We start from the raw sequence: 115,343 nt of genomic DNA on the forward strand, positions 1-115,343 counted from the left end.
GGCTTGTTTTAGGATGTTGACGATTTGGTTGTCGCTAAAGCGTGTCTTTTTCATAGGATTCTCCTGCTGATGTATTCTAGCAGTTACTCTCTATTTATGAGTGTTCTTATTTATTGGGGGGATTACCGATTGACTATACTTTTCATTAAAATACGATTTTGAATTCAACATAAACTCATCTCTACTGGAAAAAGTTGGTAATTTAGATGACTGCTTGACATTATTACTTGCCTATTTGTATGACAAAAAGAAATATGGAGTCCGTAGTAAAGCAGTTAAACAGCATAAAGTCGTAGCTGAACATCTTTACAGTAATAACGAAGATGATTATTGGCTATACTACTACGAGGTTCTACCAGCTAATGATTTGAAAGATTACTGGAGTAAAATGAAAAAGGACAAAGTTAGTTTCTTAAAGCAAGTTTTCAATAGCTAGAATAGTTATTCGTTAGAATCCAATATCGGTGGGTTTCACTCTTACCAACCCACCCCATAATTCAAACTCTATACTTTTACACCTCTGTCAACATCGCCAAAAACTCAACTTCTCCCACTACTTTTACGCCCAACTTTTCCGCTTTGGTCAGTTTTGAGCCAGCCTTATCCCCTGCCAGTAGCGCAGTGGTTTTTGCCGAGATGCTGCCTGATACTTTTGCACCCAGCGCTTGCAGTTTGGCTTTGGCTTCATCACGCGCCATGCTATCAAGCGCACCTGTGATGACCCACGTTTGTCCATCGAGTGGCAGCCCTTCGGATGCGACTTGCTCTACCTTATCCCAATGCACGCCTGCTTCGCGTAATGCAGTGATGACTTCGATATTGTGCGGGGCACGGAAGAACTTATAGGTCAGCTCAGCAGTAATTTCTCCAACGTCTGGAGTTTTTATCAAGGTCTCAATACTGGCTGCCATCAAGCTATCTAAATCACCAAACTGTTGGGCAAAGTTCTGTGCTGTGCCCTCGCCCACACCGCGAATACCCAGTGCATAGATAAAGCGAGCCAATGTCGTGTGCTTGCTCGCTTCGATAGCATTGATGATGTTTTGTACCGATTTTTCACCCAGTTTCTCAAAGGTGACCATCTCATCCGCATGATTGTGCAATTGATAAATATCAGCGACGGTTTTGACCAGACCGTGCTCAAAGAAACTAATCAGCCAACTTGCGCCAAGCCCATCGATATCCATTGCACGGCGTGAGACAAAGTGGATCAGCGCCTCAGTCTGCTGCGCTGGGCAAAACAGTCCGCCCGTACAGCGTGCCAATGCTTCGTCTTCTGGTAGGATGACAGGCGAGTCGCAGACAGGACAAGCCGAAGGTAAGGTCACTGGCGTGCTATCGGCTGCGCGCTGATCATGCCAGACGCGTGTGACTTTTGGGATAACATCGCCTGCGCGATGCACGCTGACCGTATCACCTGCGCGCACGTCCAAACGCTGAATCTCACCAAAGTTATGCAAGGTGACATTGCTGACGGTGACGCCGCCAACTTTGACAGGTTCGAGCTTGCCAACTGGGGTGATCTGCCCTGTCCGTCCGACTTGCCACTCGATATCGTTTAGACGCGTCATTACCGTTTCCGCAGGGAATTTATAGGCCGTCGCCCAGCGTGGCTCACGGGATAGAAAGCCAAGCTGCTGCTGTAGCGCAAGACTATTGACCTTAATCACCATACCATCGATCTCAAATGGCAGATCGCCACGCCCTTCTATCACCGACTCATAATACGTCTGCGCGGCGCGTGGGTTGGCGACCACTTCTACGGCGCTGACGGTAAAGCCAAGCTCGGTGAGCCACGCCAGCGCCCCTGATTGGGTATCGATATTCTCAGGCAGCCCTTGATTGACCGAATAGCCATAGAATGCGAGTGGACGACTAGCAGCCACGGCTGGGTCTAGCTGACGTAAGCTACCAGCGGCGGCATTGCGTGGATTGGCAAAGGTTTTACCTTCACTCTCTTCCGCCAATCGATTGAGACGCTCAAACCCTGCCTTTGGCATTAACACTTCACCGCGCACTTCTAGCAACTCGATATCAGCCGCATCGGCAATCCACAGTGGCAAATTGCGAATGGTTTTGGCATTTTGCGTAATGTCCTCCCCTGTCTGCCCGTCACCGCGCGTGACCGCTTGGACAAATTTGCCATGCTCATATTTTAATGAAACGGCCAATCCGTCAAGCTTTAGCTCCATCTCGTACTCAGGGTTTTGCTGCGAGTCGCTCAGACGATCATTGACACGGCGCATAAAGTCTTGTAGATCATCATATTCAAATACGTTGCCCAGTGACAGCATCGGAATGTCATGCGTGACTTGAGTAAAGGCTGAGAGCGGCATATCACCGACTTGATTGATGGGGCTATCAGGTTGTATCAGGTCTGGATAGGCTTCTTCGATTTCTAGCAATGAGCGACGCAGTTGATCGTATTCACTGTCTTCTAATATCGGATTATCAAGTACATAGTAAGCGTAGTTATGCGTTTTTATCGCTTCGATCAGCGACCGCATTTTTGAGACAATCTCTGCACTATTATTGGTACTGCCATCGGTTGAACTGGCTATATTGGATGTCGCAGGTACTCGATTTTCTACTTGAGTAGATAGATTTTTAGAATTAGTTGATGAGGTGGCGTCAGTCATAGTCGGCGTCTTTTTTGTCATTCAAGATGTCGATATGATAACAAGTTTGCAGGATGCTCGGTATAGTCAATCCGATATAAATCAGACAGCATATCAGGTTTGCGTAGTCTACGACCTGCCATACTGTTACGCGCCCTTTTGATTGCTAAATAATCTCAAATCAGCTGCTGTGCTTTGTAGACATCAACGGCCTTTAAAACAGCACATAAAAAAGACAAATAACGTTAATCGCTATTTGCCTTCTTTATGATTGCTTATGCTAGTCAGTTTTTAACTGTCGTAGCTTTTAAGCCTTTCAACTGCTAACCCTCATAATCACGCACTTGGTTACGCAGCTGCTGCTTGTATTCAGGGGTGATTGGTTCGTTCTCTTCATCCAGCATAATCGCATCTAAATCGCTTGCCATCATATAAGCAATGCTCATCATGCTATCGAAGCTACGCACGGCTTGTGGATGCGGCAATGATAAGAATACCACCACACCATTATAAGTGTTGGTGGCAACACTATGCGGATCAAATGGCGCGATGCCGCTATCGGTGATACCCATCATACTGAACCACAGCATACCAGTGCCGTCTTTTTGCTCGTAGCGATGGAACATATTCATCGCCCCATAACGCAGACCGTATTTGTCAATCAACGCTAATAGATCGCGACCACGGATAGTTGAGGCTGGACGATCACGATACTGGTGCGGCAAGATGGTGATATTGATGTTGTCTTTGGCATTGATCAACGGACCATTTTGCGCATCATCGTCAGATGCGGATAGATGCTGATCAAGTACTGGGCTATTATTCTCAAAGCTTGGCTCTTCTGCGGTGTCGATTGAGGGCATCAAACTATCTGTTGCTGACATCAGGCTTGAGAATGCATCAGGCTCTTGCTCGACTTGCATTTGGTCAGCAGCAGCTAAGAACTCAGTATCATCGCTACGTTGCTGCTCCTCTTGCCAGCGTGCGTAGTCTGCATCATCTATAACGTCATGCTCGGTATCTACCACATGGTTGCGCTCAGCCGTCAGCTGCGCATCGACATTGGTATGAGGCTGAGTCAGTGGCTCTTCTTCGACGACAGCATTGAGATAGCTGCGGTCAGGGCCGATACTCGTCTCGCCCGCGACCGTATCGTCAAAGTCTGGCTGATCGACGATGTTGCGCTCGTGACGCGGTATGATAGGAATACCGTTTTTGTCATAATTGACCGCTGCCGCTTCAGCATTACCGCGGCGCTTAAAACTGCGAATGACCATAAACAGCCCTGCAAGCACGATAAACGCGGCAATGGCAATCAATATAAACTGAATAACGGTCATGATAAATACATCCTAGTATATATAACAAAAGGGAATACACAAACGAGCATAAATGGCAATATTCTAGCATGGCTAATCTATGTCGTCACCACATTGTGTACTTTATAACCAGTATGCTTGGCTAAGGTCAAGCTTATTTGCGTTTATGCTAATGGATTGATTATATTTGCATTGCTCTGATTCTTATAACCTATTTGCTGTCGGGCTTTTGTATTAGCTCTCTACGTAACGCGCGGCTTCATCGAGCGACACACTGACCAATGTAGAAATGCCTGCACTGGGCATGGTGATACCTTTTAGCTCATCAGCAATTTGCATCGTCAGTTTGTTATGACTGATAAAGATAAACTGTAAGTCATCTGCCAGCTCATGGATAAGACTGGTAAAGCGTGCAACATTGGCATCATCAAGCGGCGCATCGACTTCGTCTAGCACACAGAACGGTGCGGGATGCTGCTTAAATATCGCAAAAATCAGGCTTAGCGCAGTGAGCGTTTTTTCACCACCAGACAATACGGCCAAGCGGCTATTGCGCTTACCTTTAGGCTGCGCCATCAAAGTAAGACCCGCTCGCCATTGCTCTGTCTTTGGCGTACCCGCAGGCATATCGTCCGTGTTTAGCGTCAGACTGGCTTGTCCACCGCCAAAGACTTTGGCAAACAGATTAGACAACTCATTATTAACCGCATCAAGCGTCTGCATAAATAGTGTCTTGGTCGTCTCATCGATAGAGGCAATCGCATCAGTCAACGTCTGCATACTAGCCGCAATATCTGTCGTCTGCTGAGCAAGTGGCTCTAGGCGATCATTGACCTCAGCAAGCTCTGCCACTGCTGCTAAATTGACTGGCCCAATCTTGCTCAATTGCTGCGCAAGCTTAGTGCGCTCGGACTCTAGCTCAGCGATTTTGTCTGGACGGACGCGGCGATCATGCGCGATGAAGTCTGCTAGTAAGTTTGAGACGCTCATGCTTTGCTGCTGTGTATGCGCGACTTGTAATTGGTATTTATCACTCACTCGCGCGTAAGCATCTAGGGCACTTTGTGTATGCGCAATGGCATCGTCTAACCGTGCTGCGCTTAGCGCCAGTTCAGTTGCATGCTGGGCAAGCACACTCTGCTGCGCTTGCAAGGTGTTCTGTAAGGTATCAAATGCCGTCTGCTGTTGAGTATACGTTTGCTTTAGGGCACTTAACACGCTATCGCGCTCGCTCAATAATACTTGCTGTGCATCGCGAGCTGTCTGGGCGCCCTGCAATGCGGCTTGTAGCTCTGGTAGTTTGGCCTGCTGCTGCTCATAACGCGTCTGTAATGTTTGCTCGTTCTCTAACGATTTGTCATATTGCTCAGTCGCACGAGCCAGACTGTTGATATTATTTTCTAGGCGTATCTCATGCTGCTGAATACGTAGCTGCAAGCCTTGCCATGCGTCATCATCGGCTTGACGGGTACGATTTAGCGCACTGCGCTCCGCTTGTAATTGCTGAGTGCGGGTGCGTGCTTCTGCGATTTGCGGCGTGAGCGTAGCGATCTCACTGTCGATATGCTGCTGCTCATGCGTAAGCGTCTGCTGTTCTTGTATCAGTTCTTGCTCTTCTTGCTCAAGCGTTGCTTTATCAGCGTTCAGGCGTTGGCTATCCGCTTGCAAACGCTCAGCACTCGCTCGCTCGGTTGTCAGCTGCTGCTGGTAGTGATGCTTATCACGGGTTAACTGCTCAGCTTGCGCACGCGTCTCTTCTAGACTGACCATCAATGCATCATAGTCGCGCTGGTTTTTAGCAATGGTTTGCTGTTGATCTTGGATACTAGTTTCGAGCTCATCGAGCAAGTCTTCTAATACTTGTAAACGCTTACGCTGCTCTAAACGCTGCGTGAGGAACTGGCTACTGCCCTCGTTCTGTCCGTCTTGCGCACCAGCGAGTTTGCTTAAATTAATTGTTCCATGACGACTGATCATCCAACCATCTGCGGTAAGCAGTATCGCTGACGGCGGCAATGATTTTAAGACATTAGCAAGCACGTCACTATCATGCTCACTAGCAGACTCAAACTGCGCTGTGTATAGATAACACTGCTGCCATAGCGCAAGCGTAGGCTTAACAATCAACTGCGATAATGGCAATACTTTGTCAATCAAGCTGTCTGGTAAGGCTCTGCCAAAGGCATGGCCTTTGACTTCGTTCTGCTCAGTAGGCAGCCACAGGCTATGGCTATGACCTGTTTCAACTGTTGCTTTGTCTTTGGTATTGGCAGGCTTATTCTGTGAGATTTGTGCGGTTTGATACGTTAGTAAATCATTGACGTTCGGCGCAAGCACTTGCCACAAGCTATCGGCTTTTTGAGCCTCACCGCTCATATGATCAACGTGTGACGGATTGATTTGGTTAGCTTGTTGGTTAGAGATTGGCACATGACTGTCTAGCCATAATCCCAAGATGCTATCGAGTAGCTGTGCGTGCGCCTGCCCTTTTGTACTCAGCTCAATTTGCTCACGCAGCGTGGCGATGGCTAATTGCTGAGTTTGTGCGCTATCACCGTCCTTATTGTCTGTTACCGCGTTTTGTACGAGGGCTGATTCCTGCTGAGCTTGCTGTGTAGGTTTTGGGTGCAATATCTGATGCAAGGTGTCGTATTCGCCTGCCAGCAGCGCATGGCGTTTTTCATCATCGCTCAGCTTGCGTTGCTGCGTGCTTAGGTTTTGCTGCAAATGATGTGCTTGCGGCTGCATGTCGGACAGCCGTTCGTCCACGCCGTCCTTTTGACGTTCAATTTGCTGTAGCTGTTTGCTCAGTTCAGTAACTTGCTGCGCTAGCATCTGACTCAGATCTTGCCTATCATCTGTCTGGTTTGTACCAGTGTTAGTACTGTCAAATAATGATAGTGACTGCTGTAGCTGCTGCCAGAGGTTCTGCCAGTTTTGCGCGCGTCGTTGCCATTTGTCATGATTTTGTTGATGGTGTTTTTGTGCTTGAGTATTAATCGCTTGCTGCTGCTCAAGTGTGCGTGCTTTGTCCTGCAAGCGTGACAGCTGGTTTTGCGCATCATGCCATGCACGCTGCAACGGCTGCTCATTACGCTTATCATTGTCGCGCTTACTGGTTAGCTCAGCGAGCTGTGGACGTAGTTCGTCTAGGGCTTTGTGCTGCCCAGTTTGCTCAGACTGCAAGTGCTGGGTGTCAGTAAGGGCTTGCTCACGCTGCTGCGCTAAGTGAGACAGTTGCTGCTCGATAGCTGTCAGTTGTGAGGTGGCATCACCTAACTGGTGCTCGGCGTTTTGGTAGCTGAGCTGCTGCTCGTAATGCGCGCTTTGGGCATCGTCTTTGAGCCACTGCTCTTGATTAATATGGGTAGTGAGCTTGTCTTGCTGAGCTTTTAGCATGTCATAGTCGGCTTGCAGCGTTGATACTTCTGCGGTACTTCGCTGGTGCGCTATTTTTTGCTGCTGCTGATTGTGCTTGGCTTGATAGAGCTGCTGGATGGCAAGCTGCTGCTCTATATCAGCGAGTGTTAGCGCAATTTCTTCGTAACGCTGTGCGCTCGCTGCCTGTTTAGACAGTGTCTTTTGTTGGCGCAGTAGTTCGCTTTGCATATCATGCAGACGTGCTAGATTATCTCTTGTTTTCTCAAGCTTCTTTTGTGTTTCTTCACGGCGTGCCTGATAGCGTGAAACCCCAGCCGCCTCTTCGATAAACTCACGCAGCTGCACGGGGCTAGATTCAACAATACGCCCAATCATGCCTTGCTCAATCACCGCATAACTGCGCGCACCCAGCCCAGTCCCTAAAAACACATCGACCACATCGCGGCGACGGCAACGTGTGCCATTGATGAAGTAATCCGAGCGACCGTCTTTATTTACCTGACGGCGAACAGACAGCTCTTGGTACAAGTTAAACTCATGGCGAATGCCCGTCTGCTCATCCTGAGTATGCTCAAAAGTCAGCTCAACACTGGCGACGCTCTTGGCGGTTTTGTCCTGCGTACCCGCAAAGATGACATCACTCATCGCCCCGCCGCGCAGCTGCTTGGCTGAGGTTTCGCCCAGCACCCAGCGAATGGCATCAATCACATTGGATTTGCCGCAGCCGTTTGGTCCGACAATGGCAGTGATACCATGACGAAAGGTAAAGGTCGTTGGATTGGCAAAGGATTTGAAGCCTGCCAGCTTTAGGGATTTTAAACGCATGAATAGTCAGTTGATATGGCGAAAACAGGCGGCTATTCTACCTGAAATTGTCGTGAGTTTTTAGGGTTAAACCGCTAAGTGCATAAACGATTTTGATTGCAGGCTTTGGCGAAACCCTTGTAGTAGTTTTTGCTCTACTTGGCAGACATTGTTTTCTGCTAGATAACAATCATTGAACGCAATCAGTGCTGGCCACGTGAGACTGGCTACTTGCAGATGATCGACGATATCTAACAGCTCTTGTCTTAATAAGTGCTGATACTTTTTAGGTCTTTTATGACACAGTGCCAGTTCTCGGTCGACAAGGCGCTGCTTGTTATACTCTAGCGCATCACCGCCAACAAATAACAGCAAAAATTTTGTGCCCTTATCGATAAAGCCGTTCTCGAGTAAATGCTCGTACATCACGCAGTACTTTAGGATTTGATCTGGGTTTTTTCGACCATTAAATTTTAGTTCATTGGCGATCAGCACATTTGACTGATGGTTGTAGGCCAAATTGTCCATATACATGGCTTTTAGCGCTGTACTGGCCTCAAACAAGCCGCTATTGCCATGCATCGACCATGTCTCATTTGATTTGAAAGTGATAAATTGCTGATAAAATAAGTCTAAGTAGGTATCACTACATAAGCTCAAAAATATATCGAACTCTTTATTAAGATACTCTTCAGAAAAAAACATGACGCGGCGAGTGGCTTCTCTCGGATGACAGATACCGACCCTTTGTGTTGAATAGGTCTCTAACTGCTCAGACTCATGCATTTTTGTATTGAGCTTTTTGATGATAGCGTGTTCAATTTCTTCTACGTCTTTACCTGCCAACTCTGGATCGGTCGCCCATTCGATGATTTGGCGTACATATTGCTTTTTGGTGATACCAAGAATTTGCTTTGGCTCCCACGCCAAAAACTCTACCATGTTCGTAAGACCAGTCGTCCATGATATCTGGTCTTTTAAATGATGTATTGAGCCAAAAACATGGCGATATTTTTCTGCTGCTTTCATACTAAGAATGTCTCATGTTTTACATTTTTTGTAATAAAAATTTGAAATGGCTACAATATGCCCAGCCCACTCAATAACAACTGCCCTCCTGCAAATATCAGTAGTACGCCAAACGCGCGCTTGAGCATCAAAGCAGGCAATACGTGGGCAAGCTTGGCGCCCACCTTTGCCATCGCAAAACTGACCACTGAAATGCACAAAAACCCTGTGACATGCACAAACCCGATGGTGCCTTCAGGAAGGTTGACCACGTCTTGACCGAACCAAGCAAAGCCAGCAGCGCCAGCTAATGCAATAGGCAGACCGCACGCCGCCGAGGTGCCGACTGACTGCTTCATCGGTAGCCCCGCCCAGTTCAGAAACGGTACCGTCAAGCTGCCACCGCCAATCCCAAAGATGGATGACGCCATACCAATACCCGTACCGGCACCGAACTGCACCCCAGCAGGGGGCAACGGTTTGCCCAATTGCTCTTTATTAGAAAAGAACAGCATCTTTAGGGCAACCAATAGCGCACCAAAACCAATGATAGCTTGTAGAGCCTGTCCATCGATCATATCTGCGATACCAGCGCCAACCAGACTACCGATGACTAGACCAAGCGCCATCTTGCGCCATACTTCCCAGCGCACACCGCCGCGTTTGTTATGAGCCGTCAGTGAGCTAATCGAGGTCACCACAATAGTCGCAAGAGACGTACCAATGGCCAAGTGGGTGATCACTTCTGGCGAAAAGTCATAAGCGGTAAATATCCAGACCAGTGCAGGCACGATAATCATGCCACCGCCCACGCCAAACAAACCTGCGCTGACACCAGCAAACGCCCCTGCAATCACAAACCAAACATATAACATCATAGAAAAAACCTTTTATAATACTGACTGGCGCTATAGTACTCGCTGGCGCTTGAGCATGTTTAATTACATTTGCCAAACCTCAATGTGAGCTTTATGCTGTCTAATCGGTACTGTCTGACGATAACAATCGCCCAGTATACCAAAGTTTCCTTCAACCACATCGACTAAACTTATGCCACCACTCACGAGTTTTTCCGCCTATTTATCTGAGCTCAACCACCGCCACGTTGCCAGTAGCGCCTCGACCAATAGCGAGCTGATAGAGGCGCTACAGGATGGTACGCTAGATGCTGCTACCGTACACGTTTTGACCGCGGAGACCCAAAGCGCTGGACGTGGACAGCATGGGCGCTCATGGCAGTCACCACGTGGCAATGTCTATCTGTCCCTATATCACCCTGTGCATATGCCCATCAGTGGGTTGTTATCTTTGATTATTGGCCTCGAGCTGGCAAAGATGCCTGTCATCCAAATATTGAATGAGCAACTGCAAGCGCAAGGATTAACGCAGGTAGGTGTAAAATGGGCAAATGATTTGGGCTTTTATCCCCCTCAAGAGGCGCATCGTATATCATACGATAATGCTGCCGCACAGCAACAGCAACAGCAACAGCAACAGCAACAGCAACAGCAACAGCAACAGCACACACTACCTTTTCAAAAACTCGCTGGCATCTTAATAGAACCCGTAACCAAATCTGGCAAATTGGTCGGTGTGGTGCTGGGCATTGGTTTGAATGTAAAAGCTGCGCCAACGCTTACCGCGCAAACCTCTGAAGGCATGAGCTATCAGGCGATAAGCTTGCAAGATATTCATGCAATGCTGCAGCCAGCAACAAAAACCACCAGCCTGCCAGACTTACAGACGCTATATCAGCAGATGAGCAAAGCCCTGATGGCGGCGATGACACGCTTTGAGCATTTGGATATAGAAAAGCCAACAGGTCATACCTATTATTTAGACGGATTCTTACAGCAGTTTGCAGCAATGGACGCATTGGCAGGACTACGTCTGCGCGTCACCCAAGACTATAATAATAAAAAACAAGTCGTCACAGGAGTGGCGTGCGGTGTCGATACGCATGGGTGTTTGCAATTGCAGCAAGATAACGGTAAGATTTCTACGCTTTTTACTGGACGCATAGACGTTATTTATTAGGCTTAGATGACTATATTGATGAACCCCATCATTAACGAGCACTTTGTAAAGGGACTTTTATGCTCTGGCTTGATCTTGGAAATACCCGTCTAAAATACTGGCTTACCGATGATATCGGGCAAATAGTCGCACATGATGCCAAGCAGCACCTGCAAGCACCTGCTGAGTTGCTCATGGGTCTAACCGATCGCTTCGAGCGGTATGCACCTGATTTTATTGGTATCTCATCCGTATTGGGCGACGATCTCAATGCCAAGGTCTCAGAGACGCTCAGCCGTCTGAATATTCCGTTTGAGTTTGTTCATGTCGATGCTGCACATGCATTGATGAAAAGTGATTATAACGATCAGCAGCTCGGCTGTGATCGCTGGCTACAGATGCTTGGGGCGGTTGACAAGAAAAAACGCCAATGCGTGATCGGTTGCGGTACCGCGGTGACTATTGATTTGATTGATCATGCTGAGCATTTGGGCGGTTACATCTTCCCTAGTATTTACTTGCAGCGTGAATCACTGTTTTCTGGTACCAAACAAATCACCATCTCTAACGGTACTTTTGATAGTGTTAGCCAAGGCGTGACTACCCAAGATGCGGTTCATCGCGGGATACTATTGTCCATTGTTGGTGCCATTAATGAGATTAGCCGTCGTCATCCCAACTTTGAGGTGATTATGACGGGCGGAGATGCAGCGACTATTGCCCAGCATGTCAATCGCCCCGTACGCTTGCGTGATGATCTATTATTAAATGGATTAGCGCGTTATTTTGATTACCATAACCAACCATAGACACTCACAGATAACGCAATGTTATGCCCATAAAAAAGCAGCACGTCTAAAACGTGCTGCTTTTTTTGGTATTGTCTTTTGAAGATTAATTTTTATAAAACTTTAATCTTACTCAGTTAACTACTACGCTAATATCGCTTTATTTGGTTTCGTTAAATAGCTCACGACCAACCAGCATACGGCGAATCTCACTGGTACCTGCGCCAATCTCATAAAGCTTGGCATCGCGCCAGTAGCGACCTAATGGATACTCATTGGTATAGCCATTACCGCCAAATATCTGAATACCCTCGCCTGCCATCCAGGTGGCTTTTTCGGCACACCATAGAATCACACTGGCGCAATCTTTACGCACTTCTCGGCTATGACCGGCACCGCGCGCGTCCAGCATATCCAAATTCTTGCCGACGGTATATAAGAAGCTACGACCAGCTTGTAGTATCGTATACATGTCTGCGACTTTGCCCTGAATCAGCTGGAACTCACCAATCGCTTGACCAAACTGTTTACGATCATGGATATAAGGCACGACATTGTCCATTACTGCTTGCATGATACCGATAGGACCGGCGGCCAATACAGCACGCTCATAATCGAGCCCACTCATCAACACCTTCACGCCCTCGTTGAGACCGCCTAAGATATTCTCGCTTGGTACGGTTACGTTATTAAAGGTCATCTCGCCCGTATGACTACCACGCATGCCAAGCTTGTCGAGCTTTTGCGCGGTGCCAAAACCTTCCATACCTTTTTCAACGATGAATGCCGTCATACCTTTGGCACCCATTTCAGGGTTGGTCTTGGCATAGACCACCATCACATCCGCATCAGGACCATTGGTGATCCACATTTTACTGCCATTTAATACATAGTTGCCGTCTTTTTCTTCGGCTTTGAGCTTCATGCTAACGACGTCTGAGCCAGCACCAGTCTCACTCATTGCTAAGGCACCGATGAACTCACCGCTGATCAATTTAGGTAGATATTTTTGCTTTTGCGCCTCAGAGCCATTACGTTTGATTTGGTTGATGCATAGATTAGAGTGGGCGCCATAGCTCAGCGCTACCGATGCCGACGCGCGGCTAATCTCTTCCATTGCAACCATGTGAGCGACATAACCCATGTTGGAGCCGCCGTACTCTTCAGGAACGGTAATACCATGTAGACCGAGGTCGCCCATCTTTTGCCATAGATCCATTGGGAATTCATCGCTGCTATCAATCTCGGCAGCTCGTGGGGCGATTTCGTTTGCTGCAAATTGCTGCACAACATCACGTAGAGCATCGATATCTTCGCCAAGCTGAAAATTTAATCCAGGTAAACTCATAACCATTCCTTGTATTTTAATATTTAATTTTTGCGATAATTTTTAAGACTGACGTTTATTGATTAGAGCCCGAGCCACGTTTGAGCCATTTGGACGCTTCAAATATGCACTGATCCCTTCACCTGCCACGACCAACTTATCCAAATCAATACCGGTGCTGATACCCATGCCATGCAGCATGTATACCACATCTTCAGTCGCAACATTACCCGTTGCGCCTTTGGCATACGGGCAACCGCCGAGACCAGCGACTGAGGTATCAAACTCACTAACCCCCATTTGTAGGGCAGCCAAAGTATTGCTGAGTGCTTGACCATAAGTGTCATGGAAGTGCCCAGATAGCATCGTGATATCAGCGTATTCAAGCGCTGCTTGTAGGGCGCGCTGTACTTTGAGCGGTGTGCCAACACCGATGGTATCAGCGATGCCAATCTGCTCAGAGCCAATCTCAACCAATCGTTTGGTCACATAAGCGACTTGGCTGGGGTCAATCTCACCTTCATAAGGACAGCCAACCGTACAAGAGATTACGCCGCGTACTTTGATACCCTGCGCTTTTGCTGCCGCAGCCACTGGTGCAAACCGCTCAATACTCTCATCGATACTACAGTTGATATTTTTTTGGCTAAAAGTTTCACTCGCTGAACCAAAGATGACGATTTCATCAGGACGATGTGCTATGGCATTTTCAAAGCCGCGCATATTGGGTACTAATACTGAGTAGCAAATGTCTGTCTGACGCGTAGGCTCAAGTGCGTCAAGCAGCGCACTATTATCGCCCATCTGTGGCACCCACTTCGGTGAAACAAAACTGGTTGCTTCTAGCTTTTTGACGCCCGCTGCAATCAGATCATTAATGAGTGCTTGCTTAATAGCGGTCGGCACCGTCATCGATTCGTTTTGCAGCCCATCACGTGGACTGACATCGACGACAGTGACATGCTCTGGATACGAGTGGCTCATACTTATTATCCTTTTCTATTCGCTTTCACTATCGATACGTAATAACTCATCACCATCAGCAACCAAGTCACCTGCTGCAAATAACAGCTCTGCTACCACACCATCCGTCGGTGCCGTAATCGTATGTTCAATTTTCATCGCTTCGATGACGGCAAGTGGCTCACCTTTTTTAACAGTATCGCCAACAGCTACTTTGAATGCAACCACTTGCCCTGGCATTGGTGATTTCAAGCTACCAACCGCTGCGGACTCTTCGCCTACATGTGCCATGATATCAATAAGCGTAATTTCATCACGTCCGCTATCTGTGAATACATAAACTGTCTCGTTATTGACCCAGCTTTGGGCACTGATACGGGCACCCTCTAACCATAAGGTATGATTGTGCGCGTCACTGCTATCATAGCTGACTTGCCCTTCATAAACCGTTTCGGTCTGAGCAGCTACATTGATATTATCTTGCGTATTCGCGATTTCTTTCTCGATAACAAGCGTAAAGCTACTGAGATTATCGTCGCTCTTCTTGCTGTCAGAGCAACTCGCATTGTGCCAATTGCTGATGCGAGCACTATAGGCTTGCTCATCATAGACCAAGCTAAATGAACGAGTATAGTCGCTATAAGCACGGAAACCCGTTGGCTTGTTGAATGGATCTAAGCCATGCGTAGTCGCTACGCTCGCAAGCTGCTGCGCAATAGACGTTACCACAAGCGTTGATAATCCAAGCGGATGCTGATCAAAAAGCTTATCTTGTTCACGCTCTATCAAGGCTGTATCAAGATTGGCTTTGCTAAATGAGTCAGTATTTAAAATATAACGCAAAAATGCCACGTTATTTGGCAAACCAACGATACGCGTCTGTGCCAATGCACGATCTAGTCTAGCTAACGCTTGCTCGCGCGTAGGCGCATGGACGATAAGTTTGGCAATCATAGAGTCGTAAAAAGGACTGATCACATCACCTTCTCGTACGCCATCGTCGATACGCACATCGGTAATGTTGAAGGTACTATGCTCAGGCTTTTGATAAGTGAATAACGTCCCTGTCGCTGGCAGGAAATTATTGTCAGGGTTTTCAGCGCAGATACGTGCTTCGATTGCATGACCGTTGATAGCCAGATCATTTTGCGTTTTTGGCAATGGCTGACCCGCAGCAACCAACAGCTGCCACTCAACCAAGTCGACACCAGTAATGGCTTCACTAACAGGATGCTCGACTTGCAAGCGCGTGTTCATCTCCATGAAATAAAAATTCATAGAACCTTCACGCTGCTCAACAATGAATTCAACTGTACCTGCACCCACGTAATCAACCGCACGTGCTGCTTCGATTGCCGCTGTGCCCATTGCTTCACGCATGGCAGTATCGACACCTGGTGCTGGGGCTTCTTCTAATACTTTTTGATGACGGCGCTGTACGGAGCAGTCACGCTCAAACAGGTGCACATAATTGCCATGTGTATCACCGAATACTTGGATTTCGATATGACGTGGTTTTAGGGCGTATTTTTCAACCAACACTTGATCATTGCCAAAACTGGTAATCGCTTCACGGCGGCATGAATCGAGCAGGTCAATAAAATCGTTGCTTTGCTCAACGATACGCATGCCTTTACCGCCGCCACCTGCACTCGCTTTAATCAAGACAGGATAGCCAATACTATCAGCCTGTTGCTGCAAAAACTGGGCATCTTGATTGTCACCATGATAGCCCGGTATCAGTGGTACGCCAGCCGACTCCATTAAGCGTTTGGATTCGGACTTACCGCCCATGGCGCGAATAGCATTCGCCGATGGACCGATAAATACTAGACCAGCATCTTGGCAAGCCTGTGCAAAGTCTGCATTCTCACTTAGAAATCCATATCCTGGGTGGATGGCCTCAGCACCTGTTTGCTTAGCGATAGCAATAATAGCATCGCCTTTGAGATAACTGTCTTTTGGTGCCGAACCACCCAAATAAATTGCTTCATCACAGACAGCCACATGCTTAGCACTGCGGTCCGCATCAGAATAGACAGCAACGGTACTGACGCCAAGACGCTTAGCAGTCGCAGCCACTCGGCAAGCAATTTCACCACGGTTGGCGATTAGAATTTTAGAAAACATAACTATCCCTGTGTCTTGTCGTTGTTATTTGACGTCTTGTCTATTTGCTCATTTATCTATTATTTATCGTTAATCTGCTGTCAGCCAATCAGGTTTACGCTTTTGTAGAAAGGCTTGCACGCCCTCTTTGCCTTGTGTTGATGAACGGATATCAGCGATACCTTTTACGGTATCGGCAATCAGCTCATCAGTGATAGGTGCACCAGCAACATCATGTAATAGTTGTTTGCAGGTTTTGACTGCATCTGGACTGTTTTTGACCACTTTGTTACAGAACGCAGCCACTTCATCGCTCAGCCACTCTTCGCTGACACGCTCATGAATAAAGCCAAGCTGACGTGCCTTTTTAGCATCGAATACTTCAGCACTTAAGAAGTAACGCTGTGAGGCTCTAGCACCTAGCGCTCGAATGACATAAGGGCTGATAGTGGCAGGTGCCAATCCCAAACGCACTTCACTGAGGCAGAAATTAGCAATCTTAACGGCAATGGCTACGTCGCAAACAGCGACCAGACCCATGCCACCTGCGTAGACATCGCCTTGAATAGCTGCGACTGTCGGCTTAGGACATTCATAAATAGTCTTTAGCATTTGCGCCAATTTATCAGCATCCGCTAGATTCTCTTCATAACTATAATCCGCCATGGCACGCATCCAATTAAGATCAGCGCCTGCACAGAATGCCTTACCCGCAGCTGCTAATACAATGACACGCACCTCATCATCAGCGCCAAGGGTGGTGAAAGCATCGGTCAGCTCGGCAATCATCTCATCGTTAAAGGCATTACGTATCTCGGGACGATTCAACGTCACGGTGGCGACGTGTTGTTTTATATCGACTAATAGACTTTTATAATTATTAATATCGTTTTGCATGGTTCTCTCTTCTTCTGATCACGATCCGCTATCTTTACTAACGAATACCCTTATTGAGTGTCATTAAATGGTTAGCACTGACCCTTGATCTTACATTCTAAAGACGCCAAACGTCGTCTCTTCAATCGGTGCGTTATAAGCGGCGCTCAGTCCCAATGCCAATACATGACGGGTATCCGCAGGGTCAATCACGCCATCATCCCATAAGCGCGCGGTGGCATAATAGGGATGACCTTGTTCTTCATACATTTCACGAATCGGCGCTTTAAATGCGGCTTCGTCCTCATCACTCCACGCTTCACCTTTGCGATCAAAGTTATCACGCTTGACCGTTGCCAGTACTGACGCTGCTTGCTCGCCGCCCATGACAGAGATACGGGCATTTGGCCACATCCACAAGAAACGCGGACTATAAGCGCGACCACACATGCCGTAGTTACCAGCACCAAATGAGCCACCGACGATGACAGTGAATTTTGGCACTTTGGCATTAGCCACAGCCATCACCATCTTGGCACCATGACGGGCGATACCTTCGTTCTCGTATTTACGACCAACCATAAAGCCTGTGATGTTTTGCAGGAACACCAACGGTATTTTGCGTTTACAGCATAGCTCGATAAAGTGCGTGCCTTTCTGCGCGGACTCACTAAATAAGATGCCATTATTCGCAATGATACCTACGGGCATCCCTTCGATATGAGCAAAGCCGCACACTAACGTCGTGCCAAAGCGCACTTTGAACTCATCAAAGGCACTGTCGTCAACGATACGGGCGATAATTTCTCTGATATCAAATGGCTTGCGCTTGTCCGTTGGAATGACACCATAGAGTTCTTTGGCATCATAACGCGGCGGACGCGGTGTGATTTGGTTGGGAATATTTTTCGCTGGGCGATTGAGATGGCTAACAATATTACGGGCGATTGATAACGCATGGGTATCGTTTTGCGCTAGATGATCGACCACACCTGAGAGCCGCGTATGCACATCACCGCCGCCCAAATCTTCTGCGGTGACCTCTTCACCAGTCGCTGCTTTGACTAGTGGCGGACCGCCCAAAAAGATAGTGCCTTGTTCTTTTACAATGATAGACTCATCGCTCATGGCAGGCACATACGCACCGCCAGCCGTACAGCTGCCCATAACCACAGCAATCTGCGGAATGCCTGCCGCACTGAGATTGGCTTGGTTAAAGAAGATACGGCCGAAGTGCTCTTTATCAGGGAACACATCATCTTGATTGGGTAAGTTAGCACCACCTGAATCGACTAGATAGACGCATGGCAAATGGTTTTCTTGCGCAATCTCTTGGGCACGTAGATGCTTTTTGACGGTCATTGGGTAGTACGTGCCGCCTTTTACCGTGGCATCATTACAGACAATCATGCACTCGACCCCATTGATACGGCCGATACCAGCAATCACACCCGCCGCTGGAATTTCTTCACCATACATATCATGCGCAGCCATTGGCGCCACTTCTAAAAATGCTGTACCCACATCCAGCAGACGCTCGACCCGCTCGCGTGGTAACAGTTTGCCACGTGCAAGATGCTTAGCACGTGCGCGCTCCGAGCCACCTTGGGCAACGTTACGCAAGTGTATATACAGGTCATCGACGATCTCTTGCATCGCAGCACTGTTTTGCTGAAAATCGCTTGAGTTCGGACTCAGTTTACTGGTTATAGTAGCGCTCATGATATCCCTTTTTCTTTTATACATAGATACGTAATTACGAGTAGCTTGTTATGCAAGTCATTTTTTAGGTGCGCAGTCATTTGTTTAAATATTACTGGCCGCTGTTTGTAATGGCTACTCACATGGTTCATCTTTCATGTTCTAGGGCTGATAAACAAGTTTAGAGCTGATACATAAGCCTATGACAAACCCAACTCTTCTTTCATTTGCTCAATGATTTTATACTTTTGGATCTTGCCTGTGATGGTCATCGGATACTCAGTCACAAAGCGATAGTATGCCGGCACTTTATAATGAGCGATATGCTCACTACAAAACTCTCGTACTTCCTCTTCGGTCAAGCAGCCCGGTTCTTTCGGAACAATCCATGCTGCGAGTACTTCGCCATATTTTTCATCTGGTATACCGACGATCTGCACATCGCGAATCTTTGGATGACGATAGAGGTAGTTTTCGATTTCTACTGGATAGATATTTTCGCCACCACGGATTACCATATCTTTACTACGACCGACGATTTTGACATAGCCGTCTTCATCCATTGTCGCCAGATCACCTGTATGCATCCAACCATCTTGGATGGCTTCACGTGTCTTGAAGCGACTGCCCCAATAGCCTTTCATCACTGAATAGCCACGGGTGAGCAGCTCACCTGTCTCGCCTAACGCTACGATCTCACCCGTTGCGGTATCGACGACTTTTACTTCTAGCGCAGGCTGTACTAGCCCCACGGTCGAGACTTGCTTATCAAGTGGCGTGTGCTCATTGGTCTGACAAGACACAGGACTGGTCTCTGTCATACCATAGGCAATGGTCACTTCACTCATATGCATATTATCGATGACGCGGCGCATGACCTCAATCGGACAGCTGGACCCTGCCATGATACCTGTGCGCAGCGTCGATAGATCAAAGTTTTTGAACTCAGGATGGTCGAGCTCTGCGATAAACATCGTGGGCACGCCATGCAGACCTGTACACTTCTCTTCTTCTACAGCTTGCAATACAGTCAGTGGCTCAAAGCCATCATTTGGATAAACGATACAACCACCATGCGTAAGAATCGCTAGGTTGCCAAGTACCATACCAAAGCAATGATATAGCGGTACGGGTATACACAGTCTGTCTTCTTCAGTGAGGTTCATCGCCTCACCAATGAAATAACCATTGTTTAAGATATTGCGATGGCTTAAGGTGGCGCCTTTTGGCGTCCCTGTCGTGCCACTGGTGAACTGTACATTGATAGCATCGGTGTTTTTGAGCTGAGCTTGGCGCTCTGCGACACGTGGATCATTGGCATCACCCTCACTCATCCAGCTTGAGAATTTCTGCATAAAGCCAAAAGTCTCTTCAGACTCTGGCTCATCAATCCAAATGATACGCTCAATCGTTGGAATCTCAACCAAATCAAGCTGAGTGTAGTCTTTGTGATAAATCTCAGGACACAGCTCACGGATTAGGCCAGCATAATCACTGGTTTTGAAATGGCGCATAAGCACAAGCGCTGAGCAGCCCAGTTTATTTAGGGCATATTGCAGCTCAAAGGTGCGGTAAGCAGGATTAATGTTGACAAGGATAACGCCGACTTTTGCTGTGGCTAACTGCATGAGCAGCCATTCAGCATTGTTATGTGACCAGATACCGATACGATCACCAATCTCAAGCCCCATCTCAATCATACTACTGGCCAGCTGATTGACTTGCTGCTGTAGCTCACGATATGTCCAGCGGATGTTTTGATGACGAACAACCAATGCTTCGCGATTAGGATATTTAGAGACAATAGCATCAAAAAAGTCGCCGATTGTCGCTTCAATCAGCGGCACATCAGGACCTTTATCATAGCTTTGAGTGAGCGGTGCATTTGCTGAGCGTGCGCCCATATTGACACTAGGAATGTTGTTTAAAATGGCATCGAAGTCAACGCGAGTCGAATCGAAATCGGGAGTTTGAGTCATAACGAGTCCTTTCGTTTTACTTTTCATGTGCTGATTGATCGCTTGTATACAAACCTTCTTCCGTGATGAGGCCGTGCATAGCGTTCAGCTACTATAACGCCATAGGCAAAAGCCTGTCAACAATATCAATACAATATGTATCATTTAATCAGTCATAAAAAATACTTGCTCAGAGAGATATAACGAAACATAGCATAGAATCATGGCAAATTTTTGACACAAAAAAGCCAGCCCTATTAACCGCTATAGGGCTGGCACAGTCATAAACGCTGTTTTTAAACGTGCTTACTCAAAGCCAGTTTATTATGATGCTTTAGGAGTAGCAGGTGCTTTTATCGTTACCGTTGCACTAACAGCATCATTGTCATCCAGTAAATCCATAACAAGCTCATCATCACTTTCGGTTTTGACTTGCCAATTGCCAGTCGCTTGTGGCACACCCGTCACCATCACAGATATCGCTTTGTTTTTTAGGCGAATCATAGGTGGCTTATGATCGTAGCCATCATGCTCATGACCTAAGATATCATCAGCGATTGTCGCAGCCTGTGCCCTCAGCGGTGCGACATAGCGACACGCAACTCCATTGATAGACATGCAGTCACCAATGGCATAGATATTCGCCGCGTTGGTAAGCAGTGTCGCCGCATCGACCACAATACCCGTACGACGATCGAACTCGACGCCAGCCGCAGTCGGCAGTTGAGCGTCAACGGTCAGACCTGTACTGGCAATCACATGATCGACAATTAGCGGCTCAAGCGACTGAGTATCAGTGTTATCTGCATCTGATGATAATGGTGCACAGTCTACTCGCAGCTTATCGTTATCACTGTTATCGCCAACACGAGTAACAGCAGACACTTGATAGCCGCCTAAGAACTGGATGCCTTGTGACTCAACCGCCTTAGTAATACGTGCCGTCGCTTTGGCTGGTAGCATCTGTGACAGCGGTGCGTCATTTAGATCAATGAGCGTTATTTTATGACCTGCTTTGAGCAAGTCTTCTGCGATTTCTGTTCCCACCATACCAGCACCAACGATTGCAACGTGTTGGCTACCGGTTGCCAGTTGCTCTTGTAGCTGACCGAAACGCTCAATATGATTGACATGCCAGACCAAATCTTGCGGCAAGCTCTTAGGAAAAATAGGATGTGCGCCCATTGCTAGCACCATTTTTTCATAACTGATGGTCGTCGGTGCGTCGTCTGAATGTTTAGTCGCGCGCAGTTGTACGGTTTGGCTCACCGGATCAATATCCGTTACCTCTGTATTGGCCAGCAAGGTTACTTCTGCTGTTTGCGCTGCATCTACGCCCGTCGCCCTTACTAAATCTGACGCGCGTTTGTTTTGGCTGATTGCCATGGTCAGCATCGGCTTGTGATAACGATCACCACTGTCCGCTGTGATCAAAGTGATTGGAATGGCTTTGTCTTTGGCACGAATAGCATCAATCACATGCCAGCCTGCCAGTCCTGCACCAATGATGACGACACCTGTTTTCGTTGATGCTGGCGACGTTGTAGATAGGTTTTCTGCGCTCATAATAGCTCCAATATAGATAAGGAATTGTTTTAATTATCGATAATAATGCCGGCTATTGTATCAGTAAACAGACATACACTCATCTATCTAGCCACGTGTATTAGTCAATATCGAATTCCATACGATGGGCAGTTGCACGCATGGTGTCACTATCTATTAATTTCTTTACACAGTATAGACTGGCATGGATGCCTGCACTGATCCCTGCTGATGTGACAATACTACAGGTATCATCGCTTGCATCCACAAAGCGCTGCTCAGAGATAACATTAATGTCGGGATATGACGCCAGATTATCCAGATCCATCCAATGAGTAGTTGCTGACCTACCAGCGAGCAAACCTGCCTTTGCTAGTAACAAGGCACCTGTACACACTGAGAGTGTCAGTACTGCCACGTTTGTTTGGGCAATAATCCAATCAATCACTGCCTTATTATGTATTTCTGTTTGTTCAGCACCATAACCACCAGGAACTACCAACACATCAATAGCTGGATGAGTGGCAAAACTATAATCAGGAATAACCTGTAAACCGTTTCTGGCAGAGATCGGTGCTTGATGCTCAGCAATAGTAATAACCTCAAAGTGCTTATCGCTTGCACCGTTCTCCGCCAACGAGAACACCTCAAAAGGCCCAGCAAAGTCCAGTACTTCTACTTCATTAAACAGTAATATACCAACGGTTCGCTTGACCATTATAGTGCCCCTCAATTAAGTTGATATCGTTAAACAATATTCAATCCGTTAATATCGTAATCATTATCTTCATCGATTTTTCTAAGTCGGTTTTTTTAAAGAATGAGTTTAGCCATAGCATCTGCCTTTGCCGTATTACACTGTTGCAGTCCGGCGAGTACACCTGCTCTATTTTCAGCTGTTTTGTTTTGACTCAGCTTAAACTGTGCTTGAATGTCTGTAATACTGATGCGAATACCCACAATTGCTCGACAAAGTGCCTGAATATAATTTTTTGGCGCATCATCAAGTGACCACGGAATAGGCTGATTGGCTTCAAAATCTTGAGTGAGTTCCGATAATATTTCCGTCAATACCATAGGGTCGGTCAACAGACTAACTGAGCCTCTGATATGCACACTACGATAGTTCCAAGTCGGCACTTCTTTGTGGGTTATTGCTTTACTTGGGTACCAATTGGGACTGATATAATGACCCGCATCCTGAAATATAATCAGCCATGGTGCATCGAGATTATCATAGTCGTTCAAAGCGTTTACTTTGGCGATGTGACCGTATAGGCAACCGTACTCACTACCATCATCCTGCCAATACATGGGGATATGACAAGCCTCTAATCCATTCTGTGTTTGTACAACAACAGTCGCTAGAGGCTGCTCTTTGATAAATGCTTTTGTCGTATCAAAACGCTCTTCTTTAAATGCTTTAGGAGTAAACATAGCAAGCTCCAAGTCGTTTTTTGAATAACCGTAGAAGAGAGAGTAAACACAAAGCGCCCTATCAAAGAGAGCATTTCGCTGTCCTTAATAGGGCGCTTTGTGTAACCATTAATAGTAAAAAGTATATTTATGGACGTGTCTTTTTACTAGAAGCGGTACTGTTAGTAGCATGACGATTGATAGCATTACGATTGATAGCATTACGATTGCAAACAGTGCCATCAATAGTCGCAAATCAAAATACGATCAATGATTCAAAATCTTTGATAAAAATTGCTGTGCACGTTCACTTTTTGCACCTTCAAAGAACTCATCCTTACTACAGTTTTCTACCACATGTCCTTCATCCATAAAGATAATACGGTTGGCGACCTGACTGGCAAAACCCATTTCATGGGTCACGCACATCATAGTCATACCATCACGAGTCAACTCAACCATCACGTCGAGTACTTCTTGAATCATCTCAGGATCAAGTGCGGATGTCGGCTCATCAAAGAGCATCGCCACAGGATCCATAGCCAGTGCACGAGCAATCGCCACACGCTGCTGCTGACCACCAGAGAGCTCAGCTGGATATTTTGCTGCCTGTACCGTCAGACCAACGCGGTCTAGGTATGCCATAGCTTTTTGCTTGGCCTCGCTTTCTTTGCGTCCCAATACCTTGATCTGTGCGACGGTCAGATTATCAATAATCGTCAAATGCGGAAACAGCTCAAAATGTTGAAACACCATACCAACACGGCTACGTAACTTGGGTAAATTGGTCTTTGAGTCACCGACAGAGACGCCATTGACCATAATCTCCCCTTTTTGAAAAGGCTCAAGTCCATTGACCGTCTTAATCAAGGTTGATTTACCGCTACCTGATGGGCCACAAACCACGACCACATCACCTTTATGTACATGTGCGGTACACTCCTTCAGTACCTGAAAGTCTCCATACCATTTACTGACATTGGACATTTGAATGACCATCTCATCACTAGCATGACCATTGTTAGTGACCAGTCCGCCAAAGGCATTTAAGTATGTATCCGCTGTGCTCATCACTGGCTCCTAACCACATTGTTTTTGATAACTGTTATTTAAGACGTCATCATCTAAAAAATCACATCAAGTACCACATCAGAAGCGCAGGCGCTTTTGAATTCGCTGCACCCCAATAGAGGCACTCAAGCTAATCACAAAATAGACAGCACCAGCACCTAAGATATAAGGTGTGAGTAATCCCATAAGCTCACCGCGAACGTATGCGGCACGGAAAAAATCTGTCAAACCAATCGCAAATACCAGTGTCGTATCTTGGAACAGAATAATACACTGCTGCAAAATCAATGGCAGCATCTTACGAAAGGCTTGCGGCAAAATAACCAGACTCATGGTTTGTCTGTATGTCATGCCTAGTGCTTTGGCAGCATTGACCTGTCCGCTGCCAATCGATTGAATACCAGCACGTACCACTTCTGAGAAGTAAGCGGCCTCAAACATCATAAAGGCAACCACACAAGAGGCAAACGCAGCATCAAGTTGCAAGTACTTGCCTGTTACCCCCAGATAAATCATCGGTACCGCAAAATAAAACCACAGTAGTACCAGTAACAGCGGTACAGAGCGGAAGTAATTGACGTATAGCTTCGCTGGAATCTCAAGCGCTTTGATGCCTGATAAGCGCATCAATGCCAATACGGTGCCTAGACTGATACCGCCCAAAATAGCCAAAAACAGCACTTTTAAGGTGGTGATCATGCCACCCATCAAACCAGGATAGGCGGTTGCCAATTCGGTCATATTCATTTCTGACCTCCTGCGATGAGTCCGGGTACGCGCAATTTACGCTCAATCAGTCCCATAATAGCAATCAAGGACAGATTGAAAACCAAGTAGATAATCGTCGCATAGGTATAAATCTCAATGCTGTTTTGGGTGTACTCGCTGATGGTTTTGGTTTGGCTAATCAGCTCCATCACCCCAACAAGCGAGGCGACAGATGCGTTTTTAAAGCAGTTGGTCAGCTCAGAGCTGAGTGGCGGTAAAATAATACGAAAGGCTTGCGGCAGTAGTACTTCTTTGTAGACTTGCGGAATACTAAACCCTAGTGCATAGGCCGCATTGATCTGCCCATCAGGCAGTGACTCAATACCTGTACGTACCTGCTCGACGATACGAGCAGCGGTAAATAGACCCAGACCGATACTGGCTGATAGCATGGCTGAGGTATTCGGAGACAACTCCTTGTACCACCATTCTTGTATCGTAGGCGTAAGCCAGCCAGGTGCAATATAGAACCAAAAGAACAACTGGACTAATAGTGGAATATTACGAAAAAACGTCACATATGCTGTACCAATGGTACGAGCAGTCTTATTGGGTAGCGTACGCATGATACCAAAGATGGTACCGACGACCATAGCGATGGTCCAGGCAATACTACCAATCAATAGCAGCCAGCCTAGACCAGTAATCATCCAATGGATATAAAGCTCGTTACCGATACCAGTCTGCTCAAAGAGCACACCCCAGTTCCAGCTATAATTCATGGTTGTCTCTCCGAGCAGCGATTGATAAGCCTAGACGTCACAGATAGTATCACAAGCTATCTGAGCGTATAGGCAAGCTATATTGAGGGACAATGAGCGTTATTGAGCCGTTGCAACTTTTGGCTGAGCGCTGTCATGTGGATTGGCAATCAACGCTTTTAGGTTGTCTGACATCTCAAAGTTTAGATTGACGTTCTTTGGCGGGATTGGGTTCAAGAACCATTTGTCATAAATGCTATTGATTTCGCCTGAGCTAAAGACATTGGTCAATGCTTCATCAACCACTGCTTTGAATTCAGGATCGTCTTTACGCATCATACAACCGTAAATCTCAAACGACTGTGGCTCACCAACGATAACCCACTCATCAGGATTTTTTGCTTTGGCTTGTTCACCAGCGAGCAGTACATCGTCCATCATAAAGGCATCAGCGCGGCCGTTTTCTAGCATTAAGAAAGCTTCGCCATGATCTTTTGCTGAGATGATGTTGGTATCCATCTGGTTGTCATCATTGTACTGACGGATATAGCGCTCTGACGTCGTACCTGCCGTGGTCACCAAAGTCTGACCTTTCAGGTCTTCAAAGTCTTGAATGCCAGAGTCTTTTTTGGTCAGTAAGCGTGTACCAATTTCAAAGAAACCGTTAGAGAATGCCACTTGTTTTTGACGCTCTTCGTTATTGGTGGTTGAGCCACACTCAAAATCTACCGTACCGTTTTGTACCAGTGGGATACGGGTTTGTGAGGTCACCAGGTTATAACGAATGTTGAGGTCTGGCATGTTTAGCTTTTGCTTGACGGCTTCGACTACCTTCATTTCTAGGTCATGTGCATAACCAATAGGCTGGTTAGGGTCATCAGCAATATAAGAAAACGGGATAGATGAGTCACGGTGACCGACAACGATGGTACCCGAGTCTTTGATTTTTTGTAGCGTACCATTCATGGTTTCTGTCGCGGTTGCATCATCTACTGGCGCTTCAGTGCTAGTATCGCTGCTGTTGCTACAACCCGCTAAGCCAAGTGCCATAAAGGCCGCCAAAGTCAACGGTTTAGAAAATGAGTAGGTCATGAAATACATCCTTTTATCACAAGATTAATGAGTGCTTGGACGACATAGGTCTAATTGGACAACCTAACTGCGCCGCATCCGTACGGTTGTTGCTGTTGTTTATCACAATGCAATTTAATGTTACTGTACAACAAAATTGCACTCGATGGTGAATTTTTTTCGAGAGAATCTATATCTACATAGATATCTATACTTTGGTTAAATGCCAGTGATTTACTGCTGCTATAAGGTTATAAACTCGAACCAATAAAGGCTATATAGGCTGTGATCAATAAAAGCTTATATAAAAATAGCCTTATTATTTAGACCGCTTATTGGGTTTTGCTATACAAGCTGGTCATCGCAGTATGATAAATACAATTGATAAATCAGCAGCAATCCCCATAAAGCAAACAACTTCCTTATACTACAAATGACTTATGACACAAGATATCCAAGTCCCAAATACGGACAGCCAAACTACTGACACTCATGGTAGTAACGACATTCGCCAACGCTTCTTTATTGAAGACTCTCCAGTGCGCGGCGACGTCGTGCGCCTATCACGCAGCTATGCGAGCACCATTGCTCAAAAGCCCTATCCTGAAGCCATCAAACGCTTATTGGGTGAGATGCTGACCGCAGCGAGTTTGCTCATCAGTACGGTCAAAATTAACGGTCGCTTATCTATTCAATTGCAGTCATCAGACAGTGACAGCCTACTGAACTGGGCAATGGCAGAATGCGATCAAGACGGTATCATCCGTGCGCTTGCCAGCTGGAAAGGCGAGACAGACGAGCAAGTACAAGCGTGGGACAACATGACTCATGCCAAAGAAGCCTTTGCTGAGTTGGGCGCGATGGGGCAAGGCGTATTGTTTATTAATATCCAACCTGATGGCGGTGAGCCGTACCAAGGTATCGTTGAGCGTAGCCATGACAATCTAGCGGACTGCTTGGCACATTATCAAAAGCAATCGGCACAGATTCCGACATTGATTAACTTGGCATCTGATGGCCTACAAGCGGGTGGTATATTAGTCCAAATGCTACCGCGTACTGCCGAAGAAACGTCTGAAGTTGAGCAAAACCAAGATGCCGGTATCGATGATGACTTGTGGACGCGTTTGAGTGTGTTGACGCGTACGGTTAAGGCAGAAGAACTGACTACATTGGATGCTAACGAAATACTCTATCGCTTGTATCATGAAGAAAACATCGTCGCGCCTGAGCCTGCTCCCTTAGCCTTTGGGTGCACCTGCTCACGCGAAAAATGCGAGATGGCAATCGAGCAAATCGGTGAGGCAGAAGCGTTAGACATTATCGATGAGCAAGGCGGCACGTTTGAGATGGATTGCGGATTCTGCGGTGAAATCTATACCTTTAATAAAGATGATATAGCAGCAATATTTGCTGAGTAAGTTTTCTTACCTACTATAAATCAGTATTTATAAAAAAAACCCTCAAGCGTCATGCTTGAGGGTTTTTTATTTTTAGAACTTTGAAAGTATATGACTACTTTTACGTTGAATTGCTTTTTTACACCGCTACAGCCAAGCTTCTAGGATAAGAATGTATGCGAGGACGTCCGGCATAGTCACTTCGACCGTTGTCGAACAGCCATTCAACGACTTGCTCACGCACCCGTCTACTATGAATTAAGTTCATATGGTTCACACCATAAAATATCGCTTTGTGACCATCTGGCACAAACAAAGCATGCTCAGCATCATCCTCTCCCAGCGCTGATGCCACTGATACCAGACTATCACCTAGCAGATCGGTCACCTTAGAGTCATAATGCGTCTCAAGCAAAGCACTAGCGACAAAGTAGGTTTTAATCCCACTTGGCAGACGCGCAGGATGGCGGAAATCTTGTGGCAATACACTGCGTCCCTCTAATGCCTGCCAGTCAGCATCACGAATACTGCCGTGACGTAAATCAATGATACCAGCACTACGCATGTCACCGAGTTTGGCAAGTGAGCCTGCAAATGGCAGCTTGGCAATGATGTCTTGTACATAATTACCGATACGCTCAAGCACTGCTCCATGATGCGGGGAGCCTAGGGTGATGAGATTACCCACGCGCTTTACCCAGTCTAGGCGCTCTTGCTCGCCATAAAACAGCGCACTACGGGAGACCAATCCACCCATACTGTGACCAACCAAGTCTATCTGACTGATATCTGGATTACCATCGACCAAGTCCTGTAGTAGCTGAGAGAACTTATGACCGCTACGTGAGATACGTCGCCCTGTATTATAGTCTAAGTACAGCACGGTGGTATCAGGCTGACTGACATGGACCGCATCGCCTAGGTTGTTATTTTCTTGTGCGTGCCAGCTCAAATGGCTCATACATAACCCATGGCAAAAAATAACGATACGTCCGGATAGCACCTCTTCTTGGGGACTGCCATCTTTGTTATATAACATCATAGGGACAGCGAGTGCGTTTTGATTGTTGACCAGATGATCGCCCATGACACCGTTGATGACATTCACCAGCTTTTTTAATGAGTCAGGCAATGGTTGAGCCGTTTTTTGGACGATGAAGTTTTTGTATATTCGTAGGATAGAGGCCAGATTATTACCGACCATGAGCATGATACGGCGTATCGTGCCATAAATGCGTCCAGTAAAACCGCGCTGCCACTTATTTAGATGCTTATCATTGAATCGACCCATCGGACGCAAGATAACCTCACGGTGGATAGCCTCAACTATTTCAGTGATCTCGACCACACCCATTGTTGCAAGCTGCGCCAACCCTTCAAAAAAATCTGCCAAAGAGACAGGCTTTTTGACGGCTTCGTTGCCGTCGTCTGTGTCTGCTAGTAACTTGACCAGCTCATCCATATCGATTTCTTCGAGCTGATCTATCTGCTCATACCAATCACTATGCAGCGGTACGCTAGCATCTGAGAAAAAATGCGCATCAAGCTCATGGTGATTGCGAGTATAATTGCTATCATTTTGAGCGCTACTGTCACTAACACTAGGGTTATAAAACAAATTTGGGCTGCTCATAATATTGACACATTTAGCGATAAGGATAGTTTTCCATACTATCCTTTAACTGTCGCAAATAGAAGCGAATGATTTGATTTCAGCGTCCATTAGTGACCAAAAGAGAGATATAGATGATAAACGGTGGCTTTGTCATCATAAAAGCGTTATCCAGCATATACACCCAAACAAAAATCCCAAGCCATGACTTGGGATTTTTTATATAGTTCTAGTACTTTTGTCTATGCGGTAAACAGTCGTTTATCTGACTGTTCTATCTAGTTGTTTTGCATCACTGTTTTCGCTTATTGCGCCGAGCTATCTGTCTCATCGAATGATTCTGCCAGTATGACATCACCATCATCACGTGTGATCATTACAGTCGCGGAACGAGGAATATTGCCACCAGCCACCGCACCCCACGTATTGCCTGGATGCTGAATATTAATAAACAAGGTTTTGAAATCTGGTGCCATAGTAATACCTGTGACTTCACAGCCCTCAGGACCGACAAAAAAACGTTTGATATTGTCATTACTGGCAGATGTGCCCACTCGGGTTGACTGCCCTGCTGATGTGGTGGTCATCGATCCATCACTGACCTCACCCGGTAGTGCGGCCAGCAGCATGCAGCTACTGGTATCAGTATAAGCGCCATCATCTGTCTGAATCCATAAGACGCCGCGTGGATCAAAATACAAGCCATCAGGTGAAGAAAAATCGTTGTTGTCATTCAGCCCAGATAAGTTCTCCGCTGACAGATCATTTGGCGCACCAAACAGATAGATATCCCACTCAAAGCTCGTTGCAGCATGATCGTCGCCCGCTTCTGCCCAGCGTATGATATGACCATTATCATTGCCATCATTATTATAACTGCGAGGATTTGATGCTGAGACAGGCTGATCATCGCGCTCACCGCGATATTTATTATTGGTCAATGTCACATAGACATCGCCTGTCATCGGACTTACCGATACCCATTCAGGTCGATCCATCTTAGTGGCATTCAGCGCGTCAGCAGCCGCGCGGGCGAATACAAGCACCTCATCTTGCCCGTTAAACGGTAATACGCTGTTAGATGCATCCAGCCCATTTTGACCATGAACCAGTGCTTTCCATTCGCCGCTACCATCTTCATTGAAGATCGCGACGTATAGCGTGCCGTCATTAAGATACTTATCACCTGCTGCTAATCCACCACCGATATCTGAGTTTGACCAGACTGCTGTGGATACAAACTTATAGATGTACTCGCCGCGCGCATCATCACCCATATAGAACACCACTGGTTTACCTTGCTCTACAGGGGCATAGGCACAGTTTTCGTGAGCGAAACGGCCTAGGGCAGTACGTTTCTGCGGTACAGAGTTTTGGTCAAATGGGTCAATCTCGGTAATATAACCAAACGTATTAAAACCATAGCGATAGTCCTCAGCGGCGCTGGCACCGACGGCCGTCATATCCCAGCGTGAGAACTCGTCTGTTATTTTGGCATCTTTTGCATCTGGGGTATGCCATAGATACTCCCAGCCTGGGAAGTTCTCTGTCGCACCATAGCGCTCACGCCCGTAGTTATCACCAGTACTCAATTGACTGGCATCTTGTCCACGGGCGAACACTCCCAAAAAGTTCTCTTCTGTGGTCAGATAAGTACCCCAAGGTGACAGTCCTGCACCGCAGTTGTTGTTGATACCGCGAGTCTGAAAGCCTGTTGGATCAAACTTGGTTTTGACCAGATCAGAGCCTGCTACAGGACCTGCCAATTGCGCAGTCGTACTACTGGTAATACGGCGGTTGTATTTTGAGTTTGCTACCATCTCATAGCCGTTGCCATCCGCACGGCGAGTGAGCTCAACCACCGAGACACCATGACAGTTAACCTCGCGGCGCACGTCGCTTGCAAGACGTCGGTTTTTGAAGATAGGTGCCGCATCATTATCCTGAGTGACATAGTAACCAAAAGGACTGAGCTCACTGCTGTTGACGTATTCGTGATTCATGACTAATAGGCTGTTTTCTGAAGCTTTGGCATCGTAAGCATTACCATTTTTGCCAAAGAACCACATCCCATCGTGGTTATCGCCCATACGCCACTCAAATGATTCGGCAGACTGTTCGCGGTTGTCTTTCCAATCCTCAATACCCGACATGAGCGGTGTGCCAAGCGGCAAGATCATCTCAGCGGTGTAGCCTGCTGCTACCGTCATAGTATCCGCAGTTGAGTGCGCGACTGCCTCAAACTTCAATGTATCTGGACGATTCAAATCCCCTTGTGCAGGGATAGCGGCGTTATTGTCACCGCCTACAATACTACCGTCGTCATCGTCACTACAGCCAACCAATGGTAGTGCGCCAAAAAACGCAGCAGCCGTCAATCCTGTACCCCCTTTTAATATACTACGGCGGTTCAATCGACGATTAATAATCGTCTGAAAATCAGTATTGTTAGTAGGGTTTGAGTCTTCAACCACTTCGTGGGCAAGCGTTCGCTCATTGTTCATCAATGTCATTGTCAGTCACCTTGCTATTAGGCTAGATTGGCGGAGGATGGGTCGCGGCGTTGCAATTACAACCACAAAAATACGAATTCCGCTTAAGTCTACTGATCCTTTATGACAGCACGCTGAACGATAGATGACAAAATAATGACAATTGTCGGCTCGATGACAACTAAGCACAATTGATCCAATAAGAACCATCAAGCAGATAAGATAGTGTAATAATCAGATTCAATATAAAGAGCACAAACGCAAAAAACCCCAAGCGATTGCTTAGGGTTTTTGATATGTATTACTACAAGCAGTCATTGCTAGCCGTTGTTAAAAGATATTATTGTAAATAATGGCTTCAGCTATCTTAGCAAGCCTATCGTACTTGCGATGTCCACTCATGAGCGCCCAACGTGAGGGTAAGCTTATCCCCTGCTTGCAAGACGCCTACGCCACTTGGTGTGCCAGTCATGATCACATCACCTGCTTGCAAATTAAAGGCATGACTGATATTGACCAGTAACTCATAGACGGGAAACAGCATCAAAGCACTATCACCATCTTGAGTTAACTTATCATTGATAATCAGCTGATACTGTACATTTTGAAGATTGCCAAACGCTTGTGGGTCAAGCCAATCAGCAAGCACGCATGCCCCATCAAAACATTTGGCACGCTCCCACGGATGACCTTTTTCTTTTAACTTGCTTTGCAAATCACGCAAGGTCAAATCCAACCCTAACGTCACCCCGCCGATTGCTTGCTGCGCCTGCTCAATCGTTGCCATGGACAAATCAGCGGATAGCTGAATGCATAGTTCAGCCTCATAATGCGTCTCGCCAAACTGCTCTGGATTGGGTCGGATCACATCGCTACGCATAGAAACCACCGAAGACGCTGGCTTCATAAATAGTATTGGCGATGACGGCACTTCATTGCCTAACTCTGCAGCATGCGCCGCATAATTACGACCCACACAGACCACTTTACCAATAGTAGCGCGTAGACTGTCGTTATGGTTATTAACGCTTTGCTCTTGATTGACACCCGCTGCGATAGCATTGGCTAACGATACATGTGGCGATTGGCTCATACTAGACTCTCCCTGTAAATAATGAATACTTATCAGCACTCCATATTATCTTATCTACTGTCACCCTAATGATTTTGATGATCGGCTGCTAACTGCTAACTATGGAATCGTATTGGTCACTACATCTGGTGGCACATAACTGGTATGACGATTCATGCGTTTTTCAAACAATCTAAAGCTAAATAAGATCACCCATGACAACAGCAAATAAACGATACCCGCCGCAAAGAATAGCTCCATCAAGGTATAGGTACGCGCACTAATCGTACGAGCGACACCCGTGATATCCATCAAAGCGATGGTAGAAGCCAGCGCACTACCTTTTAGCATAAAGATAACTTCGTTACTGTAGGCCGGTATCACGATACCAAACGCACGCGGCAGTGTAACCCGTGTAAGCTTCTGCCATTTTGACATACCAAGCGCATCAGCAGCTTCAAGCTCTCCAACTGGTATCGTCTGAATCGCACCGCGTATAATTTCTGCAAGATAGGCACTGGTATTGAGGGTAAAGGCAATGATGGCACACCAGTAAGCTTGGCTAAGTACTGGCTCCCATAAAAACGACTCACGCACCGCCTCGAACTGACCCAAACCATAATAAATCAGGAATATTTGTACCAGTAGCGGCGTACCACGAAAGAAAAAGATATATAAAAACGGGAGTATCTGTACAAGCCAGTTTTTCGACAGTCGTAGCAGTGCTAAAACCAAGCCGAAGAGCAATCCAATAATGCCTGAGATCACAACCAGCTGTACGGTCAATACCGCGCCGCCTAGTAAATCAGGGATATGATCAAAAATGACCTGCCAATTCCAATCCATAGTATCTCTCCTCTATCCTATGGTCGATTGACTGTGAGTGGATTGACGGCTTATCTTTTTGGCATAGCGTGCCGCAGGATTGGCGCGCCATTCAAGCCACATCATAAAGCCAGTAATCAACATGGTCAGACCCAAATAAATAATCGCGGCGGCCATATAAAAGGTAAATGGCTGCTGTGTTGACTGCGCTGCTCGTGAAGACTGATACATAATGTCCTTGAGACCCACGACCGATACCAATGCCGTATCTTTGAGCAATACCAAAAACAAATTTCCCAGACCAGGCAGTGCAATCTGCCATACCTGCGGCAACGTAATGCGATAAAACGTCTGAAAAGGACGCATACCAATCGCTTGCGCCGCTTCGCGCTGACCTACCGGAATCTCTTGGATGGACATGCGAAAAATCTCAGTCGCATAGGCACCAAAAGCAATAGACAGTGCCATGACACCACCCCAAAAAGCACTGATCTCGACATAGTCGTTATAGCCGAACTTTTTGAGGATGCTCATCAACAATATAGAGCCGCCATAATAAATAAAGAGCACCAATAACAGCTCAGGAATACCGCGCATCGTCGCAGTATAGACAGTCGCAAGCTTACGCAGTAACCAGATATTGGACATCTTTGCAGTTGCGCCAAGCAAGCCTAAGCCCAGACCAATAATTAAACTGGTCACGGCAAGCTGTATGGTGACGGTAGCGCCGCTTAATAAAAGCGCGCCAAATCCTTGTAAGTCAAACACGATTATCCACTCAGTCTCTTTATATTAGCAATTAGGGCATGTCTTCAGTTCAATCGATAGACATCTAAATGGTTTAAAAACGGCTAAATCTTGCCAAATGGCGTCAAATAGCTGACTAATATCTCGATATTATTTGCGCTATTTTCCTTGTTTGACTGCAATTTATCTCATTTTTATTACCATTTTTAAAATGAAGACACGCCCTAGCAAAATATGAGTTAAAAGAATCAGCATCAATAGCTGAACGCGGCGAAACACCGTATTTTATACCAAATCAATAGGGATGGTCGGCGTCAAAAAACGACGTCAGAAGAATACGATTAGCGCTACGATAATTGACACGGTAGAAATGAGCGCTGATTTTATCATATTCACTCGCCGTGATGTTAATACTGACGCGTAAAAGCTGTGCCTAAACCGTACCTAAACAGACACTTGGACTGATAACCAGAAAAAAGACTGACTAAATTTGAGTAAAATGGATAGGGAATAACGATGACTACGCTATGAGTATAGAGTACGTTTAGGAATTGATAAAAAAGGACATCGCCATGACAGCAATATCCTTTTGCGAATCAAAACAGTAATTTTTGATCAGTAATTTTGAATCAGTATTTTTTATTGCTATTAGACATCAGCTAACGTCTGCTACCGCTGGCTGTTCAGTGGCTTCTGTACTGACCGTGCTCGTCTCAGCTGCTGATACCGCAAAGTACTTCTCATTGATTGCATCGTATGTGCCATTAGCCTTGATATTGGCTAGAGATTGATTGATCTTTGCCTGTAGCGGGTCGCCTGGACGTACCGCTATGGCAAAGTTATCATTGATATCAATCTCATCACCTTTTAGCGCATACTTGCTACCAGCAGGTGAGCTGAGCCACTCTATCGCTGGCAGCTTATCAGAGATCATGGCATCAACACGGTTCGACCCAAGATCCAAAAATGCATTGCTCAGCGTATCATAAAGCTTCATCTCAGCTTGTGGGTAAGTATCTTCAAACCACTGTGATGAGATAGTCGAGCGCTGTGCGGCAATCGAATGAGAGTCAATATCGCTAGGATTGCTGGGGTCGAAGTTACTGTCTTTTTTGGCCAAAAAAACCAAGGCATTACTGAAGTACGGATCGGTAAAGCTTACCTGCTCTGCGCGCTCTGGTGTGACCGACATCGCCGCCACAATCGCATCATACTTGCCTGCTTTTAGACCAGGGATAATACCGTCCCAGTCTTGCGCCACAATCTCACAAGTCACCTGCATATCCGCGCAGAGCGCCTCTGCTATCTCAACATCAAAACCGCCAAGTGTCCCATCCGCATTGGTATAGTTGAAAGGCGCATACGCCCCTTCAGTCCCGATACGTAATACGTCCTCTTTCGTGACTACCGCTGTATCGGTAGCCTCTGGATTAGTATCGCTTGCATTGTCTTGACCGTTGCTACAACCAGAGACTGCAAAAGCAGTTGCTAGTGCAAACAACGGTACAGATAGACGACTGGTCGTTATGGTACTCATAACAGATTTGCCAATCGTGGCACAGGCTGGGGCACAATGGTCGCTCATGATCATCCTTGGGTTTTCTTAGTTAAACAACATCCTTTTGAGGAACAAGAATTCGCTCGCTAGACGTCCTTTTAGTTAGTTGCCGCCTCGTCGGCGACCACTACCTCTTCGACACCATCCGTGACGACTACTTATTGTGCAGCAGCGGTCGAGCTGGTACCAAAATAGCTGCCAGTGATTTGGTCATAAGTGCCATTATCTCTTAGCTCAGCCAATGCCGCATTGAATTTTGCAGCCAATGGATCGCCTTTACGGAAGGCAATACCCATCGCATCGTCGTCACTGCTGATCTCTTGACCTTTGATTTCGTAATCTTTGCCGGCTTCGGTTTTTAGCCAATCAGTACCAGTGACTTTGTCAGACATCATACCGCGTACTCGGCCTGACGTTAGGTCTAGGTACGCATTGTCTTGCGTGTCATAAAGTTTGATGTCAGCATCTGCATGCTCGTCTTGTAGATACTGTGAGGAGACCGTCGAGCGCTGTGACGCAATTGGCTGACCTGCTAGCGCATCGACACTGAGGTCATCGCCTTTTTTGCCAATTAGGATGATGCCGCTATAGAAGTACGGGTCACTAAAATCAACCACTTCTTGACGCTCAGGGGTGATCGACATACCAGCGATGGCTGCATCAAATTTTTGTGCGTTCAATCCTGGAATCAAACCATCCCAATCTTGTGAGATCACTTCACACTCAGCTTTCATCTGTGCACACAATGCGTCAACCAGTTCAATCTCATAACCGATTAGCTTGCCATCAGCGTCTGTGTAACTAAAAGGCTTATAGCTTGATTCTGTGGCGATCTTGATATCTAGAGGTGCTTCGGTAGCGGTATCAGCTTCAGCGCTTTCTTCTGGTGCTGCGCTATTGTTACAACCTGCCAACATTAGCATTGCTGCGCTAAGCGGCGCTAGCCACAATGCTTTTTTGCTCATTGAAATTGTCATATCTCTTATTCCTTAATATATTTACCAGCCGTATCATCACTTATTACTGACTACTTTATACTCAACTGTTTCTGCAATACTGAACCGTTTTTTACTTATCAGCATCGCTTGTTTTGAGTACAAACATTCAGGAAAACATTATTGACCAAAGTTCTTTTGCTCAAGGCGTGCAAGCTCACCGTTACTACGGATTTCGCTCAATGCTTTATCAAATTCTGCTTTGAGGCCATCCCCTTTACGCACAGCAATCGCAATGTTGTCATCGTTATCAATTTCATCACCAACAATACCAAAGCCTTCTGTATTGTCTGCTAACCATGATTTGGCAGAGACTTTTTCGGCCAATACCGCATCGCTACGACCAGACTTTAGATCTAGGTAAGCATTATCATAGTTGTCATACAATTGAACCGTGTTGCCTTCTTTGCCTTCGTAGTTATCCTGTAGATAAGCCCCTGGCGTGGTAGAGCGCTGTCCACCTAGTGTGACATTGTTGATCGCCATCGGATCAAAATTACCATCATTGTTGGTTAGCCATACCATCGTGTTGGCAAAATACGGCTCAGTGAAGTCAACTTTTTCTTGGCGTTCAGCAGTGATAGACATCCCTGCGACAACCGCATCATATTTCTGTGCCAATAGACCTGGGATAATACCGTCCCAATCCTGAGCGACGATTTCACATTCAGCTTGCATCTGATCACATAGCGCGTTTGCAACATCGACATCAAAGCCTGACAAGCTACCATCGGCATTGGTATAGTTGAATGGAGGGTAAGCGCCTTCGGTTGCAATACGAATGGTTTGCCCAGTCGTTTCTGCAGCAGGTGCATCGGCGCTGGCATCAGTTGTTTCGTTGGCAGGTTGGCTACAAGCACTCAGCATCAATGCTGCGGTGACGGTCATTGATGACCACAGTAGGCGAGAATTCGACATCATACATTCCTTAAATTCTGATGGGTTTGACATAGGGTTGTGACAGGATTTTCTGGCTTCAGGTTCTGATATTTGGTTCTCTGACGTCCCTGCCAGACAAGCAATATAGATAGCAGAATGACAGGCAGCCAGCAGCTGTGACTACCTATAAACCTTTTGATAATACCTGAGCAAAATATCAAAAACAAACGTTTTGCATACTCACAGTTATTATCGGGTAATAAAGAGTCAACAATGGTTACGATATAGTGATTTTTGCGTTTGGCAAGATTTGGTAGCGATAGAAGTAAATAATGGTAGGGTTTGACTGTGGCAGAGTTTGATAATGGTAAAATCTGATGGCAGTAGGATTCTACTACCATCTGATTTGTGCAGAATTAGTTCGGGCGATGTGAAGCCATAAAGTCTTTGACACGCTCAGAGGTAGGGTTGTCAAAGACTTGCTCAGGCGTACCGATCTCTTCGACCACACCTTGGTGCAAGAAGACTACTTTACTGGATACTTCACGGGCAAAACGCATTTCGTGGGTGACGATCAGCATCGTACGACCCTCTTCTGCTAGCTCTCGCATGACAGCAAGTACTTCGTTGACCAGCTCAGGGTCCAATGCCGAGGTTGGCTCATCAAACAACAGTACTTGTGGTTTCATAGCAAGTGCGCGCGCAATAGCCACACGTTGACGCTGACCACCCGATAAGTTGGCTGGATAAGCGTCCTTTTTGTCGAGCAGCCCTACTTTGTCGAGTAGCTGCTCAGCATCGCTAATCGCCTGTGCTTTCTTAATCTTGAGCACCTGCGTCGGTCCCTCGATGATGTTTTGCAAAATAGTCTTATGCGGCCACAAGTTAAAGTTTTGGAAGACAAATCCCACGCGAGCACGCAGACTCTCTAACTGCTTGACGTCTGATGCTTGCAGCTCGCCTGACTTGGCAGGTTTGAGCATCAGCTCTTCATTGCCGATTAGGATGCGACCTTGATTTGGGTTTTCAAGCAAGTTAATGCAACGCAGCAATGTTGATTTACCTGAGCCTGATGAGCCCAAAATAGAGATGACATCACCATCATAGGCGGTAAGAGATACCCCTTTTAGCACTTCTAATGAGCCATAGCTTTTATGGATGTCTTGTAAGTCTAGGGCGATAGGCCGAGTCGGGGTTTTTACGGTATCAAGCATGGTTCAGCAGACTTCCAATAAATATGAGTGAAAACACGAATAAAAATAAATATGAGCTTTATATAATAGTATAGGCATCTATAGCACTATCGTAATAGTCCTATGCCTGAGCAGGCCAAGAGAAAAAATGCCATATTGTCTCTCATTCCACAGCAAAAAGGCAAATCTTGTGTTTAACCAGTCAGTTAGTCGTTACTACTGATTATGGCTACTTTATAAACCGTTGACCTAAAAAAGCCCAGACGGCATTTGTCGCTCTGGGCTTTATTTTATCACTTTCGCGTACTAGACGTGCTTTTATCTTATGCGTCCATATTGAGCCTTTGATCAGCAGCTAATGGCAGTGCGTCGCCCGTCATATGCATCATAAAATGGGTACGCTATAACTCTTAGTACGTCGATACATGCCCTTAGTAAGTCGATACATGCTCTGAATCTTCCGTACCATCGAGCACCTCTGCGTCATCTGCGGTTGCAACAGCCACATCATCTGTCGTTTCAACGACCATGCCGTCATCAGCAGTAGCAACGGCGACGTCGTCAGAGCTGTTTGCTGTGGCGTTTTCTTCAACGCTCGTTTGCGCATCAACAGTCGTATCAGCTTGTGTTTCCATCGGTGTCTCATCTTTACTACACGCACTGAGCGCAAGCGCGCCTCCAACCAATCCGGCCATCAACCAATTTTTATACGTTGCATTTTTAGTAGCCATGTTCATTCTCCATTATTCATCATTTTATGATCCAGCACTATCTATTGTTAGCGCTGCTTTGTTAATGCTTACTATACTGATGATGCGTCATGGCTACCTTAGTATTTACAGCACAGTTCTGTTAAAGACACGTAAAGTTAGAGTGCAGTATTGATAACCATTATCTAGCGGAGAATACGTGATATTGCTCATGGCACTGTACTAAATAACTCACAGCGCTGTCTAAATAAAGGATGATCAGCACGTTGTAAAGCGGGCGCTGTTCACAAAATCATCTTTACTATCGCCTCAATCTGCTCTATTTTAAATAGCATAATGACCTACCGCTATGTAAGTAGGCATTCAAAACTTCTTTTTTTGCCAAATTTTCGCCTTTTTAGGCGCTTTTATTTATTTAGAACCGCTTTTATCTATATAAAACCTGTATGACATAAGGAAAATAATTTATGAGTCAAGCAAATACGACAGACATCACAACTTACATGCACTCTGTTGGTAAGCAAGCACGTGCCGCTTCTCGCGCCCTTGCTGCTGCCAATACTGGCGATAAAAACGCCGCGCTCATGGCGATTCATGATGAGCTCATCAACGCCAAGCAAGATATCTTGTCTGCCAACAAAATCGATATGGACAACGGTCAAAAGAACGACCTTGATAGTGCTCTGCTCGATCGCTTAGAGCTAAATGAAGCGCGCTTTGATGGTATGCTTCAAGGTCTTAAAGACGTGGCTGGTCTGCCTGATCCAATCGGCGAAGTCACTGACATGACCTATCAGCCATCAGGCATTCATCTTGGCAAAATGCGCGTACCACTGGGTGTGGTCGGTATGATTTATGAATCACGTCCTAACGTAACATTAGAGGCGGCCTCGCTGGCGCTAAAGTCAGGTAACGCGATTATTTTGCGCGGTGGTTCTGAAGCGTTTGAATCGAACCAAGCGATTGCGAAATGCATCATCAAAGGTCTCAGTCATACTGATCTCTCTGAGCACAGTGTTCAGGTATTGCAAACCACCGATCGCGCTGCTGTTGGTGAGTTGATTACGATGACTGACTATGTCGATGTCATTGTGCCACGTGGCGGCAAAGGTCTGATTGCACGTATCAGTAACGACGCTAGAGTTCCTGTGATCAAGCATCTAGACGGTAACTGCCATACCTTTATTGATAGCGATGCTGATACAGACACGGCTATCAACGTCAGTGTCAATGCCAAAACCCATCGCTACGGTACTTGTAACACGATGGAGACGTTACTGGTCGATGCAGCAGTTGCAGGCGAGCTACTGCCTAAGATTGCTGAAGCCATCGTGGCTGCCGATGATGCCATGCAACTGCGTCTTGATGACAAATCGCAAGCCATCCTAAACGAAAATGCTAAGCTTAACGGTCATTTATCTGCTGCCACCTCTGAGGATTGGGATACTGAGTATCTAGCCCCTATCCTCGCGGTAAAAGTTGTTGCAGGCATTGACGAGGCGATTGAGCATATCAATACGCACGGCAGTCACCATACTGATGTTATCATCACAGATAACTATACTAAATCACAACGCTTTATCCGCGAAGTGGACTCAGCAAGCGTAATGATCAATGCGTCTAGCCGTTTTGCAGATGGTTTCGAATATGGTCTGGGTGCTGAGATTGGTATCTCAACGGACAAAATCCATGCACGTGGCCCTGTCGGTCTCGAAGGTCTCACTTCACAAAAATGGATCGTCTACGGTCATGGCGAGACTCGTGCGTAATCATACGAGCATTCACTACGCCCATGAGTAACCAAAAACGTCAGCAATTTTGCTGGCGTTTTTTATTTGAGTCATAGGTATGCAAATTATAGACATTTAAATCATAAGTTTTTAGATTGTAGGCATTCAAGTGTTAGACATTTAAATTATAGGGAGCGGTGCAACCATGCAAAGTGGCAAGATTAAACACTGGAATCAGGATAAAGGCTATGGCTTTATCGATGTAGATGACCAAAGTGAAGATGTGTTTTTTCATATTAGTAACGCACGATTGGTAGAGCCTATAACGGTTGGTCAAAGCGTGTATTTCAATAGTACCCGTAATGAAAAAAAACAGTTGCGAGCCACCGAAGTGACCTCTTCTTCGTTGAGCATTGACCCAGATACTGGGCCAAGTGCGCCCAGTAAAACACCTAGTGATAGCAAGCGACGCAATCATTCAAATCACATTAACCAAAACTCCGTTAATCAAAATCGTAGACAACATAACACTCAATACGGGGGTCAAAGCAACAGTCGAAACAGCCGTCAAAACACAAGAAGCCTGGGCTCCACCCTATTTAGCCTCATTGCTATTATCGCCATCGCTGTTTATTTCTTTGGTGACATCAGCTCAACGTTGTTTGCTGATAGTGTTGAGTCAACCACCTTGTCGCAAACTACCTCAGATAGTACAAGTCAAATCAGTACCAATAGCTCTGCTGCTAGCATAACGGGTGATGCACAAGTCGATGATACGATTGCGCTCATTCAGCAAGGTGGACCATACCCTTACCCAAATAAGGATGGCACGACATTTTATAATCGTGAAGGCAGGCTACCGACACAGTCACAAGGCTACTACCGCGAATACACCGTACCCACACCTGGCGTCTCACATCGCGGCGCACGTCGTATCGTCACAGGGGGTTATCCACCTACTGTGTATTACTTGACCATTGATCATTACGATAGTTTTCAAAGACTGCAGGTGCCTTAGTGCTAAACAAACAAATACTGAGCAAACAGATATGCAGCATAGATAAGGAACAACGGACATGAAACAAGTAGATATAAAAAAAGAAAATATCGATCAAGAAAGTATAAGCAAAGCCATCCACTATATTAACCAAAGCCATGTTGATCAAGACCGTATTAATCAAAGCCACATTAACCAAAACGGTACAGCACTACATGCGGATATTCCTGCGCAGGCTGTTACCATACCGGCGGGTGACATACTGGATAAAACCACGCTATTGACGAGTCTTGCCTGCGCCTGTGAGTTCCCTGATTACTTTTCGCATAACTGGGACAGTACATGGGACTGCCTGACAGATAGCGATGTGATGCATCTGATGCTTGATTTGACGGGAGCAAAAAGTATAAACACCGAAGACTTCAATATGTTTAAGTGCATCATTGAAGATGCCTATCGAGACTTTGGAAAACCACAATTGTGGATCATTGTGCCATCTGCAGATGAGGTCTAGTGTTGTTAATAAAGTAATCACCGTTAATCATTCATCACCATAAAAACCTGAATCATAGAAACCTGAATTCGAGATAAAGCCATATTTATCCCGAATTCAGGTTAATTTATTTTATACAAAGGATTAACCTATGGAGATTACCTTAAACGGTTATTACACCCTGATACTCGCGACCTTAGTGCTACTGCTGGGGCGTTTTTTGGTAAAGAGAGTCAAGTTTTTAGAAGACTTCAATATTCCTGAGTCTGTTGCAGGCGGTCTAGTCGCAGCGATTGTTGTCTATGTTCTCAATATGGTTTGGGGATATAGCTTCAACTTTCATCAAGGATTACAAACTGCCACCATGTTGATGTTTTTTGCCTCTATCGGTCTGAGCGCTGATTTTAGTCGTCTAAAAGCGGGCGGTACACCGCTATTAATCTTCACCATCGTAGTGTCCGTATTTATCGTGCTACAAGATGTCGTTGGTGTGGCTATGGCAAGTGCATTAGGGCTTGATCCACTACTCGGTCTGGTCACAGGTTCTATCGCTCTGACGGGTGGTCACGGTACTGCTGGGGCTTGGGGCATTACCTTAGAAGAGGACTACGGCGTGGTTGGCGCGACCACATTGGGTATCGCCGTTGCGACTTATGGTTTGGTCGCAGGCGGTATCGTCGGTGGTCCCGTGGCGCGTCGTCTGATCAATCGACTTGGCTTAAAGCCTACGCCTGCTAATCCGAACCCAAGCGATATAGAAAAAGTTGCTGGTGCACAGTCGTTATATAGCACCAAACACGATGAGGAGTCGGCAGGTAGTAATAAAGATATCTTTGAGAGACCTGATAGCATGCGCTTTATCACAGCGTCCTCTACTATCGAAACCTTAGCGCTATTTGCAGGCGCTTTGGCTTTTGCCGATGTGATGGCCATAGTTGCTGAAGGCACTTGGTTTGAGTTGCCGACATTCGTGTGGGCACTGGCAGGCGGCGTGATCATACGTAATGTACTAACCATGGTCTTCAACTTTGATATGTTTGACCGCTCGATTGATGTGCTTGGTAATGCGTCATTGAGTCTGTTTTTGGCGATGGCATTGCTGTCCTTGAAACTATGGCAATTGACCGATTTGGCAGGTCCTGTATTGATTATATTGGTCGTACAGACCATCATTATGATTATCTATGTCTACCTAATTACCTTTAAAGTCATGGGCAAAGACTATGATGCGGCGGTACTATCAGCAGGACATTGCGGTTTTGGTATGGGGGCGACCCCGACGGCGATTGCCAATATGCAAGCAGTTACGGATCGCTATCTGCCCTCGCCTAAAGCATTTTTAATCGTGCCAATGGTAGGTGCGTTCTTTGTCGATATCGTCAATGCGACGATATTGCAGATATTTACCAAGTTGCCGTTTATGTAGGCTAATGCTGTCGTAGATTGAAGATTGATAGCTTTCTATAAAATCAAGAATGCCAGACATCAAAAAGCCCGCCAAGACTCATCTTGGCGGGCTTTTTTAATTATCAAGTTATCATAGCGTATTTAATCAAACCCACTATTTATACTTTTTGATTTCACCACTCTTCACACGAGCGACGAAAGAATTCACTTCTTTCTTCACAATTGGCATCAAGAAGTATAGACCGATGATGTTAAAGATCGCCATAGCGAACAGAGCCGCATCTGAGAAATCGATAACAAAGCTAAACTGTACGATAGTACCGATAACAACGAACACTAAGAAGATAAGTTTGTATATCATCTCGCCGCCTTTACCTTCACCGAAGAGGTAAGTCCAAGCTTTTAGACCATAGTATGACCATGAAATCATCGTTGAAAATGCGAACAATAATACCGCAACCGCTAGGAAGTACTGGAAGATAGGCGCCGTTTCCATAAAGGCTGCACGGGTTAAATCCACACCAGTGATCGCTTGCGTTTGCAAGTTTGCGGCAGTGTTCACTCCAGAGATGGTGATAACAAGTGCCGTCATGGTACAGATAACAACTGTATCAATGAAAGGCTCCAACAGCGCGACTAAACCTTCAGTAGCAGGTTCTTTGGTTTTCACCGCCGAGTGAGCAATAGCAGCTGAACCAACACCTGCTTCGTTAGAGAAGGTCGCACGTTTTAAACCTTGAATCAACGCACCAATAAAGCCACCAGCCACGCCAGCACCAGTGAAGGCACCCGTGAAAATCTCACCAAATGCAGCGCCGATGAGATTAAAGTTAGCAACCAGTACGATTACCGCCATAGTGATATACAACAACGCCATGAATGGTACGACTTTTTCGGTAACGGTTGCGATGCGCGGCATACCGCCAATGATAACCATACCAACTAAAAACGCTAAGCCAATACCAAAGAATAGACTGTATTCCGTTGGCACGTTAAAAGTAGAGCTGACTACTGCAAAGGCTTGGTTACCTTGGAACATGTTACCAGCACCAAAGGTCGCCAATATACACATAAGTGCAAAACCAACCGCTAGAAACTTACCTAATCCGCCCATACCGCGTTCAGACATACCGCGACTTAGGTAGTACATAGGACCACCTGATACGACGCCAGATGGTAATACCGTCCGGTATTTGACACCTAGCGTACACTCTACAAACTTAGTCGCCATACCGAATAGGCCGACCATAATCATCCAAAAGGTAGCACCAGGCCCACCAATAGCAAGCGCGGCACCAACACCTGCGATATTACCAAGACCAACGGTACCTGATAAGGCAGTCGCTAAGGCTTGAAAATGGCTGACCTCGCCTTCTTCTTTGGTAGCGGGATTAGGATCAGTATATTTGCCTCTGACAATATCTAGAGACAAACCTATTTGGCGAAATTGAATAAAGCCAAAATAAAAGGTAAAGACTAAGGCGGCAATCAATAACCAACCTACAATGAGTGGGAAGCTAACGTCCCCAAGCGGTACTGAGAAGAAAATAAGATCAACGAACCAGCCAAATATACTGGCCATGAAACTGTCGAGACCTGCCCCAAATGCTGCTAGACCTGATTGCTCTGCTGCCTAGGCAAGAGTAGTGCTAAGTAATAGCATCGTTGCGACTAAAGATTGTTTTTTCATATAAATCCCTTTAGTAAAAATAATATTTATATCGTTACTTAATCAATTACATCGACACTAATACAAAGTGTAATTATTTATTATACTTTGTATTAGGGGCTGTATAGAATTGAGAAAACATTGAAAAAAATAAGCAACGCCTTACTCTAATGTTTACCACAACAAAGAAATAAGGCATCACTTATGACTCGCACCAAGCTCAACGATGAACATTGGCACAAGCTATTTATTATATTGCGACAAATTAACGTATATAACAAGCCCAATCTAAGACGTACCGTTGAAGGCATGTTGTACCGCATACGAGTAGGCTGTCCATGGCGAGACTTACCTTCTTATTTTGGTCATTGGTCTCGCATATATCATCAATACCGTTACTGGCGTAAAACCGGTAAATGGCAAAAGCTCATGAAGATAGTCACAGCAAACTATGATAGTGAATGGTTATTTATAGACGGTAGCGTGGTCAAAGCTCATCAGCATAGTTCAGGTGCAGCCAGTCATCTTGATGAGGCCATTGGTAAAAGTGTTGCAGGTAATAGCAGCAAACTGCACTTAGTGGTCGATGCTTGTGGTAACCCTATACATATTGAGCTGACAGGTGGGCAAGTGCATGACGCTAAGATGGCAAAGACGTTGATAGATAGCACGATTAATAACCAGACTAAAGCGGTGATTGCAGACAGGGGCTACGATAGTAGTGATATTAGAGAGTGTATCTTCAAGCACTGTGCTGAGTCAGTCATACCCGTTAAGTCGAACTCTAAAAGCTGTAACGACACACTAGATTGGTATTTGTATCGTTGCCGTCATTTGGTAGAAAACGCTTTTGCTAGATTGAAACATTTTAGGGGCATTGCCACGCGATATGATAAGCTCAAAGATAGCTATGCAGCGGCGGTAATGCTCGCTTGTGTCTTTATCTGGTTGCCACTCATTTGAGTTCTATACACACCCTAGTGAGGTGCTCTTCTTTTTTCAATCACTTTCGAAGTTGAGAGTGGGGTATGATATAGGTAATAAACAACATACCGTGTGCCATACCGATGTATTTCACACCTTCTGGAATGTCCATCATATATTTTAGTGGCATGGCGATGAAGAGCAATAATAAGAAAGAGGTGCCTTCTAGATAGCCTATAGTCAGCTGAATGTAAAAATGTTATGGATTTAAACGCGCTACTGGTATAAATTTTCTTTGCGTGCTGCTTACACAGAGGCTGCACAAAATTCATCCCAGTAGCACTGTATCATTTTTAAAGTGGGTTAACTAGACAGCTAAAAGGATAAAAAATGACCAAACCTAATCCAAGAGTATTAGAAGTAAAAGGCGTATTCGTTGAGCCTGCATCGGCGGCTTCAATCGGCGGTGCAATCCGTGATATTAAAGCAGGTAAAATCGCTGAAGGTTCGGTGATCGTTTGCACAGTGACGGGTAATGGTCTAAAAGATCCTGACACTGCGATCAAACAATGTGCCGATGCCGTGATGCTCACCATCAATGCCACATTGGATGATGTCAGAACATCAATCCTATCAAATATGGAAAAATAATTTTTCATGCTTTGCTCAGAAGAAAATACTTAAAAAGCCAACCAACTGCGGTTGGTTTTTTTTATTGCATCGTGCAGAATATAAACTGTATAAGAATAATTCCTATTTACAAACAATTTGATACAGTTTGATTTGTTTTGGTGCAAAATCAATAAATCGCCCAATATTTGTGCAATACAATAATGCTTCAAAGTTGGTTTTGTAAGTTATTGCAGTTTTATTGCAAAGAAATAAGATAAAACAGTAACTTAATAAAGTTGGCACGCCCTTTGCAATTTCAATAACAAGTTCAGAGTCAAATCATTTCGATTTGAACATTTGTAATAAACAGCTTGGGGGAATACCAACATGAACTTTAAACTTTCTACATTAGTGGCTGCATCTTTACTCACTTGTGCAAGTGGCTTGACTATGGCAGCTGAAAGCGATGTATCATTCTCTGGTACTGCAGCAATGACTTCAGATTACCGCTATCGTGGTATGACACAAACTGAAAGCGACCCTGCCGTTCAAGTTGGTTATGGATTAACCCATAGCTCTGGCTTATACGCAGGTGTCTGGGGCTCGAATGTCGGCTTTGGTAGCTCATTAGAGCTCGATCCATATGTAGGTTATAGCACTGAACTTGGCTCTTTGGCGTCTAAACCAGTTTTAGATGTCGGTTTATGGTACTACGGCTATCCAAGTGCTTCTGATTTGAATTGGCTTGAGCTGTATGCACGTCTAGGTTTTGCAGACACCATCACTGTTGGTGACAGTTTGCTTGCAAGCGTGAATTTCACTAATGATTTTTTTGGCTTAGATACTGATGCATGGTATTTAAACCTGACTTATAGCATGCCATTGAGCGCATCTTTCGGTGGTGTAGCAAGCTTAGGTTATACCACTGCTGACGATTATGATTTCAGTGATAACGCTAGTGGCGATGATAACTACATCGACTGGAAAGTTGGTGTGACTTACAGCTTTGCTTCTGTTGAAGACCTGTCAGCTGAGCTTGCTGCTGTCGGCACAAATATTGACGCCGACACCAACCCGTACAAACGTGGTGTAGAGACTGGTGCTGTATTTACAATTACTAAAGCATTCTAAGTTGTAAATAGCATAGGCTAGAAAATTAGCCTTGCGATAAAAAAATCCTGTCTTACTTCAAGGCAGGATTTTTTTATGGAGAATTGGTTCTAAATACGTCTTGGCATGTTAAATGCTTAATATTTATATCGAATAAAGATTGTTTGAATAGATTAAAAAGAAGGGGCTGTCCTAGATGAGTAAAATTATTTAGGATAGCACTATGAGAAAGAGTAAACTAAGTTGGTATAAACAAAGCAGACTCATCGAGTTATTTGTTGCCGGTTCTACCGCGAGAACAGCAGCAAGCCTAATTGGTGTTAATAAAACCACAGCCAGTTATTACTTTCATAGGCTAAGACTGCTTATTTACGAGAATAGGGGCTGTATAGAATTGAGAAAACATTGAAAAAAATAAGCAACGCCTTACTCTAATGTTTACCACAACAAAGAAATAAGGCATCACTTATGACTCGCACCAAGCTCAACGATGAACATTGGCACAAGCTATTTATTATATTGCGACAAATTAACGTATATAACAAGCCCAATCTAAGACGTACCGTTGAAGGCATGTTGTACCGCATACGAGTAGGCTGTCCATGGCGAGACTTACCTTCTTATTTTGGTCATTGGTCTCGCATATATCATCAATACCGTTACTGGCGTAAAACCGGTAAATGGCAAAAGCTCATGAAGATAGTCACAGCAAACTATGATAGTGAATGGTTATTTATAGACGGTAGCGTGGTCAAAGCTCATCAGCATAGTTCAGGTGTAGCCAGTCATCTTGATGAGGCCATTGGTAAAAGTGTTGCAGGTAATAGCAGCAAACTGCACTTAGTGGTCGATGCTTGTGGTAACCCTATACATATTGAGCTGACAGGTGGGCAAGTGCATGACGCTAAGATGGCAAAGACGTTGATAGATAGCACGATTAATAACCAGACTAAAGCGGTGATTGCAGACAGGGGCTACGATAGTAGTGATATTAGAGAGTGTATCTTCAAGCACTGTGCTGAGTCAGTCATACCCGTTAAGTCGAACTCTAAAAGCTGTAACGACACACTAGATTGGTATTTGTATCGTTGCCGTCATTTGGTAGAAAACGCTTTTGCTAGATTGAAACATTTTAGGGGCATTGCCACGCGATATGATAAGCTCAAAGATAGCTATGCAGCGGCGGTAATGCTTGCTTGTGTCTTTATCTGGTTGCCACTCATTTGAATTCTATACACACCCTAGTATTATTACTAAACGTTCAATGCTGACTATATACTAATACTCTTGTATAAACAAAAAAAATTTATATGTTTTTCTCGACTAAACATCAACTTAGCGCTCTCATATTGACAATCAAATTCAGGCGAATCCACTATATTTGTCAAATAATGTTGATAGTGGTTTGAAGTATACATAACAGACTTAAAGTTGCTTAAAATTACTAGATGATAATACCAGCACAAGGTTGCGCTAGATGCTCAGATATTTATAGAGGACAACAAAAAAACCGCCTAGCAAATGCTAAGCGGTTTTTATTTTGGCAGCTTTTAAGGAAAGCTGACTCAATCAGTATAGATTTAAGTTTACTGGTTTTTCTCGTACACTGGTAGCTCTTTGCAGATCGCTTCTACTTTACCACGTACTTCAGTTGCAACTGCTTCATCACCGCGACTGTCTAACACGTCACAGATCCAGCCTGCTAAGTCGGCGGCTTGCGCTTCGTTAAAGCCACGAGTCGTGATTGCTGGCGTACCAATACGGATACCAGAGGTCACGAATGGTGACTTTGGATCGTTTGGTACTGCGTTTTTGTTGACAGTGATGTGTGCATCACCAAGCCACTTGTCCGCTTCTTTACCGGTCATTTCTTGCTTAACGAGGCTGATCAGCATCAGATGGTTTTCAGTACCACCAGAGATGATGTCATAACCGCGCTCTTGGATGACTTTCGCCATTGCTTGTGCATTCTTGACTACTTGCTGTTGATAAGTTTTGAAGTTGTCTTCTAGCGCTTCTTTAAAGCAGACTGCTTTTGCCGCGATGACGTGCATCAACGGGCCGCCTTGGTTGCCTGGGAATACCGCAGAATTAAGCTTTTTAGCCAATTTTTCATCACGTGACAAGATCATACCTGAACGCGGACCACGTAGGGTCTTGTGCGTGGTAGTGGTGGCTACATCAGCAAAAGGTATTGGGTTTGGATAAACACCGCCTGCAACCAGACCAGCAACGTGTGCCATATCTACCAACAGGTACGCGCCTACTTCGTCAGCGATGTCACGGAAACGCTGCCAATCGACTACTTGTGAATACGCTGAAAAGCCAGCAATGATCATTTTTGGCTTGTGTTCACGTGCTAGAGCGTCTACTTGGTCATAATCGATCAAACCAGTACCGTCTACCAACCCATACTGTACAGCATTGTAGTTCAGGCCTGAGAAATTAATGTGCGCGCCATGTGTCAAGTGACCACCAGCGTCTAAGCTCATGCCCAGTACGGTGTCATTTGCTTCTAGCAATGCTAAAAATACCGCAGAGTTTGCTTGGCTACCAGAATGTGGCTGGACGTTGACATACTCAGCACCGAACAACTCTTTTGCACGGTCAATTGCCAATTGTTCAACGACATCCACATGCTCACAACCACCGTAGTAACGCTTACCAGGATAGCCTTCCGCGTATTTATTGGTCAGGTCAGTACCCTGCGCTTCCATCACTGCTTGTGAGCAGTAGTTCTCAGACGCAATCAATTCGATATGGTTTTCTTGACGAACGCTTTCTGCAGCCATGGCTTCAGCAAGTACTGGATCAAAATCTTTGATAGAAATATCTTTAAACATAGTGATGTCCTAAGTAGTGACTGTCATTGAAAAAATGTCATTGAAAAGAAGCTGATAGCCTGCCCACAATAAAACAACTAATGCGTCAACGTCGCTTGAGGTATGTTAAACACCTCTGCACTCTGTTTTTCTACAATCTGTTGTCTTTTTACGTTCTGTCTTATGGTATGTCCACTATTGTGAATGGCGTCTATTAGCAAAGAATAAAATAAGAACAAACACAGGCGATTAACCTGCTATTAACTTGACTGATTCGTCAATAAAATCGATATACATTTGCATCGATATCACTGCGAAAGATTAAGTGTAACATGAAAATTTGTGCGATGAGCGCAAAAAAACCTCACCTTAAGATGAGCGAATTAAATGGTCATATAACGCAGCTAAATAGCCAACAAAATAAAGGATTTACCCATTGAAAGTTTTCGCTTGACTGCCTTTTTATACTGATAAAGGCATAAAATATTTTTATAGATCGTTAGATAAAAACGCAGGTAAGAACGTTTCGCTAATCATGAGTGTGCGGCCATACCAGTCATAACGCGTTTGCCGTTGCCAACCGTCACTCGTATGGCTAATAAAACGCTCGTTCGGCAAGGTACGGCAGCGCTTGAACAGCACATAGCCGATAGGGGTATTTTTTAGTTGCTGAAGACGACGTGCCTGACCCTGCAAACTATATAGAGGAAAGATACTTTGGGCTTGTACCCATGGCGCATCATCACAGCCATAGAGATGTACTTCACGCACCCATGCCAGCAGCGGTCGCCCTAACATACCACCTGTGATACCCAGTTGCTTTTTTTGCATTAAAGACAGCTGTCGATAGCCCTCAAAGCTACGTTTTACCCGCAGCGGCTGCCCTGACCTCTCTTCTAGCATAGCAGTGAGAGAGCCTTTGGCACCCAGCCAAGGCAATAGCTCAGTAGGTGGTAGACAATGTGTAGAATGAGAAAGGTTACAGGTCATAGTTGATAGCTGGTACGCTTTGATAGGTATTTGATAGTTAAAAGGTGCTTGCGCGTAGAAGAAGCATTCACCATGGCCTATTGCCGTTATAAGTGACTGCTATGAGTTGCTACTATTAAAATCAGGCATATTATCCGCGTTAAAAGGTAGCGCCTCAAACGCCTGCTTGCGATACTGTGCCATATGCATCCGGTCTCTCATACAAAAGTCACCAATCGCAGGTACAAACCGCGGATCATAAATACGGTGGATAGAGTGCGTCGTTGTTGGAATAAATCCTCGAACCAATTTATGCTCCCCTTGTGTCCCAGGATCAAAAGCAACTAGCCCCTGCTCAATGGCAAACTCAAGACCTTGATAATAGCACAGCTCAAAATGCAAACTGTCATACTCACCAAGCGCACCCCAGTATCGACCATATAAGGTCGCATTATCACTAACATCAACATTGTCGCTATCAGGATTCTCATTATCACTATCAGGGTCATCATATAAGAACAGACTACTCGCGATAATCTCACCACCAGCATCAAACGCTTGTGCGAGCATAATATGTTCAGACATACTCGCTGCCAATGCCATAAAAAAGTCTAGCGTGAGATAAGGCTGCTGTCCACGCACCGCATAGGTCATGACATAGCAATGATAAAAGGCTTTCCAGTCTGCCTCACTGATTGCATCGCCGCACTTTCGCTCACAGGTGATACCTTGCTCTGCAACTTTGCGGCGCTCGGCACGAATGGTTTTGCGTTTTTTGGCTTTTAGCGTCATCAAAAACGAATCAAAATCAGCAAATGGTTGACTTTTATTGAGCAAGTCTTTGTTTTGCCATAAGAACTGGCAGCCTTGGCGCTCGAGTATAGGCATATCGATAGGCACAGAATCAGCACCACTCTCTTGCGCGACTATCGCACGCTCTACATCAAATTCAGTGGGCATAGAGGTGGTAGCAATAGATGCCAGCGTAGGAGTGACAAATAGCCCATGCCAGCTTGAGGCACCTACTTGCTGGGCAATATCATCGATACCTGCAATGGCTGTTTTGAGGATATCTTCATTTAGGGTTTGCCCTTTTGCTATCCAAAGACGCTGACCCGTAATCGGAGTATAAGGCACGCTGGTGACCAAACGCGGATAATAATCTACGCCATAGCGCGCGTAAGCTTCCGCCCATGAATGATCAAATACAAACTCACCGCGATGATGACCCTTTATAAATACAGGCATCACGGCCACAGGTTGCCATGCATTGTTTGCAGTGCTGCTTACTGTGCCACTGGTACTGTCTTCACTATCAGCATGAGCGTCGACACGATGTACCAAAATAAATATTGGTAACCAGCCTGCTTGCTCACCAATCGCGCCAGTGTCAGTCAATGCTTGCCAAAACTCAAATGACATAAAAGGGGTATCTGGCGTTTGCCATTCTGTCTGGCTCTGCCAACTGGTATCATTGATCAGCGCATACTCTAAACTCATATTCATCGTCGCTATATATAGATAATCTATGTGTTGATGACCTAGCCTAGCAAATTTTTGCGGTTTTGCTGTCACAATTTGCAAAAATTATTGCGGCATAATAAAAAACCACCGATTGAGAAGTAGATGGTTTTTTATTACGCGGTTGCTGTAGCATTTAGGTCGATATAAAAGCCCATAAAAAGACAGTAGTTGTATGGAAAAGATGATATCGAAGCCGATGACTGGTAGAATAAGGTTGTTATTAGCTTAGTACAATTCAAACCATAGGATATGGATTAAAACAGTATACTTGGTTCATCGTATATGATTGACAACCTATCGGATTTATAGTGGATTGATTATAATATACCGTCAGTGAATGACTCTTAAGCAATATCGCATCACAGTTGACGTATTGCCTAAGAGTGCTGTTTGAATAAATATTATTAAAAGAAAATGCTTTACCCGTCTTGAATATTGCTAACTTGAATATTGCTAAGCAGCTACATACAACGTACTTGATCGAACGATATCATTCATTATTGCATAGTATCATTGAACCATCTTCAACACTGTATTTGAGCTTTATTATTAACGACAACTAAAGGAAGATCTAAATAAAATGTCAAAAATTATTTATACAAAAACTGACGAAGCCCCAGCGCTGGCGACTCTATCTTTTTTACCTATTATTAAAGCGTTTACGCAAACTGCAGGTGTCTCTGTTGAGAGCACTGATATCTCTGTTGCTGCGCGTATATTGGCCGAGTTCCCTGAGTACTTGACTGAAGAGCAACGTGTTCCTGATAACTTAGCTGAGCTTGGTCGCCTGACTCAAGACCCAAATACCAATATTATAAAACTACCTAACATCAGTGCTTCTGTACAGCAGCTCAGAGCCGCTATCAAAGAATTACAAAGCAAAGGTTTTGCACTACCTGACTTCCCAGAAGATCCACAAACTGATGAAGAAAAAGAATTGCGTAAGCGCTATGGCAAGAGCCTAGGTAGCTCTGTCAACCCAGTACTTCGTGAAGGCAACTCAGATCGCCGCGCGCCAAAAGCAGTTAAAAACTATGCCCGAAAACATCCGCACTCTATGGGCGAATGGAAACAGTGGTCAAGCACGCATGTATCACACATGCATGGTGGCGATTTCTATGATGGCGAGCAATCTATCACGCTAGACAAAGCCCGTACCGTACGTATGGAGCTACTACTTGATGATGGCACTACAAAAGTATTGAAACCTAAACTTGCGTTACTTGATAAAGAAATCATCGATTTGATGGTTATGAGCAAATCTGCATTGCTAGAGTTTTATGAGCGTGAGATGGAAGATTGCCGCGAAGCGGGTATTCTATTCTCACTGCACGTAAAAGCCACCATGATGAAGGTGTCACACCCTATCGTATTTGGTCACGCGGTACGTATTTATTATAAAGAAGCTTTTGAAAAGCATGGCGAGTTCTTTGATGAGCTAGGCATCAATGTAAACAACGGTATGGCAGATCTATACGACAAAATCGCTACCCTACCATCATCAAAACGCGAAGAGATCGAGCGCGACCTGCATGCCTGTCAAGAGCATCGCCCGCGTCTGGCAATGGTGGACTCTTCAAAAGGTATCACCAACTTCCATTCGCCAAGTGATGTTATCGTTGATGCCTCTATGCCAGCGATGATTCGTTCAGGTGGTAAGATGTGGGGTGCAGACGGCAAAATGTATGACTGCAAAGCCGTGATGCCAGAGTCTACCTTTGCTCGTATCTACCAAGAGATGATTAATTTCTGTAAATGGCATGGCAACTTTGATCCAAAAACAATGGGCACCGTGCCTAACGTTGGCTTGATGGCTCAAAAAGCTGAAGAATATGGTTCACATGATAAAACATTCGAATCTAGCGATGCTGGTACTGCCCGCATTGTAGATGTTGAAACCGATGAAGTATTGCTAGAAAAGCGCGTTGAGAAAGGCGATATCTGGCGTATGTGTCAGACCAAAGACGAACCTATCCAAGATTGGGTAAAACTTGCAGTACGCCGTGCGCGTGATTCAGATACACCAGTTATCTTCTGGTTAGATCCATACCGTCCACATGAGAACGAGCTGATCAAAAAGGTCAGAACGTATCTAAAAGATCATGACACTAATGGCTTACATATCGAAATTATGTCTCAGGTTCGCGCCATGCGTTATACCCTAGAGCGTGTCGCTCGTGGTCTTGATACCATCTCTGCTACCGGTAACATCTTACGTGATTACCTCACTGACTTATTCCCAATCCTAGAGCTAGGTACCAGTGCCAAGATGCTATCGGTTGTGCCATTAATGAAAGGCGGCGGTTTGTTTGAGACAGGCGCTGGCGGTTCTGCACCAAAGCATGTTCAGCAGCTCACAGAAGAAAACCATTTACGTTGGGATTCTTTGGGCGAGTTCTTGGCATTGACAGAGTCTCTGGATCATCTGGCGACAAATGATAAAAATGCCAAAGCCAAAGTATTGGCAGATACGTTAGATACCGCAACTGAGAAGTTGCTATTGAACGACAAGTCGCCATCACGCAAGACAGGCGAGCTGGACAACCGTGGTAGTCACTTCTATCTTGCCATGTACTGGGCAGAAGAGCTGGCGGCGCAAGATCAAGACGCGGAACTAAAAGCGAAGTTTGCAGAGCTGTCGCAAAATCTTCAAGATAACGAAGCGGCTATCGTCAAAGAGTTCAATGATGCTCAAGGCAAATCTGTAGATATCAAAGGCTACTACTATGCTGACGAAAAACTGGCGACACAAGTAATGCGTCCAAGCAAATTGTTTAACGACGCATTGGCATCGCTATAGTTTGTTTAAATAGCTGTGCCGAGATAATTGAGCATAATTGTCTTTAGTCTTTAAAGTCAAAGTTAGTTATGCCGGTTATGGTTATGCTATTTACAGTCACTGTAAATCAAACACCTCAATGGTCTTAGGACATTGAGGTGTTTTTTATGCGCGCTCTAAAAATATGGAACGCTCGCTTTTATACAGTACCCTATGTAAAAGGTTGACCTTATCGTTCACCTTTCATACTCAAAACCATAATTATTAGCTTTATTCTACCTTTTCAGTTTTCAAGTACACAAAAAAAAGCCACCTACGTCAGCAAATGGCTTTTAATGATGTTTAATAGAACGCGGTGCTGTGAGCACTTATATGATTTAAAACTTCTATGGCGCAGCACGTGTATCGCTAAGCATCCATATGCTTAATGACTGCTTTACCAAATTCAGAGGTACTGAGTAAGATAGCGTCGGGCATGAGACGTTCAAAATCATACGTCACTGTTTTGTTTGCAATCGCACCTTTGATACCGTCGATGATAAGATCAGCCGCCTCACACCAGCCCATGTCACGTAGCATCATCTCAGCAGATAGTATCAATGACCCTGGGTTTACTTTGTTTTGACCAGCATATTTGGGCGCGGTACCATGTGTCGCTTCGTATACTGCGATAGCACCGCCTTTGTTCGCTCCTGGCGCAATACCGATACCACCGACTTCAGCGGCTAGCGCATCAGAGATATAGTCGCCGTTTAGGTTGAGCGTTGCGACTACAGAATAGTCTGCAGGACGCATCAAAATCTGTTGCAGGAACGCATCAGCAATCACATCTTTGATAATGATGTCGTTGCCCGTCTTTGGGTTTTTTATCGTCATCCATGGGCCGCCATCTAATAACTCAGCACCAAAGCGCTCTGCTGCCAGCTCATAGCCCCAATCCTTGAATGCCCCTTCAGTAAACTTCATAATATTGCCTTTGTGTACCAAAGTCACATTTGGCAAATCATTATCAATAGCATACTGGATTGCTTTACGTACTAAGCGCTGGGAGCCTTCTTTTGAGACAGGTTTGATACCGATACCGCAGTTATCATCAAAACGAATCTTGGTGACGCCCATCTCTTCTTTTAGGAACTTAATAACTTTTTTAGCATCCTCGCTACCTGCTTTCCACTCGATGCCAGCATAGATGTCTTCTGAGTTTTCGCGAAAGATAACCATATCTGTCAGCTCAGGATGCTGAACTGGGCTTGGCACGCCTTTAAACCAACGTACTGGACGTTGACAGACATATAGGTCGAGCTCCTGACGTACTGCCACATTGAGTGAGCGAAAGCCACCACCCACTGGCGTGGTCAATGGGCCCTTGATACTAACGACATAGTCTTTTAAAATCTCTAACGTCTCACTTGGTAAATAATCACCGTCGTATATCTTGGCCGCTTTTTCGCCGAGATACGCTTCCATCCATACAATAGATTTTTTGCCATGATAGGCTTTATCGATCGCTGCATCGACCACCTTTCTCATGACGGGTGTGATGTCTACCCCAATACCATCGCCTTCAATAAACGGAATAATCGGATGATTGGGGACGTTTAACGACAAATCAGCATTTACGGTCACTTTTTCGCCGTCTCTTGGTACGATAACCTTATCATATGACATAGATGATACTCCTTGGTTGTCTGTTATAGATCGAAAATGATTTGAACACGCTATTATGCCAACGGTTTTTTATCGTTATAACGCTTAAAAACTTATGATTTGAACAAATATTAACTGAGCAAAGCTGCGATAAATGTAGCACTTGTATCATTGTTTTGAACCGTACTAAAAATAGTTTTAAGCGACAGAAGCTAAGACAAAAACAACATCATAATCAAATTGAATGCTTAGCTTGTCCAAAATACAAAAAACCACTATTAGGATATGGATTTAGAATAGCAATAAACCTATACGACCACTGTCCTACTTTTGTAGCAGATGATGCAACATCCATTCTGTCGCTAACAAGACAGCTATGCTTATTGTTTAATGCCGATTATTCAATACTGGCGTGACCTTATAAGACATAGGCTACAATAGACCACCACTCACCAAATACTAGGAAATATCGTTTTATGTCTAGTCTCGTTTTATTCAACAAGCCTTATGGCGTGCAAAGTCAGTTCAGAGATGACAGCAATAACGATCACACTACCCTATCTGAGTACTTTACCGATAAGTCTTTACGTGTGGCAGGTAGGCTTGATGCCACATCAGAGGGTCTACTTATTTTGACCGATGATGGGCGTGTCAATAAAGCCATCACTCATCCACCCAAGGCCAATGCTGGACGCAAGCAAGGTAAGACTTACTTAGTACAAGTCGAGGGGATACCTACTACCGAGCAACTGAGCAAACTGCGTAAAGGCGTGATTCTAAAAGATGGTAAGACCCTGCCCGCCACTGTCAAACACGTCCATGAAGATGAGTTGCCAATGACGCTCTGGCAGCGTAACCCACCGATACGTGAGCGTAAAAGTGTGTCGGACTCATGGCTGATGATGACGATTTACGAAGGTAAAAACCGTCAAGTTAGACGCATGACTGCTCATGTTGGTCTACCTTGTCTGCGCTTGATCCGTTGGTCGGTTGCAGGGTTTGAACTTGACGATCTAGCGGTTGGTGAGTTTGTGCGCATCCCCTTAGATAGCGCACATTATCAGCAATTAGGCATTGCCTATTAGTAGGCACTACTCAGCTGTCTGTTGCTGAGTTGCTCGTTGCTCAGTTACCGATATATAATTTCATATAATATAAAGATATTACGACCTATTAAACATAGCGTCTCGAATGGGTAAGGTTTATCTGCTAAAATTCAGCACGTCATTGGTTATGTATAGCCATTAGTTGTATAAAGTGGGTCTTATCCATTTATCGTCTTATTTTATAATAGGGACATGTCATGATTGCTTCTCATCGTTTTGCTTTGTTGGCTACCAGCATTTTCGCAGCGCTTTTTCTGAGCGCGTGTCAGCCAGCAGCAGAGGACAATCAACCGGCACCCGTAGAAGAAAGCACGCCACCAGTGACTGATACTACTCATGCTGAGCATGACGGCATGAGCGAGGATACATCGCAAGACGATGTAAACGTCACGGACGGCTCCGAGATGACTGATATTCTCAAGGACTATAAGAAAACCATGACCAATATGCATGCTGAGATGCTGATTGGTATGGGTTACAACGACCCTGATACTGCGTTTGCCAAAGGTATGCTTGGGCATCATCGCGGCGCAATAGATATGGCAAAAATCCAGCTAAAATACGGTACTGATGAGGCTATGCGCCAGCTTGCTCAAGATATCATCACCGCACAGCAAGCTGAGATTGATATTCTAAATAAATGGCTTGCCAGCCATCCTGATGCACCCAAACCTAAGCCTAATACGACAGCCATGCAGCAGGCATATGCCAAGAGCATGGAAGACATGCATGGTGATATGACATTAGGTATTGCCGATCCCATGCCTGATATGGCCTTTGCTCGTGGCATGTTACCGCATCATATCGGTGCAGTAGATATGGCAAAAGTCCAGCTCGAGTACGGTACCGATGAGGAAATGCGCCAATTGGCACAGACTATTATCGATACACAGCAGGCAGAGATTGATGTCATGCAAAACTGGATTGCAGCGCTTCAAGTTTTGAACAGCACTCAGACCAGCATTGACATCATGGATCCTGACAACCAGCCTACTGAAAATGAAAGTTCGGACAATAAAAATACCGATAATGACCGTGTTGATAAAGGTACTGAGGCACAGTAGCAAGAATATCAGAAAGCTGGAATCTAATAACGATAATCCCCCAACAAGCATCATTGCTTATTGGGGGATTATCGTCAGTGCAGCATTAGTCGGTGCGGTATAGGTTATGAATGGCGTTGCGTATCGCGAGCTATACTAGCGCACCTAATGTTGACATACCACTTAACATATCTAATCTGACTGATGATTCATAACATTTAGCCACATCTCCCAGCCTGCTTCTGCTTGCGCCTCATCGCCACTGCTTTGTAACGCCTTGCCTTCTTTTGCTAAGCGTAGACCGATCTTGTGAGGGAATGACTTTTCGCTAGCATCATTGCTATCTATACTGTCTTTTTGCTGCGCTTTAGTTGGTTGTACTTGAAAACACATCAGCTCATCACGGCGAAACAAGTAACACTCGATAGGACGCTTGGCGTTACTAAGCGAAGCTAACTGCTTGCTGTCTGCTTTTATACCATCAATCGCAATAATAATATCATGTGCTGAGATGCCAGCTCTGGCAGCCACGCTACCACGCATCACTCGATTGACCTTGAGTCCGGCTGGTGTTTCGCTACAGCGCATACCCCAAGGCACATGTTTATCAGCCACTTCCTTTTTATTGACCTGTATTTTTATACCGTTTTCGATTAGCAATGTCTCAATAGGTAGCTCCTCTACTCCATTGACATAACGACGCTCAAAATCCTCCCACTCTGCTAGCGGCATGAACTGCCCAATCACCGTACCCATATCGGCGCTACTGATACCAATACGCTTATTGTCGTTTTGCTTGGCTTGAGTATAGAACGCTTTGACCACATCAAAGAGGCGATAGCGACCATCGGTGTTTTTGAGCAGTATCAGATCCAAACACAATGCCACTAGCGCACCTTTATTGTAGTAGCTGATGCCTGCATTGCCCGTATTTTCGTCAGTACGATACAGCTTGATCCACGCATCGAAACTTGACTCTGCCACGCTTTGGTTGCTGCGACCAGGTGTTTGATAGTAACGATTGATTTGTTCTGCCAATAATCTCAGATAGCTTGGCTTGTCGATCACACCAGACGCCTGCAGCATAAAATCATCGATATAAGAGGTAAATCCTTCAAATACCCAAAGCAGAGGCGTAAATGCTTCACGGCGTAGATCAACATCGATCATGACATCGGGACGCACTGTTTTGACCCACCATGAGTGAAAATACTCGTGACTGCATAAGCCCAAGAACCGTTGATAATCAGTACTTGGTAGTTTTGGCTCATCCATATTTGGTAAGTCACGGCGCGGCGTGATCAGGCTAGTGGAGTTAATATGCTCAAGCCCGCCGTAATCTTGACCACTGGCAAAGGTCATAAAGGTATAATCATTGAATGGCGCATCGCCCAGCCAGTCTAGATAAGTCTGGCAAATCTGAGTGACATCTTGCTGTAGCCTGCCCATGTTGGCGCTATGCTTACCTGAGAGATAAAAACTGTGCTGCAGCGTCTCATGCTGATTATCCTTGATAATAAAATCAAATTTTTGCTGCTCTGCAATCTCAAAAGGATAGTCGATCAGCTCGTGGTAGCTGTCTGCCTGTAACTGATAACTGTGCTGTCCATCTGTGTCCTGACCTTCAACACGCAGATGAGTAGCTGCTAAACCACACGCCAAGAGTACATTATTCTCTTTTTTATCTGACAAAAATACCGCGGGAACAATCAAACTGACTTGTACGGGTTCTAGCTCTTGTCCATCAACCGCGAGTGCGAGCGAGGTAAAGTTGCCATACAGACGCTGCTGGTCAACATACGCCGTACGCACTGATAAATCATAACAGTAGACTTCGTACGCGACATTTACCGTTTGTCCTGCCTGTACAGCTGGGAGTTGCCACGTATGTTTATCTATTTTTTGTGCGCGATAAGTCTTGGAGGACTCGTCACCCTCTTTTATTTGGCTGTCTATGATTTGATAGTGTACCGCAGTAATATTGCGGGCAAACTCGCGCATCAAATAACTGCCTGGTATCCATGCTGGTAGCCAAAGTTGAGGCGCGGCTGAGGTTGTCGTAAAGGTCAGTGACACATCAACCAAATGCTCAGAAAAACGCGCAAAATCGAACCGATAACTGATCAAGGGCAGTCGCTTGGCATCATTATGGCTGATGGACACATCGCTCGTTGGTTGATTGTTGGCAGTATTGGTAAATGAAGTCATCGTCTCTCTCTTCCTTATTTTTATCATTATGGTAGAAGCCAATCCGAAAAAACGCAACTCCCAAACCTTAAATAGCCCATAGCTACCCATCAACTATAGAAAATAACAGTTATTATTGTAAATTGGGGCATTAATTGGCTTTTTTTATGTTTTTTGCCTTGAAACTCATGTGACCCATCTCAATTAAAGATGCTAACTGCTAAAGTTACTTTAATAAACTGATGATAATTGACTAATATCGTGGCTATTTGGCTTGCTGATTGGCTTTTTTAGGTTTATTGCAACCGCATTTAATTTTTTACATAGATATATTTAGGATATTTTATGACTACTATCGCAAAAGACACTGCCGTCAAATTCAACTACACATTAAAAGACGACGAAGGCAATATCCTTGACCAATCACCAGAAGGTCAGCCACTTGCTTATCTACATGGTCACAGCAACATTATCCCAGGCCTAGAAGCACAATTAGAAGGCAAATCTGCTGGCGAAAAAGTCAACGCAGTTGTTGAGCCTGCTGATGGCTACGGTGAGTATCAAGAGCAAGCAGTACAGCACGTACCACGTGAGAACTTCCAAGGCGTTGATGACATTCAGCCTGGTATGCAGTTCCAATCAGAAGCTGGTGGTCAAGTTATGCTAGTTACTGTAACTGACGTGAACGAGCAAGAAGTTACTGTTGATGCAAACCATCCATTGGCTGGTAAGCGTCTGACATTTGACGTTGAGATCCAAGAAGTACGTGCAGCAACTGAAGACGAACTAAACCACGGCCATGTACATGGCGCAGGTGGCGTTGAGCACTAATCTCTCCTAGAGTACAGTAAACAGCTATTGAGTGATGAGTTATTATTAGACTTGTCGCTCAATCAAAAAGGTCAGTGACTATGTCTACTGACCTTTTTTTATGCGTGTGTCATCATCGGAGACTTATCAAATATATGCTTTGTCGAATAAATAATCTACCAAGTAAATAGAGTGATTTGAAAAGTTGAATACTTAACAGACTTTGCTTAAGCTCCATTTTGCTATTTGTAGATAATAACCAATAAATATTTATAAATTTTAGACACAACAAAGCCGCATAACGACAAGCGTCATGCGGCTTTTATTACCAACCATCCATGTTAGCGTTACGCGATACCTAATCCCGGGGTATCTCATAACTGACAGGCATCCAGCCTTATCATCCCTAATCAGCAAACCACTTATCCCTGATGCGACCTTAAGATACCAATCCCTAGTATCAATGAACCATTCCGTTCAATCGTGCCGTACAGTTATAATCGCAGATTGCTCTATCATTAGTAAGTAGTCTGAACGTCAATCCATGTAAGCATATGCTTACATGGAAGCCGTGGCTACTTATAATTGGTCATAGCTTTTCTTGCGGGCTCAGCATTGCTGTAGGTTCAGCACTAAGCATGAGGTAAGCGGCTTCATTAATAAATGCTTCATCTTCTGGTAACTCTGGACGCTCACCAGCTTTCATGCGACTACGCTCTTCGAACTTTGCATCCATCGCAGCTTGGTACGTATTCCAGTTAGAGTATGGACGTTCACCAGTGGCGATCAAGCGCTTGTTTTCTGCTTCTAATGAGCGCTTTTCTATGAGCTGCATTTTAGCGCGGCGGCTGTTGATGTCTAGACGAACAGGTTTCTTTTCATCATCCATGTTACGAATGTCATTGAGCGTCGATAGATAAGTAAACTGCGGGTCTTTCTGTTGGCGAACCTTAGACTGCTGATTGAGCGTTGCGAGTGTATCACTGGTAAACTTACCCTCAGGCTTATAAGGAGATGTTCTAATAGTATCCCAAGGTAGTGCTTTTTTCTGCGCGCGCTCGCCAAAGGTGGCGTCGTCATAGATGTTGACCAATTCAACATCAGGTACCACGCCTTTGTTCTGAGTACTACCGCCAGTGATACGATAGAACTTACGCTGAGTTAAGGTGGCAGAACCCAGCGCCAAGCTATCGAGCTGAATCTGTGCAGAGCCCTTACCTGTCGTGGTACTACCCACGACCAATCCACGGCCATAATCCTGAATGGCAGCAGCAAAGATCTCACTGGCTGATGCCGATGCCAAATTGGTGATGACGGTCATTTTGCCATCATACAGCTGCTCGCCACCATCATTGTCACGGTATACTTGAATGTTACCGCGGTTATCACGAATTTGTACCAGTGGTCCACTCTTGATAAACATACCGAGCATTTTAGCAACTTCATCCAAAGAGCCACCAGGATTGTTGCGTAGATCGACAACCAAGCCATCGATGTTTTCTTTGTTCAACTCTTTCAGTGCTTTTTCGGTATCGATACTGACACTGCGATAATCCTCACCGTTACGGCGCGCACGATAGTTTAAGTAAAAACTTGGTATTTCAAGCACACCGATACGTTTGGGTGTCTCATCGATATTAGGACGCTGCACCTCTACCACACGCTGAGTCACGCCGGACTCTTCTTGCTGAATAATGTCACGTACGACAGTAACCGTACGGGCGCTAGCATCTGGTGTATTTGGTTGACGTAGTTTGAGAGTGACCGAGGTGCCGCGCTTACCACGAATCAAGCTGACAATCTCACGCGTTGACCACCCGACCACGTCAGTCATGTTCTCGCCATCTTTTGCGATGCCAACGATCAAATCATTGGGCTTGATTTGTCCAGATTTGGCAGCAGGACCTCCATCTACCAAGGTCACAATACGAGTGTAGTCTGGGTTTTTACGATCAGGGCGGATAGAGACACCGATTCCCTCTAACTGCAAGCTAGATTGGATTTGCAGCTCAGTCGCTTGGATCGGTGCATAGTAGTTGCTGTGTGGATCATATGTCAGCATTGCCGTGTTCAAGATGGTTTCCATGATCTCATCGTCTTTGAGGCGTTTGAACTGCTCCTGCTGACGTGACAAACGGTTTTGCAAGATCTCACTTGGTGTACGCTCATCGTTGCGCACTAAGTCTTGACCACGTGTGATATCTGGATTGTTTAAGAACACAGCTTCTTTGGCTTTTTCGTCTTCTTGCCCCAGCGTAATACTCATTAACTGAAATTTCAGCTGACGCGCCCAGTAGTCTCGTTGTTCTTTTTTGGTTTTGAAGTGACCCAGTTTTTCGCGGTCAAGTATGATGGTGTCATTCCCCGTCAGATCGATGTCTGTTTTTAGCATTTTCGTTGCCATCGCAAAGTATTCATTTGAGCGTTTGCGATAACGATCATAGACTTCTACCCCTGCGGATAGATCGCCCTGTTTGAGACGCGCACCAAAATCAGCCGCGTGCTTTTTTTTCAGCTCATCGACATCAGACTGCAAAAACAACGTATGGTTTGGATCAAGGCTATCAATATACATTGATAAAATCTCGCTACCCGTTTTGCTATCTAAAGGTTGATTGAGATAATGACTGCGATCCAGCAAGGCGGCGACTTGGCGAGTAGTGACTTTTTGTTCAGGTGTCTGAACAAAACTTCCTGTATTGGTTTCTGCGACTGCTGTACCGTAACTTTGTGTCAGGATAATACCGGCGATGCCCACTGACGCTGCACTGAGTAACCACTGTGCTGGTTGTTTTTTCATCATATGTACCTAGTTATTTGAAGTTAGTGATTTGTTTGGATTTGGGGATATTGTTTGTTTTGTTAAAATCTAAAAACCCTGAATCTGTGATTACTTATCAATACTGATTGTTTTCGTTATTCGTCAGCTTGAGCTTACTCTCTTCTGCGCTTTTATTGTTGTACAATATTTTGTGTTGTGCATTTCTCTACACAGTTTTTAGAACGCTACTGTTTTTAAAGCTCTTTATGTTTTATAGCCTTTAAAGCTTGTAGACATTGTCATCACATACTGATATATAACCTAAATTAAATAATATTATCATGAGCAATAATACTGAACTGTCTCAAACTGTATAAGCAATCTTACACGCTACGCCTACACATACCAAACTTTCTATCACTTTTCTCACTTAGAGCAAATGCAGACTATCAACCTCTATTCGATGATGATTAATAGACTGATTTGACGTCTATAATTCGTACATTAGGTTCATTCGATAATAGCTGTCATAATAAAGTGTATTGATGATGGCTTATGAGTGAGTAGACATTTAGAGTCCATCAGACCCATAATATAACCATATAAAAAAGAATAAGGATCATGCAATGTACGGCGTTTTAATGATTGATATCGATAGTATCGCACTAACCGCTGAAGATGTCAGTTTACTCAAACAAGCACAAGTCGGCGGGGTCATACTGTTTGGACGTAATGTAGCCGATGCCGCCCAAGTACGTACACTGTGCGACGATATACGTTATCACAATCCCGATATATTGATTGGTGTTGACCAAGAAGGTGGGCGCGTTGCACGGCTACGTGAAGGCTTTACCCCCTTACCAGCAATGGGTAGACTAGGTGAGTTGTTTAATAAAGATCCGAGTCGTGCACTTAGCTGTGCGTATGACTGCGGCTACCTAATGGCAGCTGAAGTATTGGCAGTAGGGATTGATTTGAGTTTTGCGCCTGTACTAGACAGAGATGGTATCAGCCAAGTCATTGGTGACCGTAGCTTTCATCACGAGCCACAAGCGATTACTGCACTTGCGACACAGTTCATGCGCGGTATGAAAGCAGCAGGCATGGCCACCACTGGCAAACACTTCCCAGGTCACGGCGCTATTGCCCCTGACTCTCATGTGTCAGAAGCCATCGATACACGTAGCTTGGATGAGATCATCAATAGTGATATGCAACCGTTTGCCCAAACGCTACCACTGCTCGATGCCCTTATGCCAGCACATGTGATTTTCTCGCAAGTAGATGATAAGCCCGCAGGATTTTCAAAAATTTGGCTAAAAGATATTATTCGCGATCAATTAGCGTTCGATGGTGTACTCTTCTCTGATGATTTGTCGATGGCTGGGGCACAGGCAGCTGGCGATGTCAGCGCGCGTGTCAAGGCCGCTATTGAGGCTGGCTGCGATATTGCATTGGTATGTAATGACCGCGTGGCCGTTCATGAGGCTGCTGCTGCGGCACAGGAGTTGTCCTATCCCAATCAAAAACGCATCAAAACCATGTGCGGCAATATACCAGAGTGGCAAGGTGATCTTGAGTCTACTTGCCAGCATTTTGATTACTGGCAACAAGCAAAAAATAACGTCACTCAAACATTTTTTAACGCCTCTGCTGACACGCAAGTTACTGGAGAGTTAAAAGAACCGATAGACCCTACTCATTACAAATAGGTATTCGATAATAGATAATCAGTAATAGGTAACCACTAACGCGCTGATAAAATAAAACCGCCTTTATATAAAAGGCGGTTTTTTATTTTTAACTATCGTGTGATCAGAGGTTTGCAGATTAATTTGTTGGATCTACTGCCGTGTCTTGCGTAGCGTCATCACCATCTGGTAGCAAATCGTCATTATTACTGTCTAGCGGATTCAAATCTGGGTCTAACGAATCACTGTTAATCGTCATACCATCGTTTGGATCGACCATCTCGTCATTAACCATAAATTCAATGCGACGATTACGGAAACGACCCTGCTCGGTTGAGTTATCTGCGATAGGATCTGACTCACCCATACCTTTGGTTGTCAACTTGCTTGCCTCGACACCTTGAGCCACTAGGTACTCTTTCACTGATTCAGCACGCTCACGAGACAGCTCCATATTATAAGAATCAGAAGCTTGACTGTCTGTATGACCAATAATCATCAGGTTCAAGTCAGGTACGTCGTCGATGATTTTTGCAGCGCGGTCTAAAATGGCTTTGTTGACATCAGGAATGACCGCTTCATCCACTTGGAAATTGATAACCTGAATGCTCAAAGCACGAGCAACGTCACGTGGATCTGCGTTTTCACCTAGGTTGTTCATTGCGACATCTGCTGCAGCGACACTATCGTCAATCTCACCTTGTAGATCTAATGGGCCTTCAGCCTCTACCATCATTGCAGGTGCAGCTGCTTGTAGGTCAGATACTAATTGGGCTAATGCCGCATCATCAGGTGCGTTGACCGTGATGGTATCGCCTTTAATAATCATACTGGCATTCGGTACGTTTTTGACGATAGGTAATATAGTGGCGAGTTGAGCGGCAGCTGGCATGTCTATGGCAAAGTTATCATCGACATCGGCGCGGCACTTATTGGCTTCATCGCCAAATGCACCAGTTAACGCATTCATTACATTGGTCTGTAGCGTTTCATTGCCCACATTCATGCGGCAGGCATAAAGCGTACCATTTTCGCCAGTAGCAATTCGCAACGATGCAGGCTCAATATCAGCTGCCATCACTGATTGCTCATTGCCTTGCTCATCTTGCTGTATGGTAGTCGCTGGCGTAGCAACAGGCTCTGGATTTTCCTGGCAACCTCGAAGTAGGGCCCAGGCCAAGGCTCCCAAAATAATCAAACCAATAATCGGTAGTAGCGCTTTCATAAAGCTACCTTGTGGCTCTTCTTCTTTTTGTAGTGGTGCAGTACTGACGGTATCAGACATGGGCGTAGCAGCAACTGCGCTTGCAGGTAATACAGCAGCTGCCCATGCAGGAATATGATGCTGATAGCTACTCAGATTATTACTTAAGAATTGAGGTACAGGCGTAGTACCAGCCAAACTTTTTATTTCGTGGAAGGCAAGCGGTGCTGCCATCGCAATCAGGCCACGAGAGGCTGTCTCGTCGACGTTGTGTTCATGAGCAAGCTCACGGGAGATTTGATCGCGATGAGCCCCTTCTGTCCACACGCGATCATAAAAGGCGTTGTCATCACGGGCAATGTTTTCGTTGGCAAAGCGACTGTAGGTCTCATCATTCGCTAAGCGAGCAGCAAAAATCGCATAAAACTGTTCCAGTAGGTTCTTCTTAGCAGGACTATGATCGTCCGCTAGTACCGCAGGACTGACCGTACGTGTCAAATGACTGATAATATCCATAATATAACTCTCCTCTTAATTTTTATTTGTATCATCCGATTACTCAATGCATAAGACCGCCAAGTAAAGCTAAGACATGATATCAAAATTCCTTATGAAAAAATTTTGTTGTCAGTCTACTGTAGTCGCGCTACTGCATTTTATTTCAGACATTATAAAATTATTAAGAGAAGGTTCACAGTCGATGCGTTGTTGTACAAATGATACGTTAAGTAATGTTTGAGTTGGTACTCGTAACTATACAAGCACTTGGGTACATATCAATAACAGTCAAAAAATTAGTTGAAGAAGATTGTTGTTCGTATTAAAGGGTGTAGGTTTTAAAGCTTGCCTTGCAAAACTATAAACAAGGTCTGATTAACCTATATGGACAAAAAGCAGTATAGAAATCTATACTGCTTCTTAGCTTATAGCTTCTGTTCTCTTAACCACTTGACCTATTAGCTATCTTACTTGGGCAGGCTCTGCGACAATGACACTGCTCGCCATGTCATCTACTTCTGATTCAGAGATAGGACCTGATGGTCTGCTCGTTCTGTTATTAGAAGGAGCATTGCTAGGAATGTTATTAGACATATTACTTGGGCTATTGCTTGGTATGTTAGGCAGTTCACTGTTTGGGTTATTACTGCTTGGACTGTTAATGAGCCCTCTGTTGTTACTATTATTAGGTAGCGGCGCCGGTATCACGCGATCACCAGTGTTATCGTCAGGCGATTGATACTCTACAGAGCCACTACCAGTACCATCGTTACTATACTGATTATTAGAGGCTGCTCCACCACCAAACTGATTGTTCACACCATCAGCACTTCCCATACCATATGCAGCGTTATTATTAGGTAGTGGCAACGGTGCAGTACTATCAACTGCCATAGCAGGTACTAAGCTGCGTATGTTTGTCACCAATTGCTGTAGTAGCATATTATCTGGTGCCTCTACTATAAGACGTTCGTTTTGTAACTGTAGACGTGCAAATGGCGTTGATCTGAGCATGGTTAAGATGTTAGGAATTACGTCTACAGGCATATTAGCAATAGTAGTTGCTATTCCCTCATTTACAGTCAATTCACAAATAACTGCTTGTTCTCCAAAGCTTGTATTGAGTGCCTGTTGCAGTGTGCTTTGCAGTCCTACGTCACCGACTGTGGCACTACAAGTATAGAGATTGCCACTATCATCAACACCAATGATGAACTCGACAGGCGTCATTGCTTCTACTACTGGTTCGGGCGCAGGCGCTGTTATCACAGGCGCAGCAGCAATAGGCTCTACTGGTATGTCATTGTTGGGCTTGATCAGCAATGCCCATGCAGCAAGCGCAAGCCCGGCAAGTGCTACTATTAACAAAAACACCCGTATCAGCAAATCGTTTCGCTGATTACGAGTGCGTACTTGCTCTCGCTTCAGGCTGCCGTTCTCTGCCAAATGATGTGCTGCTGGACTGGCATGAATGGCATCGTCACTACCGAAGCGAGTCTCTTCACCCAATCCGTCAGTAGATCCTACACGAGGTTGTCCGCCATCAGAGGCTGTAGTTGCAGCGGCTGTGATGGTAGGGACAGTGCTGGTGTTCAGGCTGGGATCATCAAGTCTATCTAACGTAATTGACGTATTGTCACTCAATGGTCCGATAGAATTGTCCGCCATAGCCGCGGACGATATGTCTTGACTGACATTACTCTTGTTATCTACGTCTAAAGTAGATGTAATAACTGGTATTGCCCATATGGGTAGATATGGGCGTAGTGAGGGCTGCTCTGCTTGTAAAAATGCTGGTAAAAACTGACCATTAGCGAGTGTTTTTAGCTCACGATACGCTAAGGGTGCGGCATTGATCAGTAATTGGGCAGTGACTGACTCATCAATATGATGTGTGGCTGACAGCTCTTGAATAATCGTATTCTGTAACATCTCACTATGCCATAACTGCTTAAATAAAGGCATTTCAGGGATATTGTCGTTAGCTATTACTTGATCATTACGCAGCAACTGCGAATAAACCTGCGGCACCGCCAAACGCGCAGCTAGAACCGCATAAAACTGCTCAAGGAGACTGATATATGCCACGCTATCGCTACTATTGCGCTCACCCAATACAGCTGAGGTAACCGTCTGCTCTAATTCGTCAATAATACTCATAAGTCACTGCCTCGTTCGGCTTTTGAAATCCATAAGGTTAATTGCTCGTTTTTAATTATATACACGGCACTATCTTATTGTTTATACCTTCTCTTTCGTATTTTCTTATTCATAATTAAGAGGCCGTATCTATAGGTTGTTTACTGAACTCACATGATACACTGCTACATTACTCACTATAAAAGCATAAAAAAGCATAAAAAAGCATCGTTTTGTCACATAATAAACATTTGCAACCTAATAACTACTGTTAGTATTGTTTTATTACTCTACGAATAGTTTAGATTTATTATTAGTACGTTAATTATCGGTCATATTTAGTTTTCATTCAGCCTTAGCGCTTAGGTTTTGAACACTGTCATTTATCGCATTGTCACACATCAGGCGCGGCCTAAGGATTATCCTTTGTTAAACCATACGACCCTTATTATCATTATCACGGTTATTGTCAGCTTGTTGGCATGGCAAAACAAAAAGCTACTCAATCGACTCATATTTTATCCACCAGCTGTAAACAATGGACAGTGGGATCGCTTTGTGACGCATGGCTTCATTCATGCCGATAGTATGCATCTACTTTTCAATATGTTTACGCTGTATTTCTTCGGTCGAGCTATCGAAGGTCTGTATCGCTCATTCTTATTCGGCTATGGTTTTGTCGTTTTTTATGTGTTGGCTATTGTTGTGGCCATGATTCCAAGCTACCTGAAAAATAAAAACAATGCCAGTTACTTAAGCCTTGGAGCCTCAGGCGGCGTATCAGCCGTTTTATTTGCTTTCATTTTGCTAGCGCCATGGGAACGCATTTACTTGTTTGCCGTTATTCCAATTCCTGCAATATTGTTTGCTGTCGCTTATGTGTTTTATAGTATTTATGCTGACAAACGCGGTGGTTCCAATATCAATCACATGGCCCATATGTGGGGCGGCGCGTTCGGTGTCGTTGCCACAATTATCTTGGAACCCAAAGTGCTGCCCCATTTTATAAATGCTCTATTATCGCCTGGTTTTTAGACTGACTTTATTTGGAATGAAGAACGTTGTTAGAATTAGGAGCATTGTTAGAATGAAGAGCATCAGAATAAACAACCTTTAGCATCCAGCTCTTGAGTAACCATTTACTTTTATATGTGAGATTTAACCACTCGTTATGATTATAGATATTATCGGTGATATTCATGGTTATGCAGATAAGCTGGTCGGTTTATTAAACCAATTAGGTTACGAGCATAATGGTCAGCATTTTGTCCCGCCTATGGGCCATAAAGCATTGTTCATTGGGGATTTGATTGACCGTGGTTCGCAGCAGTTGGCAACGCTTGAAATTGTCTTTTCTATGATAGATGCGGGCGTGGCTGATGCAGTGATGGGCAATCATGAATACAATGCATTGGCTTATGCTACGCTCAATCCTGATGACAAGACTGAGTATCTACGAACGCATAATGCTATACATAAGCGTCAGCACGAAGCATTTTTAGCAGAGGTCGCATTTGGCTCAGAGCTACATGAGTATTGGTTACAGCGTTTGTATGAGATACCTTTATGGATTGAGACAAACTATGCTTGTTTTGTACATGCATGCTGGGACATAGATAGCATGAACGTCCTCAAACCGTTTTTGACTGAGGACGACTGCCTAACAACTGACGGTCTGCTCGCAACTGCCGAAGAAGATACTGTCGAGTTCGATGCATTGGAGCGCGTACTAAAGGGTGTCGAAACAGGCTTGCCCGATGGCATCGTAATGGTTGATAAAGAAGGCACGAAGCGCTCGCGAGTGCGGGTACGCTGGTGGCTTGATGAGCTAAATAAACGTACGCTTCGCGAGGTGGCACGCGTACCCTCATCAGCAATGGCGCAAATACCGGCCGATGCACTCGCTGAGAATATTGACTTTGCGTTCAAAACACATAAGCCTGTGTTTGTCGGTCACTATTGGCTGACAGGCACACCCGCACCGCTCAGTCCACAAGTTGCTTGTACAGATTATTCAGCAGCTGTAGATAGCGGCTACCTGACCTGCTATCAGCTTGATACCGAACAACCCCTACCACTGACAGCGGCTCACTTTGTACAGCATTATCATGATAAAAAACAGATATAAACCAGTGATGTTGCGGCTCTTAATACCAAGCAGGTATTAAAAATCAAACTTGGCTTTACGACTATAGCAAAACTTTTGTATGATGGTCTTTTTGAGGATATCCAGTCATGAGCACCACAAATACTGCTGCTAACCAGAACGGCCCTATCACCTCTCCTGCTGGTCAATCGAAAGTTGGCATTATCATGGGTTCGCAGTCGGATTGGGCGACCATGAGCGTGGCCGCACAATTGCTAGCAGACTTTGATATTGCTTTTGATTGTGAAGTGGTTTCTGCACATCGCACACCTGACAGACTGTTTGATTATGCCAAGAATGCCAAGGATAATGGTCTGCAAGTCATCATTGCTGGTGCAGGCGGTGCCGCTCACCTGCCGGGTATGTGCGCAAGCCAAACACCCCTACCGGTTTTTGGGGTGCCGGTAAAATCCTCAATGCTGAGTGGTTGGGACAGTCTGCTATCTATCGTACAGATGCCTAAAGGCGTCGCGGTTGGGACATTGGCGATTGGGTCTGCTGGTGCTTACAATGCTGCTCTACTTGCGATTCAGGTATTGGCATTACATGATGATACGATTGCTACTAAGCTCGATCACATGCGCCAGACGCAAACCGACACCATTCTTGCTAGCCCAACACCTGGTATTATCAATACCTAAGTGCATTGATTGCATATAGATTGACCAGTACTTTTGATAGCATAAGATTGCTAGCACAAGAGTAAAGCTATCATTATTTATTTTTGATTCAGTCCTAATAAAGATAAGGTGCATATAGTGCACCTTTTCCTATTTTCATCCATTGAGTTTTAGATTTTAATATACCAAACACCTTATTCACTTTTATTCAAAGAGCCTGCCATGACTACAGCAAACGCTTATCCTGTTACCCAAACCATTCGTACCATCGGTATTTTAGGCGGTGGTCAGCTTGGTATGATGCTTGCCGAAGCCGCGATGCCACTCGGCTACCAATGCGTCTTTTTGGAAGACAATCCAGAATGCCCTGCCAGCTTATACGGTCGTGTGTTTCATAGCGATCAACTAGAAGCGTTTATCGCAGCAGCGGACGTGTTTACCTTAGAATTTGAGAACACACCCACCTCTACGGTCGAGCAATTGGTCAACTTGTCCAAATCTGGCAGTAAGCAAGGCATGTTCCCGCCATTGATTGCCCTCGACATCGCTCAAGATCGTCTAAAAGAAAAGCAGATGTTTAACACGCTCGATATTGCGACAGTACCTTTTATGGAAGTTAGTTCCGAGACTGAGCTCAAGCAGGCTTGCAAAGATCTAGGACTACCTATTGTCCTGAAAACCAGTCGCGGTGGTTACGATGGCAAAGGACAGTTCGTCATTAAGCAAGACAGCGATATCAAAGCGGCTTGGCTAGACCTAAAAGACGCGGTCAGCGGTAAAGGCTCACTCACACCGACACCTGCGCCACTGATTGCTGAAGGGTTCATTGACTTTAGCCGTGAGGTATCTATCATTGCCGTACGAGCGCAAGACGGTCAGGTACGCTGCTATGATTTGGTCGAAAATCATCACCACAACGGTATTTTGGCAAAAACCCAAGCACCTGCGGTTGGTACAAGCCACCTGTTTGAGCAAGCAACAGACGCCATTACCAAAGTCATGAACCACTTAGACTATGTCGGTGTCATGGCGCTTGAGCTGTTTGTCACCAAAGACGCTCGTGGTCACAATACGATATTGGCTAATGAAATTGCGCCGCGCGTACATAATTCTGGTCATTGGAGTATCGAGGGCGCTATTACTAGCCAATTCGAAAACCATATCCGTGCCGTGGTTAACTTGCCGTTAGGCGATACAGATAACGTGCATCCTGCAATTATGGTGAATGTACTTGGTCAATATCCCGATATTAGTGCCGTTCTAAATATCGATGGCGCTCATTATCATAGCTATCACAAAGCTGAGCGTGATGATCGTAAGATTGCTCATATCACATTGATGCCCAATGACGTGACTGATTTAGAACCTGCTATGGCAAAGCTGGTTGCTATATTGCCGAATAAGGTTGGTCTAGATAAAGAATATGCAAGCGTGGATACTCAGCCTAGTAAAGCAGACGTCGATACTAAGAGTAATGCTAAAAATAGTGCTCAGAACAGTGTTCAAAATGATGCCACAGCTGATGAACTAGATACTAAAGACAGCCAAGCAGACAACCTGACTACTACTCCATCAAAACCTGAGAAGGCCAAAAAATAATGCAAATTTGGGTAGATGCCGACTCAGTGCCATTGATTGCCAAAGACTTGATTATTAAAACAGCTGAACGTACCAAGACTACGGCAATATTTGTGGCCAATCAGCCGATCAAGCTACGCAAATCGCCCCTACTGGTCATGACTGTGGTGCCATCAGGTTTTGATAAGGCTGATGATTATATCGTTGAGCAGATACAAGCAGGTGACTTAGCTATCACCAGTGATATTCCTTTGGCAAATGACATCTTGGACAAAGGTGGTATGGTACTGACGACGCGTGGCGTGGTTTATGATAAAAACAACATCAAACAAAAGCTTAACATGCGTGATTTTATGGACACCATGCGAGGCACTGGCGTGTTAGAGCTACAAGAAATGAGCGGACAAAAACCGTATGGCGACCGTGACAAAAAAGCTTTTGCTGACGGCCTCAATCGTCTGGTTCGTTAGAACCTCTCATTTTCTTGGCAGTTATCTGTTATAAGCTTATAGAACAAAGCCCTTTTTATAACGGCGTTTCGTGAGCTTTACTTACCTCCTTGCAAACCATATACACTCTATAACCAAACACCATTCAATCAGCACGCTTTATAACGAAGCGTGCTGCCTATTTTTGTTACGCTATATTCAGTTTTTGAGATAAATAGTCTTTATATAAATAGCATTTATATAAACATTCTATAAAAAAATCAAACAACAAAATTTAGATAAAAAATAGGAATTATTATGAAAATTTTAGTCGTTGGTGCTAGTGGTCGTGTAGGTGGTGATTTGGTTAAGCAGCTATTAGCTGATGATCATCAAGTCATTGGAACAACCCGTCAAGAAGAGAAGTTATTTGATAGTGATCGTTACACTCAGTTAGATTTAGATATCATGGCAAGTAAAGAGTCGATCGCAAAACAATTGGATCAAGATATCGATGCGGTCTACTTTGTGGCAGGATCTGGCGGCAAAAACGTATTAGAAGTTGATCTGCACGGTGCTGTAAAAACGATGCAGGCGGCTGAGGACAAAGGTATCAAACGCTATATTATGCTCAGCTCTGTATTCTCGCTAGAGACCGAAAAATGGGACGAAAACCCTGGTATTGCAGATCTAAAAGATTACTATATCTCCAAGCATTATGCAGACCATTGGTTGGTCAACAGTGCGCTTGATTACACTATTGTACAACCGGGTGCACTAAAAGAGCGCGCAGGTACTGGTAAAATTACTATTAATGATACCAGCTCTGGCGAAAATGCCATTGAAGACGTCGCGACGACATTGGCTGCTGTACTCACAGCAGATAACACCATAGGTAAGGTATTCAATCTACATAATGGTGATATCGATATTAATGAAGCAGTCGCTACCGTATAAGGTACTTTACAAGCTACTATCATATAGGTAGCTATTAGCTATCATTTAAGATATTAGCTTACAGATATAACGCATAAAAAGGTCGTTACCAGATTGCCCACATTTAGTTGGTACATCGGTAACGACCTTCTGCTGTTTGGTCTACAAATAAATTAAAAACCTACTAGCTCATTATGCTCGCCCACTAGGGAAAGGAATCACATCTTCTAAACTGCTTGCACCTGTCATCACCATCAGCAACCTATCAACACCAACTGCGATACCGCTACAAGGTATTAAATCATTGGACGCCGCTAATAAGTGCTCATCGATTGGCATTTGGGACAGATTATGACGCTGACGCAATTGATTGTCTTGTTCAAAGCGTGCTCGCAATGCCTGACCATCTGCCAGCTCATCATAGGCGTTAGCAATCTCAATACCACTGATATACAGCTCAAAACGCTTCGCGATTTTATTGCCCTCTTTATCTAAAGCCGTTTTTGCCAATGCCGCCGTCGCAGGGGGATACTCTATGATCAACGTCGGTAGATCATGTCCCAGATTTGGCTCTACTGCATGACTGAACAACAAATCCAGCCAGCTCTGGCGTCGATTTTCTTCGCTATCGTCAGTGTTGTTGAAATCAAACCCTGCCAGACCACTATCTTCTGCTACTGCTTGTAGCGCAGCTAAACTCGCTGTCAGTGGATGAATACCAACAAAATCCATAAAGGCATCGACGTAGCGATAATGACTCATCACAATCGAATGACCATAAAGCGCCGCCAACAACTCATTAAGCTCACCTGCCATGTCATCTAGGCTGTAATTAGGTTGGTACCATTCGAGCATCGTAAATTCGATATTATGGCGTACGCCTATTTCGTTATCTCGAAAGACAGGACAGATTTGATAAATAGGTACTTGCCAGCTGGCTAATAAACGCTTCATCGCGAACTCGGGAGACGTGTGCAAGTAGTAAGTGCGCGGACGATCTTGGTAGGTCACCTGCGCTGCTACTGACTGTAAGAAAGTATCGGTATTGCCTGCTTGTGACAAAAGCGGTGTCTGCACCTCGAGCACTTGGCGATTCGTAAAAAACTGCCGAATATCTCCGATGAACTGCGCACGCTGCTGTGCCATTGCAAGTGTCATGGTTGGTGCATAGTTTGGTTTTGAGTCGTGACTGGACGTGCTGTTTGATTGGCTCATGACGGTCTACCGTGATTCACGAATAATAGATTGATAACGACGTAATCGTTTGGGTCTTAAATGGTCCATTTGATACGTCAAGCTTGCCATTCACGGCGGAGATGATAATCACGGCGCAGCTGATCGAAATCAGCACCACTTACTTGTCCGTCGTCTTCCTTATTTCGCAATGCAGCATCATCTTGCATGATGTCATAAAACTTAGCCAATCTGTCTGGATGTGCTTTTAGTTCGGACCATAAAAACATATTGAGTGGTAGCAGATTAGACATCGACTGGACCGGTGTTATCGCAAGCGTCGCGCATAGGGCATCATAAATAATTTGTGTGCCTCGTAGTTTACCCTCTAGCGTGTAGCCCGCGATATGCGGAGTAGCAATAGCAAGCTTCGATAATAAGCTGTCAGCAACTTTTGGTTCATACTCAAACACATCTAGTACCACTTGTCGTCCAGTACGATCAATATCGCTCATTAGGTCACTTTCATTAATGACAGGACCGCGTGCGCTATTAATCAGTATCGTATCAGCGGACATCCCTGCCAATATCTCTGCATTGATAAGGTGATAGGTTGGATAATCACTACCGCGAGGATTACTATCAGCTTTCTCGGTCGTCAAAGGCACATGTAGACTGACTACGTCGCTTTGAGACAGGACTTGCTCAAGGCTAGCATTATTGGTTGTGGACGCTGGGACTAAGGGATCATAACCTAGTACTTGCCATCCTATATCATGTGCATACTGAGCAAGCGTACTACCAATATTACCAAGTCCAATGATGCCTAGTGTCATAGGTTTCGTAGATGTTGTCGACTGCTGCCAATATTGCGGACGCAACGTCAAAATAGCCGTTAGCACATACTGAGCCACAGAATGCTTACTACAGCCTGCTGCATTGGCAAAAGTAATATTACGTATGGCTAGATAGTCTTGGTCGACATGGTCGGTGCCGATAGTTGCCGAACCTACAAACTGCACGCTATGATTGTCAGCCAATAACGCCTCACCTACTTGCGTCACAGAGCGTATCAGTAATATATCTGGCTGTACCTTAGCAAGCAAGTGTGCATCAATATCACGGCCAGCAGTGCTTATGATATTGACGGTTTGCTCAGTCAGCTTACCCAGCGTCTCAGCATTAAAAAACTCACTTAGACTAGCAATGTTGCTGTCAGCAACGATAGTAATGCCCTTAATTTTGCTCATCTTGTTCACCTTACTACCTATAACGTCTGCAACGTTCGAGTTTGTTGTTAGCAATATTTTCTACCCATATAGGTTTGCTATATAGATTCGTTTTTACCAACTATTTCTTGTTCTGACCTAGGTACTGTCGTTACAGCACCAGTTTCAGAGAGCATAACTTCTTGCTGAGCGAATATCTCATTTTTGTGCTGTGATATCCACTCACGCCATACGGCAAGACCGATAGCTAATACCACAGGACCGATAAATAACCCGACAAAACCAAATGCGGTCAGACCGCCCAATACCCCGATAAAAATAATGATAAAAGGAATTTTGGTCGCGCCACTAATGACGATAGGACGAATCAAATTATCCACCCAACTGATCACCAATACGCCCCATAGTGCCAGACCAATACCGCCTGCAGTATGCCCTTGGCTCAATAGCCAAATCGATACACCGCCCCAAACGAATGGGGTACCAAATGGGATCAATGCAATGATGAAGGTGACGATGGTCAATAAAATGGGACTTGGCGCACCAGAGAAGTAATAGCCAATACCAGCGAGCGTCGCTTGCGCCAGTGCTGTGAGCCCAATACCGTATACGACCGCACGGGTGGTTGTACCCACAGAGTCAATGTAGCCATCGATGCGGTTGCCAATGATGTTGCGTAGCGCTTGGCGAATCTGGCGTATCAAACTGGTACCATCACGATAAAAGAAGAACAAGGTCATTAGTGCCATACCAAGTTTGGCCAGCGCACTAAACACCACATCAAATGCGATCTTGCCATAATACAGATGTGATTGAACCCAAAGACGAAAGGTCTCTAATGTTCCTTCTGGATTCTTATTAATTCGCCACAGTACATCTTTGACTTGCTGCCCAATGATAGGCAACTCTTTGAGTGAGTCAGGCACATCCAAATAACCCACTTTGATACGGTATATCAAATTACTAATGATACTCAGGGCTTCTTGCTGCAAAATCAAAACACCGATGACCAGTGGTATACCTATCATCAAAGAGATACTGACCGTCATAATCGCAGCACTAAAATCTGGACTTAACTTAACTTTTTCGTGAAAAAACTTATAAACAGGAAACGTCACATATGCCAAAATCGCAGCCCACAGTGCAGGTACAATAAAAAACTGCACCACTTGAAAGCACAATACAAATAGCGCAACCAACAACGTAATAGCAAGTAGGCGCTGAATAATAAATTCTTTTGTCCAGTTTTCAATCATAGCGTATAAACCAAGAGCGGACAGCAAACGACAGCTTGCTGGCGAGTTTATAAATGGGCGATGAACACCAGCTTATAGACGGTGTCCATAAATGGTATCCATAGGCGAGTGTGAGTGTGGTAGCTTATTTATATATCAATAAAAAACGGCGTTAACGCTAATCGATTACATGATAGTGTCAAGTATTTACAGACTATCACTCTCATAAGGACATAACGAAAAGCGCCGTTGTTACACTTTATTATGCAATAAAGTACGATAATTATATAACGCTATGTTGTAATCTTTACTTACAACTTTGTCTATGCAAGCTTACTAGATGATGACCACAATAACTAGCGCATAATGCATGGATTTGGTATGTAAAAACGGTGTAATTGAAACCACTTTTGTGTGCAGCTATTAAACTGCTATCTTATGAGGGAATTCACTGGTGCGTTCTATTTGTCATGACAATTGATGTTATACTAAAGCAATTATTTTAAGCTTTTCAATATAGTTAAGTGTATTTGTACGCATTTATTTTTGTCGTTGGCACAGACACTATAACTGATAAGGCAGAGTCCAGATCCTCTTGTATCGTTGTCATCTAGACTATTATAAACACTAATTTTAAGATGGCATGATTAGTTGGGACAGCAGGTATAGCGAGTAAAATTTTATACATTGTCTTAGCGCTTATGCCAGATTTGAACTCTTTATATCCGCCCAACATTCGAGCGTGATAGATTAGAGCGAAGTTTTGAATGTATTTAGGACTTATTTTAAACCAATAAAAATTCACCACATTTTAATAATATATTGATAGGAACAATAACAATGTCAAAAGACACTGATAACCCAAACTCTAACCCCTCAAACGAAACCAGCAAGACCAATAAATCACAAGATACTGTCACGTTTGCTTTAGCCCAATCACATTTTTTGGTAGGTGATATCGCAACCAACGTCGAAAAAATGCGTACCCTTGCATTACAAGCTCGCGAACAAGGGGCTGACGTCATTGTATTCCCAGAGCTGGCTTTGCTTGGTTACCCTCCGCAAGACTTATTGCTACGTCCAAGCTTATCAGGTCGCGTCAAAAGCGCCCTATCTACCTTGAGTGATATCGACGATATCGTTATGATTGTCGGCTATCCGCATGTCGATCATCACGGTACGTTTAACTCTGCCGCTATCTTGCACAACGGTCATCAAAAAGGCTTTTATCATAAGCAAATTTTGCCAAATTATGGCGTGTTTGATGAGCGTCGTTATTTTGATAAAGGTCGTAACCAAGTTTTGTTTGACTATAAAGGCATTACTATAGGTCTACTCATCTGCGAAGACCTATGGGAAAAAGCACCTATCGCCGAACTCAAAAAACAAGGTGCTGACCTCATTGTTAGCTTAAACGCCTCACCTTTTGAAATCGAAAAACAAGACAACCGTAAGACTATGCTTGCCAAGCGCAGTCGCGAAAACAATCTGCCTATCGTCTATGTCAACGCTGTTGGCGGTCAAGATGACCTTGTCTTTGATGGCGGCTCTATGACCGTACAAGCAGACGGTAGCGTGGCCCATGAAGCACCGCGCTTTATGAATCAACTATTATTATCCACTTTAGATGTAAAGACTGCCAAATTTGACAGCCAAACCAAAGCACCGCTAACACTAAGCCGTGAGTCAGAGATGTATCAAGCATTGGTCGTCGGTCTACGCGACTATGTCAATCATTCTGGCTTCTCTGGGATTATCGTTGGATTATCAGGTGGTATTGATTCGGCACTGACGCTTTGTATCGCTGTTGATGCACTAGGCGCTGACAAAGTCTACGCGGTCATGATGCCATATGAATACACCTCTCAGATCAGTTTAGAAGATGCACAGGCTCAAGCGCGTCGATTGAATGTCTCTTATACCGTATGTCCTATTTTTGATGCTGTTGAAGGTATCCGTCATACATTGGCCCCATTGTTCAATAAATCACCGGCTGACACTACTGAAGAGAATATCCAAGCCCGTGCTCGCGGTGTCGTACTGATGGCACTGTCTAACAAGTTTGGTCATCTGGTCATCACGACAGGTAACAAATCAGAGTTAGCCGTTGGTTACTCAACCTTATATGGTGATATGGCAGGTGGATTTGATGTCTTAAAAGACGTGTACAAATCACAAGTTTATAAATTGGCCAGCTATCGCAATCGTTTAGAAGACACCCCCGTCATCCCTGAGCGCGTTATCACTCGCCCGCCATCAGCTGAACTGCGCCCCGATCAAAAAGATCAAGACAGCCTGCCTGATTATGATGTATTAGACAGCATTTTGATGTCATATATCGATGAAGATATGGGCTATCAGGAAATTGTCGATAAAGGTTTTGATGCTGACATGGTGGCAAAAGTCATCAAGATGGTAGACAACAGTGAATATAAACGTTTGCAGTCTCCTATCGGTACAAAGATTACTCACAAGGCTTTTGGACGTGAGCGTCGTTATCCGTTAGTCAATAAATGGTCAATAAAAGGCTAAATATTGCACCTCTGGCAATTTCTAAAATGTAGAAATTGCTAGGGGCTGGTTTTACACAATTCTGAATTTTACGATTAGCTGGGTGCTTGCCCAGCTTTTTTGGTTTCTATACATTAACAATTTTCATAAATAACGATTTTCTTTTGCACTACCCACTGATTCTTTCTCATTTAATTGTCTTTATTTCTTTTTTCGAGTACGTCATGAGTTTGCTAACTGCTAGTGTGTTTCTTCTTTTGCTACTTGCCTTGAGTGCCTGCGTTTCTGCTACTGAGATTGCCATTGCTGCTGGACGCAAGATAAAACTCCAAATCATGGCAAAAGAAGGAGACGTCCGTGCCTTTGATGTTCTCAAAATGCAGGAGCACCCTGGTAGTTTTATTACTGTCGTGCAGGTGGTGCTAAATGCAGTGGCAATCTCCGCGGGTGCCGTGGGTGAATCAGCCATTAGCCCTTATCTTGAGCAGTTATTAGGTAGCGAGGCAGTAGCATCGGTCATATCGTTTGTGCTCATCACCAGCTTGTTTTCTTTACTTGCCGATTTGATGCCTAGACGTTTGGCCATGTCGAATGCTGAGGCGTTAGCCGTACGACTGGTACGCCCAATGATATTATTAATCTTTGTATTAAAACCAGTCATATGGGTATTCGATGGCGCTGCAAATATTTTGTTTAGATTTCTGGGTATTTCAACCATACGCCAAGATGATATGACCCCAGAAGATATATATGCCGTCATGGATGCTGGTGCCGAAGCTGGTGTGCTAAAAAAACAAGAACACCACCTCATAGAAAATATATTTGATATGCAAGAGCGTACTGTCACCTCAGTTATGAACCCACGCGAAAACATCGTTTATTTTGATACCAATACCAGTACCGAAGAGGTGGTAAAGATCATGATTGCACAGCCACACAACAAGTTCTTGGTCTGTCATGATGATGATTTAGAGCATATCGTCGGCTATGTAGAGTCACGCAGCTTTTTGGCATTGGTGCTAAACCAGCAAGAGGTTAGCGTCACCAATAAAACCTTGTTAAAGCCCGCTCTGTTTGTGCCTGATACATTGTCTTTGTTTGAAGTATTAGAGATGTTCAAATCCACTGGCGCTGACTTTGCGGTTATCGTCAATGAATATGGGCTCGTGGTTGGTGTCATCACGCTCAAAGATGTGATGAGTATTGTGATGGGTGAGCTTGTGACGCTTGAGGAGCAGCCGATCGTTCAGCGTACTGACAACTCATGGCTCATCGAGGGTATGACACCTATCGAAGACGTGATTCGCGCCTTAGATATCGTTGACTTACCGCGCAGCGAGAACTATGAAACTATCAGCGGCTTTATGATGTATATGCTCCGAAAAATCCCAAAAAAGACTGATACTATTGAGTATGCCAATTATCGATTTGAGATTATTGCGACTGATAATCTCAAAATCACTCAAATGTTAGTGACCAAGTTAGAAGAGGCTGCTTAACCAATAAATGAGTAAGTTTTTATTCAATCAGACGAGTACGCAACGCTTCAGAGTGTATACTCGTTTTATCACTGTCATAAAAATGAGCCAATAGCTCAAACAAAACCGTATAGCCAATACGGATAGTATCAAAACATTCCCAAGCGACTCAGAATATCTTGACAACGATTAAACCATTCTAAGTCTGCTTACTATTCAGCTTAAGGGACACGCCCTAGTCTCGCGCCCCAAAGATAGCCGTACCAACGCGCACCATGGTAGAGCCATTGTCTATTGCCTCTGCCATATCACCGCTCATCCCCATGCTAAGCGTATCCCAAGCCTTTAATTCTGGGTAGTTGATTTTGACCTCTTCAAACAGAGCCTTGGTTCGAGCAAAGGCATTTGTGTCTGTTTTGGCAGGGATAATCATCAAACCGCGTAACTGTAGACGCTCGTATCCTTGAATCGCTGTGATCAGTTCTGGTAATTGTTCTGGTAAACAGCCTGATTTACTCTCCTCATTATCGATATTAAGTTGTATCAGCACATTCAGTGGCGCTAGATCAGCTGGGCGCTGATCATTCAGGCGTTTAGCAATAATATCGCGCTCAAGAGTCTGTACCCAATCGAAATGCTCTGCAATATCACGCGTCTTGTTACGCTGAATACTGCCAATATAATGCCACACAATCTTGTCACCTTCAGACTGTGACTTTAGCGAATTGATTTTCTCGATAGCTTCTTGCAGGTAGTTTTCACCAAAATCTCGCTGTCCTTGCTTGGCTAAAGCTGCCACCATATTAGCAGGTTTGGTTTTCGAAACCGCTAGCAAGGTCGTATGATTGGCAGATCTGTCTGCATGATCGGCTGCTTGTTCATAAACTTGAGTCATTTGTGTTTTTACTTGCTGCCAATTATCAATCAACATTTGATTATCAATATTGCAGTTTGTCTTTGTCGTATTTGTCATATATCAGGCTCTCGTTTTTTTAATTTTTTAATAGTCTGTGCAGAAAATCTTTATTATGAATAGTAAATAAGATAATTAAATCTCACCACTAAAATAAATCACTTATTTTTTATATGTAAATTGAGCTTAAAAATAATTAATTTTATATTTTATTCAGGAGTGGATGGTTAAATACTCACAGTCTTGTTATGATATTGTTACATGCATTAACATATGCTACTAAATATGATAGCAGTCATAAAGACTGCGCACCGGTTGACTCGTAAATATCACATGCTTGTATAGAGCTCCTAACTGATAGTTTATCACGTGCTCTCACGCTCTTTTGTCTTACGCTGACTGATTGATAGGAATATCGAATTATGGCTGAAAAAAACGCTTTAAGTATTGAAGATTTGCTACGTTTTACCGTAAAACACAAGGCATCAGATTTACATATTTCAGCAGGTATGCCTGCGATGATTCGTACCGATGGTGAAATGACCCGTATCAATATGCCTGCGATGACTCACCAAATGGTTCATCAGCTCATTTATGACATTATGAATGACAAGCAGCGTGCTGACTTTGAAGAGTTTTTTGAAACAGATTTTTCGTTTGAAATTCCCAATTTGGCTCGTTTTCGGGTAAATGCTTTTAATCAAAACCGCGGTGCAGGTGCGGTCTTCCGTACGATTCCATCCAAAGTTTTGACGATGGAAGACTTGGGAATGGGAGATGTTTTCAGACGTGTTTCAGACTTCAAACGCGGCGTAGTATTGGTCACCGGTCCAACAGGCTCGGGTAAATCAACGACGCTTGCAGCGATGATTGACTATATCAATGAAAGTCGTAAAGAGCATATTTTAACGATTGAGGATCCAATTGAATTTGTTCATGAGTCAAAGAAAAGCCTGATCAACCAGCGTGAAGTACACCGTGATACATTGGGTTTTGAGCCGGCATTGCGTTCAGCATTACGAGAAGATCCAGACGTAATCTTGGTCGGTGAGCTACGTGACCTTGAGACTATCCGTCTGGCACTGACAGCAGCAGAAACAGGTCACTTAGTGTTCGGTACGTTGCACACCAGCTCAGCTGCCAAAACGATTGACCGTGTCATTGATGTTTTTCCTGCTGCTGAAAAAGATATGATTCGTGCCATGCTATCGGAGTCGCTGCAGGCCGTGATTTCACAGACATTGTTGCGTCGTCAAGCCGGTGGCCGTGTGGCAGCTCACGAAATCATGCTAGGGACGCCAGCTATTCGTAACTTGATACGCGAAAACAAAATTGCTCAGATGTATTCTGCCATTCAAACGGGTGCAGGTGAAGGTATGATCACACTCGATCAAACCCTAAAGAATTTGGTAGGCAAAGGCACAATTAGTAAAGATGTGGCTCGTCCTTATGCTAAGCAACCTGATGCATTTTTATAATACAATTTAAGCCAAATAAAAGGAGTAATGCTGGCTAGGTTTTATTGGTTTTTGTTTATAGTTTTTAAAATATAACTTTAAATAATATTTAATCTACTTACATCAAATGCAGGTACGATATGGACATTGATAAATTATTGCAATTAATGATTAATAAAAATGGTTCTGACCTTTTTATTACTGCTGATGTAGCACCTTCCATGAAAGTAAATGGAAAAATTTTGCCTGTGGGCAAAACCCCTTTAAGTGCTGATCAAACAATGACATTGGTTAAAGGAGTAATGACACCAAGCCAACAACAAGAATTTAAAGAAACGAACGAGTGTCAATTTGCGATCACTGATGAAGCACAGCGAGCACGATTTCGAGTCAGTGCATTTATACAACGCGATATGGCAGGAATGATTCTACGGAAAATTGAAAATAAAATTCCTACGGTCGAAGAGCTACGCCTGCCACCAGCGCTCAAAGAGTTATCCATGAAAAAGCGCGGTATCATCTTGCTGGTAGGCGCGACGGGTACAGGTAAATCCACTACCCTTGCGGCGATGATAGGACATCGCAATCAGCACTCGCATGGCCATATTATTACGATTGAAGACCCTATCGAGTTTGTGCATAAACACCGTGGCTGTATCATTACTCAGCGTGAAGTCGGTATTGATACCCACTCCTTTGAAGCTGGCTTGAAGAACACGCTACGCCAAGCACCAGATGTTATCTTGATCGGTGAGATTCGTAACCGTGAGGTCATGAGCTATGCGATTCAATATGCAGAGACAGGACATTTAGTGTTTGCTACCCTGCATGCCAACAATGCTAACCAGGCAATTGACCGTATCATTCATTTCTTTGAAACCAGTCGTCATAACCAGCTCTTTATGGACTTATCCTTAAACCTGCAAGCCATTATCGCTCAGCAACTCATCCCAACCCCTGACGGCAGGGGACGCCGCGCGGCTATTGAAATCTTATTGAACTCACAGCTGATCAGTGACTATATTCGTAAAGGTGAGGTACACGAGATCAAAGATGTTATGACGCGCTCAAGAGATAGCGGTATGCAAACCTTTGATCAGGCGTTATTTGACTTATATGAACAAGGAGAAATCACTTATAAAGAAGCCATTCTTCATGCTGACTCTCCTAATGACTTGCGCCTCAAGATCAAACTTAGCAGCAAAAACGGTAAAGCCAATTTAGATGAAGGTGCTGATAGCCTATCGTTAGATGTCAGTTAAACCATATAGTCTGCCATAATATGATAGTGAAATAACTAAAGAAGCCCTCGTTACTGATAATGAGGGCTTCTTAATATAATAATGCTGACAACGAGTCAAAAGATTATGAAACCATAAAATCGTTACTTAGCACTGTCTCTGCAAGCTTGGTCGGCACAGATACCATATAACACCAGCGAGTGACCTGATAGCTTGAAGCCATGCGTCTCTGCTACTTTGAGCTGCTCTTCCTCGATCACCTCATTGTGGAATTCGATAATCTTGCCACAAACATCACAGACCAGATGATCATGATGCTCTTCTTGGGTGATTTCAAATACTGATAGATTGTTTTCGAAGTTATGACGCTCAACGATACCCGCTTGCTCAAACTGAGTCAGCACACGATAGACTGTTGCCAGACCAACATCTTCACCTTGTTCGATCAGCGCTTTGTATACTTCTTCTGCACTCATATGATGCAGTTCAGCACTCTCTAATAGCTCTAGAATTTTGATACGCGGTAGCGTAACCTTTAATCCGGCTCTGCGTAAATCTTGATTGGTAAAAGAAGCCATAATATCCCTTCTGACTGTGACAGTCTTAGCAAATTGAAAACTAAAAAATAGGAGATAAATAATCGTTAAGGATTATTTTTTTGAATATAAGTGATTTTAATATTATAAAAACAGCGCTACTGAGGCGAATCTCTTGCTTATTGTTTTTTCGATGACACCATGCAAGCACATGAATTTAAAATATAAATAATAAAATCGCTCAGGTAGTGTTTGGTAAATAATGTCGTAAGTGGTAGGCAATTGCAAGTAAATGACGTATCATTTGTCCAAGATTGTCGGTCAGACTTGCATCATCTAACGTTGACCGCGCCTAATTCATTTCTTATGAGTCATCTTACCATGATAAAGACATTAAATTTTCGTCCGTTGAGCCATGCCAGTGTATTACGCAAAATTGTCATGACCAGCATGCTTAGCGCTACTGTCGCTATGTCTGGCTGCTCATTATTGAGTGTTTATAAGATTGATTTGCCACAAGGCACAGCGATTACTCAAGTACAAGCACAAAAACTAAAAGTAGGCATGAACCAAAACCAAGTGCTCTATATTCTTGGTAGCCCTGCGATCCGAGATACCCTTGAGCCTAAGCGCTGGGATTATATCTACGATTATAAAGCAGGCACAGAAGGTAGCCGCAAAGGTATTGCTGATGTCAAAAATGCCAGCCAGCACTTAGTGGTTTACTTCGATGACAATGGCTTGGTCACGCGTATCGAAGGTATCGAGAGCTTACCAGCATCATAGTCAGTAAGATTATGAGATTTAACTAAAGCTATAAGTTCTAACTGCCAATCATTTATCCGCGAGATTTATTTTTGCGCTGAGACATTGGATCAGCGCTCAAACTGCGATACACCTCAATACGGTCAAAAGGCTGTAATACGTAACTGAGCGGCTGTTTTTGTGCATAGATACCTACATGCCAACGTTTAGCCGTTGGCGTAGCCACATCTTTGACTTGCTCACACCACTCTGCTAATTCTGCAAACTTCTCTAACCATCCTGCTTGATTCAGTGCGTCATATAGATTGGTGCCAGATATGACTTTTAATGCCAAGTAATGCTGACGCTGCTCATTTTCAGCATACGCCAGATATACCGTCATTAGCTTGGACTCAACAGATTGCAGCGTACTATTACTATTGGCATTCCCCGTTAGCTCAACCACTGCATCACCCAACCTATCAGTGCTAGCAGTAATGCTAATGGCACCACCAGACGTATTGCTATGCGCCACAAGTTATAGAACGCTTCATTGCTAAAGTTCAATGACTTGCGTAGATGACTGATTTTCATCTGCCAACCTGCAAATATCGATAATAACAATACAGCGATACTACTAACTATCACTAAGATACCTACCAGCCATTGCGTTGGAATGGCAACTACCAGTAGCAACGCTAAAGCAAAAGTCATTATTAAGCTGACTAACAGTCCAAATTTATGCGTTAACTGCTGTGTGCTGTAATGTAATAAGTAGCTTGCCACGAACAGTACCCCGATCCAATATGATAGCTGGCCAATCGGAGGTAATGACATACCACTGATAAACAAGGCTACAACACCCACCATTAGCTGTAATATCCAAATCGGTAATACCAATTTCGTTGCACGGTAGTGACGAGCGGCAGCTCTGCTTTGTGCTTGCTGATCGCTGGTTTCTACTGCTGTGACTGTTTGTTTGCTAACCAAGTTCTGAGCGAACCAGTATAGCCCTGTACCTGCACCGACACTGACCAATGCAAGTGCCACTGCGCGTGCCCACTCCGCCAAGCTGATATCCGTCATAGCAAAACCAGCATTTGGCACACCATTTGCGACACCCAGTACCAGCCCGACTACCATCAGTCCTAATCCAATGGGTAATGGTGCCATGCCTAATAAACTTAGTAAGACAGCAATAACCATCAACCCAGCAGCAACAGCAAAGCTTGGTATATTGGGTACACTATTTAGCTCAGTAAGCGCGCCTAATATACCAGTGCTGGCACCTGATATGATCAATGCCGCGATCACAATAGAGACCAATGCCGCAAGCCAACCAAAGCTTCGCCATATTGGGCTCGCATCAGCTTCACGAGTCAGCTTTTGCATACCAGCTAGCGGCCCCTCTACACTGCGGTAGGCCAATGCAATCTCAGCATAAACCACTGGCAATGCAACGACTACCATTGCTAGCAGCCATAGTAACCAAAAATCAATCTCACCAATTGACGTTGGTGCAAACCAACGAAACAGGAGTAACGGTAACAGTGCCGCGATAAAATAAGAGGCATAACGGGTCATCATAATCTCAATCCAAACGATCTAATATCATTAACAAAAACTTGAGTAGCAGAAGAAGTCGCTATCAGTACTATGCGTTATAGACTAAGCGAATTTGATAAGGCTAATCATGCTTTTGGGTTTGATATAAAGTGAATAATGATAATTTGTAATTATACAGACCAATGATAGGCATCTGTAAGGGAGTTAAGCTTTTATTACTTGTCTGATATAAGAGACAAGTAATAAAAAAACCCCGAAAACGGGGTTTGATAGTTCAGGCATAGTAGATACAAAATGAAGTACTTAGCCATTTTATCTACAAGTGGCTGTTACTAGTATGCATCAATGCGAGCCAATTAATGAATAGCACTCACATAGTCTGACAAAATACGAATGTCACGATCTGATAGCTTCGATGCAACCGTTTGCATCATACCCATCTCGCCTTCTTTGGCAGCATCATTGACTCGTTTTTGGTCATCGCTATCGATATCATCAACACGTCCCGCAGCACGGAATAGTTTTAGCTGGGTCGCAATATACTCAGCATGCTGTCCGCCTAGCTTTGGAAACGCAGCCCAAGTGTTACCTGCAGCATCTGGTCCATGACAACCGGCACAGCCAATGACACCGCGTGACTTATCACCGCCCAAAAACAACTTGGTTGCTTCTTGGTTGGTTGCAGGGTTACCGTAACCGACACCCCAAGGCGCTTGAGTAGCATAATAACCTGCCACGTCAGCCAGATCTTGCTGAGACAAGTTTGCCACCTGAGACTGCATGATACCGTTTTTGCGATAGCCTGCTTTAAAGTTGACCAACTGTTTGTATAGATACTTTACGTTTTGACCACCAAGGTTTGGCTGTGCAGGAACAACACTGACACCATTAAGACCATGACACGCAGCACAAACGGTTTCTGCAATTTTCTGACCTGCTTCGATATCATGCTCAGGAACAACAATAGCAGCTTGTACGCTGAAACTTGCAACGCATAAGCTGGCAGCAGCGATTAACTTTTTCATTGATACAAATCCTACTAGCTCGGCGTAAGCATTATCTAGAATGATTGCATGGATAGGATACCCGATATAGCCGTCTCTTTAACAATGAGCATGGCGCATATTTTGAGGTATCGGACACAAGCAGTCTGAAAAGTACTTACTAATATCAGGGTTTATTTTCGATTATTATAGCAAGACTTTGTATCATTTGCCTACTTAATCATAGTATTCATCAGTTTTCTAACTGATACAGCCCAAAGCACCACACAAAAACAAAAAGCGCATCAAGGCCATAAGACTAGCGCTTTGTTTCGTATACTTGGGCTTCGTTTATAAACTGACTACTGGCTCATATACTCGATGAGTTTTCGATAGTCATCATCACTACAGGTGTCACAGAGACCACCTGCTGGCATCTGCGTCATACCACCTTTGACAGACTGAATAAGCGTCGGCATGCTTTTTTGTTCGATAAGCTGCTGCCACTTGGTACTATCGCCTTTTTTAATAGCATTTAATGCGCCACTATCATGGCAGGCTGCACATGAGTTATCATAGGTGGTGGCTATGTTAGTAACGTCAGCCGCACTTGCACTGCTAATTATGGCAATGCTCAAAAAGAATGCAGCGCCACTAGCGGTCATAGCCGCATGACCTTTACTAAGAAGTTTATTGATTGAAAACATGGAGCACCTCCTCGTGATATTTCACGTGTCTCATCAATCGTTCTATTAAACGTCTTTCACTAAACATTGTAACAATATATGTCATGTAAGCATAGGCAAATTGGATGTGGCTTTGTTAACGCCATCAACTTGTCTTATGAACCATTAACTTTAATGTTATTCTACTATATATATGATGCTAAACGCAGTTATTTCAATAAGTAAGACAGGTAATGGTATAGAATAGCTGCCAATGTAAAGTCGTAACTTTTATAGTGTATAACTAGTGATTTAGATTGAATTTATTGAGAGCAAATAGCTTTCATACATTACCTGCATTTCAGTACCAATTTAATATCCAAAAACTAACGTTTTATCACCGTATCCAATTTTTAAGATTAATGAGCCATTTATGAATACCCCGTTTACAGATGTTGCAGCCGAACATGCGCTGTTCAACACCAAGTCTCGTCAAAAAATTCAACAAACTGAATTTATGACATCAGCGCCTACTTTTAAGCTTTGTCCGCCTGATATGGGCTTAGAGGTCGCCTTTGCAGGTCGCTCGAACGCTGGTAAATCCTCGGCCATCAACGCTTTGACCAATCAGCGTCAACTGGCTCGTTCGTCTAAAACACCTGGACGTACGCAAATGATTAACTTTTTTAGTATCGGCGACACTGACAGACGATTGGTCGATTTGCCAGGTTATGGCTATGCCGCTGTACCACTTGAGATGAAAAAAGAATGGCAGGTTGAGCTAGAAGAGTATTTGGTATCACGCTCAAGCCTGGCAGGGTTGGTGCTGATGACGGATATTCGTCATCCCCTTAAGTTTTTTGATGAGCAGATGCTGCATTGGGCAAAAGATGGCGAGCTGCCGGTACACATTCTATTGACGAAAGCAGATAAGCTGAAATACGGCGCTTCCAAAAACGCCCTACTCAATACGCGCAAAAGACTCAAAAAACTAGGCTTGAACTGTACTATTCAGTTATTCTCGGCGCTCAGAAAAGAAGGTCTTGATGAGCTGGCGGGTATCATGGGCAACTGGTACGAGTATCAGCTCGATGCCGATAAAATCATTGAGTCCTCTTTTGCGTTATTAGAAGGTGCTGAACTAGAAGAAGCCATTGAAAAAGAAGGTACTCAAGAAAAAGAGAAATAAATACGATAGTTTTGAGTTAAAAAGGGTTTATCGATAATAACGATAAACCCTTTTTTTATATAATATAATAATACTGTTATTTAAGCACACAACAGATCGGCCAATGCCTGCGGGGTATCAACCTGATAAGTAGGGTTTTGTGCGGCAAGTTCTGCACTCGTTGCCGTGCCATAGTTCACTGCTATACTAGTCATACCTAATGCTGTTGCCATCTGAATATCATAGATACTGTCGCCGATAAACACAGCATCAGAAATCTGCTGCTGTGTATATTCCAAGATATCAGTTAACATCTGCGGATCAGGTTTTGAGCCGGATTCATCAGCACAGCGCGTCATCACAAAATAATGGTGACTCTTTGAGGCATCTAACACACGATCTAGCCCTTTTCTTTTTTTACCTGTTGCGACCGCAAGCTTTTTATTCTGCTGCTGCAAAGTCTGCAACATATTTTCTATCGGCTCAAATAGCGGCGTCGCATGACTGTTGGCAATATAGTACTCTGCATAGGTTTGCTGAATGGCGAGCATTTGCGACTCGTTTGCCTGAGGATATAAAATCTCTATACCATTCATCAAACTCAAGCCAATGATGTCTTTAACTGCTTTATCAGTGGTTTCAAACCCGTGCGCCTCTCCCGCCACATGCATAGAATCAACGATTAAGCCGATTGAATCCATCAATGTGCCATCCCAATCAAAAATAACCAGTGTCTTGTCAGAGAGATGATGCTCGTTTGCGGACTGAGTATTTTTAGCAAGCTCTGTAGTTTGGGTTGTCATTGGTGCAGTCATGAATTTACCTTAACGAATAACAATAATAAGAGATACGAAAACGTCACGGTGGCTTATTTATAAAAATAAGAGTTCGTGACGTTTTGGTGTTCTAGCAATGGTCTAATAGATCAAGCCGCAGTGCTTGCCTTAAACTTACTCAGGCAACTGCGTTGTCTCTGGTAGCCAATCTGCCATATCGTCTGGCAGTGGCGCAGTAATAGTCTTGTAGCCTGGGATATCTAGGCGCCACGCATGTAGACATAGGCGATGCACGCCTGATTTATCATGAACATTGTATTTGTCATCACCCAAGATAGCATGACCAATATGTGCCAAATGCACACGAATTTGATGTGTACGTCCCGTCATTGGCTTGGCTTCGATGACGCTTACTGGCTGACCTGCCATCACAAAACGATCATGGACAATGATATCAGTCTGGCTTTCTTTTGCCTGCGTATCTTGGCTGTCTACTTTGACTCGGCGCTCACCACTGGCTAGCGTATAACGCAGCAGTGGCGCATCGATACGCTGTTCGTTCAATGCAGGCTGCCCTTTTGCTAGGCACAAATAGTGCTTCTGAATGGTCTTATCGACCAAATGCTGCTGCAACACTTTTAGCGTTGAGCGTTTTTTAGAGATCATCAATAGCCCTGAGGTATCTTTGTCGATGCGATGTATCAGCTCTAGGTATTTTTTACCAGTCACTTCACGCATGGCTTCGATCACCCCAAAGTCCAAACCACTGCCGCCATGCACAGCAATACCAGAGGGCTTATTAAGTACGATCAGGCCTTCGTCTTCATAGACCACACGTGCCAGCAAGCTTTTGGCAAACTCGGTGCTGATAATTGGTTTTTCGCGTGTTGCTAGCTCCACAGGAGCGATACGCACGACGTCTTCACGTTGTACTCTATCGTGGGCTTTGCAACGCTTATTATTGACGCGCACTTCATCTGAGCGAATCATTTTATAGATATGCGGTTTTGGCAATCCCTTTAAGCGATTCAACAAAAAGTTATCCAAACGCTGATCGTGTTGATGGCGTGTCACTTCAAGGTAGTTTACCTTGCCAAAGTTACTAATCTCATCGTCAGCGCTTTGCGGGCGTGTTTTGCTATTGAAAATAGCAGGGGCTTCGTGGGTAGGAGCGTCGTCAGTCATTTTTGAGTTTGTCATTTTTAGTTAGGTGTTTACACAAAGATTTGTTATAGTTTAGCATGTTGAGCGACAATTAAGCAGAGACTACGACAATAATCATTGTTGTTTCAGATAGCTGGTCACCGTTTTATTACTTTCCAGTGTTTACTGATTGCTAGTAGAGAGGTCCATGCTATTTATCTTGCTGATATTAGACGTTTGATCTGATTTAGGGCGCATTATTTACTTAAAGGTATTACTTACCAGATATCGCTCCATAAATTAAAAACACTGTATTGAATGTTATTCGATACCATAAAATAAATAGTGACACTAAACACCATCGCGTTCGTAAATATGACAACAAATCTATTTATCAACGGATGACAACACCACATTGACTCACTAACTGCATGACAACGACTTTACTTGATAACTATTTATTATTTAATAATTACTTATCTGATGGTCCTTTATGACAGCGTAGTTGAGCAAGTATGGGTAGTCTAGCGTTAGGATCGAAAAGTAACTCGATAGCTGCCGAAGTATTGGTGGTCAAACAGATGACGACAAAATGTAAATACAATACCATGCTGATGCGCTGGTTCATTACTCTGTTTGCCAAGTACGCCCCGCTGATAACCACAGCCGCAACCCCTAACCTTGAGACACCCAAGATATTATTGACGACACACAAAGAACGATAAACAAAGAGTAACCAATCGCTTTACCTGAGTAGATAATCGCCGACTGACGAACTATATATAATAGCCACCACGATCGCGATATCATTGTTAGACTTTGATGGATAAATGGCAACAGCAGCACGCCTTTTTAATATGAGTACTTTTGAACACTGCAACTGACCATCGCCCACGCTTACAACGTGCGCCAAAATCACGACCAATAAAATGTACTGACTTTAACTAGGCTTGGTGAATTCGCTATATGTACTAAATTTACTGATGACAACATACAAATACCATAGCCTTACACCCTATATTATTTACATTGACATGAGTATCGCTAACCACTTCAGGTAAAAAAAGCCATTGAATAAGCCATTGTGCTTTATGAAACCCACGATTTACGTTTTACCGTTAATTAATATCTGTAAACGCTAATATAATATTAGTCACACTTGCCACTATGTTCTAAAGACTGTCTTATCGTTGTTATGCGTACTCATATAGGATATAAATATGAAACGCATTTTGATCAACGCCACTCAAAACGAAGAGATTCGTGTCGCCTTATGTAAAGGCAACCACTTGTACGATTTTGACTTAGAAAACCGTACCCGCGAGCAAAAAAAATCTAATATCTATAAAGGTCATGTGACTCGTGTTGAGCCATCACTCGAAGCTGTGTTTGTTGAGTATGGCTCACAGCGTCAGGGGTTCTTGCCAATTCGTGAAATCTCTGCTGAATACCTAAGCGGCAACCCACGTGACGAAAACATCAAAAAGCTGATCAAAGAAGGCGACGAGCTTATCGTTCAGGTCGAAAAAGAAGAGCGTGGCAATAAAGGCGCTGCCCTATCGACGTATGTCTCATTAGCTGGTCGCTACTTAGTCTTGATGCCAAATAACCCACGTGGCGGCGGTATCTCACGTCAGATCTCAGGCAAACTGCGTGAAGACATGAAGCGTATGCTAAGCAATCTTGATTTGCCAAAAGGCATGAGCGTCATCATTCGTACGGCAGGTATTGGTAAAACTCAAGAAGACTTACAGCACGATTTAAATCACTTGCTCAATATTTGGCAAGCCATCCAAGAACAAAACCAAAAATACCCTTCACCGCGCTTAGTCCACCAAGAAGCGGGCGTGGTCACTCGTGCTGTGCGTGACTATCTACGTGATGATATCGCTGAGATTTGGATCGATAACGAAAATGCTTACATTGAAGCGGCGGGCTTTATCGATGCGGTGATGCCAAAGCAAGCCGAGAAGCTACGCAAATATACTGATTATGAGCCGATGTTTTCGCGCTTTAATATCGAAAAACAAATCGAAACCGCCTATCAGCGTGAAGTGCGTCTGCCATCAGGCGGCTCAATCGTCATCGACCAAACAGAAGCCTTGGTATCTATCGATATCAACTCTGCTAAGTCTACTAAAGGCTCAGATGTCGCTGAAACTGCCTATCATACTAATTTAGAAGCCGCTGATGAAATTGCTCGTCAGCTTCGCTTGCGTGATATGGGTGGTTTGATCGTTATTGATTTTATTGACATGAATGACAACAAACATCAAAAAGAAGTGGAAAAACGTCTGATTGACGCCACCAAATATGATCGGGCGCGCGTACAATTCGGTGATATCTCTAAGTTTGGTCTGATGGAAATGAGCCGTCAGCGTCTACGTCCTTCACTAGAAGAGTCGACTGGCTATATCTGCCCGCGTTGCCATGGCAATGGTATGATTCGTGACCTACGTTCATTGTCGCTCTCTATTATGCGCCAAATCGAGCAAATTGCGCTCAAAGAGCGTCAAGGTGAAGTACAAGCAGAAGTGCCCACAGACATCGCAGCATTCTTGTTAAATGAAAAACGCGACAGCTTGGTGTATCTTGAGCAAGACAGTGGGACGCGTATCACGATTTTGCCACATGCTCATCTAGAATCACCAAACTTCAAGCTACACTTTAACCGTGATGGTTTTGCACCATCGAGCTATGAGCGTATCACTGATGCTCAGGAACAAGAGCACAGCGATCTTGGCTATAATGTCGACTGGCAAACTGCCGAAAAAGAACGTCCTGAGCAGCAGCCTACTCGCCAACCACGCAAAACCCCAAATGACAGCAATAAACCAAATCGATCAAGTGCGCAGCAGAGCAAAGCGTCACAAACGCAGAATGATACGGTAAATCATAGCAATGATCGCCGTAATCATAAAAATACCAATGATACTGTATCTGCACCGCAAGATAGCAAAACCCAAAGTAATTCGGTACCAGTGCCGCCGCAGACTCAAAACATCGAAACGACTGCCCAGCCACAAGCCGTTGCTTGGTTATCCAACCTATTTGCTCAGGCGCCGCAAGCGTCCACAACACCTAGTGTCAGCAGTCGTGATGCCGCTGAAGCTATCGAAGCACTAGTAAACACTGGGGCCCAAAGCTTAGGCTCATTCGGTCAAGTTGATAGTAATGCGTTGAATAGTGCTGGCACAAATAGTGCGCAACCAGCTCAACGAAGCAATAGTCAAAATGATGACACTCAATCGTCAGACAGTAATAGCAACCGTCAGCAAGCTCGCCGCAACAACGACAGTGATACTGATGAAAACAATAACGAGGACAGAAGAAGACGTAAGACCCGTAAGTCTAGATCTTCTAAACCGCGTCAAAGAAAAGAGACAACTGACGAGAATACTAATAACGTCAGCAATACGGACAATAGCGCTGATAACAAATCCTCTGACAGTCAGGACCAAAATCAGCCAGAAAAGCGTCAGCCAGACAACAGACGTAATAACAATCGCAATCGCAACAATCGTCAAGACAGCAATCGCAGCGCGAATGAGCAGAACAAAGCTGACAAGACTGAGAACGAAACCAGCCAAAAGCCTGATGAGCAGACTCGTGCTAAGCGTAAATCGCATAGCCAACGTGGCTCACGTGGCAAGCTGGAGCGCGGTGAGACGCTAACGGCTGACAATATTGAGCAAAGCAAACAGCAAAACGCTAAGAACAGCGATGCCGCCAATAGCAAAAACCACTCTGGTACACGCCGTAGTCAAGATCCTAACGAAGTCGTGCTACAGGTCAACGAAGCACCCACTACGTTAAAAGCGTCAGAAGTCGTGCACTTGTCTTTAGATGACAGCAAGTCTGCACAGGCAAAGCCTCAACCTAACGATAGGCATAGCCAAAAAAACAGCACGGTGAAAGACGAGCGTACTGAAAAAAGCGCTGTTCAACAGCCTTCTGCTAGCCAACCTAGTGGCAGTGAGCAAAACGCTGAAAAGCAAAATACCACGGCTCAAAAGGCGGATAAGCGAAGTGAAGATAAGCAAAGCACGGTAGAAATGCCAGAGCGTAAAGTTAATAATGACAAGGGTGATGCTACCAAAGCTGAGGTACAGAACGAGACACCTGTACATGAGCCAGTTGCTAAAGAAAGAAAAGCACCTGTAGAAGCACCATCAACTCCTACAAGTAACATCAAAAGCAAATCGGAAGCGCCAACACCGGTCACTGCTGATGCGAAAGAAACGGTAGAGACTCCAAAACAGCAGGAGACCAATACTGCTGAAAGTACGAGTAAGGGCAATGAAGCTCAAAAAACTCAGTCTGACAGTAATAATGCAGGCACAAGTAGCGTGAGTAACTCAGCACTTGAGCTGACACATGAGGCATTGTTTGGTGCACGTTACGTGACTGCTGAGAAGTTTGGTCAAGCCAGTAACGATCCACGAGTCGTACAGAGCAAGCAAGCCCAAGCAGCGTCAACACCTCAAGTAGAACAACCTGCTGTGGTAAGTGCTCCTGCAATACGCGGTACAGTTGGTGAGTTTATACGTACAACGCTGCCAGACGCGCCAGCTCGCTTGGCAGAAGATGGTGTTATCAACTGCTTTATCGCAACTATCGCTCTGTTTACTGAGCAGACAAAAGCTACTGATAGTACTGCTGAAGATAAAAACATTGCCAGCAATAGTGACGTGGCCAGTCAGAGCTTTGACTTTAGTAACTATGGTTATCAGCCATTAGCAGCCGACTATTTGACGCGCTTTGAAGCGATGACGCAAGCCGTCAGTCAATTCGCAGCAGCTCAAGGCAAGACGGACGTAGAGCCACGTACTGTCAATAAGCGTGCTAGCAATGATCCGCGTGGTCAGCATCCTGACTATCAAGAATCTACTCAGGAGTCCGTAGTCTTAAGCGTTCCTAACAAGCTAACTTCAGAAAATGAAGAGCCGTTAGTAGATACCAAGCAAGATACTGCTGAAGTGGACGCGCATGACGTTGAAGCGACCGCCCTCGCCAATCAGACACAGACGGATGATGTCAGTGCTGATAGTGAGCATTTGCTAGAAGTCGAGCACGCTCAATCAGCGACTGAAAATGTAGAAGCTGAAGCTGAAGCTGGGCAAGCTACCGACGCTCAAGCAGAAGAGTCTACTAAAGAAGCAGGTAAAGACGATAGTCAGGCAGCCAAATCTAAGACGACTATTGCCAGCTATAAAAATATGATCGAGAATGTGGCTGAGCAATTGCTGCCGCAGACAGGCATGTTTAATCTGACTACGCCAAAAGTACCAAAGGCACGCAGTCGTAAGCCCAAGTCTGAGCATAAAAAACCGACGCAAGTAGAAAAAGCTGAAGCTAATGACACCGGCGATGATAGCTAAAGCACGGTAATATAAAAGTCATTTAAATGTAAAAGCCCTGATACTTATAAGTATCGGGGCTTTTTATCTTTCTGGCGTAATGATCTTAGCTTACTTTTAACTTAATTTTTTTGGCCTGATATATAGCTGATGACGCGATGACTGGCTTAGTGCGCAGTAGCATCGCCGCCACGCATTTTGCTAATAGTCGTCACAATGGCCACCACAATAACACCAACGATTAGTCCGACCAGTCCATTCAATAATGACGCGGTCAATCCTTCGAACACCCCAGTAAGATGAGCAATATCTTCTACACTATGATGCAAAAAGCCGATACCGTGAACAATAATACCGCCACCCACTAAAAACATCGCAATTGTGCCCGCTATTGATAAAAATTTCATCAGCTTCGGTGCTGCTGCAAGCATAAACTCACCAAACTTGCGTTTGCTATCACCTGCTTGTGAGTTCTCAATAAGATGTAAACCTGCATCATCAATCTTGACAATACCTGCAACTAAGCCATAAATACCGACGGTCACCACAGCAGCGACTATCGAGAGCACGATACCTTTTTGAACGATATCGCCGCCAGCAGCTGTGACCGCGCCTAAAGAGATAACAATAATCTCAGCCGACAAAATAAAATCGGTGCGTATCGCGCCTTTGATTTTGTCTTTTTCAAACGCAACCAAGTCTATATTGTCATCTGCGTTAGCTTTTAAGCGGGCGTTTTGTTCTTCATCATGAGGCAATAATTTTGGCCAAAACTTATGAATAATTTTTTCAGCCCCTTCATAACTCAGATACAACCCGCCAATCATCAATAGCGGAGTAATCAACCATGGTATAAAATAGCTGATCAAGAGCGCCGCTGGTACTAAAATCACCTTATTGACGGCCGAGCCCTTGGCAACTGCCCATATGACGGGGAGCTCACGATTTGGCTTAACCCCTGTGACCTGCTCGGCGTTAAGTGCCAAATCATCGCCAACTAAGCCTACGGTTTTTTTGGCGGCGATTTTGGTCATGACGCCTACATCATCCATTAAGATGCTAATGTCATCGAGTAAGGTTAATAAACTGGCACCTGCCATGCGTGCTCCTTAAAGCAAATTTGTTAAAGGTAAATCGTTAAATGATATAAGTTCTTATAAAAACGATGCTATTAGCTGTAGATTACAAGGGCAGGCATATATATTAAATAGTACAAATGTATCTTATTTTTTTAGCTCACGTTAGCAACCATTCTTTAAAGTTAGCACTATTTGTATTAATTGGCTGATGTACTGCCACTGTCATTATCTACAATTATGGTAATATAGAGAAACTCGCCACCTACCCTTTACCATCAACAAGTCATAAAAACCTCTATAAAATTAGACCTTTAAAATTAGACCTTTAAAATACTATCAAGACACACCACTATAGATGCACGTTCACAGTATTTTTATATATAGTGGTGTTATATAACGAACTCATCATTAGGCGCGATGCCTATAGGAAGCCCGTATGCCATCACCTATTAGCAAAAAAACCACTACATACCATCGTTTTTCTCGTACTATCCTCTCTCGTTTTGTGATGGGTGCCTTGCTGTTAGGCGTTGCTGCCGGCTGCTCTAACAATTCAGCGGATGCAACCAGCAACACTAGCGTGGTCGGTACTACACAAGCTCAGGCTGCTTCTGGAAAAGCATCAACCAGCGTAGCATCAGCTGACAATGATCCTACCGTTGTAAAAGCACTACAAGCAAATTTAAAAGCATCTGGTATCGAAGAAAATATCGTTTCAGCAGTACCAACAGATATGGATGGTATTTATTGGGTAACCGCTGAAGGGCTACCGTCTTTCTTTACTGATAAATCCGGCAAGCATATTATCCAAGGACAAATCGTCGCCGTCGGCGGTGCTGCGCCCGTTGATATTAGTGCCACTTTGGTCGCCAATACTGCACAAGAAGCGCTAAAGGCAGTGGATAAAAAAGAGATGATTATTTATCCAGCGAAAGGGGCGACCACCGCTGTTGTCTATGCCTTTACCGATGCAGACTGTGGTTACTGTCGTAAATTGCACGAAGAGATGGATGATATTAATGCCCGCGGTATCGAAGTACGTTACTTGGCATGGCCACGTAGCCAAGAGTCGGTACCAAAAATGAAAGCAGTTTGGTGTAGTCAAGACCGCAACGCCGCTATGAATCAGGCAAAAATGGGTGCCAATGTGCAAGCCCCTAACTGCGCAAACCCAGTACAAGAACATATGGCGTTAGGGTCAAGGCTGGGCGTGCGTGGCACCCCAGCTATCTTTACTGAGACGGGGCAACAAGTGGGCGGCTACCTACCTGCGGCACAATTGGCGCAAGCCGTCGGTGCTAACTGATGATTTTTCTGACAAAACTTACGGCTATTATCGCTTTATAACCAGTAGACGATATGACCTTGGCGACATTGTGTAGACGTCACAACTGCTTGTCGGTATGATACGATAAAGCACGATGCAACATCAGCAATACCCTTTTATCTGAGCATTTTTTATTCAACTATGATGAAGTATGTATGCGAGGCTGCCATAGAAAATGCGCACAGACTGCCGGTTTAGTACCGCAGGCTCATTTGGCACTGTCACCGCTTTTTACTCACTTCATTATATTCAACCTCTTGAGGATACTGTGAGCAATTCCATCAAACTAGCGATACTTGGTCTAGGAACCGTCGGAACAGGCGTGATCAACCTAATCAATGACAATTTAGATGAGCTAAAACGCCGTAGTGGACGCGATATTATTATTACCGAAGTGGGTACGCGTCGTCAGCGTGATGATATCGACACAAACATCACGCAAAACAGTGACTTGATGGCAATTGCGGCAAGCGACAATGTCGATATCGTTATTGAAGTGATTGGTGGCACTACCCTAGCCAAAGACGTCATCATGCAGGCTATCAAAAATGGCAAGCATGTAGTAACCGCAAACAAAGCCTTATTGGCTGAGCATGGCAATGAGATCTTTGCTTTTGCTGAAGAAAACAATGTCCACGTTGCTTATGAAGCAGCAGTAGCAGGCGGTATTCCAATCATCAAAGTGATGCGTGAAGCCCTTGCTGCCAACAAAATCGATTGGCTTGCAGGTATTATCAACGGTACTGGCAACTTTATCATGACCGAAATGCGCGACAAGGGTCGTCCATTTGCTGATGTATTGAGTGAAGCACAGGAGCTTGGTTATGCAGAAGCAGATCCAACTTTTGATGTTGAAGGTATTGATGCCGCACACAAACTGGCCTTGCTCGCTTCTATCGCGTTTGGTATCCCACTGCAATTTGACAAGGTTTACTGTGAGGGCATTACTGGTATTACCCTACAAGACGTCAACTATGCCGAGGAGCTGGGCTATCGCATCAAGCACTTAGGGTTTGCAGTGCGCCGTGATGGTCAAGGTAATGATGACGATGCTGGCGTTGAGCTGCGTGTACATCCAACGCTTATTCCGCAGGATGCGTTACTTGCCAATGTCAATGGCGTCAAAAACGCCGTGTTGGTCAACTCGCATCCGCTTGGACAAACACTCTATTGCGGTGATGGTGCAGGTGCAGGCGCTACTGCTTCTGCCGTGATGGCAGATGTCATGGATTTAGTCCGTGTACTTGGCAGCAAAGATAATGACGATCAAAGCAGTAGCGATCAAAATAATCATGGACATCATGTGCCGCATTTGGCATTCATCCCTGAACAGTTATCGGACACGCCGATATTACGCGCTGAGCAGATGATTACTGGTTATTACTTACGCGTACATGCTTACGATAGCCCTGGCGTCTTAGCAGACATCACCCGCATCTTAAGTGATGCTGGTATCAATATCGATGCTATTTTGCAAAAGCCTGCTCACAAAGTCGGTCAAGTGCCTGTGATTATATTGACCTTGCCTGTCGTTGAGAGCCGGATGAACCTAGCTATCGAAAAAATTGAAAAACTCGATACCATTACTGATAAAGTAGTACGCATTCGCTTAGATGAGCTAGCGTAAACAAAATACTGAATGAATCGGCCCTTTTAGTAATAAAAATATTTGTAGTCATACAAATGCAGCTAGCTGATCAGTGTCTGATTTATTCAGCAAGATTTAAACAAAACACGTAATAAGGAATAATAACGATGTCAAATGATTCAATTGTAATTTTAAACGGTGCACGTACTCCAATGGGTGGATTCCAAGGCGTATTAAAAGACGTCAGCGCTACCGATTTAGGTGCTGCTGCTATTAAAGCCGCTCTCACACGCTCAGGCGTTAGTGCTGATAACGTTGATGAAGTTATCATGGGTTGTATTTTGACTGCAGGTTTGGGTCAAGGCCCTGCCCGTCAAGCAATGCGCAAAGCAGGTCTACCTGATGCGACTGGTGCTGTGACCATCAACAAGCTATGTGGTTCAGGTCTAAAAGCAGTCATGCAAGCGCACGACGGTATCAAAGCTGGTAGCTTCGATGTTGCTGTGGCTGGTGGTATGGAATCAATGACCAATGCCCCTTACCTGATGCCAGGGTCGCGCGGTGGCTACCGTATGGGTCACAAAGAAGTAAAAGACCATATGTTCTTAGACGGTCTAGAAGATGCTGAAACTGGTAAGCTAATGGGTATGTTTGCTCAAGAAATGGCAGACGAAAAAGGCTATACGCGTGAGCAAATGGATGAGTTTGCTATTGAATCACTCAACCGTGCTCTAACAGCGATCAAAGACGATCATTTCAAAGATGAGATCGAGCCTATAACGTTCAAAACTCGTAAAGGCGAACAGACAGTCGATACTGACGAGCAACCAGCCTTAGCCAATGCTGACCGTATTCCAACCCTACGTCCAGCATTTGCTAAAGACGGTACGGTCACGGCGGCAAATGCCAGCTCAATCTCAGATGGTGCTGCTGCTGTTGTCGTCATGAAAGAATCACAAGCGAAAGCTGAAGGTCTGGATTATCAGGCTCGTATCATTGCGACTGCATCAAACTCACGTCACCCAAGCGAATTTACGATTGCACCGATTGGCGCAATTGAAAAAGTACTCGCAGGTGCTGGCTGGTCAGTGGATGAAGTCGACCTGTGGGAAATCAACGAAGCCTTTGCTATGGTCACTATGGCTGCTATGGATGAGCTAAAAATCGACCATGCCAAAGTAAACGTTGAAGGTGGTGCTTGTGCCCTTGGTCATCCAGTAGGCTGTTCAGGTGCGCGTATTCTCGTTACGCTTATCAACTCTCTTAAGCGTACCGGTGGCAAAAAAGGGATTGCAACCCTATGTATCGGTGGCGGCGAAGCTGTAGCCGTTGCGATTGAGATACCTTAAGTAAAAACTGCACTTGTACATGACATTTAGAATGTAGCTGACTATTTAGTATATCTCTTACTTGATATATGTTACCCAAAAACCGCATTGCCCTAGGTGATGCGGTTTTTTTGTTTCTACTTAATTAAAATACACGCCAAACATTACTCTATGTTAAGGCGCGTTAACTTGTACCCCCTTCTCTGTTATCGCGCTTACAGCCTATTACACGGAATTACGGCAAGTGCACACTTTGCTACCTTGCTCATATATCTCATCCAAAATCATGATGTTAGGATAGCTACAAGTTGATGAGAGAACTATTTTGATAGTTTAATCCTAACTTTGTAATACAAACAATATTGCATTAAAAACTAAAAATAACTATTAATTTTAAAAATATAAACTCATAGAAAAGGAAGACAATAATGAGCCAGTTAATCCGTTTAAAAGATATCCAAGCCACTCACCGCGACTTAATCGGTGACGACTACTATGATCCAACAGAAAAAACCGCTTACGGTGTGAATGAAGAAAAGATCGGTAAAATCGAAGGTGCTTTAGTAGAAGACACTACTGGTCGCATTCGCTATTTGATCGTTGATGCAGGTGGCTGGTTCAGCTCAAAAGAAGTATTGGTACCAGCAGGTTTAGCACGTATTGTAGGTGACGACGTATTCTTTGATAGTTTGACTAAATCACAAGTAGAAGCAATGGAAGCATACGATCATGACTACCAGTACAGCTATAAAGAGCAGTACGAAAAGGATCGTCAGAATTTTACTGCTGATACCCTACCAGCCGAAGAGCGCGTAGATATCGCAGACCATTCTTATGAAGCACCAAACACACTAGAGCTATTAGAAGAGCGTCTAACCGTGAATAAAGACCGTATCGTTGCTGGTCTAGTAAAAGTTGGCAAACATGTCGTAACTGAAGAGCGCAATGTTGAAGTAGAGCTAGAAGAAGAGCATGCTGACATTCAGCGTACTAGCGTCAACCGCCCAACAGACCGTCGTATCGGTGACGTAGATGTAAGCGAAACAGTAGAAGTTGAACTAGAAGCAGAACGTGCTCGTGTTGTTAAAGAAACTTACGTAACTGAAGAAGTTAATGTCGGCAAAACAACAGACCGTCATACAGAAACTCTCGTTGAAACTATCCAACGTGAAGAGCTAGACGTGGACAACAATGGTAACGTAGTTGACCGTGAAGGCAATTTAGTTAATCGTGATGATATTACTGCAGATGACGTACGCCGCGCCCGTGGTATGTAATCTGTAAAGTAAATACACGCTTATATCTAATAAAAAGACCAGAATTATACTCTGGTCTTTTTTATGGATTGATCCTTTTCTTAAAAATCTTCTGTGTAATCTGTTGCACGATTTATACTGAGAGATACTCGCTATATTTAGTATCTTATACAATATAAATAATTTTAAAAATCTATCATCCATTGCTCGCACAAAATAAGGAAATAACCATGTCTACTAACAACAGCGATCTATACCAAGACAATTTAGACAATGAGCAACACCTATCAACTGACAACACATCGAATGTAGTTAATATTGGGCATCTAGAGCTATTGGAAGAACGGCCAGTTGTAAATAAAGAGCGCTTAGATGTGGGTAAAGTAACTGTCACCAAACACGCGCGCACAAAAACCATCAATGTACCCATTGAGCTTATAGAAGAATATATTACTGTTCGTACTGAGTACCATGATACAGAGAGTCAAGATTTGCTCTCAGGTAACTATGATGAAAAAGATATATTGCGTCATGTCGAGCCATCACTAGACAGCAAGGCAGTAGTGACCATTAATGGCAAACAAATAGAGATCGGTGATGAGCCAATTGAAATTGTGTTGTCACGTCAAGTGGCTACGGTTACTAAAGACACTTATGCTATTCAGGAAATCGATGTTAATAAGAGCACGCACGTACATAACGATAGCATTCAAGTAGAGCTCAAGCATGAAGAGCTAGACGTCACCGAAGAAGGATTCTTAGCGCACGAGTCACAAAATAATGGCACTACTCGTTTGAAATAGATGAGAGGCTGACTTTTTTTTATTAGCCCGTACAAGTTACAGACAATAAAGAGCAACGCTTACTCGCGTTGCTTTTTATTACTTGTTAACGATTGGCTATATCATTATATAATCACTAATGTTTGGCTATGAGACTTTGTTACATTCAAAAGTATCAACGTTTGCCTCATCAGTACCAGCAGTACGCATCACACCTGTATCGCGCGCTTCGTGGGCGACGCGCCACTGCGTAAATCCTTGACCACCATCAATCGATGTTGCGACTTCAAACACTTCAGGGTTGGTACCTTCATTGGTTTGATTCAATGTTACTGTACCCATGTCAGTTGCAACTACCACTTGATTGGTTTCTTCCTTGTAGGTTGCATCAACTTTCAACTCAGGCGAGCACAAATATAGTATCTGTGTCACGCCGCTATTAACAGAAGCAACCGTGTCATCCTCTACTTCATTGAGTGAGGCATCTTCGGTATTAACCACAACGTCACTCGGTTCAGCAGGCTCAGCAGACATAGGCACAGACTCTTCTGTACTAACGCCTTCCATACCTGCTTCTGGCTCTGATTGTTGCTGACAGGCGCTGATCGTCAATGCACCAGCTAGCAGTCCTGTCAACGCTACTGAAGTCCGCAACTGTTTTAATAATTCTAAACTCATAACTCTCTCCCAAATAGATATGCTAAACACTATAGCGTGTCCGCAAATTCACGCCTATGCTGAATTTGTAAATAATCAATACAAATTGTCTGCTAGACATATAAGAATAAATGTCAGTGCAAGAAAGCTTTGTATTCACATAAAAAAGCCCTTACCTGATTTAGATAAGGGCTTTTCTTTTTCAGTTTTAAAATACGACTTTATGATGACCAGTCGTTAGATCTTGCCGTGACACTGCTTATACTTGAGGCCTGAACCACAGGGGCAAGGAGCATTACGACTGATATTCATACCAGCATACGGGTTTGGTTCATTGGCATTATTCGGGTTACCTGCTACAGCTGCACTCACGCCAGCTGCTGCAGCACCAGCAGTATTGCGGTTCTGTGGTTGCGGCTGAGCGGTGGCACTGTTTGCACTGCTATCTAAGTTATCAACATCATCATGCTCGAACTGCATCTGCATGTGAGCGGCATTTTCGCGCTGCTGAGCTTCTAGTGCTTCAAGCTCTTCTTTGGTTGGTATATGTACACGTGACAAGTCCTGTACGGTTTCAGACTTGATTGCACCCAGCATCATCTGGAACAGCTCAAACGATTCACGCTTGTACTCTTGCTCGGGGTTTTTCTGTGCATAACCTCGCAAATGAATTCCTTTACGCAGCTGATCCATCTGTGTCAAATGCTCTTTCCAATGCTTATCTAGGCTTTGTAGCATAAAGTGACGCTCAAGCTGAGCTGCGTCTTGCTCACCCATCTGCTCGCGGCGACTATGATAACGATCTATCGCCGTCTGAACGATTTTCTCGCGTAGCCCTTCTTCATCCAGTCGGCGGTCTTCATCTAACCAGTCATTGATCGGCATTGTTATCTTGAACTCATCCTCAAGCTCATCTTCTAGGCCATCGATATTCCACTGATCATCAATAGAGCCAGGCGGAATAAACTGGTTGATCATGGCATTGTAGACTTCTTTATGCATCACTTCGATGGCTTCTAATAGCTCCATCTCAGCCAGCAGATCATCACGCTGACCATAAATCACTTTACGCTGCTCATTGGCGACGTCATCATACTTCAATAGATTTTTACGAGCATCAAAATCGCGGCTCTCAACTTTACCCTGTGCGTTTTCAATAGATCTTGACACCATCTTATGCTCGATAGCTTCGTCTTCTTTTAGACCCATTGCGCGCATCATGTTGACCACGCGATCGCCTGCAAAAATACGCATCAAGTCATCTTCGAGCGATAAGAAAAAGCGTGACATACCAGGGTCACCCTGACGACCAGCACGGCCACGTAACTGGTTATCGATACGGCGTGACTCATGACGCTCAGAACCAATAATATGCAAACCACCAGCGGCCACAACTTGATCATGCTTGACTTGCCACTGGGCTTTTAGACGCTGCATCTCCTCCGGGCTGACCGCATCAATATCTTCGATAAATGATTGCCAGTTACCGCCTAAGATAATATCCGTACCACGACCTGCCATGTTAGTTGCAATCGTGACTGATTTTGGACTACCTGCTTGCGCGATGATTTCCGCTTCACGTTCATGTTGCTTGGCGTTTAGGACATTATGTTTGACGCCTCCTTGATCGAGTAAGTAAGACAACTCCTCACTGGCTTCAATCGTCGCCGTACCAACCAATACTGGCGCACCTTTTTCCTGAATTTCTTTAATCTCGCGGATGATACCTTTGTACTTTCCTAACTTCGTTAAGAAAATCTGATCATCCATATCGATACGAGCAATGGGCTCATGCGTTGGAATAACGATGACATCTAGATCATAGGTAGACTTAAATTCTGCTGCTTCGGTATCAGCAGTACCCGTCATACCAGACAGTTTGTCATACAGACGAAAGTAGTTTTGGAACGTCGTCGTTGCAAGCGTTTGGTTCTCTGCTTGAATCTCCACACCTTCTTTCGCTTCTACTGCTTGATGTAGACCTTCTGACCAACGGCGACCTGGCATCGTACGACCGGTATTCTCATCAACGATAACCACTTCGCCTTCATCGACGATATAATGGACGTTTTTGACAAAGACATGATGCGCACGAATGGCTGCCTGAACGTGAGCCAATAATGGCAAGCGGCTTGGGCTATACAAGCTTTCGTTTTCACCAAGCTCACCTACTTCGATTAAGAAGCGCTCAATTTTCTCATAGCCTTTTTCGCTAATCTCAATCTGGCGATTTTTTTCGTCAATCCAGAAATCTTCTTCTTCGTTGTTCTTGTTGGCTTCTTCATCTTTTGAGCGGATCAGCACAGGAATAATGGTGTTGATCAGCGCATACATGCGTGATGAATCTTCAGCTTGACCCGAAATAATCAGCGGTGTACGCGCTTCATCGATTAAGATTGAGTCAATTTCATCAATAATACAGAAATTTAGTGCGCGCTGTTTCTTCTCTTCTAGCTTGAACACCATGTTATCGCGCAAGTAATCAAAGCCGTACTCGTTATTGGTACCATAGGTAATGTCTGCTTGGTAAGCATTGATCTTTTCTTGTGGCGGCTGCTGCGAATAAATAACACCAACGGTCATACCCAAAAACCCAAATAGTGGGCGGTTTAGCTCAGCATCACGAGCAGCCAAATAATCGTTGACCGTGACCAGATGGACACCTTTACCACTGATAGCGTTTAGGTACATCGCCAAAGTACCCATCAGGGTTTTACCTTCGCCTGTTTTCATCTCAGCGATTTTGCCTTCGTGCAAGGTGATACCACCGATCAGCTGCACGTCGTAGTGACGCATACCATTCACACGTAATGATGCTTCGCGGCAAACGGCAAATGCCTCTGGCAATAGTGCATCTAAGCTTTCGCCCTTTTGATGGCGCGCTTTAAACTCTTCGGTTTTTTGTTGTAGTTGCTCATCAGACAGGGCTTGTATTTCAGCCTCTTTTGCGTTGATCTTACTGACCACTTTACGCATGCGTTTTAATTCGCGGTCATTTTTAGTGCCAACCACACTGCCTATAATCTTTGATAACATAATTTTTTGACCTATGGAATATTCGATAATTAGTGCGCATTAGCCAAAGCTTAGCTCGCGGCCGTGTCTTCATTTGACTAAGTACTACCTAATTTAGTATCGCCCAATTAAGTGTGCCGTCATTATATATGGTTATGGCGCTGATGGATACAAGGGCAGCGAGTAGATATTTGCCGCGGTAAAAACCACGCAGGACGTGTTAAAATAGTGCATACCCGCTTACGTTTCTTAGCGTTTTGCATGACTTTATTAGTTTGTCATCTTTACTAGTTTGCCCTTGCTTTGACTCTCGTATAACTCTATCGGTAAATACTAATCTAAAACTGATAACTGAACCAGTTATGTATGAACAGCTGACCAACCTATTAAACCAACATTCATATATCAAACAAGCAATGCCATAAAGTCCCTACCACAATACACTGATCACCACTCATTACAGTACTATAAGAGACTCTGCATGACCGTAAAACCAGCTGTACAAAATCAGTCATCAAACCCTAATTCATCGGAAAAACCCTTATCAAAACAAGAGAGCTCTGACTGCTTAAGTATAGGCGATGCTGTCTATAACCTAGCAGACCATACACCGATGATGGTGCAATATCTAACCATGAAAGCCAACTATCCACAAGCGCTGCTGCTATACCGGATGGGTGACTTCTATGAGCTGTTCTTCGATGATGCCAAGCGCGCCGCGCAGATATTAGACATTACGCTCACTCGCCGCGGTAATGACAAAGCAGGCAATACAATAGCAATGGCGGGGGTACCGTTTCATGCAGCTGATAGCTATATGGCGCGCTTGATCGCGGCTGGGCAAACGGTAGTGGTCTGTGAGCAAGTAGACGACGCTGTCAGTAGCCCTGCCGCTGACGATAACGCCAGCTTACCTAGCATGGGTGACAAACAAAAAAAGAGTAAAGGTAAATCGGCGGCTGGTAGTATCATGCGCCGCGAAGTCGTCAAAACACTCACTGCAGGCACTATTACCGATGATGCTCTGATTGCGCCAAACCATACACCTACTGTGGTTGCTATCGATATTGCTAGTATAAAAAATCAAGATAGTAGCCAAACTATACAGGCAGCAGTCAGTCAAATGGACTTGGCCGCTGGCACATTAACCACACAAACCTTGAGTACTGACAAAGACGATGCAGATAGCTTGCAGACGCAGATGCTGACGGTGTTGGCACGGTTTGCACCCAGTGAATGTATCATTAGCGAAGCACTTATTGATGGCGTTGGCGATAGCATTGGAAGCAATGATACAGAGTGGACGCTGTGGTTACGGCAGCACCTTGACTGCCCTATCATAGAAGTTGCTGCCAATGATTTTCATCGTGGGCACGCTAG

86 protein-coding genes and 3 pseudogenes (1 of these 89 running past the window's edge) are annotated in these 115,343 nt (G+C 44.5%); 37 read left to right on the top strand and 52 right to left on the bottom strand.

What is annotated here, in order from left to right:
* Positions 1-512: 512 nt before the first annotated feature.
* The 5 genes from ligA to NJD71_RS06190 all read right to left on the bottom strand — a co-directional run bounded on the left by ligA (position 513) and on the right by NJD71_RS06190 (position 10,005).
* On the bottom strand, positions 513-2,639 hold the full coding sequence (ligA, locus tag NJD71_RS06170) for an NAD-dependent DNA ligase LigA (RefSeq protein ID WP_442967656.1): 2,127 nt from the start codon (positions 2,637-2,639) through the stop codon (positions 513-515).
* Between the two features lie 302 nt (positions 2,640-2,941).
* Entirely contained in the window at positions 2,942-3,958 is a 1,017-nt protein-coding gene (locus tag NJD71_RS06175) for a cell division protein ZipA C-terminal FtsZ-binding domain-containing protein (RefSeq protein WP_319051074.1), read from the bottom strand.
* Between the two features lie 213 nt (positions 3,959-4,171).
* The gene (locus NJD71_RS06180) at positions 4,172-8,143 is read right to left on the bottom strand and encodes an AAA family ATPase (protein WP_319051075.1); all 3,972 of its coding nucleotides are present in this window, start codon (positions 8,141-8,143) and stop codon (positions 4,172-4,174) included.
* A 66-nt stretch (positions 8,144-8,209) separates the two neighbouring features.
* Positions 8,210-9,151: a hypothetical protein gene (locus tag NJD71_RS06185; protein ID WP_319051076.1), complete on the bottom strand. Its 942-nt coding sequence runs from the start codon at positions 9,149-9,151 to the stop codon at positions 8,210-8,212.
* Positions 9,152-9,201: 50 nt separating this feature from the next.
* Complete coding sequence (locus NJD71_RS06190) at positions 9,202-10,005, bottom strand: sulfite exporter TauE/SafE family protein (protein WP_319051233.1); 804 nt, start codon at positions 10,003-10,005, stop codon at positions 9,202-9,204.
* A gap of 175 nt (positions 10,006-10,180) precedes the next feature.
* Here NJD71_RS06190 and NJD71_RS06195 point away from each other — a divergent pair, with 175 nt between their 5' ends.
* Both NJD71_RS06195 and NJD71_RS06200 read left to right on the top strand, forming a co-directional pair.
* Positions 10,181-11,167, top strand: a complete 987-nt coding sequence (locus NJD71_RS06195) for a biotin--[acetyl-CoA-carboxylase] ligase (RefSeq protein WP_319051077.1) — start codon at positions 10,181-10,183, stop codon at positions 11,165-11,167.
* Positions 11,168-11,226: 59 nt separating this feature from the next.
* Positions 11,227-11,955: a pantothenate kinase gene (locus tag NJD71_RS06200; RefSeq protein WP_319051078.1), complete on the top strand. Its 729-nt coding sequence runs from the start codon at positions 11,227-11,229 to the stop codon at positions 11,953-11,955.
* A gap of 139 nt (positions 11,956-12,094) precedes the next feature.
* Here the strand turns inward: NJD71_RS06200 and NJD71_RS06205 are convergent, their stop codons facing one another.
* The 13 genes from NJD71_RS06205 to NJD71_RS06265 all read right to left on the bottom strand — a co-directional run bounded on the left by NJD71_RS06205 (position 12,095) and on the right by NJD71_RS06265 (position 27,461).
* Positions 12,095-13,282 (bottom strand): isovaleryl-CoA dehydrogenase, encoded by a 1,188-nt coding sequence (locus NJD71_RS06205; protein ID WP_319051079.1) that lies wholly within the window; start codon positions 13,280-13,282, stop codon positions 12,095-12,097.
* 42 nt (positions 13,283-13,324) lie between these two features.
* Positions 13,325-14,245, bottom strand: a complete 921-nt coding sequence (locus tag NJD71_RS06210; RefSeq protein WP_319051080.1) for a hydroxymethylglutaryl-CoA lyase — start codon at positions 14,243-14,245, stop codon at positions 13,325-13,327.
* A gap of 15 nt (positions 14,246-14,260) precedes the next feature.
* Positions 14,261-16,354: an acetyl/propionyl/methylcrotonyl-CoA carboxylase subunit alpha gene (locus NJD71_RS06215; RefSeq protein ID WP_319051081.1), complete on the bottom strand. Its 2,094-nt coding sequence runs from the start codon at positions 16,352-16,354 to the stop codon at positions 14,261-14,263.
* A gap of 69 nt (positions 16,355-16,423) precedes the next feature.
* Positions 16,424-17,230 (bottom strand): enoyl-CoA hydratase/isomerase family protein, encoded by an 807-nt coding sequence (locus NJD71_RS06220; RefSeq protein ID WP_319051082.1) that lies wholly within the window; start codon positions 17,228-17,230, stop codon positions 16,424-16,426.
* A gap of 90 nt (positions 17,231-17,320) precedes the next feature.
* Complete coding sequence (locus NJD71_RS06225; RefSeq protein ID WP_319051083.1) at positions 17,321-18,931, bottom strand: carboxyl transferase domain-containing protein; 1,611 nt, start codon at positions 18,929-18,931, stop codon at positions 17,321-17,323.
* 179 nt (positions 18,932-19,110) lie between these two features.
* Entirely contained in the window at positions 19,111-20,889 is a 1,779-nt protein-coding gene (locus NJD71_RS06230) for an AMP-binding protein (protein WP_319051084.1), read from the bottom strand.
* Positions 20,890-21,192: 303 nt separating this feature from the next.
* Positions 21,193-22,434 (bottom strand): FAD-dependent oxidoreductase, encoded by a 1,242-nt coding sequence (locus NJD71_RS06235; protein ID WP_319051085.1) that lies wholly within the window; start codon positions 22,432-22,434, stop codon positions 21,193-21,195.
* A 100-nt stretch (positions 22,435-22,534) separates the two neighbouring features.
* Positions 22,535-23,131: a DJ-1/PfpI family protein gene (locus tag NJD71_RS06240; protein WP_319051086.1), complete on the bottom strand. Its 597-nt coding sequence runs from the start codon at positions 23,129-23,131 to the stop codon at positions 22,535-22,537.
* 95 nt (positions 23,132-23,226) lie between these two features.
* The gene (locus tag NJD71_RS06245; protein ID WP_319051087.1) at positions 23,227-23,850 is read right to left on the bottom strand and encodes an FMN-binding negative transcriptional regulator; all 624 of its coding nucleotides are present in this window, start codon (positions 23,848-23,850) and stop codon (positions 23,227-23,229) included.
* Between the two features lie 246 nt (positions 23,851-24,096).
* Positions 24,097-24,828, bottom strand: a complete 732-nt coding sequence (locus NJD71_RS06250) for an amino acid ABC transporter ATP-binding protein (protein ID WP_319051235.1) — start codon at positions 24,826-24,828, stop codon at positions 24,097-24,099.
* Between the two features lie 150 nt (positions 24,829-24,978).
* The gene (locus NJD71_RS06255) at positions 24,979-25,647 is read right to left on the bottom strand and encodes an ABC transporter permease subunit (protein WP_319051088.1); all 669 of its coding nucleotides are present in this window, start codon (positions 25,645-25,647) and stop codon (positions 24,979-24,981) included.
* A complete protein-coding gene (locus tag NJD71_RS06260) occupies positions 25,644-26,390 on the bottom strand; it encodes an amino acid ABC transporter permease (RefSeq protein WP_319051089.1) in 747 nt (248 codons plus the stop codon). Before NJD71_RS06260 ends, NJD71_RS06255 begins: the two co-directional genes overlap by 4 nt.
* 99 nt (positions 26,391-26,489) lie before the next feature.
* Positions 26,490-27,461: a glutamate/aspartate ABC transporter substrate-binding protein gene (locus tag NJD71_RS06265; protein WP_319051090.1), complete on the bottom strand. Its 972-nt coding sequence runs from the start codon at positions 27,459-27,461 to the stop codon at positions 26,490-26,492.
* Between the two features lie 419 nt (positions 27,462-27,880).
* On the opposite strand from NJD71_RS06265, the gene hslO reads away from it, so the two are divergent.
* Positions 27,881-28,861: an Hsp33 family molecular chaperone HslO gene (hslO, locus tag NJD71_RS06270; RefSeq protein WP_319051091.1), complete on the top strand. Its 981-nt coding sequence runs from the start codon at positions 27,881-27,883 to the stop codon at positions 28,859-28,861.
* A gap of 118 nt (positions 28,862-28,979) precedes the next feature.
* Here the strand turns inward: hslO and NJD71_RS06275 are convergent, their stop codons facing one another.
* The 10 genes from NJD71_RS06275 to NJD71_RS06320 form a co-directional block, all read right to left on the bottom strand.
* The gene (locus NJD71_RS06275; RefSeq protein ID WP_319051092.1) at positions 28,980-30,473 is read right to left on the bottom strand and encodes an alpha/beta fold hydrolase; all 1,494 of its coding nucleotides are present in this window, start codon (positions 30,471-30,473) and stop codon (positions 28,980-28,982) included.
* A 284-nt stretch (positions 30,474-30,757) separates the two neighbouring features.
* Positions 30,758-32,965, bottom strand: coding sequence for a PhoX family protein (locus tag NJD71_RS06280; RefSeq protein ID WP_319051093.1), 2,208 nt, complete (start codon positions 32,963-32,965; stop codon positions 30,758-30,760).
* 355 nt (positions 32,966-33,320) lie between these two features.
* Complete coding sequence (locus NJD71_RS06285) at positions 33,321-34,037, bottom strand: fumarylacetoacetate hydrolase family protein (RefSeq protein ID WP_319051094.1); 717 nt, start codon at positions 34,035-34,037, stop codon at positions 33,321-33,323.
* A 99-nt stretch (positions 34,038-34,136) separates the two neighbouring features.
* A complete protein-coding gene (locus NJD71_RS06290; protein WP_319051095.1) occupies positions 34,137-34,862 on the bottom strand; it encodes an ABC transporter permease in 726 nt (241 codons plus the stop codon).
* Positions 34,863-34,874: 12 nt separating this feature from the next.
* On the bottom strand, positions 34,875-35,609 hold the full coding sequence (locus NJD71_RS06295) for an ABC transporter permease (protein ID WP_114701215.1): 735 nt from the start codon (positions 35,607-35,609) through the stop codon (positions 34,875-34,877).
* Between the two features lie 634 nt (positions 35,610-36,243).
* Positions 36,244-37,173, bottom strand: coding sequence for an ABC transporter substrate-binding protein (locus tag NJD71_RS06300; RefSeq protein WP_442967657.1), 930 nt, complete (start codon positions 37,171-37,173; stop codon positions 36,244-36,246).
* A 131-nt stretch (positions 37,174-37,304) separates the two neighbouring features.
* Entirely contained in the window at positions 37,305-38,123 is an 819-nt protein-coding gene (locus NJD71_RS06305; RefSeq protein ID WP_114701217.1) for a transporter substrate-binding domain-containing protein, read from the bottom strand.
* 138 nt (positions 38,124-38,261) lie between these two features.
* Positions 38,262-39,062 carry a transporter substrate-binding domain-containing protein gene (locus NJD71_RS06310; protein WP_319051096.1) on the bottom strand — a complete coding sequence of 267 codons (801 nt, stop codon included), beginning with the start codon at positions 39,060-39,062 and terminating at the stop codon, positions 38,262-38,264.
* Positions 39,063-39,436: 374 nt separating this feature from the next.
* On the bottom strand, positions 39,437-40,234 hold the full coding sequence (locus NJD71_RS06315) for an ABC transporter ATP-binding protein (protein WP_319051097.1): 798 nt from the start codon (positions 40,232-40,234) through the stop codon (positions 39,437-39,439).
* A 410-nt stretch (positions 40,235-40,644) separates the two neighbouring features.
* Positions 40,645-40,944: a hypothetical protein gene (locus tag NJD71_RS06320; protein ID WP_319051098.1), complete on the bottom strand. Its 300-nt coding sequence runs from the start codon at positions 40,942-40,944 to the stop codon at positions 40,645-40,647.
* Positions 40,945-41,390: 446 nt separating this feature from the next.
* Between NJD71_RS06320 and NJD71_RS06325 the strand changes: the two genes are divergently transcribed.
* The 4 genes from NJD71_RS06325 to gltS all read left to right on the top strand — a co-directional run bounded on the left by NJD71_RS06325 (position 41,391) and on the right by gltS (position 45,569).
* Positions 41,391-42,692, top strand: a complete 1,302-nt coding sequence (locus NJD71_RS06325) for a glutamate-5-semialdehyde dehydrogenase (protein ID WP_319051099.1) — start codon at positions 41,391-41,393, stop codon at positions 42,690-42,692.
* 166 nt (positions 42,693-42,858) lie between these two features.
* Positions 42,859-43,671 carry a ribonuclease domain-containing protein gene (locus NJD71_RS06330; RefSeq protein ID WP_319051100.1) on the top strand — a complete coding sequence of 271 codons (813 nt, stop codon included), beginning with the start codon at positions 42,859-42,861 and terminating at the stop codon, positions 43,669-43,671.
* Between the two features lie 58 nt (positions 43,672-43,729).
* The gene (locus NJD71_RS06335; RefSeq protein WP_319051101.1) at positions 43,730-44,164 is read left to right on the top strand and encodes a barstar family protein; all 435 of its coding nucleotides are present in this window, start codon (positions 43,730-43,732) and stop codon (positions 44,162-44,164) included.
* A 130-nt stretch (positions 44,165-44,294) separates the two neighbouring features.
* Positions 44,295-45,569, top strand: coding sequence for a sodium/glutamate symporter (gltS, locus tag NJD71_RS06340; protein WP_319051102.1), 1,275 nt, complete (start codon positions 44,295-44,297; stop codon positions 45,567-45,569).
* A gap of 135 nt (positions 45,570-45,704) precedes the next feature.
* Here the strand turns inward: gltS and NJD71_RS06345 are convergent, their stop codons facing one another.
* Positions 45,705-47,132 carry an alanine/glycine:cation symporter family protein gene (locus tag NJD71_RS06345; protein WP_319051103.1) on the bottom strand — a complete coding sequence of 476 codons (1,428 nt, stop codon included), beginning with the start codon at positions 47,130-47,132 and terminating at the stop codon, positions 45,705-45,707.
* 291 nt (positions 47,133-47,423) lie between these two features.
* Here NJD71_RS06345 and NJD71_RS06350 point away from each other — a divergent pair, with 291 nt between their 5' ends.
* Complete coding sequence (locus tag NJD71_RS06350) at positions 47,424-48,182, top strand: IS5 family transposase (RefSeq protein WP_093071332.1); 759 nt, start codon at positions 47,424-47,426, stop codon at positions 48,180-48,182.
* A gap of 64 nt (positions 48,183-48,246) precedes the next feature.
* Here NJD71_RS06350 and NJD71_RS13985 read toward each other — a convergent pair.
* Positions 48,247-48,393, bottom strand: a pseudogene (locus NJD71_RS13985) (DUF3817 domain-containing protein); the annotation flags it as partial.
* A gap of 173 nt (positions 48,394-48,566) precedes the next feature.
* Between NJD71_RS13985 and NJD71_RS06360 the strand changes: the two are divergent.
* The 4 genes and pseudogenes from NJD71_RS06360 to NJD71_RS06375 form a co-directional block, all read left to right on the top strand.
* A pseudogene (locus tag NJD71_RS06360) lies at positions 48,567-48,794 on the top strand (threonine synthase); the annotation flags it as partial.
* Positions 48,795-49,142: 348 nt separating this feature from the next.
* Complete coding sequence (locus NJD71_RS06365; protein WP_071001644.1) at positions 49,143-49,886, top strand: TorF family putative porin; 744 nt, start codon at positions 49,143-49,145, stop codon at positions 49,884-49,886.
* A gap of 202 nt (positions 49,887-50,088) precedes the next feature.
* A pseudogene (locus tag NJD71_RS06370) lies at positions 50,089-50,262 on the top strand (IS1595 family transposase); the annotation flags it as partial.
* Between the two features lie 71 nt (positions 50,263-50,333).
* Positions 50,334-51,092 (top strand): IS5 family transposase, encoded by a 759-nt coding sequence (locus tag NJD71_RS06375; protein WP_102078915.1) that lies wholly within the window; start codon positions 50,334-50,336, stop codon positions 51,090-51,092.
* Between the two features lie 359 nt (positions 51,093-51,451).
* Here NJD71_RS06375 and glyA read toward each other — a convergent pair whose 3' ends face one another.
* The 3 genes from glyA to NJD71_RS06390 all read right to left on the bottom strand — a co-directional run bounded on the left by glyA (position 51,452) and on the right by NJD71_RS06390 (position 55,156).
* Positions 51,452-52,708 (bottom strand): serine hydroxymethyltransferase, encoded by a 1,257-nt coding sequence (gene glyA, locus NJD71_RS06380; protein WP_319051105.1) that lies wholly within the window; start codon positions 52,706-52,708, stop codon positions 51,452-51,454.
* Positions 52,709-53,176: 468 nt separating this feature from the next.
* The gene (locus tag NJD71_RS06385) at positions 53,177-53,677 is read right to left on the bottom strand and encodes a chorismate--pyruvate lyase family protein (RefSeq protein WP_319051106.1); all 501 of its coding nucleotides are present in this window, start codon (positions 53,675-53,677) and stop codon (positions 53,177-53,179) included.
* A gap of 99 nt (positions 53,678-53,776) precedes the next feature.
* Positions 53,777-55,156, bottom strand: coding sequence for a GNAT family N-acetyltransferase (locus NJD71_RS06390; RefSeq protein ID WP_319051107.1), 1,380 nt, complete (start codon positions 55,154-55,156; stop codon positions 53,777-53,779).
* A gap of 604 nt (positions 55,157-55,760) precedes the next feature.
* Between NJD71_RS06390 and NJD71_RS06395 the strand changes: the two genes are divergently transcribed.
* Positions 55,761-57,980: an NADP-dependent isocitrate dehydrogenase gene (locus tag NJD71_RS06395; protein ID WP_319051108.1), complete on the top strand. Its 2,220-nt coding sequence runs from the start codon at positions 55,761-55,763 to the stop codon at positions 57,978-57,980.
* Between the two features lie 387 nt (positions 57,981-58,367).
* Here the strand turns inward: NJD71_RS06395 and icd are convergent, their stop codons facing one another.
* The gene (icd, locus tag NJD71_RS06400) at positions 58,368-59,627 is read right to left on the bottom strand and encodes an NADP-dependent isocitrate dehydrogenase (protein ID WP_319051109.1); all 1,260 of its coding nucleotides are present in this window, start codon (positions 59,625-59,627) and stop codon (positions 58,368-58,370) included.
* Positions 59,628-60,082: 455 nt separating this feature from the next.
* Here icd and NJD71_RS06405 point away from each other — a divergent pair, with 455 nt between their 5' ends.
* Both NJD71_RS06405 and copM read left to right on the top strand, forming a co-directional pair.
* A complete protein-coding gene (locus NJD71_RS06405; protein ID WP_319051110.1) occupies positions 60,083-60,691 on the top strand; it encodes an rRNA large subunit pseudouridine synthase E in 609 nt (202 codons plus the stop codon).
* 218 nt (positions 60,692-60,909) lie between these two features.
* Positions 60,910-61,776, top strand: coding sequence for a CopM family metallochaperone (copM, locus tag NJD71_RS06410; protein ID WP_319051111.1), 867 nt, complete (start codon positions 60,910-60,912; stop codon positions 61,774-61,776).
* A gap of 171 nt (positions 61,777-61,947) precedes the next feature.
* On the opposite strand, the gene NJD71_RS06415 is transcribed toward copM, so the two are convergent.
* Positions 61,948-63,963 (bottom strand): M61 family metallopeptidase, encoded by a 2,016-nt coding sequence (locus NJD71_RS06415; protein ID WP_319051112.1) that lies wholly within the window; start codon positions 63,961-63,963, stop codon positions 61,948-61,950.
* A gap of 324 nt (positions 63,964-64,287) precedes the next feature.
* Between NJD71_RS06415 and NJD71_RS06420 the strand changes: the two genes are divergently transcribed.
* Complete coding sequence (locus NJD71_RS06420) at positions 64,288-64,773, top strand: FKBP-type peptidyl-prolyl cis-trans isomerase (RefSeq protein ID WP_319051113.1); 486 nt, start codon at positions 64,288-64,290, stop codon at positions 64,771-64,773.
* 568 nt (positions 64,774-65,341) lie between these two features.
* Here NJD71_RS06420 and NJD71_RS06425 read toward each other — a convergent pair.
* Entirely contained in the window at positions 65,342-67,552 is a 2,211-nt protein-coding gene (locus NJD71_RS06425) for a carboxy terminal-processing peptidase (RefSeq protein WP_319051114.1), read from the bottom strand.
* Between the two features lie 587 nt (positions 67,553-68,139).
* On the opposite strand from NJD71_RS06425, the gene nagZ reads away from it, so the two are divergent.
* Positions 68,140-69,225 carry a beta-N-acetylhexosaminidase gene (nagZ, locus tag NJD71_RS06430; protein ID WP_319051115.1) on the top strand — a complete coding sequence of 362 codons (1,086 nt, stop codon included), beginning with the start codon at positions 68,140-68,142 and terminating at the stop codon, positions 69,223-69,225.
* Between the two features lie 118 nt (positions 69,226-69,343).
* On the opposite strand, the gene NJD71_RS06435 is transcribed toward nagZ, so the two are convergent.
* Together NJD71_RS06435 and NJD71_RS06440 are read right to left on the bottom strand one after the other, a co-directional pair.
* Positions 69,344-70,924: an OmpA family protein gene (locus NJD71_RS06435; protein ID WP_319051116.1), complete on the bottom strand. Its 1,581-nt coding sequence runs from the start codon at positions 70,922-70,924 to the stop codon at positions 69,344-69,346.
* A 444-nt stretch (positions 70,925-71,368) separates the two neighbouring features.
* On the bottom strand, positions 71,369-73,066 hold the full coding sequence (locus tag NJD71_RS06440) for a hypothetical protein (RefSeq protein ID WP_319051117.1): 1,698 nt from the start codon (positions 73,064-73,066) through the stop codon (positions 71,369-71,371).
* Positions 73,067-73,471: 405 nt separating this feature from the next.
* On the opposite strand from NJD71_RS06440, the gene NJD71_RS06445 reads away from it, so the two are divergent.
* From NJD71_RS06445 to NJD71_RS06470, 6 genes are all read left to right on the top strand, one after another.
* The gene (locus tag NJD71_RS06445; protein ID WP_319051118.1) at positions 73,472-74,080 is read left to right on the top strand and encodes a rhomboid family intramembrane serine protease; all 609 of its coding nucleotides are present in this window, start codon (positions 73,472-73,474) and stop codon (positions 74,078-74,080) included.
* A 136-nt stretch (positions 74,081-74,216) separates the two neighbouring features.
* Positions 74,217-75,173: a metallophosphoesterase gene (locus NJD71_RS06450; RefSeq protein WP_319051119.1), complete on the top strand. Its 957-nt coding sequence runs from the start codon at positions 74,217-74,219 to the stop codon at positions 75,171-75,173.
* 107 nt (positions 75,174-75,280) lie between these two features.
* Positions 75,281-75,832, top strand: coding sequence for a 5-(carboxyamino)imidazole ribonucleotide mutase (gene purE, locus NJD71_RS06455; RefSeq protein WP_319051120.1), 552 nt, complete (start codon positions 75,281-75,283; stop codon positions 75,830-75,832).
* 201 nt (positions 75,833-76,033) lie between these two features.
* On the top strand, positions 76,034-77,410 hold the full coding sequence (locus NJD71_RS06460; RefSeq protein ID WP_319051121.1) for a 5-(carboxyamino)imidazole ribonucleotide synthase: 1,377 nt from the start codon (positions 76,034-76,036) through the stop codon (positions 77,408-77,410).
* On the top strand, positions 77,410-77,859 hold the full coding sequence (locus NJD71_RS06465; protein WP_319051122.1) for a YaiI/YqxD family protein: 450 nt from the start codon (positions 77,410-77,412) through the stop codon (positions 77,857-77,859). Before NJD71_RS06460 ends, NJD71_RS06465 begins: the two co-directional genes overlap by 1 nt.
* A gap of 276 nt (positions 77,860-78,135) precedes the next feature.
* Positions 78,136-78,774, top strand: coding sequence for an SDR family oxidoreductase (locus NJD71_RS06470; RefSeq protein WP_319051123.1), 639 nt, complete (start codon positions 78,136-78,138; stop codon positions 78,772-78,774).
* Between the two features lie 171 nt (positions 78,775-78,945).
* Here NJD71_RS06470 and epmA read toward each other — a convergent pair whose 3' ends face one another.
* The 3 genes from epmA to NJD71_RS06485 all read right to left on the bottom strand — a co-directional run bounded on the left by epmA (position 78,946) and on the right by NJD71_RS06485 (position 82,411).
* On the bottom strand, positions 78,946-79,968 hold the full coding sequence (gene epmA, locus NJD71_RS06475) for an EF-P lysine aminoacylase EpmA (RefSeq protein ID WP_319051124.1): 1,023 nt from the start codon (positions 79,966-79,968) through the stop codon (positions 78,946-78,948).
* Positions 79,969-80,045: 77 nt separating this feature from the next.
* On the bottom strand, positions 80,046-81,167 hold the full coding sequence (locus NJD71_RS06480) for a 4-phosphoerythronate dehydrogenase (protein WP_319051237.1): 1,122 nt from the start codon (positions 81,165-81,167) through the stop codon (positions 80,046-80,048).
* An 86-nt stretch (positions 81,168-81,253) separates the two neighbouring features.
* The gene (locus NJD71_RS06485) at positions 81,254-82,411 is read right to left on the bottom strand and encodes an AI-2E family transporter (protein WP_319051125.1); all 1,158 of its coding nucleotides are present in this window, start codon (positions 82,409-82,411) and stop codon (positions 81,254-81,256) included.
* Between the two features lie 819 nt (positions 82,412-83,230).
* Here NJD71_RS06485 and NJD71_RS06490 point away from each other — a divergent pair.
* Positions 83,231-84,922, top strand: coding sequence for an NAD+ synthase (locus NJD71_RS06490; RefSeq protein ID WP_319051126.1), 1,692 nt, complete (start codon positions 83,231-83,233; stop codon positions 84,920-84,922).
* 203 nt (positions 84,923-85,125) lie between these two features.
* On the top strand, positions 85,126-86,400 hold the full coding sequence (locus tag NJD71_RS06495) for a hemolysin family protein (protein WP_319051127.1): 1,275 nt from the start codon (positions 85,126-85,128) through the stop codon (positions 86,398-86,400).
* A gap of 214 nt (positions 86,401-86,614) precedes the next feature.
* On the opposite strand, the gene NJD71_RS06500 is transcribed toward NJD71_RS06495, so the two are convergent.
* Positions 86,615-87,352: a YggS family pyridoxal phosphate-dependent enzyme gene (locus tag NJD71_RS06500; protein WP_319051128.1), complete on the bottom strand. Its 738-nt coding sequence runs from the start codon at positions 87,350-87,352 to the stop codon at positions 86,615-86,617.
* A 362-nt stretch (positions 87,353-87,714) separates the two neighbouring features.
* On the opposite strand from NJD71_RS06500, the gene NJD71_RS06505 reads away from it, so the two are divergent.
* Together NJD71_RS06505 and NJD71_RS06510 are read left to right on the top strand one after the other, a co-directional pair.
* Entirely contained in the window at positions 87,715-88,770 is a 1,056-nt protein-coding gene (locus NJD71_RS06505) for a type IV pilus twitching motility protein PilT (RefSeq protein WP_319051129.1), read from the top strand.
* A gap of 119 nt (positions 88,771-88,889) precedes the next feature.
* Complete coding sequence (locus tag NJD71_RS06510) at positions 88,890-90,011, top strand: PilT/PilU family type 4a pilus ATPase (RefSeq protein ID WP_319051130.1); 1,122 nt, start codon at positions 88,890-88,892, stop codon at positions 90,009-90,011.
* A 122-nt stretch (positions 90,012-90,133) separates the two neighbouring features.
* Here the strand turns inward: NJD71_RS06510 and fur are convergent, their stop codons facing one another.
* Positions 90,134-90,568, bottom strand: coding sequence for a ferric iron uptake transcriptional regulator (gene fur / locus NJD71_RS06515; protein WP_319051131.1), 435 nt, complete (start codon positions 90,566-90,568; stop codon positions 90,134-90,136).
* A gap of 324 nt (positions 90,569-90,892) precedes the next feature.
* On the opposite strand from fur, the gene NJD71_RS06520 reads away from it, so the two are divergent.
* Positions 90,893-91,312, top strand: a complete 420-nt coding sequence (locus tag NJD71_RS06520; protein ID WP_319051132.1) for an outer membrane protein assembly factor BamE — start codon at positions 90,893-90,895, stop codon at positions 91,310-91,312.
* Positions 91,313-91,364: 52 nt separating this feature from the next.
* Here the strand turns inward: NJD71_RS06520 and NJD71_RS06525 are convergent, their stop codons facing one another.
* The 4 genes from NJD71_RS06525 to NJD71_RS06540 all read right to left on the bottom strand — a co-directional run bounded on the left by NJD71_RS06525 (position 91,365) and on the right by NJD71_RS06540 (position 94,526).
* The gene (locus NJD71_RS06525; RefSeq protein WP_319051133.1) at positions 91,365-91,736 is read right to left on the bottom strand and encodes an RnfH family protein; all 372 of its coding nucleotides are present in this window, start codon (positions 91,734-91,736) and stop codon (positions 91,365-91,367) included.
* The gene (locus NJD71_RS06530) at positions 91,724-92,857 is read right to left on the bottom strand and encodes a hypothetical protein (protein WP_319051134.1); all 1,134 of its coding nucleotides are present in this window, start codon (positions 92,855-92,857) and stop codon (positions 91,724-91,726) included. The genes NJD71_RS06525 and NJD71_RS06530 overlap by 13 nt, the downstream gene beginning before the upstream one ends.
* A 335-nt stretch (positions 92,858-93,192) precedes the next feature.
* Positions 93,193-93,861 (bottom strand): c-type cytochrome, encoded by a 669-nt coding sequence (locus NJD71_RS06535; protein ID WP_319051135.1) that lies wholly within the window; start codon positions 93,859-93,861, stop codon positions 93,193-93,195.
* Positions 93,862-94,181: 320 nt separating this feature from the next.
* Positions 94,182-94,526, bottom strand: a complete 345-nt coding sequence (locus NJD71_RS06540; protein WP_319051136.1) for a c-type cytochrome — start codon at positions 94,524-94,526, stop codon at positions 94,182-94,184.
* Between the two features lie 391 nt (positions 94,527-94,917).
* On the opposite strand from NJD71_RS06540, the gene yihA reads away from it, so the two are divergent.
* Positions 94,918-95,673 carry a ribosome biogenesis GTP-binding protein YihA/YsxC gene (gene yihA, locus NJD71_RS06545; RefSeq protein ID WP_319051137.1) on the top strand — a complete coding sequence of 252 codons (756 nt, stop codon included), beginning with the start codon at positions 94,918-94,920 and terminating at the stop codon, positions 95,671-95,673.
* A gap of 80 nt (positions 95,674-95,753) precedes the next feature.
* Here the strand turns inward: yihA and NJD71_RS06550 are convergent, their stop codons facing one another.
* Together NJD71_RS06550 and NJD71_RS06555 are read right to left on the bottom strand one after the other, a co-directional pair.
* Positions 95,754-96,467 carry an HAD family hydrolase gene (locus NJD71_RS06550; protein WP_319051138.1) on the bottom strand — a complete coding sequence of 238 codons (714 nt, stop codon included), beginning with the start codon at positions 96,465-96,467 and terminating at the stop codon, positions 95,754-95,756.
* Positions 96,468-96,602: 135 nt separating this feature from the next.
* Positions 96,603-97,613: an RluA family pseudouridine synthase gene (locus NJD71_RS06555; RefSeq protein ID WP_319051139.1), complete on the bottom strand. Its 1,011-nt coding sequence runs from the start codon at positions 97,611-97,613 to the stop codon at positions 96,603-96,605.
* A 473-nt stretch (positions 97,614-98,086) separates the two neighbouring features.
* Here NJD71_RS06555 and NJD71_RS06560 point away from each other — a divergent pair, with 473 nt between their 5' ends.
* Both NJD71_RS06560 and NJD71_RS06565 read left to right on the top strand, forming a co-directional pair.
* Positions 98,087-98,296 (top strand): hypothetical protein, encoded by a 210-nt coding sequence (locus tag NJD71_RS06560; protein ID WP_319051140.1) that lies wholly within the window; start codon positions 98,087-98,089, stop codon positions 98,294-98,296.
* A gap of 495 nt (positions 98,297-98,791) precedes the next feature.
* A complete protein-coding gene (locus NJD71_RS06565; RefSeq protein ID WP_319051141.1) occupies positions 98,792-102,952 on the top strand; it encodes an Rne/Rng family ribonuclease in 4,161 nt (1,386 codons plus the stop codon).
* 146 nt (positions 102,953-103,098) lie between these two features.
* Here the strand turns inward: NJD71_RS06565 and NJD71_RS06570 are convergent, their stop codons facing one another.
* Complete coding sequence (locus NJD71_RS06570) at positions 103,099-104,031, bottom strand: DUF808 domain-containing protein (RefSeq protein ID WP_319051142.1); 933 nt, start codon at positions 104,029-104,031, stop codon at positions 103,099-103,101.
* Between the two features lie 415 nt (positions 104,032-104,446).
* Between NJD71_RS06570 and NJD71_RS06575 the strand changes: the two genes are divergently transcribed.
* The 5 genes from NJD71_RS06575 to NJD71_RS06595 all read left to right on the top strand — a co-directional run bounded on the left by NJD71_RS06575 (position 104,447) and on the right by NJD71_RS06595 (position 110,312).
* On the top strand, positions 104,447-105,316 hold the full coding sequence (locus NJD71_RS06575; RefSeq protein WP_319051143.1) for a DsbC family protein: 870 nt from the start codon (positions 104,447-104,449) through the stop codon (positions 105,314-105,316).
* A 289-nt stretch (positions 105,317-105,605) separates the two neighbouring features.
* On the top strand, positions 105,606-106,964 hold the full coding sequence (locus NJD71_RS06580) for a homoserine dehydrogenase (RefSeq protein ID WP_319051238.1): 1,359 nt from the start codon (positions 105,606-105,608) through the stop codon (positions 106,962-106,964).
* A 128-nt stretch (positions 106,965-107,092) separates the two neighbouring features.
* Positions 107,093-108,274 carry a thiolase family protein gene (locus tag NJD71_RS06585; RefSeq protein ID WP_319051144.1) on the top strand — a complete coding sequence of 394 codons (1,182 nt, stop codon included), beginning with the start codon at positions 107,093-107,095 and terminating at the stop codon, positions 108,272-108,274.
* Positions 108,275-108,681: 407 nt separating this feature from the next.
* Entirely contained in the window at positions 108,682-109,530 is an 849-nt protein-coding gene (locus tag NJD71_RS06590; RefSeq protein WP_319051145.1) for a DUF2382 domain-containing protein, read from the top strand.
* A 209-nt stretch (positions 109,531-109,739) separates the two neighbouring features.
* Positions 109,740-110,312: a YsnF/AvaK domain-containing protein gene (locus NJD71_RS06595; protein WP_319051146.1), complete on the top strand. Its 573-nt coding sequence runs from the start codon at positions 109,740-109,742 to the stop codon at positions 110,310-110,312.
* A 126-nt stretch (positions 110,313-110,438) separates the two neighbouring features.
* On the opposite strand, the gene NJD71_RS06600 is transcribed toward NJD71_RS06595, so the two are convergent.
* The gene (locus NJD71_RS06600; RefSeq protein ID WP_319051147.1) at positions 110,439-110,969 is read right to left on the bottom strand and encodes a hypothetical protein; all 531 of its coding nucleotides are present in this window, start codon (positions 110,967-110,969) and stop codon (positions 110,439-110,441) included.
* Between the two features lie 216 nt (positions 110,970-111,185).
* The gene (gene secA / locus NJD71_RS06605) at positions 111,186-113,984 is read right to left on the bottom strand and encodes a preprotein translocase subunit SecA (protein ID WP_319051148.1); all 2,799 of its coding nucleotides are present in this window, start codon (positions 113,982-113,984) and stop codon (positions 111,186-111,188) included.
* Positions 113,985-114,444: 460 nt separating this feature from the next.
* Between secA and mutS the strand changes: the two genes are divergently transcribed.
* Positions 114,445-115,343 carry the 5' portion of a DNA mismatch repair protein MutS gene (gene mutS / locus NJD71_RS06610; RefSeq protein ID WP_319051149.1) on the top strand. 2,200 nt of this gene lie beyond the right edge of the window, so 899 of the gene's 3,099 nt are visible here — the first part of the coding sequence; it begins with the start codon at positions 114,445-114,447; its stop codon lies off the right edge, out of view.

This window comes from Psychrobacter sp. PP-21, from assembly GCF_033790785.1.
Classification (GTDB): domain Bacteria; phylum Pseudomonadota; class Gammaproteobacteria; order Pseudomonadales; family Moraxellaceae; genus Psychrobacter.

Bases quoted from the DNA above. Each gene is read 5' to 3' on its own strand.
- secA (WP_319051148.1), bottom strand. From the start codon at position 113,984: ATGTTATCAAAGATTATAGGCAGTGTGGTTGGCACTAAAAATGACCGC.
- NJD71_RS06330 (WP_319051100.1), top strand. From the start codon at position 42,859: ATGCAAAGTGGCAAGATTAAACACTGGAATCAGGATAAAGGCTATGGC.
- NJD71_RS06365 (WP_071001644.1), top strand. From the start codon at position 49,143: ATGAACTTTAAACTTTCTACATTAGTGGCTGCATCTTTACTCACTTGT.
- NJD71_RS06335 (WP_319051101.1), top strand. From the start codon at position 43,730: ATGAAACAAGTAGATATAAAAAAAGAAAATATCGATCAAGAAAGTATA.
- NJD71_RS06200 (WP_319051078.1), top strand. From the start codon at position 11,227: ATGCTCTGGCTTGATCTTGGAAATACCCGTCTAAAATACTGGCTTACC.
- icd (WP_319051109.1), bottom strand. From the start codon at position 59,627: ATGTCATATGATAAGGTTATCGTACCAAGAGACGGCGAAAAAGTGACC.
- NJD71_RS06385 (WP_319051106.1), bottom strand. From the start codon at position 53,677: ATGACCTGTAACCTTTCTCATTCTACACATTGTCTACCACCTACTGAG.
- NJD71_RS06500 (WP_319051128.1), bottom strand. From the start codon at position 87,352: ATGACAAATACGACAAAGACAAACTGCAATATTGATAATCAAATGTTG.
- NJD71_RS06395 (WP_319051108.1), top strand. From the start codon at position 55,761: ATGTCAAAAATTATTTATACAAAAACTGACGAAGCCCCAGCGCTGGCG.
- NJD71_RS06185 (WP_319051076.1), bottom strand. From the start codon at position 9,151: ATGAAAGCAGCAGAAAAATATCGCCATGTTTTTGGCTCAATACATCAT.
- NJD71_RS06405 (WP_319051110.1), top strand. From the start codon at position 60,083: ATGTCTAGTCTCGTTTTATTCAACAAGCCTTATGGCGTGCAAAGTCAG.
- NJD71_RS06510 (WP_319051130.1), top strand. From the start codon at position 88,890: ATGGACATTGATAAATTATTGCAATTAATGATTAATAAAAATGGTTCT.
- gltS (WP_319051102.1), top strand. From the start codon at position 44,295: ATGGAGATTACCTTAAACGGTTATTACACCCTGATACTCGCGACCTTA.
- fur (WP_319051131.1), bottom strand. From the start codon at position 90,568: ATGGCTTCTTTTACCAATCAAGATTTACGCAGAGCCGGATTAAAGGTT.
- NJD71_RS06260 (WP_319051089.1), bottom strand. From the start codon at position 26,390: ATGAATTATAGCTGGAACTGGGGTGTGCTCTTTGAGCAGACTGGTATC.
- NJD71_RS06440 (WP_319051117.1), bottom strand. From the start codon at position 73,066: ATGAGTATTATTGACGAATTAGAGCAGACGGTTACCTCAGCTGTATTG.
- NJD71_RS06495 (WP_319051127.1), top strand. From the start codon at position 85,126: ATGAGTTTGCTAACTGCTAGTGTGTTTCTTCTTTTGCTACTTGCCTTG.
- NJD71_RS06230 (WP_319051084.1), bottom strand. From the start codon at position 20,889: ATGACTCAAACTCCCGATTTCGATTCGACTCGCGTTGACTTCGATGCC.
- NJD71_RS06485 (WP_319051125.1), bottom strand. From the start codon at position 82,411: ATGATTGAAAACTGGACAAAAGAATTTATTATTCAGCGCCTACTTGCT.
- NJD71_RS06235 (WP_319051085.1), bottom strand. From the start codon at position 22,434: ATGAGCGCAGAAAACCTATCTACAACGTCGCCAGCATCAACGAAAACA.
- NJD71_RS06320 (WP_319051098.1), bottom strand. From the start codon at position 40,944: ATGGCTACTAAAAATGCAACGTATAAAAATTGGTTGATGGCCGGATTG.
- NJD71_RS06210 (WP_319051080.1), bottom strand. From the start codon at position 14,245: ATGAGCCACTCGTATCCAGAGCATGTCACTGTCGTCGATGTCAGTCCA.
- NJD71_RS06250 (WP_319051235.1), bottom strand. From the start codon at position 24,828: ATGGTCATTCAAATGTCCAATGTCAGTAAATGGTATGGAGACTTTCAG.
- NJD71_RS06305 (WP_114701217.1), bottom strand. From the start codon at position 38,123: ATGACAATTTCAATGAGCAAAAAAGCATTGTGGCTAGCGCCGCTTAGC.
- NJD71_RS06180 (WP_319051075.1), bottom strand. From the start codon at position 8,143: ATGCGTTTAAAATCCCTAAAGCTGGCAGGCTTCAAATCCTTTGCCAAT.
- NJD71_RS06280 (WP_319051093.1), bottom strand. From the start codon at position 32,965: ATGACATTGATGAACAATGAGCGAACGCTTGCCCACGAAGTGGTTGAA.
- NJD71_RS06505 (WP_319051129.1), top strand. From the start codon at position 87,715: ATGGCTGAAAAAAACGCTTTAAGTATTGAAGATTTGCTACGTTTTACC.
- ligA (WP_442967656.1), bottom strand. From the start codon at position 2,639: ATGACTGACGCCACCTCATCAACTAATTCTAAAAATCTATCTACTCAA.
- NJD71_RS06530 (WP_319051134.1), bottom strand. From the start codon at position 92,857: ATGATGACCCGTTATGCCTCTTATTTTATCGCGGCACTGTTACCGTTA.
- NJD71_RS06600 (WP_319051147.1), bottom strand. From the start codon at position 110,969: ATGAGTTTAGAATTATTAAAACAGTTGCGGACTTCAGTAGCGTTGACA.
- NJD71_RS06520 (WP_319051132.1), top strand. From the start codon at position 90,893: ATGAGTCATCTTACCATGATAAAGACATTAAATTTTCGTCCGTTGAGC.
- NJD71_RS06460 (WP_319051121.1), top strand. From the start codon at position 76,034: ATGACTACAGCAAACGCTTATCCTGTTACCCAAACCATTCGTACCATC.
- NJD71_RS06290 (WP_319051095.1), bottom strand. From the start codon at position 34,862: ATGGATTGGAATTGGCAGGTCATTTTTGATCATATCCCTGATTTACTA.
- NJD71_RS06205 (WP_319051079.1), bottom strand. From the start codon at position 13,282: ATGAGTTTACCTGGATTAAATTTTCAGCTTGGCGAAGATATCGATGCT.
- NJD71_RS06560 (WP_319051140.1), top strand. From the start codon at position 98,087: ATGGGTAGTCTAGCGTTAGGATCGAAAAGTAACTCGATAGCTGCCGAA.
- NJD71_RS06435 (WP_319051116.1), bottom strand. From the start codon at position 70,924: ATGGATATTATCAGTCATTTGACACGTACGGTCAGTCCTGCGGTACTA.
- NJD71_RS06175 (WP_319051074.1), bottom strand. From the start codon at position 3,958: ATGACCGTTATTCAGTTTATATTGATTGCCATTGCCGCGTTTATCGTG.
- NJD71_RS06540 (WP_319051136.1), bottom strand. From the start codon at position 94,526: ATGTTTTCAATCAATAAACTTCTTAGTAAAGGTCATGCGGCTATGACC.
- NJD71_RS06595 (WP_319051146.1), top strand. From the start codon at position 109,740: ATGTCTACTAACAACAGCGATCTATACCAAGACAATTTAGACAATGAG.
- epmA (WP_319051124.1), bottom strand. From the start codon at position 79,968: ATGAGCCAATCAAACAGCACGTCCAGTCACGACTCAAAACCAAACTAT.
- NJD71_RS06555 (WP_319051139.1), bottom strand. From the start codon at position 97,613: ATGACTGACGACGCTCCTACCCACGAAGCCCCTGCTATTTTCAATAGC.
- NJD71_RS06220 (WP_319051082.1), bottom strand. From the start codon at position 17,230: ATGCAAAACGATATTAATAATTATAAAAGTCTATTAGTCGATATAAAA.
- NJD71_RS06300 (WP_442967657.1), bottom strand. From the start codon at position 37,173: ATGAGCGACCATTGTGCCCCAGCCTGTGCCACGATTGGCAAATCTGTT.
- NJD71_RS06245 (WP_319051087.1), bottom strand. From the start codon at position 23,850: ATGTTTACTCCTAAAGCATTTAAAGAAGAGCGTTTTGATACGACAAAA.
- NJD71_RS06425 (WP_319051114.1), bottom strand. From the start codon at position 67,552: ATGAAAAAACAACCAGCACAGTGGTTACTCAGTGCAGCGTCAGTGGGC.
- purE (WP_319051120.1), top strand. From the start codon at position 75,281: ATGAGCACCACAAATACTGCTGCTAACCAGAACGGCCCTATCACCTCT.
- NJD71_RS06570 (WP_319051142.1), bottom strand. From the start codon at position 104,031: ATGGCAGGTGCCAGTTTATTAACCTTACTCGATGACATTAGCATCTTA.
- NJD71_RS06450 (WP_319051119.1), top strand. From the start codon at position 74,217: ATGATTATAGATATTATCGGTGATATTCATGGTTATGCAGATAAGCTG.
- NJD71_RS06575 (WP_319051143.1), top strand. From the start codon at position 104,447: ATGCCATCACCTATTAGCAAAAAAACCACTACATACCATCGTTTTTCT.
- NJD71_RS06215 (WP_319051081.1), bottom strand. From the start codon at position 16,354: ATGTTTTCTAAAATTCTAATCGCCAACCGTGGTGAAATTGCTTGCCGA.
- NJD71_RS06225 (WP_319051083.1), bottom strand. From the start codon at position 18,931: ATGAGCGCTACTATAACCAGTAAACTGAGTCCGAACTCAAGCGATTTT.
- NJD71_RS06285 (WP_319051094.1), bottom strand. From the start codon at position 34,037: ATGAGCCAATCGCCACATGTATCGTTAGCCAATGCTATCGCAGCGGGT.
- nagZ (WP_319051115.1), top strand. From the start codon at position 68,140: ATGTACGGCGTTTTAATGATTGATATCGATAGTATCGCACTAACCGCT.
- NJD71_RS06325 (WP_319051099.1), top strand. From the start codon at position 41,391: ATGAGTCAAGCAAATACGACAGACATCACAACTTACATGCACTCTGTT.
- NJD71_RS06240 (WP_319051086.1), bottom strand. From the start codon at position 23,131: ATGGTCAAGCGAACCGTTGGTATATTACTGTTTAATGAAGTAGAAGTA.
- NJD71_RS06350 (WP_093071332.1), top strand. From the start codon at position 47,424: ATGACTCGCACCAAGCTCAACGATGAACATTGGCACAAGCTATTTATT.
- NJD71_RS06315 (WP_319051097.1), bottom strand. From the start codon at position 40,234: ATGCTTGATACCGTAAAAACCCCGACTCGGCCTATCGCCCTAGACTTA.
- NJD71_RS06415 (WP_319051112.1), bottom strand. From the start codon at position 63,963: ATGACTTCATTTACCAATACTGCCAACAATCAACCAACGAGCGATGTG.
- hslO (WP_319051091.1), top strand. From the start codon at position 27,881: ATGACACAAGATATCCAAGTCCCAAATACGGACAGCCAAACTACTGAC.
- NJD71_RS06420 (WP_319051113.1), top strand. From the start codon at position 64,288: ATGACTACTATCGCAAAAGACACTGCCGTCAAATTCAACTACACATTA.
- NJD71_RS06490 (WP_319051126.1), top strand. From the start codon at position 83,231: ATGTCAAAAGACACTGATAACCCAAACTCTAACCCCTCAAACGAAACC.
- NJD71_RS06585 (WP_319051144.1), top strand. From the start codon at position 107,093: ATGTCAAATGATTCAATTGTAATTTTAAACGGTGCACGTACTCCAATG.
- NJD71_RS06550 (WP_319051138.1), bottom strand. From the start codon at position 96,467: ATGACTGCACCAATGACAACCCAAACTACAGAGCTTGCTAAAAATACT.
- NJD71_RS06255 (WP_319051088.1), bottom strand. From the start codon at position 25,647: ATGAATATGACCGAATTGGCAACCGCCTATCCTGGTTTGATGGGTGGC.
- NJD71_RS06390 (WP_319051107.1), bottom strand. From the start codon at position 55,156: ATGAGTTTAGAGTATGCGCTGATCAATGATACCAGTTGGCAGAGCCAG.
- NJD71_RS06265 (WP_319051090.1), bottom strand. From the start codon at position 27,461: ATGACCTACTCATTTTCTAAACCGTTGACTTTGGCGGCCTTTATGGCA.
- NJD71_RS06565 (WP_319051141.1), top strand. From the start codon at position 98,792: ATGAAACGCATTTTGATCAACGCCACTCAAAACGAAGAGATTCGTGTC.
- NJD71_RS06590 (WP_319051145.1), top strand. From the start codon at position 108,682: ATGAGCCAGTTAATCCGTTTAAAAGATATCCAAGCCACTCACCGCGAC.
- NJD71_RS06190 (WP_319051233.1), bottom strand. From the start codon at position 10,005: ATGTTATATGTTTGGTTTGTGATTGCAGGGGCGTTTGCTGGTGTCAGC.
- yihA (WP_319051137.1), top strand. From the start codon at position 94,918: ATGAATACCCCGTTTACAGATGTTGCAGCCGAACATGCGCTGTTCAAC.
- NJD71_RS06470 (WP_319051123.1), top strand. From the start codon at position 78,136: ATGAAAATTTTAGTCGTTGGTGCTAGTGGTCGTGTAGGTGGTGATTTG.
- NJD71_RS06195 (WP_319051077.1), top strand. From the start codon at position 10,181: ATGCCACCACTCACGAGTTTTTCCGCCTATTTATCTGAGCTCAACCAC.
- NJD71_RS06535 (WP_319051135.1), bottom strand. From the start codon at position 93,861: ATGAAAAAGTTAATCGCTGCTGCCAGCTTATGCGTTGCAAGTTTCAGC.
- NJD71_RS06310 (WP_319051096.1), bottom strand. From the start codon at position 39,062: ATGATGTCGAATTCTCGCCTACTGTGGTCATCAATGACCGTCACCGCA.
- NJD71_RS06465 (WP_319051122.1), top strand. From the start codon at position 77,410: ATGCAAATTTGGGTAGATGCCGACTCAGTGCCATTGATTGCCAAAGAC.
- glyA (WP_319051105.1), bottom strand. From the start codon at position 52,708: ATGTTTAAAGATATTTCTATCAAAGATTTTGATCCAGTACTTGCTGAA.
- copM (WP_319051111.1), top strand. From the start codon at position 60,910: ATGATTGCTTCTCATCGTTTTGCTTTGTTGGCTACCAGCATTTTCGCA.
- NJD71_RS06375 (WP_102078915.1), top strand. From the start codon at position 50,334: ATGACTCGCACCAAGCTCAACGATGAACATTGGCACAAGCTATTTATT.
- NJD71_RS06275 (WP_319051092.1), bottom strand. From the start codon at position 30,473: ATGAGCAGCCCAAATTTGTTTTATAACCCTAGTGTTAGTGACAGTAGC.
- NJD71_RS06345 (WP_319051103.1), bottom strand. From the start codon at position 47,132: ATGGCCAGTATATTTGGCTGGTTCGTTGATCTTATTTTCTTCTCAGTA.